Source organism: Paraburkholderia lebeckiae (assembly GCF_014201005.1).
Lineage (GTDB): Bacteria > Pseudomonadota > Gammaproteobacteria > Burkholderiales > Burkholderiaceae > Paraburkholderia > Paraburkholderia tuberum.
The window spans coordinates 1-115343 of sequence record NZ_JACHDK010000011.1 but is presented as its reverse complement, the minus strand read 5'-3'; the positions used below and the strand labels follow the sequence as shown (position 1 = coordinate 115343).

The window sequence follows — 115343 nt, the reverse complement described above, 5'->3', positions numbered from 1 at the left end:
GAGATCGGGCGCGGTGGCGGGCATCGACAGCATGACGCCACCGGCGTTCAGCGGCACAACGAGCCGCTCGGGGCTCACGATGCGTCGTTGCGCGTAGTCGATGCTAGCGCGCCTCAACGCGTCGACAAGCGCTGCGTAAGGCATCAGCCGCGCGGTGGTGGCGGCGTCGAAGATTTGTGTGGTCGGGCGGGTCATGGGCGGAACGATCCAATGGGGGATGGAGTGGGCATGACGTCACCGTAACCGAGCGCGAAAAAATTGACCAGTCGTGTGGACGTCTACTGCCCGCCGAATCGCGAACTCCGCTTCATGCCCAGCGCGCCGGCTAGCTCGTGCCGCGGCTGAGCGTCATCCCCCGCCCTGCATAGAAACGCGACATCGTCGCGAACGGCAGGTACACGTCGGACTGATGCGGCGCGACGCCCGACGGGTTGTGAAACCACACGCCGCCGCGATCCCGCCCGTGCAGCAGGATCAGATGACCGCCCCGCCGCTGGTTCGTCCGCTGCGGATAGCGGATCTCGGGACTCACCGACACGATCGCGAGCGTATCGTCGTCGAGCCGCGCCGCGATCTCCTCGAGCGACGCCTGTGGCAGCACGTCGATATCGAGGCCGAACGCCGGGCCGGCCCAGTCGGCGAACGGCCGGTAGATCAGACCGTCGACGCCACCATCGTCGCGCAACCGGTATACGCCGTGCCGCAGCGCGTCGTCGAGCAGTGCGGCGCGCGGCGCGTGATCGATGCCCCAGTAGTCGAGAGCCGACTCGAGGCACGTCAGCCCGCACAGGCGTTGCGCCCAGAAGCGATAGCGCTCGGGGTCGGCGAAACCGCTGCGCTGCCAGTGCGGATCGTCGCACGGGTCGCGCTGCTGTTCGACGATGTCGCGCACCCACTCGGGGCTGCCCCATTGCGTGTAGTACGGGACGTCGGCGTGGCGGAGGACGGGTTCGGTCATCGGTGCTATCGGTCGGATTGGGTTGGATCGGGCTGGGTTGCGCGGGGTTACAGCATGCTGCGCGGCCGCTTCATCGTGCCGTCGAAGAAACGCTGCAAACGGAACGCCGACAGTTCGAGCGACGCCTCGCCGCCATCGTTGAGTTCAGCCAGCAGCTTGCCGACGATCGGCCCCATCGCGAAACCGTGACCGCAGAAGCCGGTCGCGATCGTCAGGCCCGGGACCTGCGGCGGCGCATCGATCACCGGAATGCCGTCGGGCAACACGTCGATCAGCCCCGCCCACGCCTCGACCACCTGGGCGTCGCGCAACGCCGGAAACAGTGCGCGCAGCTTTTTCAGCGCGCGCGGCGCGTGGCTCGCGTTCGGCTGGGGATGCGGGTCGCGCGGATAGAGCACGCGTTCGGCGTCGGGCACGCCGCCTGGCAGACGTTCGCGCAGATCGTGCAAACAGGCGCCGTTCAGATGGAAGCTGAACTTCTCCCGCTGCGTCCACAGTTCGGGCAAAAACCATTTCAGCGCGCGGAAATGACCGAGCGTCATGTCGACGTCGACCTGCATGTCGTCGGCGAGATTGATCGCGCCGTTCGCGCGCTGCCGGATGCCGAGACCGTGGCCCCAGAAGGTCGACGCCGTGATCGGCGGCAGCGGGTTGGTGCGCATGCAGGTACCGCGCACGGCCTGCTGCGGCAGTTCGAGACCGAGCGTTCCGAGCAGCCGCCAGCTGCTCGCGCCGGCCACGCAGATCAGACGCGAGGTACGAATCGTGCCGCGCTCGGTGACCACACCAGCGATCGCACCGCCCGCGCGTTCGACGCCGACCACGCCGCAGCCCTCGAAAAACAGCGCGCCGGTTTCGGCCGCGCGTGCCGCGAAGGCCGCGGCGACGCGGCGCGGTTCGGCCTGACCGTCGCTTGGCGTGTACAGGCCGCCGAGCGCGGGGCCCTGCATGCCGGTCACCACGGCGTCGATCTGCCTGCGGTCGAGCGTGCGGGTATCGAGGCCATACTGACGCGCGACCTCGATCCATTGCTGAAACGATGTCCAGTCTTCGTCATGGGTGGCGACATACCGGCAACCGCCCTGGCGCCATTCGAGATCGAAATTCAGCTCGCGTTCGAGTTCTTTCCACAATGGAATGCTGGCCATCATCAGCGGCACCTCCGCGGCTTCGCGACCCTGCTGACGCACGAAGCCCCACGCGCGCGATGACTGCTGCCCGGCGATCCGCGACTTGTCGAGCACCGCCACCGACAGGCCGCGCCGCGCCAGGTAATAAGCGGCCGCGCAGCCCATGATGCCGGCACCGGCGATCACGACGTCGGCGTGGCTGGGAAACGGTTGGTCGGCGAGCGTGAAGGTCGAGTGCAGCGGGTAAGCCGTGGTCATTGGTGGGCGGGTTGGAGAGGTGGGCGTCATCTTCGCAGTGCGGGCCATTGTCCGCAATGACGAGCGACGTCGGCACCGCGGCTGGTAGCAGCCGGCGCCTGCCGAAATGCCCGATTATCCGTCACACGAATATTCGTCGATTATGCGTCACGCAAATATTTGACAAATATTCGTCTCACGCATAAATTGCATTTATTCGTTTTGCAGATAATCCGCCCATGCTCCATTTGATCGCCACTTCGGACCAGCTCGCGCAGTTGCTAGCGGCCAGCCGCCGCCAGGCCGGCCTCACGCAGACCGAGGCCGCCGCGCGCGTCGGCGTGAGCCAAAGCCGCATTTCCACGCTCGAAACCGATGCGAGCGGGCTCACGCTCACCCAGCTGCTCGCGCTGTGCGGCGCCTACGGCCTGCAACTGCAGTTGCGCGACAAAAATCAGCCGAGCTCCGAGCCGGCACCGAACGTCGAGTGGTGAGATGGCCCGGCAAACCGCTTCGAAGGCATTGTCGGTGTGGGCCAACGGCGAGCGCGTCGGGCTCTGGCGGCTGCCCGCGCGCGGCCCGATGGAGTTCGCCTACGACGCCGCCTGGATCGCGTCGCCCGCGGGTCGTCCGCTGTCGCTGTCGCTGCCGTTCACGCCCGGCAACATGACGCACAAAGGGCCGCGGGTGCTCAACTACTTCGACAACCTGCTGCCCGACAGCGACGTCATCCGCAAACGCATCGCGCAGCGCTACCGGACCGAAACGCTCGACGCGTTCGACCTGCTGCAGGCCATCGGCCGCGACTGCGTCGGCGCGGTCCAGCTGCTCGCCGAAGACGACGCGCCGGCCGGGGTCCAGCGCATCGAAGGCACGCCGCTTTCCGACGACGACATCGAGGCGCTGCTCGCGCAGACGGTCGGCAAACCGACGCTCGGCGCGCCCGACGAATTTGACGATTTCCGCATCTCGCTCGCCGGCGCGCAGGAGAAAACCGCGCTGCTGTGGCACGACGGCCAATGGCAACGGCCGCACGGCGCGACGCCGACCACGCATATCTTCAAGCTGCCGCTCGGGCTGGTCGGCAACCGGCTCGCCGATCTCAGCACGTCGGTCGAAAACGAGTGGCTGTGTCTGCGGATTCTGCGCGCGTTCGGCCTGCCGGTCGCGAACACCGAGGTGCTCAGGTTCGGCAAGCAGCGCGTGCTCGCCGTCGAACGCTTCGACCGGCAGATGCATTCGAGCGGCAGCTGGCTGCTGCGTCTGCCGCAGGAAGATTTCTGCCAGGTGTACGGCGTGCCGTCGCATCGCAAGTACGAAAACGAGGGCGGCCCCGGCGTGCTCGACCTCGCGCGGATTCTGCAGCAATCGGTCGAGGCGCGGCAGGACATCGAGACCCTGCTCGCGAGCCAGATCCTGTTCTGGATGCTGGCCGCGCCGGACGGCCACGCGAAGAACTTCAGCATCCGCCTGCTCGCCGGTGGCCAGTACCGTCTGACGCCGCTTTACGACGTGATGTCGATCTGGCCGGTCGAGGGCAACGGCCCGAACCAGTGGTCGTGGTACAAGGCGCGGCTTGCGATGGGTCTATGGTCGCGCAGCAAGCACGATGCGTTTCGCGACGTGCAGCGGCGACACTTCAACGCGATGGCGTTGAAGTGCTCGTACGGCGCCGACGCCGAGCCGCTGCTCCAGCGTCTGATCGAGCAGACACCTGGCGTGATCGAGCGGGTGTCGGCGGAGTTGCCCGAGCGCTTTCCGGGCAAGGTCGCCGAGCGGATTTTCAAAGGACTTCAAAATTCGGCGGCCCGGCTTGACACGATGCCGGCAAGCTGAACGCGGACCGCGCGTGCCGGCCCAAACCCCATACCTCCGGACGCACTTTTCATTGCGCGTCTCGCCTGGCTTTTCCGCAAGGGCGGACGGGCCAGGCTTTGCGGCAAGCGGCCGGATCCGTCGCCTTGCGCACTACTCATTCGTGGATTCCCTACGGTTTCGTCATCGATTCACCGGTAGAATGCCTTTTGATGCTCAATGCATCAAAGTCACCGGCACGGCCATGGCGTCGCTTGCATCAGCGGACTCGGCGGCCGGTCTGACAAAATCATAAATGGTGAATTTTTTTTACGGTACATTTGCTGTCCCCGCGTGGCCGATTCATGCGCATAGCATGCGCAGGGTCGGCTTGCGCCTGCCGACCGCGCTCCAGATGTACCTTTTAACCCGGCGGATTTTCACGCAGCATGGCCAACGAAACACACTCACCCGACTCCATCGCGGTTGCCGAGCGCGTGCGCGAGTTGATGAGCAGGCATGGAATCGGCAAGCGACAGCAAACCACGGAGCTATGCCGCATCCTCGATCTGAGTTTTTCTCAGGGGCACCGCAAACTGCGCGGCAATAGTCCGTGGACGCTGTCGCAGATCAAGAAAGTCGCCGAGGTATTCGACGAACCCGCGGCGCAGCTGTTCGGCGCGCAGTCGCTCGATCCGGGCGTCGTCGGCGCGATCGCCCAGGAGGCGGTGTTCTGCATCGGCGCGACCGAAATCGCCTGCACCGCGTGGGTCGGCGCGGCGCTCGAACCGGGTAGCCGCCCGGAATTCGTCGCCTATTCGCGGCTCGGTCAATGGCGCGTCTCGCGTCATGATGGCGCGCTGTATCAGAGCGCGTACGAAGTCCACAAGATCGAGATCTATCCGCGCCGCGCCGAGACCGACAAGCCGGCCATCGCGGTGGTCGACGACGACCGTGCAAGCGCCGATAACCTGCGCGATTATCTGGAGCGCAGCGGCTTCACGGCGGTCGCGATCTATGGGCTCGCGGCCTTCAGCGAGCAGTTGCAAACGCAAGTGTTCGACGGCGTGATCATCGACTGGCTGTTCGGCTCGCAGACCTCCGCGGCCGCGATTCGCGCGGTGCGCGCGTCGGAGAACCCGGACGCGCCGATCTTCGTGCTCACCGGCGAACTGCTGACCGGCAAGGCCAGCGAATCGGAGATCAGCGAGGTGATCCGCGATTACGACGTCGCGTGCTACGAGAAGCCCGCGCGCATGGCGATCCTCGTCGCCGATCTGTCGAAGCGGCTGAACCGCCCCTGAAGCGCGGGCGCCGATGCGCGCCCCGTTCGCGGCAGCGCCGCCTTCACGCACTCACGCGCTCACGCCTGATGCCGCGCCGACAGCGCCCGCTGCAGGGCGTGCTTCAGATCCTCGTAATGGACTGGCTTTAACAGCGCCTCGAACACCGACGGCGCGCCAGTCGCGCCACTTTCGCCATTCCGCACGACCTCCGGCGCGTACGCGCTGACCACGATCACCGGCACGCCCGCCGACGGTCCGTCGCGCGTCGCGAAGTCTTCGAGAAACGTGTAGCCATCGCGCTCCGGCATGTGCAGATCGAGCAGCACCACTTCGCAGCGGTGGGTGTCGAGCCACGCGAGCGCGTCGTTGGCATTGCCGAGTGCGAGCGAGTCGTAGCCCATGTGCGCGACCATTTCGCTGAGCGACTCGCGGATCAGCCGGTTATCGTCGATGATCAGCACGCACGGCTGCGCGCCGTCCGGCTCGGCTTGCTCCGCGACGTCGGCCGGCTCGACGCTTGCGACCGGCACGACCGGGATCGTCACCGTGAAGCTGGTGCCCTCGCCGACCGTGCTCGCAACATCGACCGTGCCGCCGAACAGCTTCACGAGCCCTTGCACGATCGTGAGCCCCATCCCCGCGCCTTCGAAGCGGCGCGTGCGCGACGCGTCGAGCTGCGTGAACTCCTCGAAGATCAGCGGGATCTGTTCGGACGGCACGCCCGGCCCCGTATCGCTGACGACGAAAACCAGCAGCGCCGGCTCTTGCCGCAGTTCGACGCGCACCGTGCCGGTCTCGGTGTAGCGGATTGCGTTGGTGACGAGGTTGTTGACGATCTGCCGGATGCGGTGCGGGTCCGACTCGACGAGCCCGCTCGCGCCGCTCGCCTCGCTTTCGAGCTCGAGCCCGCGCGTCCTGGCGGACATCGTGTGTTCATCGACGATCGACGCCAGCAGCTCGCGCGGCTCGAAATGCTGGTGCCGCAGTTCGAGCTTGCCGGCGCCAAGGCGCGCGTAGTCGGTCAGGTCCTTCATCTGCGCCTCGAGATGGCGCGCCGCGGTTTCGAGCCGCTGGATCACGTTGCGGTCGGCCTCCGAGTGATAGTTGAAGCCGAGCAGTTCCACTGACGAGACGATCGCATGCAGCGGCGTGCGCAGCTCATGGCCGATCATGCCCAGAAACGCATCCTTCGCGAGGCTCGCCTCGCGCGCCGCGCGGCTCGCCTGATGCTCGGCTTCCAGCGCTGCGCGCTGCTGGCGCATCAGCCGCGTGCGGCGCCGGCCGTTGAGCACGAGCAGCAGCGTCGCCGCCGCCGACAGCAATAGCAGCACCAGACCGCCCGCGAACAGAAAGCGGCGCTTGTCGATGAAATCGCGGTTCATCGCCTCGCGGTCGGCGACGTCAGCGAAACGGCGCGACAGCGCGAGATCGTTGACCTCGCTCCAGTGCTGGCGCAGCTGCGCGTCGATCCGCGCGGCACCCGCACGGTCGCGCTGCAGTACGTCGACCTCGGGCTGGATGTCGTCGAGCACAGTCTCGAGCGTCTTGATTTCGTCGAGCTGCCGCTGCAACAGAGCGAGCTGCGCGGAGAGCCGCTGCGTCGAGCCGGCCATCACGCGCAGCTTCGATTGCAGCAGCTGGAAGCGCAGCAGCAACCGCTGATAATCGTCGTCGGCACCGGACTGATACAGCAGCAACTGGTTCTCGAAGCGCGCGTACGCGATCTGCAGTTGCGCGGCGTCCCAGTAGAAACCGTCGTAGGTACCGGTCAGCTGCTCGGTCGCGCGCGGGTTCAACAGGTTCGCATAGAGCAGATAGCCGATCGCGCCGGCGGGCGCCGCGAGCGCCATCAGCCAGATCAGCACGTACAACACGCGCCGCCACGGACGGCGCGCTATTTGACGATGAGGGCCTTGATCTGCCATACGAATTTCGAGTCGCCGACCGCGCCAGTCAGTTCATCGGGAAAAGCGTCGCGCGGATAGATCAGAAACAGCGGCCCGAAGTCGCTGAGTTTCAGCCGCTGGCCGTTCATGCTGTACGCGACGATCACGCCGTAGCGTTCGCAGTCCGACACCGGCACGGTGTAGGTGTAGTCGTCGAACGTGTGGAGTTCGATCTGGGTGCCGTGCGCGCCGACGGCCTTCAGGATGTCGGCGAGCCTGGGCCCGGTGAACGTCGAGCGCGGCGTCCAGGTGGTCGAGGTCGTGATCGTATGCACGGGCAGCGCGAGCAGTTGAGCCTCGTCAAAGTGATAGGTGCGATGCGCGGCGTCGTTGGTATTGGCGATCTTGCCCTGCACGTCGAGCGCCAGCGCCGGCGACTGCCGCGCGCCCGGCTGCGCATGCGCGCAACAGACGGAAAGCCCGACGATCAGTCCCGCCAGCCCCGTCAGCCAACGCATCCGCCAGGGCACACCGGTTCCGCTGGCTGCGTTGCGCAGCGTTGCAATCAGATTGGCCATTTGCTTTTTTTATCCGTTTTCGTTGATTCGCCGGACCGCGGGCGGCGCCACGGTCAGCCGATCTCATGCCACGCGAAGTGTTGCGCCGTGCCGCGCCGTCAAACGCGTGCCACCCCGACACGCGACCTTTGACCCGCATGCATAATATCGCCAAAATGCGCTGACTCAAAAGCGGAGACCCGCTATGTCGCGCCAGTGCGTCAGCGCGCGCCGCGCGCGCATGCCCGCGCACCATTGCCTTCCATCGCGCCATGCGGCGCCTCGATAGTCATGAACAAGCCGGTCCTGCCTCTGACGTACGAACAGCTCGATCACTGGATCGAATCGCTGCAACCCGCGTTGCTCGCCGAGCGTTTCGCGATGGCGCTCGGGATTCTGCGCGGCGGCGCGCCGCTCGCGCTGATGGTGTCGCACGCGGTCGGCGCGCCGGTCGCGTTCCTGCGCTACGACCGCCAGACTCGCGCGGTCGCATGGGATTCGACGCTGCCGATCCCGCCCGCCGGATCGAAAGTGCTGTTGTGCGAGGACATCGCGGGACGCGGTTTTACGCTCGTCGATTGCATCGCGTTTCTGCAGGCGCACGGGCTCGAAGTCAAAACCCTGACCGCCGCGGTCGATGATCTGAGCCGCGCGCAGCCCGACTACGCGATCGATGCGCGCGGCTACTTCGCCCTCTTTCCATGGGAGCGCCAGGCGTACACCGAGCGCTACCGCGACGACTGGGCGCGCGTCGAAGCCGGCGCCGCGCCCGCGATGGCCAACGACCACGAGTACGCGGCCTACGCGATCGACCTCGACGGCATCCTGCTGCCCGACGTACCGCTCGCGAGCTACGACGAGGACCTCGCCGCCGCGCTCGCCGAGCGCGACGCACTGCTGCCGTTCGAGGTGCTGCCCGGCATCGACCTGCAGCAGGTGCGCACGATCATCACGGGCCGCCCGGAGATGGATCGCGCGCGCACCGAAGCGTGGCTCGCGCGACACGGCTTCGCTCACATGCAGTTGGCGATGCGAACGCCCGGCCTGCACGACGACAGCCCCGCCGGCGCGGCCGCGCACAAGGCGAGCGCGGCGCTGCGGGCGGGTGTCACGCACTTCGTCGAAAGCGATCCGGTGCAGGCGCTGCTGATCGCGCAGCAAGCGCCGCTGCTGCGCGTGATCTGGTGGGATGCGCTGACGCGCACGGGGATGCTGGTGAGCGCAAGGGCGTGGAGTTGAGCGCAACGTTCCGAGTGGGCGCAGCGCCCGAACGCCGCCACTATTTGTCCTTCGCCTCGCGCAACTGCAAATGCCGCGCGGCCCGCTGCGACGTGACGACGATCAGCTTCATCGTCGCGCGCGTCGCGCCGACGAACAGCTTGCGCGCGCTGCGTTCGTCGAACGCGTCGAAGTCGATCTCGGTGAAGATCACGCACGGCGCCGCCTGCCCCTTGAAGCGGTAGATCGACTCAAACAGCACGTCGCCTTCACGATACTCCGGGTTGCCGAACAGATCGTATTTGCCGGTGAAACTGCGCAGCCGATGCGGTCCGAGATGATCGAGCGCGCTCATCGCCGAGCCCTCGCGGCCGCGGAACGACAGCACCGCGATGTCCTGCTTGCGAAAACCGAGCGATAGCGCCTGCGTGATGGCGCGCTTGGTTGCGTCGATACTGCTATCGGCGCCCAGCGCTTCGTCGTAGACCGACACTGAAACCTCGGAGCCGTCGAACGGACTGCCCGACGTAAGTGCCGCGGCCAGCGGCACCGACGCGCCCAGCACGTCGCGCAGATAATCGAGGATGTCGCGAGGACTGCGGTAATTGGTCGTTTCTTTCAGCGTGGTCCAGCCGGGCAACGAGACCGGCTCACGCATGTACAGATTCTGCAGTGGGTCTTCGAGCCACCACCACGCGGCGCCCGGCCGCAGCAGCCGCTCGAGCGCGGCAACCCATGGCTGCTGGAAATCCTGCCCTTCGTCGACGATCAGCACGTCGAATTGCCAGCGCGGTTCGATCGGCGTGTCGGCGAATACGGCCTCCAGTTGATCGAACACCTGCGCCGACCGGAAATCGGGCGCGCGGCCCGCGTCGCGCGCGACCCAGTCGCAAAGCTGGTGATAGTTCGCGATTTTCGCCTCCGGCGGCGCGACCCGCGCGATGTGATCGGCGAGCGGCCGGTTGAAGCACACGTACAACGGCCGCTCGCCGCGCGCGACCGCGTCCTTCATCACCTGCACCGCGAGTTGCGTCTTGCCGGAGCCCGCCGTGCCGATCACGCGCAAACGGAACGGCGCGAATTCGAGCCGCCGGGCCCATGTCGCGAGTCCGCCCGAAAGGCGCGTGACGAGCGTGCCCGCCTGCCCGACGAGCGCGCTCGTGTCGGGCGTCAACGCGAGTTCGTCGGCGAGAAAGTGGTGGATTTTCGACGCGCTGGGAAGCCGCGGTTCATCGGCCGGCAGCGCTTCGCGAATAATCGCGGCGAGACGCTCGCGCCGCGTAGCGTCGACGATGCGCGCGGGATTCACGCCGGCGATCGCCGCATCCTTGACGATGTGATCGGGACAGTACAGCAGTTCCTCGATGAAATACGCGCCCGCGCCGAACGCCGCGGTAAAACGCCGGTGCAGACTCTCGATCGTATGCGCGAGCGCGATCGCAACGTTGCGCTCGGTTTGCAGATACACCTTGACGAGCCCCTTCGGCGTTTCGCGCAGAAAGCCGGTCTTCTGCTCGATGATCAGCAGGCGGCCGGCGGGACTCACGATCACGAAATCGGCCTCGCCGAACACGGAGAAGTTCTGGTTCAGGCGCGTCCAATGCACGCCGTGGTAGACGGTGTAGTCGGCGGGCAGTGCCTTCTCGAGCAACGCGAGCGTTTCGCGTTCGCGCGCCGCCGCGCCGGTCGCTTCGAGGCTCTTCCAGTCGTCGGGAACAATGCGGGCCATGCGATGCCTCAATGAGTTGGGATGCGTGTTTTCAGCGGGCAATCCGGAGTGCGGTCATTGTACGCAACGCAATGTCGGCCGGGCGGCCCTCGCGCAAAGCCGCGCGGATCGTGTATCGTTACTGGCTGAACGCCGCGCACGCCGCGCGGCTTGCCAACTGTAAGAGAAAAGGATTTACCGGATGATTACGTTCTGGGGACGCGCCAATTCGGTCAACGTCCAGAAGGTCTTGTGGTGCTGCGACGAACTCGTGCTGCCGTTCGACCGCATCGACGCGGGCCTGCAATTCGGCCGCAACAACGAACCCGACTATCTCGCGATGAACCCGACCGGCAAGATTCCGACGCTGGTCGACGACGACTTCGTGCTGTGGGAATCCAACTCGATCCTGCGCTATCTGGCGATGCAATACGGCGAATCGAGCCTGCTGTATCCGGCCGACCCGAAACTGCGCGCGAGCATCGACCGCTGGCTGGACTGGTCGCTGTCGACGCTGCAGCCAGTGGAACGTCCCGTGTTCTGGACCCTCGTGCGCACGCCCGAGGCCGAGCGCGACGCCGCCAAACTCGCCGCCGACGCGAAGGCGGTCACCGTCCTGTGGCGCCTGCTCGACACGCATCTGCAGGGCCGCTTCTTTCTCGAAGGCGACAAGTTCACGCTCGCCGATATCGTGATCGGCGCGTACGCGAAGCGCTGGTTCGGCCTCGACGGTTTGCAGCGGCCGCCGCTGCCGAATCTGGAGCGCTGGTATTCGCGTCTCACGACGCGTTCCGGGTTCAAGAAGTATGTGGATTTTCCGTTGACCTGAGCATGGCGCGGGTCGGCGGAAACGATTCAGGTATTCGCGCGACCCGCAAACTCTTCAACCCTGCTCGCGGGGCCCGACACGATCAGCAGATCCCCCGGCACAACAACCGTGTCAGGCCCCGCGTGCTGGAACTCTTCGCCAGCGCGCCTGACGGCCATGACCATGACACCGAACGCCTCCAGAACGCCGCAATCTGCGAGCGGACGGTTGTGTGTCGGCGCCGGGGCATGAATCGCGGCGACGGCAAATCCTTCGCCGAATTCAATGTAGTCCACGATTCGGCCTGCGATCAGGTGAGCGATCCGTTCACCCATTTCCGCTTCCGGATAAACCACGTGATGCGCGCCGATGCGCTGGGCAATCTGGCCGTGTTCCGCGGTCACCGCCTTCAGCCAGATGTCCTTGATCTGAAGTTCCGTTAGGGCCATCAAGGTCATCAGGCTCGCCGACAGGTCGCTTCCAATGCCCACGATCGCATGAGGGAAATCGGCAACGCCTAATTGGCGCAGGGTATCCACGTTGGTCGAATCGGCCTGGACGGCATGCGTCAACCGGTCCGCCCATAACTGCACCTGCTGCTCGTCCCGGTCGATTCCCATCACGTCATGGCCCAGCCGAAGCAGCGACTGGGCCACGGCACAGCCGAACCGCCCCAAACCGATGACGACCACACTGTCGCCTTTCGAAAAAGAGAGCGAAATCTTGAACAGGTCAGCCAACAATTGGATGCTCCTCGGGGTAGCTATATTGCGCACGCCGCTCAACCAGCATTAACGACGTCGCAAAGGTAATGGTTCCAACCCGGCCGACGTACATCAGCGCGATGATCACGAACTGTGCCGGCGCAGGCAAATCACCGGTGATACCCGTTGACAGACCGACCGTACTGAACGCCGAAATAACTTCGAAGATGACCTGATCGGTAGGGAAATCGGTGATGTGCAAAATGATCAGTGTGCCGAGCGTGATCATCACGGCACCCAGCGCCACCACGGTAATCGCTTGCCGCTGCGCCGACGCGCTGACACGGCGCCCAAACGCTTCGATATCGCCACGCCCGCGGATCTCTGCGATCACCAGCAAGGCCAGAATGGCGATGGTGCCAATCTTGACACCCCCTGCCGTCCCCGCGCTGCCCCCGCCAACGAACATCAGGAAGAAATGCAGGGCCCAGCTGTCATGACTCATTGCGCCGACGTCGAGCGAGTTGAAACCCGCCGTGCGCGCGGATACCGAGGCGAAAGCTGCCGAAAGGAGCTTCTCTCCGAACGGCATCGGACCCAGGGTTTTCGGATTGGTCCATTCGAACAGCAGCAACGCAAGAAATCCGCCGAGCAGCAGCGCCCCCGTGACCACTAAAGTGAGCCTGGTGTGCAATGAAAGCCGACCGGCACCCCGAAGTTTTTCCCGCAGATCGTACAGAACCGGAAACCCGATTCCGCCGACGACAATCGCGACCATCACCGGTACCAGCATCGACGCGTCGGCGGCATAGCGCATCAGACTGTCCGGGTGAATTGAAAAGCCCGCGTTGTTGAACGCGGAGACCGCATGGAACCATCCACTCCATGCGGCCTCGCCCCATTGGAAGTGGTACCCGAGATGAAGCCTGACCGTCAGCCAGAGTGCCGTGGTCAGTTCAGTGACGAGCGTCACGACGAGCACCAGGCGCGCCACGCCGCCGATGTCCCCGAGACGGAGCGCGTGCGTCTCGACCTGGGTGATCAGCTTCGCTCGCAGCGGCAAGGACCGGTTGACCATGAGTCCCAGCAAGGTGGCTGCGGTCATCATGCCGAAACCGCCAATCTGAAACAGGCCGAGGATGACCCACTGTCCAAAGCTTGACCAGTAGGTGCCCGTATCGACAACGACGAGTCCAGTCACGCAGACGGCGGAGGTAGCGGTAAAAAAAGCGCTCAGCCACGGCGCTGCCTCACCTTTGGCCTGCGACAAGGGCAACCTCAAAAGGAGCGTCCCTGCGGCAATCGCAAAGAGAAAGGCTAAGGCTACTGCCCGAGATGGGTGAAGCAGTTGTCTCATCGATGTCCCATCAAACACATTCAGCGACTGACTGACAAAGAATAGGCATTTTTTGCCAGTAAAGACCCTATTTTTCGTTTGTTGTCAGTTGTAAGCCAAATATGGGGAATCCCGATTCTCTCGACGCTTCGACCGGCGCGGCACTTGCATCCCCCTGCCTCTATAATCGACGCATGAAAACCGCCAAGCCCGCCGCGACCGGCCGTCCGGTCGCTCCCACACCTGCCGCCCCCGCCGCCGATGCACACGATCATCAAGCGCATCACGACGTGCACGAGTCGTCGCACGCACATGGCCCGTCGCAGGAAGCGGCCCTCGCACTCGCCGAGGAATATTGCCGCGAACGCGGCGAAAAACTCACGCCGATCCGGCGCAAGGTGCTCGAACTGCTGCTGAACTCGGGACGCGCGACCAAGGCCTATTCGCTGCTCGACGAAATGCGCCAGATCCACGCCGGCTCGGCGCCGCCGACCGTCTATCGCGCGTTGGATTTTTTACTGTCCGTGGGGCTCGTGCATCGAATCGAATCGATCAATGCGTTCACTGTCTGCCATGATCTGACGCAATGCCAGCACGGCATTCTCGTCGTATGCCAGCAATGTGGCAGCGTCACCGAATTGCATCAACCGAAGCTGCGTCAGGCCCTCGTCGCGCAGATCGAGGACGCGGGCTATCGGCTCGCGAGCGACGAAATCGAATTGAAGGGATTGTGTGCCGCCTGTCAGGCGGCCAAAGCGGCCAGCGCGGCCGCGCCGGTGGCCGCGGCGAAATAGCGGCGCGCCACGCGTCGGGTGCGCAACGCTGTATGACGCGCTGCGAAGCGTCGACGGCCGTGCGAGCCGCTGCGAAGCGTCGATCAACCTGCCGCGCGGGCGTCGATCGCGTCGTGCAGCAGCGTCACGAGCGCTTCGGGTAACGCGGGTTTGGTCATGAAATGCTGGAAGCCTTCGCCGATGCTGCGCAGGCGGTATGCGTCGTCGGTATGGCCGGTGAGGGCCACCGCCACCGAGGGGGAATGACCGCCGCAAATCTCGTGGTCGCGCAGCCGCTGGATCAGATAGAAGCCATCCATGGCCGGCAAGTCGAGGTCGCAGACGACCGCGTCGGGAAGCAAACGCATTGCCGCCACGACGCCCTCTTCCGCATCGGCGACCGCGCAAACCTTCGCGCCTTCCGCCTCGAGTAACAAGGTCAACGATTCCCGGCTGTCCGGGTCGTCCTCCACCAGCACGATCGTGGCCTGATCGAGCCTCATTGCTGCGTTCATCGTATGTTGTTGCTCTGAAAAACCGGTTAGGCCGTCCGAGGGGGCCAAGGTTTCACCTTGTAATTCACTTTGCTGATTGCCGCCGATTCGCGCGGCCAGGGTGTTGCTGTCCATGATTCCGACTCGATTTCGCACGCCGGGTTGCAGACTGGTCCGCGATTGTAAAACATTGCTTAACATCTTCCCGAGTACAACGCTTGCGCACCGTAACGCGCCAAAATTGCACGTCGATGAAAAAACGACGCTCGACGCATACCGCGCTTTAGCTGCTGAGTGTCCGCAGTTTATCCGCGGCTCGCCGATCGCCGGCACCCGATGTTCCGGCGCGGTTCGTACGAACCCCGTTCGTACGGCCTTCTCCGCCCGGTATCGATTCTGTCCTTCGTATTGTTTGCGCAACGCGGCGCTGTCGTTCGTTTTGCGTCGCTCGCATCCGACGACACTGTAAGCACGTCGCGTGCCTCGTTGCAGCGGTTCGCGTCACGTAAAGAAGGGCTCGGTCGCGGTTGCCGATGTCGCGCGATGAATGGCGCTGGCCTGCTAACCGGTGGTGTCGCGGCGCTATCATCGTAGGCGCGCACGCGCGCCTACCGATGCCTCCTCATCCCAACCCGAGGTCAACCGACACCATGTCCGCCACATCGCCCGCGCTTTCCGCCGCGACGCTCGACATCCTTCGTCACGTCAGCACCGCCACGCTGACCACGCAGCTATTCAAACGCGGTCTGCGCAACACCTTCATGCAGGGCGTCGCGCCGCTCGGTCCGCGGCGCGGCGCGAATCTGGTCGGGCCGGCGTTCACGCTGCGCAACATCCCATCGCGCGAAGACATCGACGTACTGGAGCTATTCGCGGACCCTGAGTACGCGCAACGCAAATGCGTCGAGACCATTGCGCCGGGCCACGTGCTCGTGCAGGATTGCCGCGGCGAGCGCGGCAGCGCGTCGTTCGGTTCGATTCTGTCGCTTCGTTTGCAGGTGCGCGGTGTTGCCGGCATGGTGTCCGACGGCCCGGTGCGCGACAGCGCGACGATCGCCGCGCTCGACATGCCGGTGTTTTGCGCCGGCGCGAGCGCGCCGCCCAATCTGATCCGCCATCACGCGGTCGATATCAACGTGCCGATCGGCTGTGGCGGGGTCGCGGTGTTTCCGGGCGACGTGATCGTCGGCGATGTGGATGGAGTTGTGGTAATTCCGCTGGAGATGGCCGACGACGTCGCGCAAGCCGCAGCCGTGCAGGAACAACTCGAGGCGTTTCTCACCGAAAGGATTCGTGCCGGCGCCGCGCTGCCCGGCACCTATCCGCCGAACGACGAGACGAAGGCGGCGTTCGACGAGTGGAAGAAAAATCGCAAAATCTAGGGCGTTTTCAAAGGATGCGGCGACCGGTGCGCCACACCGGCCGCCAGTTCAATCGCCCTTGCCGGGCCCAATGCCCTGAACCAGCAACGCCACCGCGTGCCGCGCAATCTCCGCGCCGCCGATACTGCGGCGCAACGGATCGTTGCGCCACAGCTTCGAGGTGGCAAGCGGCAGAATCGTCATGCCGAGCAGCGTAACGAACACGAGCGCGGGTTCAAGCGATGCATTCAGGCGCCCCTCCTTCTGCCAGCGCGCGATCGCCAGCAGCGACGCCTTCTGATGCTCGAAACCAAAGCGCTCATGCATGCGCTGGCGCAGCAGCCCGCCGTCGCTGATCACTTCGCGCACCCACAGCGACGCGAACCACGGGTTGTCGCTCGCGATCTGCACGAGCCGCTCCGCGAGTTGCGTGATTGCCGCGACCGGATCGTCGGGATTCTCCTGAAACGGCAGCCCGAGGCTCGCGCGCAACGGTGCGAAACACTCGTCGATCAGCACGTCGAGCAGTTGATCGCGCGTCTTGAAGTAGTAGTGCACCATCGCGGGCGTGAAGCCGGCCTCGCGGGCGATCTCACCCAGCGATGTCTCGACGATCCCCTGCCTCGCGAACAGCGTCAGCGCGGCGTCGAGCAAGCGCGCACGCTGCTCCGGGCCGCGCGCGGCGCCCGACGGCCGGCCGGGGCGGCGGGCGGCCGACCCAGCCGGCGCGCTGCTTCCGATATTCGCGGCGTGAATTCCCGTTGGCGCTGCCTTGAGTTTGGGCTTCGACGCGTCGCGCTCTTTCGCGGCAGTTCGCGCGGGCGGCTCCGTATCTGTCACGGCATTGTGCGCCGCGGCGTCGTCAGACGAGATCCTTGTCATTGCATGGAATTTGACGTGAGAGGCGATGTCGAATATATTAATCTCTCAGTTAATTAATTTCAACGCGTTGCCGCCATGGAACAATCCGCTACGACCCTGTCAGTCGACTCCGCGCCCGAGGATCCGCGCACGGCGGCGCCCGCCGCCGACCATCCGCCGATCCGGCTGCTGTTTCCGGCGCTGCTGCTGGTCATGCTGCTCGCCGCCCTCGACCAGACGATCGTCTCGACTGCGCTCCCGACCATCGTCGGCGAACTGGGCGGGCTCAATAACCTGTCGTGGGTCGTGACCGCCTACCTGCTCAGTTCGACCATCGTCGTGCCGCTGTACGGCAAGTTCGGCGACCTGTTCGGCCGCAAGATCGTGCTGCAGACGGCGATCGTCATCTTTCTCGTCGGCTCGGCGCTGTGTGGCATCGCGCAGAACATGAGTCAGTTGATCGTGCTGCGCGCGCTGCAAGGGCTCGGCGGCGGCGGCCTGCTCGTTGTGACGATGGCGGCGATCGCGGACGTGATTCCGCCCGCTGAGCGTGGCCGCTACCAGGGCGTGTTCGGTGGCATCTTCGGCCTCGCCACCGTCATCGGTCCGCTGCTCGGCGGCTTTCTGGTCGAGCATCTCACGTGGCGCTGGATCTTCTACATCAACCTGCCGCTCGGCATCCTGTCGCTCATCGTGATCGGCGCGGTGTTCAAGCCGCACGTGCGCCACGTGAAGCACACGATCGATTACATGGGTGCCGCGTTTCTCGCCGGCGCGCTGACCTGCATCATCCTGTTCACGAGTCAGGGCGGCACGATCCTGCCGTGGTCGTCGCCGCAGCTGTGGTTCACGCTCGGCATGGGCCTCGTAGCGATCTGGGGATTCATTCACGAAGAACGCAGCGCGGTCGAACCGATCATGCCGCTCGGACTGTTCAAACAGCGCACGTTTCTGATCAGCAGCCTCGTGAGCTTCATCATCGGCGTATCGCTGTTCGGCTCCGTGACGTTCATTCCGCTCTATCTGCAGGTCGTGAAGGGCTCCACGCCGTCGCAAGCCGGCATGCAGATGCTGCCGATGATGGGCGGCCTGTTCATCCTGTCGATGGCGACGGGCCGCGTGATCAGCAGGATCGGCAAGTACCGGCTGTTCCCGATCATGGGCACGTTCCTCGTCTCCGTGGCGATGCTGCTGCTCGCGCGCCTGCAGATCGATACGCCGATTCATGTGATGTATCTGTACATGGGTCTGCTCGGCTGCGGCCTCGGCATGGTGATGCAGGTGCTGGTCCTCGCGGTCCAGAACACCGTCGAGTTCAAGCATATGGGTGTCGCGACGTCGGGCGTGACGCTGTTTCGCTCGATCGGCGGCTCGATCGGCGTGGCCGGCTTCGGCGCGGTGTTCTCGAACGGCCTCGCCGGACGCCTCGAAAAGCTGATCCCGCCCGACACCGAACTTCCGCAGGCATTGGGTCCCGCAGCGATTCATCAACTGCCCGAAGCATTGCGCAACGATTATCTGCATGCGTTCGCGGGTGCGTTGCACACCGTGTATCTGTCGGCCGCATGCGTCGTGGTGCTCGCCTTCGTGCTCGCATGGCTGCTGAAGGATCATCCGTTGCGCAAGCACTGAGCGTACTTCGACGCCTGATCGGGAAGCTGATGCAAACGCGTACCGGCAAGCGCCAGATAGCAGGTTGATCACGAGGCCGCACGCACGACGCGTCGGCCTCGTTGTTTATTTGTCGCGCTCACTTCATGCAGCGCGATGCTTCCGGTTGCCTGCCATTTGTCGTGAAACAACAGGCACATACACTCGTTTCGAATGTATGACCAGGGTTTTCTTCATACCTCCAAATGAGCGGTAGCGCACACAATCCAGGGGCCATCCGCGTTGACGTCCCCCGTGAAACACCACATATTGGAAACCGTGGAAACGCAGCCGCTGCCTACGTCTCCGCGACTTCCGGCGCATGTGGATTGTGATTCCGCGGACAAGGCTCCTGCCTCAACACGATCCGAAGCATGCCTTTACGGCATCGTTTTCCAAAGGTGGGTCCACGGCATGTCCACCCAGACAGCAACCGGCCAAAGTTTCCCCACACCCTGCAAACGCTGCGGTGGCGCACTGTACCGACAAGTCGACGCCTGCCCCTACTGTGGCGCTACGCATCCGTTCGACCACGACGATCCGCACATCCGCACCGGTATTCCAGGCAGCCGTGCGAGCGCCACGCACAAGCCCCTGCCCCGTTTCGACGACGAGCTCGGCACACGGGACGAGCCCGCCATCGCCGCTGCCGCGATGACGTCCGAACCCCTGTTGCAGACCGAGCCGGTCATGCACACGGCGCTCGTGTCGACCGACACCAGTATCCCGCCTTACGAAGATCCGATGTATGCGCCGCCCAACACTGCGCAGACGATCTGGCGCGTGCTGTACGTGATCGGCGCGCTTGTCGCAATCGGCCTAGCGTATGTCGCTTATACGCTATTCAGCGACGGCGGCGAATCGGAAGATAAAGGCGTGGAGCAGATTACGACGGATGCCAGAACAACGACCGGCATGATCGCGCCGCTTGCTTCCGCGCCCGTGATTGCTCAAGCACAGACCACGCACGCGCCGGCCGCGGCCAAGCCCGCGCCACCGCCCGTGACCGAACTGGCGGCGAAGCCCGCGCCCGTCGCGCCCGCGGCTCCCGTCATTCCAGCGACACCAGCTGCGCCGCCAGCCGCGCCGCCGATGGCCGCGACGCCCATGCGGCCCGCGCCGCAATTCCGCGACGCCGGACAAGCAATGCAGGTCGCGAGGACAGCGTTCCGCGCGAACGATCTGTCCGCCGCGCAAGCCGCTCTCGCCGCCGCGCAAACGTTACAACCTGGAAACAGCGACGCGCAGGGTCTGGCCGATCAGATGCGGCCGCTCGTCCAGCGTCGCGATACTGCGCTACAGGCCGCGCAGGCCTGCGTCGCGCAGCAGTCGTGGCCGTGCGCGCGCCAGCACGCGAACGAGGCGCTCGCGATCGACAGCGGCAACGACGCGGCGAAAGTGATCCTCGAGCGCGTCATTCGCGAGACCGGCTGGGCGCCGCTGACTCCGCCGCATGCGGCGACGACGGACGCCGCGCCGGGCGCGCCGCTCGCGCAAGCGCAAGCGCAGGCACCGCTGCCCGTCGGCATCCAAGCGCCCGGCGAACTGGTCGTAACTGCAACGAACGTCGGCGTCGTGAGAACCGCGGCACCGCGGAGCAACTAGCGCTCACCCGCGACGCGACGGTCCGAACAGGGTCCCGGAGACGCAAACTGCTGCGCCGTCGCGCAAAAACATTGCTTCGCATACCAGATCAAATGGCCGCCGTCTGTGCCGATTCGCACATTATCGTGCGTCCTCTGAGCGGAAACAGACGGAGCGACCCTGGCAGCAGTTTGAACATGACATGGCAACCGGATCACTGGTGCTTCCACGCGCCACGCGTGAAGCGGGATCAACCTGACCGATAGGTAGAAAGACCATGCTGAAGAGACTTCTCGCGGGCTGGCTGGGCCTGGTGGTACTGGTCGTATGTTCGCTGGCCGGCGCGGAACCGGCGCACTACAAGATCGTCACCGGGCCGGAGCGCGGCACATATATCCAGATCGGCAATGACCTGTCGAAATGGGTGGCCCAGCCGGTTGGCATCGACCTCGAAGTGGTGGCGTCGAAAGGCTCGGCGGAAAACGTGCAGCGCATGCGTTTCGAGCCCGGCGTGAAGCTCGCGCTCGTGCAGTCCGACGTGTACCAGGCGTTCATCGACATGGCCAACTCGGGCAACCCCGATGCGGGCACGACGATCCGGCCGCTGCGACTGATCATGCCGCTCTACGACGAGGAAATTAACGTCGTCGTGCGAGCGGATTCGCCGCTGAAAACGCTCGCCGACATCAAGGACAAGACCATCAGCGTCGGCCTGCTAGGCAGCGGCACCGCGCAGTCGGCGACGACGCTCTACCGCCTGATGTTTGGCCAGCCGATTCCCGAGCAGAACGTCGTGCATCTGAGCAACGAGGACGCGCTCGCCGCGCTGATCGTGAAGAAGATCGACGTCGCGATCATCGTGGTCGGGCAGCCGGCAAAGCTGTTCAACGACATGAAACCCGACCTGCTGTCACAGTTGCGTCTGTTGCCCGTCGATCCCAACGCGCCGGAGACGAATCGCGCGAAGCATACCTACTTTCCGACTACGATCCGCCAAAGCAGCTACCCAGGCTGGTTGAAGGAAGACGTGCCGGGTCTGACCGTCAAAGCGTTTCTGGTCACCTACGATTACGGCTTGCGCGACACAGTCAGCAATCTGAATCATTTCGCCGACTCGTTGTGCGCGAACTTCGACAATCTGCAGGAGCATGGCCATCCGAAATGGAAACAGGTGAAGCTCGAATTGCCGACGCTCGTTCATGGGTGGAAGTACTACGGTCCGGTCGAGAAGCATCTGCGCGCGTGTCTCGCGAACCGCAGCGCGGCGATGAGCGCGGCGGCCGCGCAACCCGCGCCGAAACCGCACACGCCTTGCTCGGAAGAAGAACGGATGCTTCTGCTGTGCAAATAACGCTGTAGCGGGGGACCGCGAACGCCTGCTTCGCCTGAGTTCGTCTCAGTCCCGCTCGCGCCCCGCGTCGGCCGACACCGTGCACGCTTGCATCGCCCGTTGCAATGCCTCGTACACCTTCGGGCGATTGCATTGCGACACGTTGAAACGCAGAAAGCCCGCCGCCGCTTGCGACGCGCTGAACACGTTGCCCGGCGCGAACACGACGCCCGCCGTCAGCGCATGACGGGCGATGTCGGCGGCATCGAGCGCCCCGGGCAAGCGCGCCCATACGAACAGGCCCGCGCGCGGCCGTGTCCAGATATCGAGGCCCGCATAGCCGAGACGCCTGATGGTCTCTCCCATCGCATCGGCCAGCTTCGCGCGCATCGCCTCGAGATGACGCCGATAGGTACCGTCGACGAGCATCCGATGCACGACGCTCGCCGCGAGCTGACCATTGCCGAACGATGTCGCGAGCTTCAGATCGATCAACGGCTCGACCCATTCGGCGCGTGCCGCGATATAGCCGCAGCGCACCGCCGCCGACAGCGTCTTCGAAAAGCTGCCGATCGACACGACGCGCGCGAGGCCGTCGAATGCGGCAAGGCGCGGCGCGGCTTCGTCTTCGAAGTCCGCGAAGATGTCGTCCTCGACGATCAGCAGATCGTGCTCGCCGGCGAGCTTCAGCAGCCGGTGCGCGACGGCCGGCGCGAGCGTCGCGCCGGTCGGATTGTGGATTGCCGAGTTCGTCACGTAGAGCCGTGGACGCTGCTCGACCAGAACGCGCTCGAACGCCGCGAGATCCGGTCCCTGCGGCGTGTACGGCACGCTCGCGATCCGCACGCGATGCGCGCGCAGCAACGCCTGAAAATTGAAATAGCAAGGATCGTCGATCAGCACCGTGTCGCCGGGTTCGAGCAGGAAGCGGCACACGAGATCGAGCGCATGGGTGCCGCCGTCGGTCAGCAGGATCTGCTCGGGCGGCGCATCGACCCCGTGCGCGGAAAGCCGCCACGCAAGCTGCTGACGCAGCGCGGGCAAGCCGGCCGGGCTCGCGTAATCCGCGAGCAGCGATTGCGGATCACGGGCGACCGCGCGCAGCGCGCGCCGCACGCCATCTTCCGGCAACCACGAAGCCGGCATCCAGCCGCAGCCGGGCTTCAGCGCTTCCGAGCCGGTCTCCAGCGACTGCCGCGTGAGCCACAGCGGATCGACCTCGCGATCGAGCCGCGGCCCGAGATCGGCAAGCGCTAGCGGCGGCGCATGGCCCGACACGAAGAAGCCCGAGCCGCGCCGCGCGATGATCACCCCTTCCGCAACGAGACGGTCGTAGCCTTCCACCACGGTCGACTTGGATACGCCGAGCGTGTCGCTCATCGCGCGGATCGACGGCACGCGAGCGCCCGGCATCACCGAGCGGCTCGCGATACGCTCCCGCAGATTGTTCATCACGAGGCCGACACGCGTGCCCGGCACCGTCTCGTTGTTCTCGCTTTCCGCCATCTGTACTGCTCCCATGTTCGGTACAGTTTGGGCGAACTGTACTGATCTGTAGCTTAACGTTTACGGCCGCGGCGCGCATCATGAGACTCTTTCAGCGCAGGGACGTTTGCCATGGACAAAACCACCAACGGCTGGCTCAGCGGTTTCGCGGGCGTGCTGATTTTCAGCGGCTCACTGCCGGCCACGCGGCTTGCCGTGCAGGGCCTCGATCCGGTGTTTCTGACCGTGGCGCGCGCGACGATCGCGGGCATCCTTGGTCTGCTGCTGTTGCTGGTGTTCCGCGAGACGCGCCCGGAGCGGCGCGATCTGCTGCCGCTCGTCGTGGTCGCGCTCGGCGTCGTGGTCGGCTTTCCATTGCTGACCGCGCTCGCGCTGCGTCATGTGAGTGCCGCGCACGCGGTCGTGTTCATTGGCCTGCTGCCGCTCGCCACCGCGATCTTCGGCGTGTTGCGCGGCGGCGAGCGCCCGCAGCCGGCGTTCTGGCTGTTCTCGGCGCTCGGCAGCGCGGCGGTTGCCGCGTTCGCGCTGCGTCACGGCATCGACGCCTCGCCGCTCGGCGACGCGCTGATGCTCGCGGCGATCGTCGTGTGCGGGCTGGGCTACGCGGAAGGCGCGCGGTTGTCGCGTCATCTCGGCGGCTGGCAGGTGATTTCGTGGGCGCTCGTGCTGTCGCTGCCGTTGATGCTGCCGCTCGCATGGTGGACGCGGCCCGTGTCGTTCGACGGTGTCGGCGCCGCCGCGCTGTGGGGACTCGCGTACGTGTCGCTGTTCAGCATGCTGATCGGCTTCGTGTTCTGGTATCGCGGGCTCGCGCTCGGCGGCATCGCGGCGGTCGGCCAACTGCAGCTGCTGCAGCCGTTTTTCGGGCTGCTGCTCGCCGGCGTGCTGCTGCACGAGCAGGTACCGCCATCGATGATCATCGTCACCGTGATCGTGGTCGCCTGCGTGGCTGGCGCACGGCATTTTTCGCGCGCCGCGCCGGTGCGGCGGCCGGTCTGACGCAGCTCGACCGTCGCACGGCGAGCAGACTTTTTCAGGATCGAATTGCGCGAGCCGTGGATCGATATGTCATCATTTCGCAGATTGGCACAACCACCGCGCCGCGACTGACGATGACGACCGCTTTTGCCCAAACCGTCGAAGCCCGTTTTGCCGAACTCACGCCGACGTCGAAACGCGTTGCCAGCTACATGCTCGCGAATCTCGACCGGCTCGGCCTCGAGACCGCCGATCAGATCGCGCAGCAAGCCGGCACCAGCGGCATTTCGGTCGGCCGCTTTCTACGTAGCGTCGGCTATCGCAATCTCGACGATCTGAAACGCGAGCTGCGCGGCACGCAGCAGCGGCCCTGGCTGATCACGGACCGGCTCCACGCGTTCCGCCGTGGTCCGAGCGACAGCGCGCAAACCGGTGAGCTTCATGAACCGAGCGTCGCTGATGGCTCCTCGCCGCGCGACGCCGCGCTTGCCCAATCGCTCGAACTCGAGATCGGCGCGATCCGGCACGTGTACGAACTCGCGCGCTCGCCTGCTTTCGCGCGCGTCGCCGAGCGCATTACGAACGCCGATGCGGTCTACATCCTCGGCATCCAATCGACGCGCGGCATCAGCAACGCGTTCTACAGCTATCTCGAATACATCCGCCCGCGCGTATTCTATTCGGACGGCATGTCGGGTTCCTACGTCGATTCGCTGAACTCGGAATTCAGCACGCCATATCTGATCGTCACCGACACGCGCGCCTATTCGACGATCGCGCGACGCTATTGCCAGGCGGCCTCGCGCCGCGGCCTGCCGTTCGCGCTCGTCACCGATATCTACTGTCCGTGGGCGCGCGATTTCGACGGCGATCTGCTGCAGGTGAAGACCGACGTCGGTCAGTTCTGGGATTCGCTCGCGCCGCTGACGTGCCTGTTCAATCTGCTGATCTCGGCGGTCGTCGAACGGCGTGGACCGGCTATCGACGAACGCGTGGCGCGTAATCGCGAGCTGCAGAGCGAGTTCGATCAATTCGACCTTTGACCCGCTTCAAATCCGCCCCGGCGACAGGCATAGTGAAGACTTTCGCTAAACTGCGCCCGCCTCGACAGGACCCCGCATGAGTTCACCCCGCCCTCCGCTCGACGCCCCACTGATCCGCGACGCCAGCGAAGCCGACCTCCCCGCGATCCAGGCGATCTACGCGCATCACGTGCTGACCGGTGTCGCGTCGTTCGAAGAAACCCCGCCGTCCGTCGACGATCTGCGCGCGCGGCTCGCAAGCGTGCGCAGCCACGGACTGCCATATATGGTCGCGGACATTGAAGGCGACGTGGCCGGCTATTGCTACGCAACGCCATATCGCCCGCGCGCCGCCTATCGCAACACGATCGAAGACTCGATCTACGTCAACGACGCGTATCGCGGACACGGCATCGGACGCGTGCTGCTGCAGGCGCTGATCGAACGTTGCGAGACCGGACCGTGGCGTCAGATGATCGCGGTGATCGCCGATGGCGGAAGCGGCGGCTCACTGTCGTTGCACGCGCAACTCGGCTTCGAGCTGACCGGCACGTTGAAGGCTGTCGGCTACAAGCACGGTCGCTGGCTCGACACGACGCTGATGCAACGCCCGCTCGGGCGCGGCGCATCGACCGGGCCCGACGACGATTCAAACGCAGCAGGCGACGCCGAACGCAAAACCTAACGCGCGCGCGGCAAACGCGTGAACAAGGTCGGATAGTCGATCACGAGACCATCGCTATCCACGCGCAAATTCGCGGTGAACTCGCGAAAAATGCCTTCGTAGCGGTACTCGCCATTCAACTCGATGCACGTGTATGCCTGCTCGGCGCGCGTGACCTGCAAGTCTGGCGTCGAGATATACGCGACTTCGATCGGCTGACGGTCGCCTTGCGCCAGCTGCAGCCGACGGATCGGCAACGTATTGGTGTACGGCGTCGCCGCGATATCGATGTCGATACAGCCTTCGATCGCGCTGAGCGCGAGGCCGTGCCCGTCGTGCCAGTGGCCGTCGCCATCGCCATGCAGCTCCAGCTCGCCACCGCCGACGATCTTTAGCCGCGCGTAGCGCGTGCGCCAGCGCGCGTCGCAGCGCACCGCGTAATGCAGCCCGTACGCCTTGCCATAGCGCTGCCCGACCACGACGCTTTCAACGGCGAAGCCATCGTCGCGCGCATCGAATACCAGATGTTCGATGCCGTCGCCCTCTTCCGAAGCCCATCGTAATTCACGCATCGGCGTCTCCTCGCGAAACGGCGCGGGAAAGCGCGCCGGGTTCTCATCGTAACTCGAAAGCCCGCGCGCGAGGCAATCCCAACTCAGGCGCTTGCGGCCGGCAAATAGCCAGTATCGACGCGCCAGCGGCCTGAACGCCTGCCGCTCGACTATGCTCGCGGTTGCGGTAGTTCCGAACCCGCCCCAATGCACGCCGCCGCGACCGATGCGCCCTCCCCCTCGCTCAGCGCCCCGCTGCGGACGCTGCTGCGCAGTCTCGGCCAGATCGTGCTGCAATCGAACGCCGCGACCGGCGCGTGCAGGATCGGCGCGTGGTTGCTCGGCGAGCCGCTTCTCATGTATGCCGCGCTGCTCGGCGCGTTCGCGGCCAACATCAGCCCGATGCTCGTCGGTTCGGCCGACGCCGACCTGCGCGCTGGCATGCTCGGCTTCAACGGCGCGCCGGCGGGTCTCGTCGCGTTCAGCTTCATGGGCGATCCGGCAAACGCGTAGGCCGTCGCGATTCTTGCCGCGACGGGCAGAACGGCTGCGCGAGTGCCCCGCAATGTCGGCGGTCGACATCATCCTCACCGACGTGAAGCGCGAAAACTGCGCAACGAGTGGACGTTTGTGGTCGGAGGCCTGATCGGCCCGAAAACAACGACGTCGGAGCGACGTCGCGAGCTGCACGCCGAAGTCCCTGATGTCGCGATGATCTGCCAGCGCTGGCGAGAGCAGCGCTTTCGATGCATCAAAATGAAGCATCGAAAAAAAAGCTGCGCACGTAATGTGGGCAGCTTTGCGAGACTGACGACGCAAAAAAAACGCGTCGATGTGGCGGCAAAACAACGCGCCGCCACGTATTCAGTAACTGTTTAGAACTTATGGATGATACCAACGCCGACAGCGACCTGGCTGCGCGACGACGCCGGCGAACCGTTCTGACCGTCACCGATGCTTGCAGTTGCGTCGATGATCGTTTTACCGTTGCCTGCCAGCGTCTGGCCACCAGCGCGCTGAAACGCCTCAAGCGCGTACAGGCCGGTACGCTTCGACAGCGTGTAGTACTGCGACAGGTTGAACTGGTTGTAGCTAGCCGTGCTCGAAATGCCGTTCGACGACGTTGCACGGGTGTAGCTATAGCCAGCGGCCAGGTCCAGCACCGAAATCGGCTTCCAGTGCAGCACTGCGCCACCCGTATTCCAGATCTGGGTGTCGTGGAAGAACGAGCCCGTACCCGCAGCGTATTGAACGTTCGAGTATGCGAACGAAACGTCCCACGCCGAGTTGAACGCGTAGCCGCCCGTCACTGCAATGCGCTGCTGCTTCGCTGCGGTCTGGAAGCCGTTGTTGATAGCCGAGTTGGCCGGCGCCGCAATCGGGGCGGTGGTGCTGTTGATCAGCGTGGAGTTCGCGCCCCACAGGCCGCCGTTCGAGTTGCCGTTGTCGATGCGCTGGATACCTGCAGCGATACCGATCGGGCCGTTCAGGTACTGTGCTGCCACGCTCCACGTCTGGCCGGCGCTGAAGCTGCCCGGCGTGCCGCCGATCGAGTACGAACCGCTGACCGTCAGACCGCCGAAGCTCGGCGACGTGTAGACCAGCGAGTTGTTCGCGCGGTACACCGTATCCAACGAGTCGATATCACCCGGGTGCGCGCCGTATGCACCGGTCAGCCACGTGGTCGGGCTGTACGGCGACAGCATCGTGTAGTACGACGTGTACTGGCGGCCAGCCGTCAGCGTACCGAACTGCGCGTTCGTCATACCGACCCATGCCTGACGGTTGAACATCAGACCCGACACGCTTTGCGCGCCGGTTGCGCTGTTGAAGCCTTCTTCCAACTGGAAGATGGCCTTGGTGCCGCCACCCAGGTCTTCCGAGCCCTTCAGGCCGAAACGGCTACCAGCCCAAATGCCGTTGATCATCTTGACTTGCGAAGCACCGCCCGGCGACGGACGGGCCGATGCGGCGCCAGACGTCGGGCTCAGCGTCGTCGAGCTGTTCTGCCAACCAAACCCCGTATCGACAATACCGTAAAGCGTCACGCTGCTTTGCGCGTGTGCGCCCAGGGCGACCAACCCCAAGGCCGAAGCTAAGAGAGTCTTTTTCATTTTTACTCCTCTGTTAAAAACTTTCTGATGCGGCCTGTGCGAGCGCCGCTGAGTGTGGGAAAGACGTTTTTATTTGGATCAGAACACCGGGTGACCGTTGATGATGCTCGGCAACCAAGTCGAGAACCACGGGACATAGGTGACGATATTGATCGCCGAGAAGATAGCGAGGTAATACGGCCACGCCACCTTGGTAGTTTCCCCTATCGACACATTGCCAATTGCGCAACCAATGAACTGCACCGAGCCAATCGGCGGATGCACGAGACCCAATGCGCAGTTCAGCAGAATCATGATGCCGAACTGAACCGGGCCCACCCCGTTGTGCATGGCCATCGGCAGGAACAGCGGGGTCGTGATCAGGATGTGCGCCGCCATGTCGACGAACGTACCGAGGAACACCTGAATCACGTTGATGTACAACAACATCAGCCACGGCAGCGAGGTCGCGCCGTCGAGCATGCGTTCGATCGCCTCCGGGATCTCCAGATAGGCCATCTGGAAGCGCAGCATGTTTGACACACCGATCAGCAGCAGCACCACGCCGGTCGTTTTCGCGGCCTTGCCGAGCGCATGGCCGAGCTTCTTCATCGACAGCGAGCGATACACGACGATGGTCAATATCAGCGAATAACCCACGGCGATCGCGGCCGCCTCCGTCGCGGTGGCGATACCGCGCGCCACGCAGAACAGAATGATCGCGATGACCATCAGACCCGGCACCGCGCCGATGAACGTCCGCAGCACCGCCATCCAGCCCGGGAAACGCTGCAGTTCGGTCGAACCGTCGGGACGGCGCGGATAGCCGAACTTGACGGCCTGCCAGTAAGCGGCGATCAGCACGAGGCCCATCACCCACAGCACCGGCAGCAGACCCGAGAACAGCAGATCGCCGATCGACACGCCGCTCATCTGCTTGCCGTTCAGCACGCCGCTCACGCCTTGCGCGGCGAACGCGTAGATGATCATGTTGGTCGACGTCGGCATCAGCGCGCCGGCGAGCGACGAGTGCGTGGTCACGTTGACCGCGTATGCGGCGCTATAACCTTCGCGCTTCATTAGCGGGATCACGACGCCGCCCATGGCCGACGTATCCGCGGTCGGCGAACCCGACACGCCGCCGAACAGCGTACAGGCGACCACGTTGGCCATGCCGAGGCCGCCACGGAAATGGCCGACCGTGGCCTGCGCGAAACGCAGGATGCGGTCGGCGATGCCGCCGTGGAGCATCAGCTCGCCGGAGAAGATGAAGAACGGGACCGCGAGGAACGAGAAACCGTTCATGCCCGAGATCATCGACTGCATCGCGGTCGCGGTCGGCAAGCCTTCGAACAGGTACGTCAGAACGCAGGACAGGCCCAACGCGAATGAAACCGGAACCCCGAGGAAGAGGAAGATTAGAAAACTGGCGGTAAGAAGGGCAAGTTCCATGATGGTTCTACTTTTATTCCGTGGCGGAGAGTTCGAGCGCCGGCTCTTCCCGTTTCCCCGCGAAGAGCTCGAGCAGATGCTCGATCGAGAACAACGCGATGCACACACTCGCGAAGATCGGGATGCAGTAGCGCACGCCTTCCGGTACGCCGATGATCGGAATGCGGTCGCCCATCGTGGTTTCCGCCATCTCCAGGCAACCGACGAAAACCGCCACCGCGAAAGCGACCAGACACAGGTGCTGAATCCCTTTCGCGATCACCTGGCCTTTCTCGGGCAATTTCTTGACGAGCGAGTCGAGTCCGATGTGACCGCCCTCGCGAACCTTCAGCGCGGCGCCGAACATCGCGATCAGGATCACCAGCAACAATGCGATGGGCTCAACGAAATCGGGCGCGTCGCTAAACACGTAGCGCATCACCACGCTATAAATCACGAGCAGGCAAAGTACGGCGAGGCTAAGCGACGCCACCACCAGCAGCACGCGAAAAAGAAAATCATTTGGGCGTTTCAGGAAACTCATGACCCTGTCCTTGCTTACGACCGACCTGTGCTTGAAATTCAGCCGTCCCGATGCGACGCGATCCGCACGCGCGCGCGAAATCGCGCGGCGGAAGGTCTCGCGAGTTTCCTCGCGGGACCATTCACGCCGCTGTTGCGACAAGCGCTGCAATTGCTGATTGCGTCCGGGACGCGAGACTTACTTGATCGCTTCGATCTCGTCGACGATCTGCTTCATCTGCGGGGTCTTTTCGTACTTCGCCCACACAGGCTGCATCACCTTCACGAAAGCCGCGCGGTCGATCTGCGAAGCCGCGATGACCGTTGCGCCACCCTTCGTGACGGCCTTCTGTGCGTCGGCTTCGCGCGCGGTCCACAGCTTCTGGTAGTACGGCACCGAGTCGGCCGCGGCCTTCTTGATGATCTGCTGCTCTTGCGGCGACAACGTGTCCCACACCTTCTTCGAGAACACCAGCACTTCAGGCGTCATCGAATGCTGGGTTTCGGAGTAGACCTGAGCGACTTCGAAGTGCTTGGTTTCTTCGTACGACGGCAGGTTGTTTTCGGCGCCGTCGACGAGGCCGGTCTTCAGGCCTGTATAGACTTCCGAGAACGGCATCGGGGTCGGCGTGCCGCCCATTGCCCTGATTTCGTCGACCATCAGGTCGGACGGTTGCACGCGAACCTTCAGGCCCTTCATGTCAGCCGGCGACTTGATCGGCTTCTTCGCGTACATCGAGCGTGCGCCGCTCTCGTAAAACGTCAGCGCAATCATGCCCTTCGCCGTGAAGGCGTCGAGGATCTTCTGGCCTTCCGGACCGTACATGACCTTGCGGAAATGGTCGACGTCGCGGAACAGGAACGGCAGCGACGGGATCATCGATTCCGGCACGATTTCGTTGAACGCAGCACCGTTGGCACGCGCCATGTCGAGCGCGCCGATACGGACCTGGTCGATCGTGTCGTTTTCCGAACCGAGCGCGCTGTTGCCGAACACCTTCACGGAGTCCTTGCCGTCGGTCGCCTTGTTGATCTCCTCGCCCATGTGCTTCACGGCCATGTTGGTCGGGAAGGTGTCGCCGTGCACATCGGCAACGCGGAACACACGCGCTTCAGCCGACATCGTGCTGAACGCCAACGCCGCGGCCGCGACGATCATCGAAACATGGGAAGAGGCAAACTTCTTGTTCATCGTGACATTCCTTGAAAAATAGACCATCCCAGCAACAGCGGATGTGACATGGTTTTGACGCGTCTCCGGCTTCACGCTCACTGCCCTCGCAGGTGCGGGCGTTGGCCGTACTGGCTGCGCGACTTCCCCGGCACAGTTGACCCAGCACTCCAGTCGACAACTCGACTACTACTTCAATCACGCCGGCCGGCTTCGGACATGCATGCCGCATCGACCGCAGCGGCACGAATGCCCTGAAAACCCACCGAATTGCACTGTCACACGAACACAGAAAGCCATTTGTTTGGGCTTATATGTTGTACGACAACATACGAAGTCTATAAAAGGGGTTTTACCTTGTACAGACGGTATTTACCCGCATCAAGAAAAGCGCCGGTACGGATGACCGGCGTGGCATGCCACGGGGCCTCACGCCGTCTGGCGTTGGATGGGGACGACATCGGTACAGTCTGTGAAGCTGTTGTATTTTTGCTGAAGAAATACGTGGCGTCGTGGTCTTCACGCTACACGTTGTACGACAAGTGACGAATAAAGGGCCACACGAGTGGCCCCGAAAATGAAAACGCCGGGAGAAAAACTTCGTCCCGGCGCATGCTTCATGCAAGCAACGTTACAGTTGCCCTGCGAATTCGGGCTCAGGCAGCCCGCTCACGCCGGGCCGCAGCGCGAACACGTGGCCGTCGTGCTCGCTCGCGCCGTTGGCGGGACGAATCGAGGTGACGAACAGCGTATCGAGATCGCGGCCGCCGAACGCGCACATGGCAGGCTTGATGGCCGGCACCGGAACCTGCCGGTCAAGCTTGCCCTGCGGCGTAAAACGCAGCAGCAGACCGGCGTCGTTCGCGCAGATCCAGTAGCATCCGTCGGCATCGACCGCCGCGCCGTCCGGACGGCCCGAATAGTGATGCAGGTCGGCGAACACGCGGCGGTTGCACGGCTCACCGGTGTCGACGTCGTAGTCGAACGCCCAGATCAGCCGGCGCAGCGGATGCGAGTCGGACAGATACATCGTCGTGCCGTCCGGCGACCAGCCGAGGCCGTTCTGCGTGATCAGCGAATCGACGACCGGCGCTGACAGCACGCCCTTCTCGTCGAAGCGGTACAGCGCGCCGCCCGGGATCGCCGCGGCCATGTCCATCACCATCGTGCCGGCCCAGAAACGCCCTTGCCGGTCGCAGCGGCCGTCGTTGAAACGCATTCCGCCGTGCGGGAATTCAGGCGCCGCGAGCTTGCGCAGCGACGCTGTCAGAGGCTCGCCGCTCGCCGCCTTCGACGCGTCCTCGAGCGAGACCGCGAACAACCCGGTCTCGCAGCCGGCGAGCACCGTGCCGGCGCGATCGAACGCGATGCAGGCAACCTGCTCCGGCAGCAGCCATGCGGTGCGCTTGCCCGTCTCGAGCGAGCCGCGCACGATCTTCTTCGCCGGAATGTCGACCCAATACAGCGCCTGCTCGGCCGCGCGCCAGACCGGGCTTTCACCGGTGGCCGCGGGCAACGGACCGGCCGCTTCGAAACGCTCCACTTGCGGATTCGCGCTCATTGTTTAGGCTCCCGCTTCGACTCCATCGGACCGGCCAGCACGAACGGGCCGCCCTGGTACAGCTGGGTCGGGTCGTCGAAGCGCGTGTCGGGGGCGCTCGGCGGGAACAGGTGTTCGAACTGCGCCGAGCTGTCTTGCGGACGGTAGCCGAGAAACGCGGCGTTCGTGTTGTCGACCCACGAGATGCGGTTGTTCGACACGCCGTAGACGATCGCGTGACCGACGCGGTTCGTGAACAGCGAGCAGCGCACGAGCTCGATGAAATCGCGGTAGCTCAGATACGTGACGAGCATGCGCGCGGTCTTCGGCTGCTCGAACGACGAGCCGATCCGCAAACACACGGTCTCGAGACCGAAGCGGTCGAAGTAGTAGCGCGACAGCGATTCGCCGAAACACTTCGTCACGCCGTACATGCCGTCCGGACGCAGCGGCACTTCGGTATCGAGAACCGACGTCACCGGATGGAAACCCACCGCGTGATTCGAGCTCGCGTAGATGACGCGCTTCACGCCATGCTTTTGCGCCGACGAGTACACGTTGTACAGGCCGCGGATGTTCGCTTCGAGCAGGTCCTCGAACGGCGCTTCGACGGAGATGCCGCCGAGATGCACCACCGCGTCCACGCCTTCGAGCAGCGCGTGCACGGCTGCTTCATCGGCGAGATTGACGACGGCCGCTTCCTCGTGCGCGGCGACTTCGCCGAGCGCAGCGATATCGGACACGCGCACGATGTCGGCCCATTGCGCGAGCGCGGGACGCAGTTGCTTGCCGAGGTTGCCCGCGGCGCCGGTGAGCAGCAGACGGCGGAAGGGTTTCTTTGCCGCGGAGCGGTCAACGTTCAAATCGGTCATGTCTCTTTGCTGTTGTGATTGCGATCGGGTCTTCTGAACGGAAAAGCGAGCGCCGGCTGGACCGGCGCTCGCCTGAGTATTGACGGGGCAAGGTGCCTGCTCAGGTCACCGGCGCCGGGTTGAACAGCGTCAACGCATTGTGCAGTCCGAGCTTCTCCGCGCAGGTTTCCTTGCGGCCGCTCGCGACTTCGAGCATCAGGCGGAACAGTTCCCAGCCCACCTCCTCGATGCTGGACTGGCCGGTCGCGATCGTGCCGGCGTCGAGGTCCATCAGATCGTGCCAGCGACGCGCGAGGTCCGAACGCGTCGCAACCTTGATGACCGGTACTTCGGCGAGGCTGTACGGCGTGCCGCGGCCGGTCGTGAACACGTGCAGCGTGATGCCCGAGGCGACCTGCAGCGTGCCGCAGATGAAGTCGCTGGCCGGCGTCGCCGCGTAGATCAGGCCCTTCTGATTGACCTTCTCACCCGGCGACAGCACGCCGGAGATCGCCGAGTTGCCCGACTTGATGATCGAGCCCATCGCCTTTTCGACGATGTTCGACAGGCCGCCCTTTTTGTTGCCGGGCGTGGTGTTCGCGCTGCGGTCCGCGCCGCCGCGCTTCAGGTAATCGTCGTACCACTGCATCTCGCGGATGATCGCCTGTGCGACGTCCGCATTGGCCGCGCGCGCGGTCAGCTGATCGACGCCGTCGCGCACTTCGGTGACTTCGGAGAACATCACGGTCGCGCCGGCGCGCACCAGCAGGTCCGTTGCGAATCCGACGGCCGGGTTCGCGGTCAGGCCCGAGAACGCGTCGCTACCGCCGCACTGCACGCCGATCACCAGATCCGACGCCGGACAGGTTTCGCGACGGCGGTTGTTCAGGCGCTTCAGATGCCCTTCGGCCATCCTCATGATCGACGTGATCATCGACTGGAAGCCGACGTGCGATTCGTCCTGCAGCACCACGACGTCGCCGTTCTGGTCCAGCGCGACATCACCGATGTCCGCGACGTCGTCGACGACCGCTGCCGCCGCGATCGGGATCGTTCCCGGCGGCATCAGACGCTCGGGCTGCAGCTTCTCGCAGCCGAGGCTCACCATCATCACTTCGCCGCCGAAGTTCGGGTTCAGCGCGATGTTGCGCACGGTGCGGATCGGCACCATCGCGTCGGGCGCGTCGATCGCGACGCCGCAGCCGTAGGTGTGACCGAGGCTGACGACATCGTCGACATTCGGATATTTCGGCAGCAGCTCTGCCTTGATGCGCGTGACCGCGTGTTGCACGACGTCGGCGACGCACTGCACGGTGGTCGTGATCGCGAGAATGTTGCGCGTGCCCACCGAGCCGTCCGAGTTACGGTAGCCCTCGAACGTGTAGCCTTCGAGCGGCGGCATGTCCGGCGCCCTGGTCGTGGCGATCGGCAGGTCTTCGAGTCCCGGTGGGCTCGGCATGCGGATCACGTGTTCGTTGATCCAGCTGCCCTTCGGCAGCGCCTTCAGCGCATAACCGATCACGACGTTATAGCGGACGACCTCGTCGCCCTCGGCGAGATCGGCCAGCGCGACCTTGTGGCCCTGCGGCACACGCTCGCGCAGCCTGAGGCCATCGGCAAATACCGCGCCCTCGCCCAGACCGCCGTCGTTGACGACGATCGCGACATTGTCATTGGGATGAACGCGGATGTAGAGCGGAGTTTGTTCCATTGATCGATCCTGAAGGCGTGATAGGCCTGCTTCGCCATTAATCATACGTCATCCTACAACATGAAGTTTTGCTCGGATGTTCCGTATTTACCCTATAGGGTGCATTATGCCGTGAAAAGCCCGTTGAGTTACCGGATTTGTTGTTGTACGATGACGTATAAGAAATCTGATTTCCAAAGATTTTCTACTAGTACGACGTCCGTTGTACTGGTTGAAACCAACAACGACTCAATCCGACGCCTGGATATTTGATCATGACGACACCGCAGGAACTCAAGCAGATCGTTTCGGAAGGCCTCCTGTCCTTCCCCGTCACCGACTTCGACGCTAAAGGCGACTTCCGCGCCGACACCTACGCGGAGCGTCTCGAATGGCTCGCTCCGTACGGCGCTTCGGCGCTGTTCGTCGCCGGCGGCACGGGCGAATTCTTCTCGCTGACGCAAGACGACTACACGCAAGTAGTCAAGACCGCGGTCGAAGTCTGCAAGGGCAAGGTACCGATCCTCGCCGGCGCCGGCGGCCCGACCCGCGTGGCGATCGCCTACGCGAAGGAAGCGCAGCGCCTCGGCGCGCACGGCATCCTGCTGATGCCGCACTACCTGACCGAAGCAAGCCAGGACGGTATCGCCGACCACGCCGAAGAGGTCTGCAAGGCTGTTCCCGGCATGGGCGTGATCATCTACAACCGCGCGAACTCGAAGCTCAACGCCGACATGCTCGAGCGTCTGGCAGACCGTTGCCCGAACCTGATCGGCTTCAAGGACGGCGTGGGCGAGATTGAAAACATGGTGACGATCCGCCGCCGCCTCGGCGAGCGCTTCTCGTACCTCGGTGGCCTGCCGACCGCGGAAGTCTACGCTGCCGCCTACAAGGCGCTGGGCGTGCCGGTGTATTCGTCGGCGGTGTTCAACTTCATTCCGAAGACCGCGATGGACTTCTACCGCGCGATCGCCGCTGACGATCACGCGACGGTCGGCAAGCTGATCGACGAGTTCTTCCTGCCGTACCTGAAGATCCGCAACCGCCGCGCAGGCTACGCGGTCAGCATCGTCAAGGCTGGCGCGAAGCTGGTCGGTCACGACGCAGGTCCGGTGCGAGCACCGCTGACCGATCTGACGCCGGAAGAAATGGAGCAGCTCGACTCGCTGATCAAGAAGCTCGGACCGCAGTAAGGCACCGGCGTCAGGGCTTCGAGCGAAGAAGCTCGCGAGCCTCATCGACGAGGGCCGCACAGACGGCCCCGTTGTGAACGCCCGGCACGGCAACGTCGCCGGGCGTTCGCGTCTTTGCACCACAGACAGGTGGTCTGCGGGCCGGCCGGCGCGCAGACCACACCTCGCCCGACCATACAGGAGATGACCCATGGACTTGAGCCGCATGGCCAGTTCCACCGACGCCGCTTCTAGCGCGGCACGCACCAAGGTCCGCTACGGGATCCTGCTGCTGATCTTCGTGATCACCACCCTCAACTATGCCGACCGCGCGACGCTGTCTGTCACCGGTTCCGCGATGCGCACCGCGTTCAGCTTCGACGCGATCCGCATGGGCTATATCTTTTCCGCATTCAGCTGGGCCTACGTGCTGTCGCAACTGCCGGCCGGCTGGCTGCTCGACCGTTTTGGCGCTCGCCGCGTATACGCGGCGAGCATCTTCTCGTGGTCGCTGTTCACGCTGCTGCAGAGCTCGGTCGGCCTGCTCGGCAGCGCCGGTGCGGCGATCACCGCGCTGTTCGTACTGCGCTTCGTGATGGGCGCGGCCGAGTCGCCGGCGTTCCCGGCGAACGCGAAGGTCGTCGCGAGCTGGTTCCCGACCAACGAGCGCGGCACCGCGTCGGCGATCTTCAACGCCGCGCAATACTTCGCCGCGGTCGTGTTCACGCCGCTGATGGCGTGGCTCACGCACGCGTTCGGCTGGCAGATGGTCTACGTCGTGATGGGCGTGGTCGGGCTGCTGCTCGCGCTGACGTGGCTGAAGGTCATGAAGAATCCCGCCGACCATCCGCGCGTGTCGCGCGCCGAGCTCGAGTACATCGAGCAAGGCGGCGGACTCGTCAGCGGTGCGCGCAAGACGCACCCGGACGACGTGTCGAAGGCCGGCGGCTGGACGCTCGTGCGTCAGTTGCTCGGCAACCGCATGCTGCTCGGCGTCTATCTCGCGCAGTACTGCATCAACGTGCTGACCTACTTCTTCCTGACCTGGTTTCCGATCTACCTCGTGCAGGCGCGCGGCATGACGATCCTGCACGCGGGCCTCGTGGCCTCGCTGCCGGCAATCTGCGGGTTTCTCGGCGGGGTGCTCGGCGGCGTGCTGTCGGACGGTCTGATCCGCCGCGGCTGTTCGCTGACCGTCGCGCGCAAGGTGCCGATCGTCGGCGGCATGCTGCTGTCGACCTGCATCATCGGCTGCAACTACGTGTCGACCGACTGGGTCGTCGTCGCGCTGATGTCGCTCGCGTTCTTCGGCAAGGGCATCGGCGCGCTCGGCTGGGCGGTGGTCGCCGATACGTCGCCGAAGGAAGCGCTCGGCCTGTCCGGCGCGATCTTCAACATGTTCGGCAACGTCGCCGGCATCGTGACGCCGATCGTGATCGGCTATCTCGTCGCGCGCTCGGGCTCGTTCAATGGCGCGCTGGTGTTCGTCGGCGCGAACGCGCTGCTGACGGTGATCAGCTATCTGGTGATCGTCAAGGATATCCGGCGGGTCGAGTTGCGCCCGGCGTGAGCCGGTTATAGGCTTGGTTATCGTCGCGGTTATCGTACTTCCGGCCGGCCGACCCGGCGCCTCGCGCGATCTATCAGCGCCGAGGCGCCAAACTTCGGGACTGCGCTTATATAATCAGTCGTCAGACGACGATATAATAAAAATGCACGATTCCCAGCGATCTTTCAAACAAGGAGCGTTTTCGATGGCTACACCACTAGCATCCGCGGCACCGCCACGACGCGCTCGCAATCTTGCCGAGTTCGTCGTCAACTACGTCACCGAGCAGATCGCGGCCAACCTGCTGAAGCCGGGCGACAAACTCCCCACCGAATCGCAGCTGATGAACACGCTCAGCGTGAGCCGCACGGTGATTCGCGAAGCGATTTCGCGCCTGCAGGCAGGCAAGGTCATCGAGACGCGGCACGGCATCGGCAGCTTCGTGCTCGAGCCGCAACGCGAAAAGCTCGGCATCGACATGGTGCCCGCCACCACGCTGCGCGACGTCCTGTCCATTCTGGAGCTGCGCATCAGCCTCGAAACCGAATGCGCCGGTCTGGCCGCGCAACGCGCGAAACCGGACGACCTCGCGCGCATGCGCGCCGCGCTGGACGCGATCGAGGCCACGCGTCACAACGGGCTCGACAGCGTGGAGGCCGACCTGCAGTTCCACATCTCGGTCGCACGCGCAACCGGCAACCGCTATTTCGTCGACATCCTGTCGCAAATGGGCAGCGCGCTGATTCCGCGCAACCGGCTCGACTCGGCCGGCATCGCGCGCGCCGATCCTGATGCGTATCTGTCGCTCGTGAACCTCGAGCATGCAAGCATCCTCGAGGCGATCAGCCGGCACGACGCCGAAGGCGCACGCGCGGCGATGCGCATGCATCTGTCGAATAGCCGCGAGCGGCTGCGTCGCGCGAATGAAGCGAGCGAAGCGAACAGCTGATTCTCACGAAGCTCGCGGGCGAAAAAAATGGCCGGGAATCTCCCGGCCATTTTTTTATCTTGCGATTGCGTCCGCCCTTCCCTTCGATCCGCGCCCGGCCAACCGGCCCGGGCGCGCATCCGTTCAGGACGGCGTCACGCGATTAACCGCGCGTGAGTTCGCCATCGCGACGACGCCACAGTTCCAGCGGATTGCCGTCGGCCAGCGTTTGCGGCAGCAGCTCGGCCGGGAAGTCCTGGTAGCAGACCGGGCGCAAGAAGCGATCGATCGACGTGGTGCCGACCGAGGTCGCTCGGCTATCCGACGTTGCCGGGAACGGGCCGCCGTGGACCATCGCGTGGCACACTTCGACGCCGGTCGGGAAGCCGTTGACCAGAATCCGGCCGGCCTTGCGCTCGAGAACCGGCACCAGCTTCTTCGCAGCCGCCACGTCGGCGCTGTCCATTTGCAGCGTCGCGGTCAGCTGGCCTGCGAAGTGTTCGGCGACCTTCAGCATTTCCTGCTCGTCCTTGCAGCGGATGATCGTCGACACCGGGCCGAACACTTCGTCTTCGAGCGCCGGGTTCGCGAGGAACGTCTGCGCGTCGGTCACGAACAGCGCCGCGCAAGCCTGGGTCGGGCCGGTTGCGGCGACGCCGCGTGCCACGACTTCGACACCCTTCGTTGCGGCCAGCTTGCCTTCGCCGTCTTCATACGCGGCGTGAATGCCCGAGGTCAGCATGGTCTGCGCCGGCTTCGCCGCGAGCGCTTCCGATGCCGTCGCGACGAAGCCCTTCAGCGCGTCGCTGTCGACCGCGATGGCGAGGCCCGGGTTCGTGCAGAACTGGCCCGCGCCGAGCACGAGCGAGTCGACGAAACCGCGCGCGATGCTGTCGCCGCGTGCCGCAAGAGCGTTGGGCAGCAGGAACACCGGGTTGATGCTGCTCATTTCCGCGTACACCGGGATCGGCTCCGGACGTGCCGCCGCGACGCGCATCAGCGAGGTACCGCCCGCGCGCGAACCGGTGAAGCCGACCGCCTTGATGGCCGGGTGCGCAACCAGCGCCTCGCCGACCGAGTTACCCGCGCCTACGATCATCGAGAACACGCCCTCGGGCAGATCCATTTCCTGCGCGACGCGCTGGATCACGCGACCGACCAGCTCCGACGTGCCGAGGTGAGCGCGATGCGCCTTCACGACGACCGGGCAGCCAGCAGCCAGCGCCGCGGCGGTGTCGCCACCCGCCACCGAGAACGCGAGCGGGAAGTTGCTCGCGCCGAACACCGCGACTGGGCCGAGCGCGATCTTCTGCATGCGCAGATCCGAGCGCGGCAGCGGCTTGCGCTCCGGCAGCGGCGAATCGAGCGTAGCGTTGAGCCACTGGCCCGCGCGCACTGTCTGCGCGAATAGCTTCAGCTGGCCGGTGGTGCGGCCGCGCTCGCCTTCCAGACGCGCCTTCGGCAGTCCCGATTCAGCCTGCGCGCGCTCGATCAGCTCGTCGCCGAGCGCAGTGATGCCGTCAGCGATACGGTCCAGGAACTCGGCGCGCACTGCGAGCGGCAGTTGACGGTAGGCGTCGAACGCCTGTCGCGCGAGCGCGCAGGCCTGCTCGACGTTCTCGACGGTGCCGCTGCCGAACACCGGCTCGGCAATCTCGGAACCCGTGGCAGGATTGAACGCGCGCAGCGGTTTTTCTTCGCCGCGCACGGCTTTGCGACCGATCAGCATTTCGCCGGTAATAGGCATTTTTGGCTTTCCTTTAATGACGGCTAAAGATATAGGTCATCCTACAACATCGCGTGGGCCTTATGCAACCCAAAACGCTTGTCTGACAGGGGCATACGGGTATACTCGCCCGTTACAACTGGGCCGTGCGGTGCTAATCTGGGCCAAGTCATACGACGACTTATAACTCGCATTTCGCGAGGCTTAGCATTGTCGCAGCTTTTCCCGATCCATCGCCGTTCGAGGAGACACCGCATGCCCGCCGTCACGCCTTACGAATCGTTGCCCAACCGTTTCCGGCGCGCGGTGCGCGAGGGAAAAACCCAGATCGGCTGCTGGGCGTCGCTCGCCAGCCCGATCGCCACTGAATTGCTGGGCACGGTCGGCTTCGACTGGATGCTGCTGGACGCCGAACACGCGCCCAACGACGTGCTCACGCTGATCCCGCAGTTGATGGCGCTCAAGGACAGCGGCAGCGCACCGGTCGTCCGACCACCGGCCAACGACAGCGTCGTGATCAAACGTTTTCTCGACAGCGGCTTCTCAAACTTCCTCGTGCCCTTCGTCGACAGCGCCGACGACGCCGCCCGCGCGGTCGCGTCGACGCGCTATCCGCCGCAGGGCATTCGCGGCGTGTCGGTCGGCCATCGCGGCAACCGCTATGGCACCGTGCCCGACTACTTCGCGATCGCCAACGACAACGTCTGCGTGATCCCGCAGGTCGAAAGCCGCAGGGCGGTCGAGAATATCGACAGCATCCTCGCGGTGGACGGTATCGACGCGGTCTTCATCGGTCCGTCAGACCTCGCGGCGTCGTATGGCCGCCTCGGCAACGCGAGCCATCCGGACGTGCAGCAGGCGATCGCGCATGTGTTCGCGCGCGCGCAGGCGGCCGGCAAGTCGAGCGGCATTCTCGCGCCGGTACAGGCCGACGCGGAACGGTATCTGTCGATGGGCGCGCGCGTCGTCGCCGTCTGCGCGGATCTCGGGTTGCTCAAGGGCGCCGCGCAGGCGGCACAGAAACACTTCATGCAGAAACCGGCGGGCGAGGCTTGAACGCGGCCGCCACGACATCTTCGGAGCATTCCATGCAAAAAGCAGGCTTTATCGGACTCGGCATCATGGGCAAGCCCATGGCCGCCAACCTTCTCAAAAACGGCGTCTCGCTCGCCGCCTTCACGCGTAGCGGCGTGCCCGCCGAGCTCACGCAGGCCGGCGCCCAAGCATGCGACAACCCCGCCGCGGTCGCCGCCGACGCGGACGTGATCTTCATCATGGTGCCTGACACGCCGGACGTCGAACGCGTGCTGTTCGGCGAGAACGGCCTCGCGAGCGCGCTGCGCGCCGGCCAGACCGTCGTCGACATGAGCTCGATCTCGCCGATGGCGACCCGCGATTTCGCGGCGCGCGTGCGCGCAACCGGTGCCGATTATCTCGACGCGCCGGTGTCGGGCGGCGAGGTCGGCGCGAAGGCCGGCTCGCTGACCATCATGGTCGGCGGCGAACAGGCCACGTTCGACAGCGTGAAGCCCCTGTTCGACATGATGGGCAAGAACGTCACGCTGATCGGTGCGGTCGGCGCGGGCCAGGTGTGCAAGGTCGCAAACCAGGTGATCGTCGCGGCGACCATCGAGGCGGTCGGCGAAGCGCTGCTGCTCGCGTCGAAGGCGGGTGTCGATGCGGCGCGCGTGCGTGAGGCGCTGATGGGCGGCTTCGCATCGTCGCGCATTCTCGAAGTGCATGGCGAGCGCATGACCAGGCGCACGTTCGATCCGGGCTTCCGTATCGAACTGCACCAGAAGGACCTGAACCTCGCGCTGTCGACCGCGCAGGCGCTCGGCGTGTCGCTGCCGAACACCGCCACCTGCCAGGCGCTGTTCAACGCGTGCGTTGCGCACGGCGGCAAGGCGTGGGACCACTCGGCGATGGTGCGCGCGCTCGAAGTGCTCGCGAATCACGAGATCGGTCAGAAGAGCGCGTGATTTGACGTAGGTTCGAAATAGTTGCGATCGGGTTGTCCGTCGGTCTTCATGTGACTGATGGCCGGCTCGATCGCACTTTGCATTCTTGAGCATCGTACGTAGTTCGCGCGTGATGCCCTTTCCCTCTTCCGAGGCCGTGGAGCCTTTCGCCGCCTAATGCGACGCCTTATCGTGTTTAGCGATGGACTCCCGGCCCCGTGTCTCCCCGGATCAATCGGACACAGGAATCATCTATCGCCCATTTCCTGTCCCTGTGGTCGACTGCTATTTTGCGGGGTTCTTGTGGGAGACAACGATCACTTCAACACAAAGAGGCTTCTCAGCGAGTAGTTTGTCGCGATGCTCGCGCCACAACACCAGCATCCGGTCGACCGCCTCAAAGCCCGCAAATAGAAAAAACGGCGCCCACGCACGGGCGCCGCTTTCATTCACCGGATCGGCCCAACAGAGCCGACCGCACCTCACATTACTTCGTCGTCACCGCATCCGGCAACGTCCACTTCGGCTCCGGCATCTTGTCCGAACTGCTGGCCATCAGGCAGACCACGACCGCGGCAATCAGATCGAACACCGCCAGCACGACGAACAGCGGGCTGTAGCCGATCTGCGTAACGAGCACGCCGAACAGTGCGGTGAACGCAGCGGCGCCCAGATAGCCGGCCATGCCGCCCATGCCGGTCGCGGTCGCGACCTCGTGCTTGCCGAACATGTCCGACGTGATCGCGTACAGTGCGCCCGACAACGTCTGGTGCGCGAAGCCGCCGACGCACAGCAGCGCCACCGCCATGTACGGGCTCTCGACGAGACCGATGCACGCCGGCCCGATCATGAACAGCGCACCGACCACGAACACCATCTTGCGCGACGTGAACAGCGACACCTTCGCGTACTTGTGGAACAGCGGGCTCAGATAACCGCCGAGCACGCAGCCGATGTCGGCGGCGAGGAACGGCATCCACGCAAACATCGCGACTTCCTTCAGGTTCATGTGACGCTCGGTCATCATGTACAACGGAATCCACGCGTTGAAGGTTTGCCAGGCCGGCTCGGACAGAATTCGCGGAATACCGATCGCCCAGAAATCGCGGCTCGCCAGCATTGCGCGCCAGTTGCGCTTCGGCGTGTTGATGTCATCGTGATGCTTCGCTTCCTGGCCGCTCAGAATGTAGTCGCGCTCCGCGTTGGCCAGCAGCTTCTGGTTGCGCGGATGCTTGTAGATGATCATCCACAGCACGCTCCATACAATACCCGCCACGCCGACGATCACGAACGCGAGTTGCCAGCGGCCGTGAAACAGTGCCCACACGACAAGCGGCGGCGCAAGCAGCGCGCCAATCGACGAGCCGATGTTGAACCAGCCGATCGCAACCGAACGCTCTTTCGCCGGGAACCACTCGCTGGTCGCCTTCACGCCAGCCGGAATACCGGCCGATTCGGCGAGACCCAGGATACCGCGGAACACCGCGAGGCTGCGCCAGCCCGTCGCCCATGCAGCCGCCGCGCAAGCCACCGACCACACCAGAGCGAACACCGCGAAGCCGACCTTGGTGCCGATCGTGTCGAGCACGAAACCGGCGACCGGCTGCATGAACGCATAGCAGAGCTGCCACGCCACGACCACGTGCGAATACTGCTCGGTCGTGATGTTGAGCTCCTTCATCATCGTCGGAGCCGCGACCGACAACGTGTTACGCGCCAGGTAATTGATGATCAGGCCGGCCGCGACCAGCGCGACCATCCACCAGCGAATACCCTTGATCTTCATTGCTGCTACTCCTCGTGATGCCTTGCCCGTCAAGCCGAACGGGACTCAAGCCTTGCGCGAATAGTCGATGCCGACGAAGCTACCGCCCTGGTAGCGCTGGCACAGCTCATCGAGCGGATTCGGGCGCGACAGGATGTCGTGCGCGTAGTCCTCGGCGTTCTGCTTCGGCTCGTAGCCGAGACGCGCCGCGCCGCTGTTGTCCCACCAGCTGCGCGTATTGGCCGACACGCCCCAGATGGTCAGGAAGCCGACGTCTTCCGCTTCGATGCAGCGGTCGAGGAAATGCATCAGGTCCTTGTGGCCGAACCAGGTGCTCAGATGGCGCTGCTCGGTCGGACGCTCGAGGCAACTGCCGATTCGCACGCACACGCTTTCGATGCCGTGCTTGTCCCAGTACATGCGCGCGAGCGCTTCGCCCCACACCTTCGACAAGCCGTAGAAGCCGTCCGGGCGCAGTTCGCAGTCGAGGCTCAGATGCTCGGTGACCGGATACATGCCGATCGCGTGGTTCGAGCTCGCGAACACGATGCGCTTCACGCCGTTGCGGCGCGCACCTTCGTAGACTTCGACGAGGCCGCGCAGGTTGTTCTCGATGATCTCGGGCAGCGGACGCTCGACGCTCGTGCCGGCGAAATGGATCAGCACGTCCACGCCGTTCAGCAGACGGTCGACCACCGCCGGATCGCGCAGGTCGCCGTTCATCACGTCTTCGCCGTCGACGAGCGGCGTCAGTACTTTGGAGCCCGCGGCCGAGCGCAGCGGCACGCCGCGCGCGACGAATTCAGCACGTACCACGGAGCCGAGCTGGCCGCCGGCGCCACTCAGGGCAATCTTCTTCATAGGGGTTCCTTTTACTGCGCCGCGCGCGAGGTCTTCAGAGAACAGACAGAGGATCTGAGCGGCCGGCGAAATCGCGCTGCGCGTCGCATAACACACTCAAGTTGTACGATAACGTACTATCGATGATGAGCAAGCGGATTTCAACTCCGCATTTACCCTTAAACTACTGCGCGGTAATTTCGGAGCTCTTTGAAAAACAAAGACATAAGGACATCGCATTCATGCGACATCGTATAACTTAAAGTGGATTTTTGTTCCAGGAGTGGCTTTGCCTGACGCCAGCGGGCGCGTGGCGTCCGACGCGAGCGGCGTCCGTATGCCGCCCGCGCCCTCAACAGATCACCTCGTTACGTTCGCTCAGGCGCCGATGAATTCCAGCAGATCGGCATTGACCTTGTCGGCCTCCACCGTGCACATGCCGTGCTGTCCGCCCGGATAAACCTTCAGCGTTGCGTTCTTGACGATCTCCGCAGTGCGTCGGCCGGCTGCGTCGATCGGCACGATCTGGTCGTCGTCGCCGTGCAGCACCAGGGTCGGCACGTCGATCTTCTTCAGATCTTCGGTGTAGTCGACTTCGGAGAACTGCTCGATGCAGTCATATAGCCCCTTGATCGAACCGGCCATGCCCTGGCGCCAGAATGAATCGATCACGCCCTGCGACACCTTCGCGCCCTCCCGGTTGTAGCCGTAGAACGGCACGGCCAGATCCTTGAAGAACTGCGAGCGATCGTCCGCGACGCCCTTGCGGATGCCGTCGAACACGTCGATCGGCAGGCCGAGCGGATTATCGGCGGTCTTCAGCATCAGCGGCGGCACCGCGCCGATCAGCACGGCCTTCGCGACGCGCCCCGTGCCATGCCGGCCGATGTAATGCGCAACTTCGCCACCGCCTGTCGAATGGCCGACCAGCGTCGCGTCCTGCAGATCGAGATGTTCGATCAGCGCGGCGAGGTCGTCGGCGTAGGTGTCCATCTCGTTGCCGTCCCACGGCTGCTCCGAGCGGCCGTGACCGCGCCGGTCGTGCGCGATCACGCGGAAGCCCTTGCTGCCGAGAAACAGCATCTGCGCATCCCACGCATCGGCGGTCAGCGGCCAGCCGTGCGAAAACACGACCGGGCGGCCATGGCCCCAGTCCTTGTAGAAAATCGAGGTACCGTCTTTCGTCCTGATCGTGCTCATCTGCTGACTCCTTGTCGATGAAGTCTGCCGTCGCCGGCAGGTGGATGAAGCGGAAGCTGCTCACGAAGCATGCGCGCGACGCATGACAGAACGCCGGCGAATGCGGCAATGAATAAAGGAAACGACGGAAACGGCCGCAATACCTGGGCAAGACATGGTACGGCGAAAAGCGGCCACGACGGCCCGCGCAATCGCCTCGCGGCAATTGGCTATCGAGAAAAGCCGCCGCGAAATAGCACCGCCACTGAACGCCATCCAATACGCTGCAAAACGGTTCACGCAAACCCAGCGAATACCAAACCAATGATGAGCGGATAACGCAACAAAAAAGTGAAGAGAAAAAGCTGAAACGCCCCGGCGGCAGCGTGCATCGTAGAAGTAAAAAAATCGCCTGACCAGCACGCCCACAGACGAAGTCGGTTTGGATGGATCGATTGTCGGCTGGCGACAGACACCGCCCGCGACCTTGCGGCGCAAGGCTGCGCGAAACGCATTGCTGCAGCGCGGTCGATTGACGCAGCTCACGCGACGAGGCACACACGGCCACGTTTCGGCCGCCAAAAGAAACTTGATACTCAACAACGGCTTGCCTCATCGATAAGCGTATTTCGCATAAAACAAGGCGGTTTTTTGACGCACATCGCATCGCAACACTTTTTGTTTCGATCCCCTACTCTTGCGCCATCTGCCCAGCGCAGTGCGCACCGACACCGGTCGACGCGCGTAAGTCCGCTCACGCGGCCATCACGCACAACAGGATCATGAACTCCGCACTATCGGCATTCGATCTCGCGCGCATTCAATTCGCGTTCACCGTTTCTTTTCACATCGTTTTCCCCGCGCTCAGCATCGGTCTCGCCAGTTTCATCGCCGTTCTCGAATGGCGTTGGCTGAAAACCGGCAAGGCCTACTACAAAGATCTTTGTCTGTTCTGGTCGAAGATCTTCGCGGTGGCCTTCGGCATGGGCGTCGTCTCGGGCGTCGTGATGAGCTATCAGTTCGGCACCAACTGGTCGGGCTTCTCGAGTTTCGCCGGGCCGATCACGGGTCCGCTGCTGATGTACGAGGTGATGACCGCATTCTTTCTCGAAGCGGGCTTCCTCGGCATCATGCTGTTCGGCTGGCAGCGCGTGAGTCCGCGGGCGCACTTCGGCGCGACGCTGATGGTCGCGATCGGCACGCTGATCTCGACCTTCTGGATTCTCGCGTCCAATAGCTGGATGCAGACACCGCAGGGCTTCAAGGTCGTCGACGGTCATGTCGTGCCGCTCGACTGGTTCAAGATCATCTTCAATCCTTCGTTCCCGTACCGGCTCGCGCATATGGCGCTCGCGGCGTTCATCGTCGCGGGGCTGGTGGTCGCGGCGGTCGGCGCGTGGCATCTGCTGCGCGGCCGGCGCGATCCCGCCGTCAAGAAGATGTTCTCGATGGCGCTGTGGCTGCTGTTGATTCTGACGCCGATCCAGGCATTCGTCGGCGATCAGCATGGCCTGAACACGTGCGAATATCAGCCGGCGAAGATCGCGGCAATCGAAGGCTTGTGGGATACCGAAAAGGGCGGTACCGCGCTGAACCTGTTCGGCATCCCCGACATGAAGGCCGAAACCACGCGCTACGCGGTGTCGGTGCCGCACCTCGGCAGCCTGATCCTCACGCATAGCTGGGACGGCGAAATCCGCGGCCTTAAGGAATTCCCGCCGCAGGACCGGCCGGATTCGACCGTCGTGTTCTGGAGCTTCCGCATCATGGCCGGCCTCGGCGTGCTGATGATCGCGATGTCGGTCGCGGCCTGGGTGCTGCGCCGGCGCGGGCGCCTGTTCGAAGCGAAGTGGTTCCAGCGGCTGTGCGTCGCGATGGGACCGAGCGGCTTCATCACGCTGCTGGCCGGCTGGGTCACCACCGAAGCGGGCCGTCAACCGTGGGTCGTGTACGGCGTGATGCGCACGTCGCAGGCGGTATCGCCGCTGACCACGCAGCAGGTCGGTCTGTCGCTGATGACGTTCGTGGCCGTCTACTTCCTCGTGTTCGGCACCGGCATCTACTACATGCTGAAGCTGATGCGCTCCGGTCCTGCGCTGCCTGGCGGCAAGTCGCACGACATGTCCCACGGCCTGCCGCAGCCGACGCCCGCGCAGACCGCGCGCCGCCCGCTGTCCGCCGCCGATCGGATGATCGACGCCGTCTAACCTACGCTTCGAGAGAAAGAAAAAATGGACGTAACCGTCGTATGGGCCGCGATCATCGCCCTAGGCCTTTTCATCTACGTGGTGCTGGACGGCTTCGACCTCGGCATCGGCATCGTCTTTCCGTTCTTCCCCGACGAAAAGGAACGCGACCTGATGATGAACACGGTCGCGCCAGTGTGGGACGGCAACGAAACCTGGCTCGTGCTCGGCGGCGCCGCGCTGTTCGCGGTGTTTCCGGTCGTCTACTCGACCGTGCTGTCGGCGCTCTATCTGCCGCTCGTGTTCATGCTCGTGTGCCTGATCTTTCGCGGCGTGTCGTTCGAGATCCGCGCGAAGTCGCGGCGCACGAAGCATCTGTGGGACCTCGCATTCATCGGCGGCTCGGCGGGCGCAGCGTTCTTCCAGGGCATCGTGCTCGGCGCGTTCCTGCAAGGCATTCCGGTCGCCGATGGCGCCTATGCCGGCGACGCGTTCGGCTGGCTCACGCCGTTCAGCCTGCTGACGGGCCTCGGACTCGTCGCGACCTACGCGCTGCTCGGCTGCTGCTGGCTCGTCGCGAAGACCGAGGGCGATCTACAGCGAAGGCTGCATCGCGTGGTCTGGCCGCTGACGCTGGTGCTGCTCGGCTTCATCGCGCTCGTGAGCCTGTGGACGCCGCTGATGGATGCGGGCATCGCGCAACGCTGGTTCCATGACGGGATCTTCTATCGTCTGCTGCCGGTGCCGTTCCTCGTCGCGATCTGCGCGTTCTTCATGCATCGCGCGGTGCGCGCGCGCCATCACAACACGCCGTTCATGCTCGCGCTGGCGCTCGTGCTGCTCGGCTATCTCGGGCTGCTCGTGAGTCTGTGGCCGTATGCGATTCCGTCGAGCATCACGCTATGGGAAGCCGCCGCGCCACGCGCGAGCCAGACGTTCACGCTGGCCGGCGCGGCGGTGATCCTGCCGATCATCGCCGCCTATACGGCGATGGGTTACTGGGTCTTTCGAGGCAAGGTGCGTCATGGCGACCAACATCACTATCACTGAAACGCGGGGTCCCAGTGCGTCGGCTCCCACCGCCACTGCCGCAACGCCCAGCCGCAAACTGCCGGGCTGGCTCTGGTTCATCGCGCTATGGTGCTTCGGCGTGGCCGCGGCGATGTCGCTCGGCTTCGCCTTCAAGCTTCTGATGAATGCGACGCTGTTCGCGGTCAGATAGCGGCGCGCGAACCCGTGTCGATCCGGCAGGCATAACCTTCCGGATCGTGCGCGTCAGCGCTTCAAAAACGGGGCGCGCGGCTCGTCTACGTAGCAAGCCGGAACCTATGCGCGGCAGACCTGCCTTAACATCACGAAGCGCATCGAACGATGCCGGATGCGGCGGTAAGTGCGACACTCCACGCGGCGAGGAACCGAGGCAACGATTTCGGCGACGACCGCGGTGCGTGTCACGAGTACAGCAGTTAGTCACACTGCAACTGCGCAGCCTGCGACTGCGGCATGTGCAACGGCGGCAGCCCTCAACGGACAGGCTCGACTCGCGGAGACATCATGAAGTTTCTTGTAGCCGACGACCATGAACTGATCCGGCAAGGCGTCAAAGGCATGCTGCGCGGCTTCGATCCCGACGCCCAGTTCGACGAAGCCGACAGTTGGGAAACCCTTGCGACCGCCGCGCGACCCGACGCGAATCACGATCTGGCGATCGTCGATCTGCATATGCCGGGCATGAGCGGCGCGAGCTCGCTCGAAACGCTGCTGAAGGCGAATCCGGCGCTGCCGGTCGTGGTGCTGTCCGCCGAGGAATCGCCCAACGAGATGCGCGCGGTGCTCGCGGCCGGCGCGCTCGGCTTCGTGCCCAAACGCCAGCCCGCCAGCGTGATGCTGAAGGCGATCGAGCTGGTGCTGTCCGGCGGTGCCTATGTGCCGATGGAAGCGCTGAGTCTGCTCGGCTCGCGCGAGACGCAGGCGGCCAGCTGCGCGGGCGCCGATGCTGATGAATCGGCACGTGTGCCGGCCCCGAGCGCCGCCGCGCAAGCCGGCCGCGGGCCGGGCCCCGGCACCGTCTCCCAGATCGAACCGGTCACGCAGGTACCGTCGCTGCAGCCGCATCAGCAGCATCTGCTGGAGAACCTGTCACCACGTCAGCAGGACATCATGCGGCTCGTGCATCGCGGCTGGACCAACAAGATGATCGCGCGCGATCTCGGCGTCGCCGAAGGCACGGTGAAGGTGCATCTGTCGGTGATCTTTCGGGCGCTCGGTGTGCATAACCGGTCGACGGCGATCGCCGTAATCAATGGATGGCTGGAGGCCGGGAAGACGTTGTAGCGCTTTGTGCTGCGCCGCAAGCCCAAGCCGTCTTTGTTTCCCGCCTCTAAGGCTGCGTTTCGCTTTGCGCGCCTGAGCCCGCTTCGGCTTGCGGCGAGCCCGCCGCGGCGGGCGACGGCGGTGAGTCGTCCGCCGCTCCGCCCCCCAACGCCACCGCACCCGCCGGCCGCCCCTGATCGAGCTCCGCCTGCTGCCACAGCATTTCCAGCGTGCGCCGCAAGCGCGCCGGCGTCACCGGCTTGTGCAGCACCGGAATCCCCTGCAACGCGAGCGCCGTCAGCTCCGCCGACGCCATATCGCCGGTGATCAGCAGCGTCACCACATTGCCGTGCCCCTCCCGCGCAAGCACGCCCCGTATCGCGCTCAGCGCCTGCGCGCCGGTGCGGTGATTGGCGAGCTGGTAGTCGCACAGCACCGCGTCGGGCACGAAGCCGTCCGCGAGCGCGGCGAGCGCGCCGGCTTCGTCGCGCGCGCCGCGCACGTCGCAGCCCCAGCGCTCGAGCAGACTCGCGAGGCCTTCGAGTATCGACGGCTCGTCGTCGATGCACAGCACGCGCCGCCCCTGCGCGGCCGGGCCGCCCGCGACCGAATCGTTCAGACTCGCGACGATGCCGCTCGCGTCACCCGCCTGCACCGCAAAGCGGAACACCGAGCCGCGCCCCGGCGCCGAGCGCAGCTGCAACTCGCCGCCGAGCAGGCCGACGAGCCGCCTGACGGTCGGCAGCCCGAGCCCATGCCCCTGACGCGCGTCGCGCTGCGGATTCTCGACCTGGTAAAATTCCTCGAAAATGCGCTCATGCTCTTGCGGCGCCATGCCGACGCCCGAATCGCGCACCTCTATATAGCCGCCCTTCTGTCGTCCCGCGCGCCGGAAGCCGAGCCAGATCGCGCCTTGCTCCGTATAACGCACCGCGTTCGACAGCAGATTGCTCAACACGCGTTCGAGCAGCACCGGATCGTCGTAGACCACCATCGTCGTAGGCGCGATGCGCAGCGCGAGCCCCTTCGCCGCGGCCTGCGGACGATACTGGCTACCGACCCGGTCGAACAGCTCGGAGAGCCGGAAGTGCAACCGGATCACCTGGGTCACGCCGCTTTCGAGCCGGGCCAGATCGAGCACCTGGTTGAACAGCTGATTGAGCGCCTCGACGTTATAGACGATGTGCCCGGCCGTCTTCGCGTGCTGCGCGGGCGTCGCCGCCGGATCGTTCAGAGATGCCGCGAGCAGGCCGATCGCATGTAGCGGCTGACGCAGATCGTGGCTTGCCGCCGCGAAAAAGCGCGTCTTCGCGAGACTCGCTTCTTCGGCGACGCGCTTTTGCGCGGCCAGCGATTCCGCGAGGTATTGCTGATCGACACGCGCCTGCACGACCTGGCGAAACAGCTTGCGATAGCTCATCGCGTAGACGTTGATCGCGCAGAAGAAGAACGCGAGCACGATTGCGAGAATCGTGCGATCGAACGTATGCGAGCCGAAATGCAGCACGATCGACGGCAGCAGCAGAAACGGAATCGACGTCGAAAAATTGAGGAGATCGAACCCATTCGACATGAACACGCCGGCCGCGAGCGTCACCAGCAGTACGGTATGCAATAACGGCAGATCGGTTTGCGGACTCTGGAACGCGAACCACACCGCGAACCCCGGCCCGCTATAGAGGAGCACGCCGCGCAGCGCGTGCAGATAGATCCAGTCGCGCGGCGAGACGAGCTGCGGATAGCGGCGGTTGCAAATCCACAGCGCCAGGCCCGCGCAATTGGCGAGCGCATAAAAAACGAAGCACGCGATAAACAGCGGCGGCGCCGGCACATGCGGCCAGTAGATCGCCACCAGCACCGCGATCGAAAACCAGTGCGAAAAGAACGCGATCGGATCCTGCGCGTAGAGCACGCGCACGAGGTCTTCGTCGATGGCACGCTGGATCGGGTCGGCCCGCATGGGGCGGTCTCCTCTGTCGATCGGCGTGAGCGCTTTAGCGCTTACGCCGATCCCACGCAGCTTATCGCGGGGGCATGGCAACTTCGTTGAGACGAAACACTGACGAAGCGGCGGCGCTCCGGCACTTCGTGGCAACCGCGGGTCGAATCGGGCGACCGAACGCGCCGCCCGCGCGGTCTATTCTACGGCGATTGCCCGCTCTTCAGACGAATCGTCAGCAATCCATCAGAAGGTTTACCCGGCAGTTTACCCATCGGCTAACACTTAATCCATATAGGCGAAGGCCTTGCCGCGAACCATACTGCATTCACGTTTCAGCGCGGCATTTCAGCCACCTTCCCTCGACTCGCGGCCCACGCGCCGCGGCTCGCCGCGCTCCCTGCCAACCGTGACGGAGGTTTTCCATGGGCGCAGTCCCGAGCTACGAGTTCGCCCGCCAACTCGACGACGCGATCCTCCCCGATCTGTGGCGCAGGCGCACCCGGCTCTCAGCGGACGAAATGGTGTCGATGGTCGAACTGGTCAAGCGCGCGTTGCGGACCTACCACCCGCTCGAATTGCAGGCGCTCGGCGAGGACAAGGAAGAACTGGTCGCTCAGTTCATCTACGCGAAGGTGTTGCGCCTCGCGCCCGGCCACACTGAAACGAACGCGCGCGCCGACAGCGCGCCGTCCAACAGCTACGCGGTATGCGCGTATTTCCGCCGCTATCTGATCGACTGCCTGCGCAGCGCGTGCCATCAGCGCAACGTGTCGATGGAGACCGAGGGCGTCGCGCAGGAAATCGATCTGCACGCGCACGCGCTCGAAGACCCGGTGGAAAGCGTGCTGCTGCAATACGGCCTCGACGAACAGCGCGTGCGGCGCGCGGCTCGCGAGTTCATCGAAGGGCTCGACGAACCCGAGCGGATCGTGCTGGCCGGCAGCCTCGGCTGGTGCTCCGAAGGCAAAGGCGGGCTTTCGGCGGTCGCGGCTCAGCATCGGGTGCCCTCTTATCACTATCGCGCCGTCAAACTCGGCGTCACCACGAAAAAGACGGCCGGCGCCGAGGAATTTTCCAACACCAAGCTCGGCCGCTGGCTCACCGACGCGCTCGGCATCGAGATCGACGTCGACAATCGCGCGGCGATTCTGGTTGCGCTGAATCTGCTCGCGGCGGAATCGAGCGATAGCGAATTCAATGAAGTGGCCGCGTAATAGTTCGGATAACCAACAGGCCACATAAGAAGCGCGGTAAGTGCGCATGCCCGTACGGTCGGGTACACCCCGGCAACGGCCGGCCGGTCGTGCCGCCCTGAACGTCGCACGCTACGACTTCGGCGCGCCCTCCACGGCGCGCTTTTTTTGCGCCGATATTCCGCCTACGATAAAAAAGCTCCCGCAGCACGCCGTCTTTGTTTCGAAGTCGAGCTTCCGTTCCCCGCATCCGATTCCAGACGAGGTTGTCCTGATGAACCGCTTATCGAGCGCGCCGACGGCGCTGCAACGGCATTACGAGGTGGTCGTGATCGGCTCGGGCTACGGCGGCGCGATCGCCGCGAGCCGCATGGCGCGCGCGGGCCGTCGCGTGTGCGTGCTCGAGCGCGGCCGCGAATTCATGGCCGGCGAGTTTCCGCGCACCCCCTTGCAGGGCGTCGAGCAGATCCAGTACAACACGGCCGAGGCGCAGATCGGTTCGCCGCTCGCGCTGCTCGAAGTGCACGTGAACGAAGACGTCAACGCGGTGGTGGGCTGTGGGCTCGGCGGGACGTCGCTGATCAATGCGAACGTAGCGCTCGAGGCCGATCCGCGCCTGTGGGACGACCCGCGCTGGCCGGCCGCGCTGCGCGCCGACCAAGCCGGACGCGACGACGGCTATGCGCTCGCCTGGAAAATGCTGTCACCGTCGCCGGTGCCCGACGATTTCCCACCGCTGCCGAAGCTCCAGGCGCTCGAAAAATCGGCGCAGGCGCTCGGCATGGCCGACCGCTTCAGCCGTCCGCCGATCACGGTCACGTTCAAGGACGGCCCGAACGCGGCGGGCGTCGAGCAGCAGCGCTGCGTCGGTTGCGGCGATTGCAACTCAGGTTGCAACTACGACGCGAAGAATTCGACCCACATGAACTATCTGCCCGACGCGGTCGCCCACGGCGCGCAGATTTTCACCGGCACGGCCGTGCATTCGGTGTTGCGCGATCCCGATACGCAGCAATGGAAGGTCAACTTCCAGCTCGTGAAGCTCGGCCGCGAAAGCTACGACGCGCCCGATCTGTTCGTGCTGGCCGACATCGTCATCGTCGCGGCGGGCACGATCGGCTCGACCGCGCTGCTGCTGCGCTCGCGCGACGCGGGCTTGAGCATCTCGGAGACGCTCGGCCAGCATTTCACCGGCAACGGCGACGTGCTCGCCTTCGCGTACAACACCAGGGACACGATCAACGGCGTCGGCTGGGGCGAGCACAAGCCGGGGCAGATTCCGCCGGTCGGGCCGACCATCACCGGCCTGATCGACAATCGCGCCGACCAGAAAAATGTCAGGGATGGCTATGTGATCGAGGAAGGCTCGCTGGCCGGTGCGGTCGGCGAGGCGCTCGTCGGCATGCTCGGCGCGGTCGCGCCGCTCGAAGGCGTGGATGCGGCTGGGGCTCCGTCGCTGCTCGAGCGCATGAGTTATGACGCGCGTGCGCTCGAAAGCCTGATCCGCGGCCCGTACCACGGTGCGATGAATCACACGCAAAGCTATCTCGTGATGGCGCACGACGACGAAAGCGGCCGCATCACGGTCGGCGACAAAGGCCGTGCGCGCATTGAATGGAAAAACGCGGGACGCCAGCCGATCTTCCAGAGCATCGAGAACGTGCTGATCGAGGCGACCAAACCGCTCGGCGGCAAATATCTGCGCAACCCGATTTCGACGAAGATCGCCGGCCGGCACACCGTCACCGTGCATCCGCTCGGCGGCTGCGGCATGGGCGAGGACGCCGCGCATGGCGTGGTCGATCATCTGGGCCGGGTGTTCAGCGGCACGGCCGGCGTCGCGGTGCACGACGGCCTCTACGTGATGGACGGCGCGGTTATGCCGATGTCGCTCGGCGTCAATCCGCTCCTGACCATCTCCGCGCTCGCAGAGCGCAATTGCGCGCTGCTGGCCAAAGCGCACGACTGGTCGATCGACTACATGTCGAAGGGCACCGCCGCCGCGCCGCCCGCACAGAAGATCGGCCTGCGCTTCACCGAGACGATGGTCGGCACCTACACGCCCAGCGTGGCGGGCGAAGCCGCGAAAAGCCCGATCGAATTCACGCTGACGGTCGAGTCCGACGATCTCGCCGACATGCTGAGCAACCCGAATCACCTCGCGCGCACCGCCGGCACACTGACCTGCCCCGCCCTGTCCGCCCAACCGCTGACGATCAGCGACGGCACGTTCAACCTGTTCGTCGTCGACGAATCCGACGTCGACGAACGCAACATGAACTACCGGATGACGCTCGACGCGGTCGAAGGCAACACCTGGTATCTGACCGGCAAGAAGATCATCACGCGCACGTCGCCGATCAACCTGTGGGAGCAGACCAACACGCTGTATGCGGAGATTCGCGCCGCGGCGCAGGACGATGCGCCCGTCGTCGGCACCGCGACGCTGATCATCACGCCCGAAAACTTCCTGAAGCAGCAGCGCACGCTCGAAGTCACCCACGCGCCCGACCTGAAGACGCGCCTCGAATGGACGCTGAAGTTCGGCAAGTTCTTCGCGGGCGTGCTGTTCACCGAATACGGCGGCGTGGCCGCGCCGCTGCAGTTCTACGATCCATACATACCACCGCGCGCGAAACGCACGCTGCGCGCGCCGGCGCCGCAGATCACGTACTTCGACACACCCGACCGCACGCGGCTCAAGCTCACGCGCTACTGCGATCCGGCCGTGGGCAAAGCCGCGAAGCCGATCCTGCTGATCCACGGCTCGGGCGTATCGAGCCGCATCTTCTCGACCGATCTGATACCGACCAACCTCGTCGAATATCTGTACGCGTCGGGCTACGACGTGTGGCTCGTCGATCTGCGCGTCAGCATCGAACTGCCGAGCGTGCTCGTGCCGACCAACGTCGACAAAGTCGCGCGCGAGGACATTCCCGCCGCCGTCGCGAAGATTCGCGAAGTGACCGGCGCGCCGGACATTCAGGTACTCGGCCACTGCCTGGGCGGCCTCGCGCTCAGCATGTCGCTTCTCCATGGACTCGACGGCGTGCGCTCGGCGGTGATTTCGCAGGTGTCCGCGCATCCGGTGCCGGGCACGTTGCAACGGATCAAGGCCGGCTTGCATATTCCCGACCTGATGCAGCATCTGCGCATTCGCGACCTCACCGCCTATACGCAGGAAGATTCGTGGCCCGCGAACCTGTTCGACGAAGCGCTGCGTCTCTATCCGCTCGATCACGGCGAGGGCTGCGGCAATCCGATCTGTCATCGCGCGACGTTCCTGTATGGCCTGCTCTACGAGCACGACAAGCTGAACGAGATGCTGCATGCGAACCTGCAGGAACTGTTCGGCATTCACGACATGGCCGTGTTCCAGCATCTGGCCACGATGGTGCGCGCGGGCCAGGTCGTCGATGCGCGCGGCGACGACGTGTATCTGACCGGCGCGGACGGCATGAAAGGACTCGAGGGCATGCGTTTGCCGATCGGCTTCATACACGGCGAGAAGAACGAAACCTATCTGCCGGTCAGCACCGCGCGCACTTACGAGCTGCTGCGCAAGCGCTTCCCCGAGCAGCCGTACGAGCGGCATCTGATTCCGGGGTATGGGCATATCGACTGCATCTTCGGCAAGAACGCGGCGGTCGATGTTTTTCCGTTGATCGTCGGCTATCTGAATGCGCATTGACGGCGGAGCATGGCCGATGCACCACGCATTCGGAGAATAAAGCCAAGCATAAAACAAGAGATTTTGATAGAAGCCGGCGTGTCGAAGTGGCCGACTACGAACTGCTTTACATCGGCGCAATGACGGCTATAGATCTGATTGTGGCGATCGTTATTTATGTGCTGATCGTGAAAATATGGCGGACTTGCACGCGAGGGAGAAGTCGTTGATTTGCTTCTCATCGAAACTCAGAACAGCTTGCCCGGATTCAAAATGCCGTGCGGATCGAGCGCGCGCTTGATCGCGACCATCGCCGCAAGCTCGGCCGGTGAGCGCGAAATCGGCAGGAACTCGCGCTTCAGCGAACCGATGCCATGCTCCGCCGACACCGACCCGCGCAACGGTCCGAGCATCTCGTAGACGAACGCATAGACCGCGTGATGATTGACGCCCGGAATCGAATGACCATCCACGGTCAGATGCAGATTCGAATCGCCGATATGCCCGAAGAAATACGCTTCGTTGCCCGGCCAGCGCTGATCCAGCGACGCGCGGCAATGGTCGACGAACGTGCCGATCTCGCCGATCGGCAGACTCACGTCGAAGTTGATCGGATCGAGCTTGAGCGGAAACTCCGCCGTGCACTCGCGGATCGCCCATAGCGCGCGCGCATCGGCGACCGACTGCGCGATCACCGCGTCGCGCAACGCGCCCGCTTGCAGCGCATCGGTCAGCGCCTGGGCGAAGCGTTCGCCAGCGTCGTCCCCATCGAAGCCCGCGTGCTCGATCAATGCATAGAGCGGATGCGCGGCGTCGAACGGCGAGCGCGCGCCCGTCAGCTTCACGCCGAAGTCGTAGAAGTCCGGCCACATGAGCTCGAACGCGCCGATGTCGTTGCCGAATCGCGTCGCGAGACGACGCAACAGGCTCACCGCGGCATCGTAATCGTCGAGCGCGACGAGCGCCGTATGACGCGCCGCACGTCGCGGATGCAGCCGCAGCACCGCGCGCGTGATCACGCCGAGCGTGCCCTCCGAACCAATGAACCAGTGCTTCAGGTCGTAGCCGGTGTTGTTCTTGACCATCTTGCCGAGCGAACTGAGCACGTCGCCATTGGCGAGTACCACTTCGAGACCGAGCACCTGGTCGCGCGCGGTCCCGGACTGGATCACGCGATTGCCGCCCGCGTTGGTCGCGAGATTGCCGCCGATCTGGCACGAGCCGCGCGCGCCGAGGTCGAGCGCGAGTTCGAAGCCGGCTGCTTCGGCAGCTTCCTGAGCGGTTTGCAACGTGGTGCCGGCACGAACGGTCAGCGTGGCCGACGCGGTGTCGAGTTCTTCGACGCCGCTCAGGCGTTCCAGCGACAACGCGATATCGTTGGCGCGCGCGATCGCGCCGCCCGCGAGTCCGGTCATACCGCCTTGCGGTACCACCGGCTGATGCGCGGCGTGGCAGATCGCAAGCGCACGCGATACTTCGTCGGTCGTGCGCGGCAACAGCAGTGCGGCCGGACGCGTCGGCTCGTGGCGCGTCCAGTCGGTCAGCGCGCGTTCGCCGATCTGCTCGTCGACGCGCACCGCGTCGACGCCGAGCGCGGCGCGCAAGGCCGCGAGTGTCGTCGCGAGCGGTGCGGTTGCGGCTGGGGTTGCGGTCCGGGTCGTCTTGTCGTCGGTGATGCTCGGTTCTGTCATGCAGGAGGTCCTTACTGTGCCGTAGCGGCGAGTTTCTTGCGGTAGCCCATCGAATCGTTGATGCGGCCGAGGATATAGTCGCCCGCGGCGACCGGCTGATATTTGCTTTGCGCGTCACTCGCGCCGAGCTCACGCGGATCGACGCGCGCGCCGTAGGTCGGATCGTAGAACGTCGCGATCGAATAGCGCTCGCGCCCCGATGCATTGATCACGCGATGCAGCGTCGAGCGGAAGCGGTCGTTGGTCCAGCGCGCGAGCAGATCGCCGACGTTCACGACGAAGCTGCCTTCGACTGGCGGCGCCTCGACCCACGTATCGTTGGCGATTTCGCGCACCTGCAGGCCGCCGACCTGATCCTGCCACAGCAATGTGATGCAGCCGTAGTCGGTGTGCGGCGCGACGCCGAACTGATCTTCGTCCGACTGCGGCGGCTGCGGCGGGTAATAGACCATTTGCGTGCGCTGCATGCGCTTCGTGTAGCGCGGCGCGAAAAAATTTTCCTCGATGCCGAGACTCACCGCGACCGCGCGCAGCAGCTCGGCCCCGCACGCGCCGACCGCCTCGTAATAGTCATACAGCACCGGCCGCAACCCGGGCATGAAGTCCGGCCAATTGTTCGGCCCGCGTAGTGCCTGGCCCGCCAGCACGTCGGGATCGTCTTCCGGCAGTTCGAGGCCGATGCTGAAGAACTCCTTGTAATCGGGCCGCTTCGCCTGATACATCGTCGCGTCGCCAAGCGCATTGAAGCCGCGATGCCGATGATTGACCGCCGCGCGTCGTTTCGTGTCGACCGGAAATGCGAAGAAAGTGCGGGCAGCCTGCGCGGCGGCATCGATCTTCGCTTGCGGCACGCCGTGATTGACGATATAGAAAAAACCGATCGTCGTACACGCTTCATGAATTTCCTTCGCGACGCGTCTGAGCGCCTGCTGATCGCCCGCACGCACGCCGGCGACATCGATGATCGGAATGCGGCTCACGGGCATCGCGCGGCTCCTTCGAGGATCGGTATTGCAGTGGTATATACCGCCAAAAGCAGCGCCGCAAGTTGCTTCGCACGCCCTCGATATCAGGGCTTTTCTCTACTCACGCGAGCATTTATTTTTCGCCGGCAACGCGGTATATACTGCCCAGCGAGGCCCCGCAACGCGCTGCCGGCGCGGCGGGTCTGGAACGAACACTTCGACACGCCGGCAACCTAACACCAATTCGCCCCCGGAGAACCCCATGCGTATCCTTGCAGGCTGGAAATGTCGTCTGGTCATGCTGGCGCTGTGCGCTGCAAGCGTCGCCGCGCACGCCGAAGACCAGCTCGCCAAAGTGAAGAAAGCCGGCGAACTGGTGGTCGGCACCGAAATGCAGTTCGCGCCATTCGACTTTCTCGAGAACGGTCAGCAGGCCGGCTTCAACATGGAGCTGTTCGCGGAGATCGGCAAGGAAATCGGCGTGAAGGTGCGCTTCATCGATCTGCCGTGGCCGAGCGTGCTGCCCGGTCTCGAAGCGGGCAAGTTCGATATGGTCGGCGGCCCGCTGACGGTCACGAAGGCGCGCATGGAACGCTACACGTACACGCTGCCCGTCGCCGATGCGACCGACGCGCTGCTCAAGCGCGCGAACGATGCGTCGATCAAGCAATCGTCGGATATCGCGGGCAAGACGGTCGGCGCGGGCAAAGGCACCGCGCAGCTGGACCAGCTGAAGAGCTACGCGGCCACGCTGCCGAAGCAGCCTGAAATCCGCGAGTACGTCGACAACAATCAGGCATATGCGGACCTCGCGGCGGGCCGTATCGCCGCGGCAGCGAACTCGATGACCAACATCGCGTATGTCGCGAAGCAGCGCCCCGAGATGTTCGCGGTCGTGCAGCCGCCGTTCGGCGCGAAGGTGTACTTCGCGTATGCATTGCGCAAGGACGCCGACAGCAAACCGCTCGCCGACGCGTTCAACGCAGCGCTCGTGAAGATGCAGAAGGATGGCCGCCTCGCCGCGTTGCAGAAAAAGTGGTTCGGTGTCGCGATGGAGATGCCGTCCACGATGCCCACGCCGAACTACTGAGCGTCTTCAACGTGGGCGTCCCGCGTCGTGCAATAGTTTCGCCGTAGCGCGGCGCGCGTCGCCCTTCCCCTTCAATCGGCCGCGACCCATGTTCAACACGACCGTCTTCGTTCAGGGCCTGCCGCTGCTGCTGCATGCGGCGCTCGCCACCGTCGGCATTTCGCTGACGGGGCTCGTGATCGGATTCTTCGTCGGCATCGGCGTGTGCACCGCGCGGCTGTCGCAGCATCGCGCCGCGCGCCTCGCGGGCGGCGCCTACGTGTTCTTCTTTCGCGGCGTGCCGATGCTCGTGCAGCTGCTGCTCGTGTACTACCTGCTGCCGTTCGCCGGCATCAACGTGTCGCCGATCGTCGCCGCGATCAGCACGGTGTCGCTGTGCTCCGCGTCGTATATCGCCGAAATTCTGCGCGGCGGTTTTCTGAGCATTCCGCCCGGACATCTCGAAGCCGCGCGCATGCTCGGGCTTTCCCCGCTCGATACGCTGCGGCGCATTCTGGTGCCGCAAGCATTCCGTTTGACGCTGCCGTCGCTCGTCAACGAAATGGTGCTGCTGATCAAGGCTTCTTCGCTGATCTCGGTGGTCGGCGTCGCCGAGTTGACGCGCACCGCGCAGAACATCGCCGCGAGCACTTACCGGCCGCTCGAAGCGTATGTCGCGGCCGGGCTCATCTACTTCGTGATCTGCGGTTCGCTCGCGCTGGTCGCGCATGCGGCCGAACACCGTTTGCAGCACGCCTGAATCGACTCACGTTTAAGCGAACCTCGCCATGCAAACGTTCGACCCGACCGTCATCACGCACAACCTGCAGCCGATCGCCGCCGGCCTGGCGACGACGCTCGCCAGCTGGGCCGCGGGCGTCGCGATCGGTCTCGCGATCGGCTTTTTGATCGCGGTGCTGCAACTGTTCTGCGGACGCTGGCTGCGCGCCGTGTTGCGCGTCTACATCGAGCTGCTGCGCGGCACGCCATTTCTCGTGCAACTGTTTCTGCTGTACTACGGCGGCCCGTCGATCGGCCTCACGCTCGAACCGATGACGGCTGGCATCGTCGGCCTCGGTCTCTACGGCAGCGCGTATTTTGCCGAGGCGTTCCGCTCCGGCTTCCAGTCGGTGCCCAAAGGCCATCTCGAAGCGGCGTCGTGTCTCGGGCTCACGCGCTGGCAGGCCATCGTACGCATCCAGGCGCCGCAGATGCTGGTGCTGATCGTGCCCGCGCTGACCAATCTGATCATCGTGCTGAGCAAGGAGACGGCCGTGCTGTCGATCGTCACCGTGCCCGAACTGACGTTCGTGCTGACCGGCATCGGCTCGGCCACCTTCGCTTTCGTCGAAACCCTGCTGGTGCTGTGCGTGTGCTATCTCGCTCTAGTCGAGCTGACCTCGCGCGCGGGCATGTGGGCCGAAGCCCGCCTCGCACGCTTCATGGCATGATTCCGGAACACCTATGAACGCCATCGCCGACATGCCCTCCACCGCGCAATCTTCCGCGCCGTCCGCCAGCGCAACGGCGAACGCATCGAATGCCGCGCCGCTGATCGAAGTGCGCGATCTGCGCAAACGCTTCGGCGATGTCGAGGTGCTGCGCGGCGTCGATCTCGAGATCGCGCGCTCGGAAGTGGTCTGCATCATCGGGCCGTCGGGCTCGGGCAAGAGCACGCTGCTGCGCTGCCTGGCCGCGCTCGAAACCTACGATCACGGCGACGTGCGCATCGAAGGCGAACTGCTCGGCTATACCGAGCGCAACGGCAAACGCGTGCGCGCCTCGCAGGGCGAGATCAACCGCGTGCGCCGCAACGTCGGCATGGTGTTCCAGCAGTTCAACCTGTGGCCGCACATGACCGCGCTCGGCAACGTGATGGAAGCGCTGCTGCGCGTGCGGCGCCTTTCGTACGACGAAGCGCGCCGCCGCGCGAGCGCGATGCTGGAGACGGTCGGCCTCGCGCACAAGGGCGATGCGTATCCGGCGAAACTGTCGGGCGGTCAACAGCAACGCGTCGCGATTGCACGCGCACTCGCGATGGAGCCGCACATCATGCTGTTCGACGAACCGACGTCGGCGCTCGATCCGGAGCTGGTCGGCGAGGTGCTGCAGGTGATGAAGCAGCTCGCGCGCGACGGCATGACGATGGCCGTGGTCACGCACGAAATGGGTTTTGCCGCGCAGGTTGCCGACAAGGTCGTATTCATCGATCAAGGCCGCATCGCCGTGCAGGGCAAACCGCGCGACGTATTTCACGATGCCGCGCAGCCGCGTCTGCGGCAGTTTCTGCAAAACTATTTCGACCGCAATGCGTTCTGGACGCGCGGCCCGGACGACACCCCGCCCCTATGAGCGCCACCGCTCGCAACAAGCCTCATGGCAAATCGTCCGCCAGCGCGGCCAGCGCCGCGGCCAAAATCGCGCGCGGCAGCGACGAAGCGCCGGCCGCGCGCTACGAGCAGGTCAAACAGCACATTCGCCAGATCATCGACTCGGGCGGACGCCAGGCGGGCGACCGTCTGCCTTCTGAACTCGACCTCGTCGCGACGCTCGGCGTATCGCGGATGACGGTCAACCGCGCGCTGCGCGAACTCGCCGACGCGGGGCTCGTCACGCGCGTATCGGGCGTCGGTACATTCGTCGCGCCGAACAAGCCGCAGTCCACGCTATTGATGATCGCCCATATCGGCGACGAGATCCGCTCGCGCGGCCACGCTTATCGCTGCGATATGGTGCTGTTGCAGCGCGAGACCGCGTCGGTCACGGTGTCGAACGCCTTGGGGCTGACGCCGGGCGCGTCGGTGTTTCATGTGATCTGCGTGCATCGCGAGAACGGTCTGCCGGTGCAGCTCGAAGATCGCTATGTGAATCCGGCCGTCGCGCCGGATTTTCTGCAGCACGATTTCTCGGCGCTGAAGCCGTCCGAGTATCTGCTGACGGTCGTGCCGATGCACGATCTCGAACACGTGGTCGATGCGGCGCTGCCGACGCCTGCCGAAGCAGAGCTGCTCGAAATTCACGCCGAAGAGCCGTGCCTGACGCTGACGCGCCGCACGTGGACGGGCGGCGTCGCCGTGACGTTCGCGCGTTTCGTGCATCCGGGTTCGCGCTATCGGCTCGGCTGCCGCTTTTCGCCGAATACGTCGCAGCGCCAGGGATAACGCGCGCTTCAGCAACCGTACTACACGGTCCCCGCCAGATGAAAACGCGACGCCGGATGCCATAGCCGCACCGAGGTCGCGACGTTCTCGCCGACCCACGTGCGCCGCCACAGCAGCAGACACGGCTCGCCGATATCCATCATCAGATGACGCCGCACATAGGCGTCGGGCTTTTGCGCGTAGATGCGAAACTCGGCGCGCTGCACGGGCGCGAGCCGCACCATGTAGTGATTCGGCGTTTCGACCGAGAAGTCCTGCTGCAGATATTCAGGGAACACCTTCGGATTGACGAAGCGGTCCTCGTACTGGATCGGCTCGGCCTCCTCGCTGTGCACGATGCACGAGTGAAACGCGGGACCGCTCGCGAGACCGAGCGCTTCGAGTGCATCGGCGTCGTCGCTCGGTTCGAGCGTCAGCACGCGCGCCGAATGACGATGACCGCGCGCGGCAATTTCATCGGCGATATTGCGGATCTCCAGCACCGTCGATTCATACCGCTGCGGCGCGACGAAGGTGCCCGAGCCTTGCACGCGCGTGAGCACGCGCTCGGCGGTCAGCTCGCGCAGCGCGCGCGACACCGTCATGCGCGCGACGCCGAACTCCTTGACCAGTTCCGTTTCGGAAGGGATCAGCCCGCCCGGCTTCCATGCGCCTTCGCTGATGCGCTGAAGCACGTAGCGTTTGATCTGCTCGTAGGCGGGCATCGCCTTGACCGGCGTGTCGCGATCGCGATCGCGTTCGGCGGAATGCTGTTTCTGCTCGGCCTGTGCGGCGGGCGCTATGCGCGCCTGTGTCGTTGTTTTCACTCCAAACCTCATCGGTGGTTCGCCGGTGGTACATGAGGTACACCGTGGCCGGTTCTCCGACGGCCGGGCCCAATCTTACCCGGTTCGACGCTGGGAGACGGCTGGAACGCGCTACCAGATAAACGGCACGAAACGGTAACGCACACGAGCCATGTATTGGGTGTAGCCGTCGAGCTGCCCGGCGAGCAGCCGCTCCTCGCGCACCGCGCGCCAGCCCATCCCGTACGCCATCACGGGCAGCGCCACGAGCCCCCACCACGAGCCGAGCATCAGCGGCGTGCCGACGAAGAACACCAGCGCGGCCGCGTACATCGGATGACGGACGTACGCGTAGGGCCCGGTGTCGGCGACCTTGTGTCCGCGGCTCGACTGAATCTTGACCACCGGTGCGGCATAGCTGTTCGCGCGAAACACGAACCGGCACGTGAAGATGCACAGGAACACGCACAACGCGCCGAGGCCCATGAGCCACGACGGCAGCGGCGCGGACCAGCGAAACCGCATCGCGTCGAAACCCATCAGGATCAGCCAGCCGCACCACGCGGCCCCGATCGCGGCCATGAACACACGATCCCAGCGGCTCTGCTGCGCCTGCACGAACGGCGCGAGCCGTTCCGCGAGCAGCGCGGGATCATGACGCGCGAGCCACAAGCCGAGCCACAGACTCAGTACCGCCAGCTCGAACAGATACCACCACGCGGCCGGCCACGCGAGCGTGCCGGCCGCGCCGAACAGCAGCACGCCCATGAAAACCAGCCACGCCAGCGATTGCAGGATCAGACGTGCGATCATCGCGGCGCCCTTGAGCGGTCGGCTCATGCGTCCTCATCGCGCGTACGCACGCGCTCGAACACGTCGGCGATATCGATGTCCTCAAGGTTTAAGCCGAAGCGCTCACGCAGACAGTCGGCGAGTTCGGCGGCGCTCGCGAGGCGCCGTTCGTTGACGATCTGCCCTCGTGCGTCGCGCTCGTTGAACTGATCGTTGAATAGCGCCAGGCGCCGTTCGGGCAATACGCGGCACGCCAGGAGGTTATGAACGAACTTCGAATCCGGTGACGTCGACGTGTACCAGTTCGAGGTTTCGTAGTCGATCCACTCGACTGCGCGCAGATCGACGTGATAAACGCGGGTCCAGCTCTCGTCCGGCGTCAGCACCTCGAGATAGACGGTGTCGCGCCCCGCGTCGGCGAGACGGAACGTGCCGAGCGGAATCGGCTGCGCGAGGCCGGCGGTCTGCCGCAGCGGCGCGGTCAGCGTCACGGCGCCGAAGCCGACGTCGGCGATCCATGCGTCGCCGTCGATATCGACGCGCAGCACCATATGCGTGCGCGGCGCAATCGTGCCGGGCTCGCGGCCCCACACGACGCGCGCAAGCATCGGCGTGACCCGGAAGCCGAGTTGCATCAGCACGTTCGCGAACAGAATGTTCTGCTCGAAGCAGTAGCCACCGCGCTTTTCGGTCACGAGCTTGCGTTCGACGGCTTCGAGCTCGAGCCTGACGGGCCGGCGCGTCAACGGGTTTAGGTTCTCGAACGGGATCGCAGCGGGATGGAGCCGGTGAATCGCCCGCAGCACGTCGAGCGTGGCGGCGCGCGGGCCCTGATAGCCGATCCGGGCGAAGTAGTTTTCCAGATTGATGGTGTGGGACATCGGCGGAATTCCGGTTGGACTGCGGGTTCGACGCGATCATAGCGGCTTTCGGCGCTGAATCGACCGCGCGCGGGACGAAGCGAAAACGCGCCTACAACCCTTTCAACGCCGACGTCGCGATCGACGGCACCGTAATGCCGTGGCTCGATGCGAACTGCACGGCCGAGCTCAGCGTCGACATCAGCGACGGCAACTGCCCCGGCGCCGACTGCGCAATATACGAAGCGCTTTGCGCGGTCTGCGGATTGAGGCCCGATTGCAGCAGCGACGACGGACTCATCTGACCGAGGCTGCCGAGCCCCGACTGCAAGCTCGAATACTGGCTTACACCCTTGCCGAGCGACGACAGACCTTGCGTGAACGCTTCCTTGTTGACCGGCGTCGCAGACGCGCCGCCACTTGCATGATTCGCGAACGCATCGGTCAGCTTCTGCGACAGCGACTGCTGGGTGCTGCCGACCTGCGTCAACTGACTGACCGACGGCGTGCCGCCGCTGAGCAGCCCCGCCGCCTGCTGCGCCTGGCCGGCGGCACTCGTCATGCCCATCGCCGACGCGAGGCTCGACTGTCCGCTCAGCACCTGCTGGTTCGCGCCCACGTAACTCTGCAGCAACTGCGACACGCCGCCCGACGACGCCCCTGTACCCGCCGCGCTATCGCCGCCCCCGCCGATGCCGAACTGCTTCAGATTCAACTGCGCGTGCGCTGCGCCGCCCAGCAACAGACCACCACTCACCAGCAACGAAACCAGAAGAATGCGCTTGCCCATTTCTACCTCCTTACTTTGACTTTCGGGGTGACTCGTGCGCTTCGACACCTCGCCGTTTCGCACGTTCGGCCTGACTACATCAATACGTTTTCATTACGCGACAATGAATATCTGTTTACATCCTCATAAAGTTTAGGCGCAGTCCGTCAATCCGGGAATTACATGCCAGCAATATTGTTGCGAATCGTTCTCATTTTTTTGACTGCCGCAATACGCCTGCGTACGATCACGCCATCAGCCGCTTTGGCAGCCTGGGACAACATGCGATGTCGCGCCAGGCAATCGCCGATTGATAACATCGGTCGAAACAACACTAATGAGGATTTCGATGCAGTTCGCCCAACTCAATGGATCGCGTGCCAATGCGCGTCCGGTTTGCGACGCTTCCGCAGGTCCCGGCGCAACTCATCGTACGCGTTTGCCTTCGATGCGGCGCGTCGCGCTGTGCACGGCCTTCGCGTGGGCCTCGTTGACCGCCCACGCGGCGCTGGCCGAAGCCAATCCCGATGCGAACCCGGAAGCGCCCGAGGCCGACCTGAACATTCAGGCGACGCAGACCAACCAGTGGACGGGCCTCTGGAACCGCCAGCAATTGCTTGGCGACATGGGCGGCCTGCGTCCGTGGCTCGGCAAGTACGGCATGACCTTCACGCTGACCGAAACCAGCGAAGTGCTGGCCAATCTGCGCGGCGGTCTCGCGCGCGGCGCCAACTACGATGGCCTGACCACCGCCACCTTGCAGATGGATACGCAAAAGGCGTTCGGCCTGCCGGGCGGCCTCTTCAACGTCAGCGCACTGCAAATTCACGGCGCGAACCTGAGCGCGAACAAGCTCGGCACGTTGAATACCGCGAGCGGCATCGAGGCCGACAACGCGACGCGTCTGTGGGAGCTCTGGTATCAGCAGTCGTTCCTGAACAAGCGCGTGGACGTGAAGATCGGTCAGCAGAGTCTCGACCAGGAATTCATCACGAGCACGTATGCGGCCCTGTTCCTCAACACGATGTTCGGCTGGCCCGCGCTGCCCTCGTACGACATGCCGTCGGGCGGTCCCGCCTATCCGCTCGCGGGTCTCGGCGTGCGCGTGCGCGGCCAGATCAGCCCTTCGTTGACCGCGCTTGCCGGCGTGTATTCGGGCGACCCGCTCGGCAACGACCCGGACAACATGAGCGGCACGAACTTCAACCTGCATAACGGCGCGTTGTGGATCGGCGAGCTGCAGTATTCGATCAACCAGCCGGCCGAAGGCGAAATGGTCGGCACGGGCGGCGGCGGTCTGCCGGGCACCTACAAGCTCGGCGTCTGGTACAACACCAACAAGTTCGCCGATCAGCGCTACGACAACATGGGGCTGTCGCTCGCGAATCCGGCGTCGACCGGCATTCCCGCGAATCACAGCGGCAACTACAGCTTCTATGCGGTCGCCGATCAGATGGTGTGGCGCCCCGACCCCGACGAACCACGCAGCCTCGGCGTGTTCGCGCGCGTGATGGGCGCGCCGGGCGACCGCAACCTCGTGCAAGTCGCGGCCAACCTCGGCGTCGTGCTGAAGGCGCCGTTCAAGGGCCGTGACAACGACAGCGCCGGTCTCGCGCTGACCTACATCAAGGTCGGCAGTCACGTGAACGGACTCGACAAGGACTTCCTGGCATTCAACGGCAGCCCCTACGGCGTGCGCACCAGCGAAACCACGCTCGAGGCGACCTACCAATATCAGGTCAATCCGTGGTGGCAGTTGCAGGCCGACGCGCAATACACGTTCAACGCCGGTGCGGGCCAGAACCCGAACGACCCGACGCAGCCGCTGCGCAACACCTTCGTCGTCGGCGTGCGGACCAATATCAACTTCTGACGCCGCCCGCCGCGCGCTGGCGACCAGAATCCGTACGCGCTCGTGGTCGCGCCGGTCAGCAAGGGCACCGTGAAGAAAGGCGACGTGCTGGTCGGCAACTTCAACAACTCGACGAACCTTCAGGGCACCGGAAGCACGATCATCGACTATCACCGGACACCAGACAGATGACGGTGTTCGCGACCGTGCCGCGCGATCTGAAGGAATGCCCGGGCGGCATCGGCCTGTCGACCGCGATGACGATGCTGAAGTCGGGCTGGGTGATCGTCGGCAGCACGCCGAGCAACGACGGCACGACCGGCACCAAGGGCGCTGGCTGCCTGATCGTGATCGACTCGCTATCTGTGCCCGCGTCCGGGTGAGCGCGTGCGGCTCGCGGTCGAGGGTGAAGTGACCGCCTATTCGCGCGCCTGAACGACTAAGGCTGGCACGTTCGGCTACCGCAGCGACAGATCCTGCACCATCTGCTGCGCCAGATAATCGCAGGTCGGCCGATCCGATTTCGCGCTGCGCGCGACCACGATTTCGAGCGGCGCGATTCTCGGCAGGCCTTGCGCGTCGCCGAGTATCGCGAGCCGCGGCGGCACGCTGCACCGCGTCAGCGCAATCACCGACAACCCGGCATCCACGGTCGCGACGAGCCCCATCAGGCTCGCGCTGCTGAATGCCGCGCGATAACGGATGCGCGCGCCATCCAGCGCAGCCAGCGTGTGCTGGCGTGCGACGCAGCCCGGCTCGTACAACCCCACCGGCAACGGCGAGGCCTTCAACACCGGCGTATCGACCGACGCCCCCACCCACACCATCGGTTCGCTGCGCACGAATTCGCCGCGCAGCTTGCGGTCGCGCGTGACGAATGCGAGGTCGATCTTGTTGTCGGCGAGCATCGGCGCGAGCGCCGTGCTCTGCGCGCAGACGATCTCGATCTCGACGCGCGGGTACAGCGTCGCGAAACGCCGCAACACCGGCGATAGCAGCGACGACACATAGTCGTCCGGCGCGCCGAGCACCACCCGCCCGGTCACCTCGGGCCGCACGATCGCCGACCACGCCTCCTCCTGCAACGCAAGCGCGCGCCGCGCGTATTCGAGCAGCGTACTGCCGGGCCGCGTCAGCGACAGGTTGCGTGTGTTGCGTGCGAACAGCGTCGTGCCGAGCATCGTTTCGAGCCGCTTGATCTGCATGCTGACCGCCGCCTGCGAGCGATGCACGCTCGCCGCCGCCTTCGTGAAGCTGCCCGCCTCCACGACCGCGACGAAGCTGCGCAACAGATCGACGTCGAATTCAGGGTTCAAGATTTATCAACCGGGCTTATGGAATTGCTCAATTTAATTCGTTTGTGAACAGGTCGCAAGCGGCGCAATACTCGCAGGCATCATGTTACGGAGTCATTGCGCATGTCTCTCACCTCACGTCAACAAGGCGCGATCACGCTGGCGAGCGGCGGCCTGCTGATGGGCACGATCGGCGTTTTCGTCGAGGAGGCGCGGCTCGATGCGCTGACGCTCGTATTCTTCCGCTGCCTGTTCGGCTTTCTCTCGCTCGCCGCCTATTGCGCATGGAAGGGCTTTTTCACGCACGCGCAGTTCACGCGCCGCACGGTCGCGCTCGCGCTGATTTCCGGCGTGCTGATGGTCACGCAATGGGTCGGCTTTTTCGATGCGATTCATCGCACCAGCATCGCGGTCGCGACCGTGGTGTTTCATGTGCAGCCGTTCTGGGTCGTGCTGATCGGCGCGGCGCTCTTTAACGAGCGGCTCGGCGCGGACCGGCTCGGCTGGATCGCGACGGCGTTCGTCGGGCTCGTGCTCGCATCGGGCGTGATCGCGGCCGGAAACCTGCAAGGCCACAGCAGCTATCTGATCGGCTTGAGCGAAGCGCTGCTCGGCTCGCTGCTGTATGCGAGCGTCACGCTGATCGCGAAGAGCCTCGGCGAAATGCGCCCGCATCTGCTGACGCTCACGCAATGCGCGGTCGGCGTGATCTGTCTGCCGCTGATCGCGCCGCTCATCGCGCCTTTGACGCTCACGCATATCGGTCCGATGCAGTGGTTCTGGCTGATCGGCATGGGCGTGCTGCACACGGGATTGTCGTATGTGCTGATTTACGGCGCGCTGCCCAAGCTCAGCACGCCAGTGATCGCGGTGCTGTTGTTCGTGTATCCGCTGACAGCGATCGTCGTTGATGCGCTCGTGTATGGCCGTGCGCTGTCGCTGTCGCAACTGGCGGGCATGGCGCTGATCGTCGCCGCGAGTCTCGGCGTCAATCTCGGCTGGCCGTTGCTGACACTGCTGCATCCGGGTGGGCGGACACGCAGTCACGCGAAGTAAAGCGCGCCGCCCGCCCTGTTCTTACTGCGGCAGCGTTTCGCCCTTCGTCTCCGGCGCGAACGGAATCACGAACAGGCCTAGCACGAACACGAGCGCGGTCAACGCGATCGGCACGCCGAGCGTCTGCATATGCAGCACCGCCGCGCCGAGCAGAAAGTTGACACCGGCGCCGACGAAGCGCCCGAACGACGTGCAGAACGCAAACGCCGTCGCGCGTACACGGGTTTCGAACTGCTCGGGCAGCCACAGACTGAACAACGCGAAGTTGCCGCCGAAAAAGCCCAGCACGAACAGCCACGCGATGAACGGCGCGAGCCCGTTCGGCAGATAGAACGCCCAACCGAAGCTCGCCGCGATCGACACCGCCATCCCCGCGAAGTACACCGCGAGCGTCATCTTGCGGCCGATGCGCTCGGCCAGTGGCGGCAGCGCGAGACAACCGAGGATCGTGCCGATCGACAGCAAGCCGGTCGCGAGCGACGCGGTGCGAATCGAATCGCCCTTGGACATGCCGGCGCGCGCCGCCAGTTGGATCACCGCGGACGGCTCGTAGACGGCGCCCGCCCACAGCCCGATGATCGCGATGGTCAGCAGAATGCACGCGACCCAAGTGCGACGCCGGTAAGCCGGCCCCATGATCTCGCGCAACGGCTTCACGCGCACCGTCTTTGCGTCGGCTTTCTGCCACTTCTCCGGCTCCTTCACGCGCAGCAGAATCAGAATCGCGACGACGACCGGTACCGCGCCGGTCAGGAACATCGCGCGCCAGCCGAAATGCACGCCGACCGTGTAATTGAGCGCAGCCGCGAGAAAGAAGCCCGCGTAGTAGCCGGTCTGCAGATAACCGGCGCCCATTTTGCGACGATCCTCCGGCCAGGCCTCGGCAACGTAGGTGCCCGCGAGCGCCCATTCCCCGCCGATCCCGACGCCCGCGATGAAGCGATAAATACCGAGCTGCCACACATTGGTCGAGGTCGCGGCGAGCCCGGTGAAAATCGCGAACGTGAAGATGGTGGCGGCGAGCACCTTGGTGCGGCCGAAGCGATCGGCGAGCGGTCCCCAGATGAACGACAGTCCCCAACCGACCAGAAACAACGCGAACAGGATCGATCCCGCGAGGCCGACATTCGACGGCGTCGCCGCGAAGCCCGAACGCGGCAACAGCTCGGTCAGCGCGGGCGTGAGCACCAGCGCGTAAATGAACGAGTCCATGCCGTCGAGCGTCCAGCCGGCCCACGCTCCCCAGAACCCTGCGATCTGCGAACGATTGAGCGGTGTGCGCTGACGCGCGACCGCTCGTCGGTCGGTTACTGTATTCATCATGCTCCTCCGGCCTGCGATAGTTGAATGTGACGAAGAAAGGGACGGGCGCGCTTGGGGATGGCTCGACGACGTTGATTGATCGGCGATGTCCTCGTACAACTCATTCAGAGGACGGCGTGAGCACTTGCCTGGATGTGGTTCAAGACTTCCGGGTTTGCCCGCGCTGAAATGCGCGTCTTTTCATATATAATATTTGATATCATGACAGACGCAACTGAAGGTTTTCCCCTGGACGCGGCTATGACCGGTTCGTTTCTTCCGGCCGCCGCGCCGCGCGAAAGTACCTCGCACATGATTGCCGAGGCGCTGCGCGCGGCGATCGTCGACGGCACGCTCGCGCCTGGCGCCCCGCTGCGCCAGGACGCGATTGCCCGGCATTTCCTGGTCAGTGCGATTCCCGTGCGTGAGGCGCTGCGCCAGCTCGAAAGCGAGGGCTGGGCACGCGCGGCGGTCCATAAAGGCGCGAGCGTCGCGCCGCTGTCCGCCAACGAAGCGCGCGAGATCTACGAGATCCGCTCGGCGCTCGAAAGTCTCGCGCTCGGCCTTGCGATTCCGAATCACACCGCCGCGACGCTGCGCGAAGCCAGGGACTTGTGCCGCGCCGCCGAGCGCGAAGAGGATCCGTCGCTATACGTCACGCGCAATGCCGCGTTCCATATGTGTCTCTACGCGCCCGCCGGCCGGCCGCAGCTCGCGGACATGATCGGCTTGCTGCACCGGCGCGGCGAACGCTATCTGCGCCTGAAGTTCGGCTTGCCGTCGTACAAGGGCGAGTCCGACAGTGAGCACACCGCGCTGCTCGAAGCCGTCGAGCGCCGCGATATCGCGACCGCGCAGTCGCTGGTGGTCGCGCATCTGCTCGGCACCGGCGAGCTTCTGCATCGTTTCCTGACCGAGCGCGCGCGCGAAGAAGCGCTTGCGCATCAACCGAAGCCGCGCGGCCGACGTCCGCGCGTTACCACCGGGAGCTGATCGAACCGATGACCGAGCCGATGAACCACTCCGCCGAAGCCGCCGCATCGCGGTCCACTGCCCGCTCGTGGACGACCCGGCGCGACGAAAAGAACCGCCGCCTCGCGGCCATCGCGCCGTGGCTCGAAGACGGCGTGCTGCCCACGCACCGCATCGTCGATGCGCTCGAAACGCTGATCCAGCCCGGCGAGCGCGTCGCGCTCGAAGGCGACAACCAGAAGCAGGCCGACTTCCTGTCGCGCTCGCTCGCCAGGGTCGATCCGCACAAGCTGCACGACGTGCATCTGCTGATTTCGAGCATCAGCCGTCCTGAGCACCTGACGCTGTTCGAGCGCGGCATCGCGCACAAGGTCGATTTCTCGTTCGCAGGGCCGCAGAGTCTGCGCGTCGCGCAACTGCTCGAAGACAGCCAGCTCGAAATCGGCGCGATCTATACGTATGTCGAGTTGTATGCGCGCATGTTCGTGGACCTGACGCCGCACGTTGCACTGCTGTGCGCGGACAAGGCCGACCGTCACGGCAATTTGTACACCGGCCCGAATACCGAGGACACGCCGACGATCGCCGAGGCCGCCGCGTTCCGTCACGGCATCGTGATCGTGCAGGTCAACGAGATCGTCGACGAATTGCCGCGCGTCGACATTCCGGGCTCGTGGGTCGACGTGGTCGTGCAGGCGGACCGTCCGTTCGCGGTCGAGCCGCTGTTCACGCGCGATCCGCGCCATATCGGCGACTTGCAGGTGCTGACCGCGATGATGGTGATACGCGGCATCTACGAGCCGTATGGCGTCACGTCGCTGAATCACGGCATCGGCTTCGATACCGCGGCGATCGAACTGTTGCTGCCCACCTACGGCGAATCGCTCGGTCTCAAGGGCAGAATCTGCCGCAACTGGACACTCAATCCGCACCCGACGATGATCCCCGCGATCGAATCGGGCTGGGTCGACAGCATCCATTGCTTCGGCAGCGAGGTCGGCATGGAAGCGTATATCGAGGCGCGCCCCGATGTGTTCTTCACCGGCAACGACGGCAGCCTGCGCTCGAACCGCGTGCTGTGTCAGTTGGCCGGGCAATACGGCGTCGACCTGTTCATCGGCTCGACGCTGCAGATCGATGCGGACGCGAATTCGTCGACGGTCACGCGCGGACGCCTCGCCGGTTTTGGCGGCGCGCCGAACATGGGCCACGATCCGCGCGGCCGGCGTCATTCGAGCGAAGCGTGGCTGAAGCTGTTGAAGGGCGACGGCGCGGTGTCGCGTGGCCAGAAGCTCGTCGTGCAACTCGCGGAAACGTACAAGAAAGGCGGCGAGCCCACCTTCGTCGATGAACTCGACGCGGTCGCGGTCGGCGCGAAAAACGGCATGCCGATCGCGCCGGTGATGATCTACGGCGACGACGTGAGCCATGTGGTCACCGAGGAAGGCATCGCGCATCTGCACAAGGCCGAAGGCATCGACGAGCGGCGCGCGGCGGTCGCGGCAGTGGCCGGTGTCACGCCGATCGGTCTGCGCGCGAAGCCCGAGAAAACCGCGGAATTGCGCCGGCGCGGCATCGTCGCGTATCCGGAAGATCTGGGCATCCGGCGCGGCGAAGCGAAGCGTTCGCTGCTCGCGGCGCGCAGCATCGACGATCTGGTCACGTGGTCGGGCGGACTGTACGCGCCGCCCGCGCGCTTCCGGAGCTGGTGACGATGGCGTCCGCTGCTGTTCTTCCTGAACGGTTGGACGCGCCGCATGTTTCGGTCCTACACGATGCATGTGGCAGGTCGCCGGTCGCGCTGTTTTCCGACGCCCAACTCGCGCGCGACGCGATCATCGCGCTGATCGACGAGGCGGAGCTCACGCCGAAGCCCGCGCTCGTCGACCGGCGCGGCAGCGGCGCGCATCGCGACCTCGATCTCGCGATCATGCGGCGCTCCGCGCACGCGCTCGAACCGACCTTCGCGGCGCTGGCGCGCACGGCGCGTCGCCGCGGCGAACCCTCGGCGCTGCTGCGCGCCGAGCTCGCGCAGATCGGCCGCGCGGGCGAACAGGACATGATGCAGGCGACGGGAGGGAGCAATGCGCATCGCGGCGCGATCTGGATCATCGGCTTGCTGGTTGCGGGCGTCGCGCTCGAAACGGCTTCGAGTTCCTGCATGCGTGCGCACAAACATGGCGATCCCAACCATCTCGATACCTCGCGCGTCTGCACGCTGGCCGCGCAGATCGCCTGCTTCCCGGATCGCTTCGCCGCTTCGTCCGATAGCCACGGCGAACGCGCGCGTCGACGCTATCAGGTCGGCGGCGCGCGGCGCGAAGCGCAGGATGGCTTTCCGCACGCGCTCGACGTCGGCCTGCCGGCATTGCACGCGGCCCGCGCGCGCGGCCTCGACGAAAACGCCGCGCGCATCGATGCGTTGCTCGCGATCATGAGCAGGCTCGACGATACCTGCCTGCTGCATCGCGCGGGACTCGCCGGCTTGCAGGCGGGGCAGCGCGGCGCGCGGCGCGTGCTCGACGCGGGCGGCAGTTCGACAGTCGCGGGCCGCGTCGCGCTCGACGCGCTCGAACGCGAACTGCTGTCGCTGAACGCATCGCCGGGCGGCGCGGCCGATCTGCTCGCCGCCACCCTCTTTCTCGACATGCTGGCGCATCGCGACGCCAGCCGGAGCTGAGCCTCATGGAACATCTGACCTTCGACTATCCGGCGCAACGCGCCGTCACGACCCGCGCGCACGTCGGCGTGGTCGGCTCGGGCGATCTGGAAGTGCTGCTGTCGCCTGCTGCCGCCGATCCGGGCGGTTCGGCGCTCGCCGCGCACGTGGTGGTGCGCACCAGCGTCGACGGCTATAGCCACATCTGGAAGAGCGTGTTCGACCGCTTCTTCACGCGCTACGACGGCGCCGTGCACATCGAGATCAACGACTTCGGCGCGACGCCGGGCGTGGTCGCGTTGCGGCTCGCCGAAGCCGTCGAAGCGGCCGGGGAAGGAGACAGCGTATGAGCACGAGCGCCAGCGTACATAGCGCGCCGCTGCTGCGCGAAAGCTTCATCGAACTGCCCGCGCGCGAGCGCGCCCGCTCGCTGCTCGACGCGGGCAGCTTCCGCGAACTGCTCGGACCGTTCGATCGCATCGAGTCCCCGTGGCTGCCCTTGCAGGGCATCGTCTGCCAGGCCGACGACGGCTGCGTGATCGCGCGCGGCACGATCGACGGCGAACCGGCCGTAGTCGCCGCGATCGAATCGGCGTTCCAGGGCGGCAGCATCGGCGAAGTGTCGGGCAGCAAGATCGCCGCAGCGCTCGAGATGGCGCTACGCGACTGCGAACGTGGCAAGCTCGTGCGCCCGGTCGTGCTGTTCGAGACCGGCGGCGTGCGGCTTCAGGAAGCGAACCTTGGGCTTGCGGTCATCGCCGAGATTCAGGCGGCGATCGTCGCGCTGCGCCGGCGCGTGCCGGTGGTCGGCGTGATCGCCGGCATGGTCGGCTGCTTTGGCGGCATGTCGCTCGCGGCCGCGCTGTGCTCGTATCTGATCGTGACGAAGCAGGGACGGCTCGGCATGAACGGACCTGAAGTGATCGAGCAGGAAGCCGGTATCGAAGAACTCGATGCGAGCGATCGCCGCCGCGTATGGCAACTGATCGGCGGCGAGCAGCGCGTCGCGAGCGCGCTCGCGGACACGCTCGTCGACGACGATGCCGAGGCCGTGCGCGCCGCCGTACGCGCCGCGTTTGCGCAAGGCGTGCCGTCCACGCATCGCAGCGAGCAGGTCGACACGTTCTTGCAGAGGCTCGCGCGGATCGATCCGGCGAGCGTCACGCCCGAGACGCTGCGTGATGTGTACAACCCGCAAGGGCGCGATGCGTCGAACAGGGAGCAGGCATGAACGATACGACACTCACGCGCGGCGCGCGCTGGTTCAATGCACTTGCCGGCGAATCGTCGCGCGCGGCGCCCGTCTGGAGCGGCGATGCGCCGCTCGGCGGCGACACCGCGCGCTTCATCACGGTCGTGCCCGATCCCGCGAACCGTTTTCCGCGCGCGACCACCAACGTGGTCGGGCTCGAACAAGGCTGGCAACTCGCGCGCGCGGTGCGCGAAGCGATCGAAGCGGATGCGGGTGTGGACGCCGGCACGCGGCGCCCGATCGTCGCCATCGTCGACGTGAAGAGCCAGGCGTACGGCTATCGCGAGGAAATGCTCGGCATTCACCTCGCCTGCGCGGCCGCCGTCGACGCCTATGCGAGCGCGCGCGACGCCGGCCATCCGGTGATCGCGCTGATCGTCGGTCCGGCGATGTCCGGCGCGTTCCTCGCGCACGGCTATCAGGCGAACCGCATCGTCGCGCTCGACGCGCCCGGCACGATGGTCCACGCGATGGGCAAGGAAGCGGCCGCGCGCGTCACGCGCCGCACGGTCGAAGAACTCGACGAACTCGGCGACACGATCGTGCCGATGTCGTATTCGATGACGTCGTTCGCGAAGCTGGGGCTGCTCGATCAGTTGATCGAAGGCATCGACGCGGACGCGCCCGACGCGGCACAGATCGAGCGCGTGCGCACGGTGCTGGTCGAGCAGATTCGCAGCGCGCGCGAGGGGGATCGTACGCTCGCGCGTCGGCTGGAATCGGCGGCGGCGCGGCAGACTCGCGCGGCGTCGATCGAGGTGCGGCGGCGTCTTGCCGAACAATGGGATGCCGTGTGATGCGCGTGTGTGCGGCTGCGCCCTTCTCCACCGTGCACGCCATGTCGTGCGACACGCGGTGGCGGCCGCATGATCTGCTGCACTTGCGGCGGCTGGACTCGCCCGATGACGAACCAGCGTGGGTTCGCGACGCGTTCGAACGCGCGCCGTATGCGGTCGTCCGGCGCGCGTTCGCCGCTGATGGTTTCGTCGCGATCGGCGTACGCGGTGCGAAGCGAGCGCAACGCTACGGCACATGGGTGCATGCGGACGATATCGTCGGTGCCGTGTCGCCGGAATCGCTCGCGCAGACGCAAGCCGATGCTGGACGTGATGCATTGCCCTCGTTCGTTGCACTGCTCTCGTTGCAACGTGATTCGGGCGGTCCGCTTGGTGGATTCGCTTGGGGACCTATTGGCAGCACCGGCTTTGAACTGGCGACGCACGTGCCGACTGTCAACGAAACGAGCGACCTCGATCTGTTGATCCGCGTGCCGCAACCGCTGGCGCTGAATGTCGCGAGTGCTTTGCTGGAGCAACTGCAAACGCTCGCGGCGCATATCGGTATCCGCATCGATGCGCAACTCGAAACGCCCGCGGGTGGCGTGGCGCTCGCGGAATGGGCCGCGGGCAAGGCGCGCGTGCTTGCCCGCGATGCGAGCGGCCCCCGCTTGATCGCCGATCCGTGGTCGGCGGTTGCTCACAATGGCATTGCCTGATGCTCGCGCTTCTGTTCCCCGGCCAGGGTGCGCAGAGCGAAGGCTTTTTGCATCGACTGCCGCAGCATCGCGCGGTACAGGACACGGTCGCTGAAGCCTCCGACACACTTGGCATCGACGTGCTGACGCTCGACTCATCCGACGCTTTCGATTCGACGGTCGCGGTGCAACTGGGCTTGACCGTCGCGGGCGTCGCGATCATGCGCGCGCTCGCCGATGAAGGATTGGTGGCGGAGATCAGCGCGGGACTGTCGATCGGCGCGTATGCGGCGGCGGTCAGTTGTGGCGCGGTGGCGTTCCGCGACGCGCTGAAGATGGTGCAGCGACGCGCCGAGCTGATGGAAACCGCTTATCCGGCGGGCTATGGTCTCGCGGCCGTCTCCGGCTTGAGCGAGCAGCAGGCGGAAACGCTCGTTGCACAGCAGGCCGCGGAGCAACGGCAACGCGTGTATATCGGCAACGTCAATGCGCCGCGCCAGATCGTGATGGCCGGCGCGGACGATGCGCTCGACGGGTTCATCGAACGCGCGCTCGCGGCCGGCGCGCGTAAGGCCACGCGGCTCGCGGTCAGCGTGCCCTCGCATTGCGAATTGCTCGCGCGTGCGAGCGACGAACTGCTGGCGTACTCGCGCACGTTGCATGTTGAAAGACCGCGCGGTGTTTATATCGGCAATCGCGGTGGACGCCCGTTATATACGGCCGATGCGATTCGCGAGGATCTTGCGACCAATATGCGTTACACCGTGCGCTGGTTCGATGCGCTGACCGTGATGCAGGAAATGGGCGCGCAGGTGCTGGTCGAGGCGCCGCCGGGGCAGGTGTTGACAGATATCGTGAGGGAGAATTTTTCTGAGGTCAGTGCGTTGGCTGCGAGTACATTGCCGTTTGACAGGTTGGTGGGGACGGTACGCAGGCGGTTGGAGCGTGGCTGACGGGGTGTGCTTTGCGGTGTGCGAATGCGGCTGGGCCAGGGGCGTCTGGGAGCTTCGGCCAGACGCCGCTCTCGCAAGCCGGCGTCGGCGAATGGTCGCTCTCACCGATGTGGAATGAGTCTTCCCGACCTCAATGCGACATCCGTGGCTGCGCAAAGCGGTCATTCCGACGCCGAGTCGCAGCCTGTGTTGCACCTTGCGCCTCGGCAGCGCATGACTTGGAGCGTCAGCGCCGGCGCGTAGCCGAACGGCAGAAAATGGCCGCCCGCTGCCCGAGGCAGTCCGCGCTGGTCTGCCCGATCAGGTCGTTCGATGGCGACCACCGTCATGACTGTTTTCAATCCAGTTACGACTTGAGCTCGAGTTCAGCTAACGGTCGCATCAAAGGCCGTGCGAAGCTGCTGATTCGCAGAAGCTACCTCGACGGCTCGGACACGCTGCCGGGCAGTTGCCGCACCAGCTCGATGAATGCCCGCAACCCGGCGGGAATATGTCGGCTTCCGGGAAAATAGAGAAACAGTCCGGGAATGAGCGGGCACCAATCACTGAGCACCGCAACGAGCCGCTTGCGTGCCATCGCGTCGCGTGCATACGGCTCGGGTACGTATGCAATACCGAGTCCCCCCAGTGCCGCTTCGATCATCAACGTATTGCTGTCCATCGTGAGCGCGCCGGGCGGATCTATCGTGAAGGCCTGACCGTGACGCGCAAACTCCCATCGATAGCGTTTGCCACTGGGCAGACGTTGCCGGACGCAGCGATGGGCCTGCAATTCGTCCGGCACGGCAGGCCGGCCATGCTTGCGCAGATAACGCGGCGACGCCACTGCAACAAAGCGTGAATCCTCGCTGACCCGTACCGCGATCATGTCCCTGGGTACCGCTTCACCGAGCCTTACGCCTGCATCAAAGCCTTCCGCGACGATATCGACGAAACGTCCGTCCGAGACGAGATCCAGCTCCATCTGCGGATACATCGCCAGAAAGCGCGGCACGACAGTCTGGAGCAGTTGACGGATCGCCCCGTCGCTTCCATTGATGCGCAGCGTGCCGCGAAGCGCCTCATCTTCCCGCGCGACATCGTCGAGCACGTGATCGAGATCGCTCAGCACAGGGCGCAGACGTGCAAGCAAACGCTCCCCCGCTTCTGTCAGGGATACGCTGCGCGTGGTCCGGTGCAGCAAGCGCACATCCAGATCGTTCTCGAGTCCGCGCATCGCATGGCTCAGCGCCGAACGCGACACGCCCAGTTCGCCTGCGGCCTGCACGAAGCTCCGCCGCGCGGCTACGACCATGAACGCCTGCAAAGTCGTTGAGAGTCGGTTTGCCCATTGGTGAACTTCCTTCAACACGTCATGCCGATCGGCCTAGCTTCTCCGACGAATTCCATTGTTCTAGCATGAACTCCTGATCCTTCCAACGGAGCATGAGCATGACGAAGAACTGGCTGATCACGGGCGCATCGAGCGGACTGGGGCGTGGGCTGACGGAGAAGCTGCTGGCACGCGGCGACGGCGTTGTCGCGACGCTGCGCAGGCCCGGCGCATTGGACGATCTGCGCAAGCAACACGGCGACCGACTGGAGGTCGTCACTTGCGACCTGACGAACGTCGATGCAATCAGAGCCGCTGTAGCGCGGGCATTTGCTGCGCTCGCGCGCATCGACGTCGTCGTCAGCAACGCGGGCTACGGGCTGTTCGGCGCGGCCGAAGAGCTCGACGACACCCAAATTGCACGGCAGATCGAGACGAATCTGACCGGGTCGATCCAGTTGATACGCGCGGTCATTCCGCGTCTGCGGAAACAGGGCGGCGGACGGATCGTGCAGGTGTCGTCGGAAGGCGGCCGAATCGGCTATCCGGCTTTTAGCATTTATCACGCGACGAAATGGGGAATCGAGGGTTTCGTCGAAGCTGCCGCGCAAGAAGTCGGACCGTTCGGCATCGACTTCGTGATCATGGAGCCCGGTCCTACGCGCACCAACTTTGGCGCGGGTCTCGATCGCGCGGCGCCGATGCGCGTGTACGACGACACGCCCGTCGGTGAAATCCGGTGCGCACTCGACGCTGGCTATTTCGATTTTGCGGATGCGGCGAAAACTGTCGACGCAATGATCACTGCGATCGACAGCCCGTCCCCTCCGCTACGGCTTGCGCTGGGCAAGTCTGCGTACGAATCGATACGTGCGTCGCTGACAAAGCAACTCGCGAGTCTCGAGGCGCAGAAGGAGATCGCGTTGTCGGTGATGGAGCGTGGATAGCCAGATGGCGAGCCACTCGATGGCCCCGGAACGTAGCGCAAGCGACGTTTCTGAAGGATGACTTCCGAGGGATGAAGAGATTCGAACAGCCGAACACTTCGTCAACCAAGGGAGCAGATGTGGCCGGTCCGTAGTTGACGCGATCGCCCCAGATCGACACGCAAGTGCCCTCCGAATCCCGCGTGCCATTTACGCCGGCTTCCGACCCTGAGCAGCGCCTCGCCTCTGCCAACAACGGACGTTCGGAAATCAAGCACTGTTCGGAGGCGCAACTGCTTGTGTCTCCTTGAGAGATTCGAGCGCTGGACTTTCAGGTTCCAGTTCAGGGCGGGTCTTAAGCCAAAGTCCAAAGTCGCGCATGACGTCGACGACAGGCTTTAGCCGCTGCCCATCCTCGGTGAGTTGGTACTCCACCTTTACCGGCACTTCGGCGAACACTGTCCGTTGGACCAGGCCGACCTGTTCGAGTGCACGCAAATCAAGCGTCAACATGCGCTGCGATATTCCCGGGACATCCCTGCGCAGATCGTTGAACCGCTTTGGCCCATTCAGCAAATATGACACCAGCAGCAGGCGCCAGCGACCACCCAGCAAGCGCATTGCCTCTTCAACTGAACACGCTGTTGCGCTTATCTTCATTGCTTTTTCCCGCTTAAGTATATTTTTTGTACCTATACCACAAAATTCTGCCTTCTTCTCTTTTTATCCTCGATGGGCGATATTAGTTTCCGCCCCACAAACGTGGCGGTACATGTTTTCGGTCATGAGGAAAAACGCATGAAGCTATATCACGCACCCGGTAGTTGCTCACAAGCGATTTGCATCGTCTTGCAGGAAACCGGGTTGAATACGGAAATCATCAAGGTCAATGCCCGTAAGCATTTATTGGATGACGGAACTAGCTACTACGATCTTGCCGAACTGGGATACGTACCGCTCTTGCAGCTAGACGATGGTACGTTTCTGCGTGAAGGACCTGTCATCGCGCAGTATCTTGCCGATCAGCGCCCCGAGTCGGGATTGGCACCCGCCCACGGCACGAGAGAACGCTACCGGATGCTTGAATGGCTCAATTTTCTGACTTCTGAAGTTCATAAAGGCTTCATCCCATTGCTCTATGCTGTCGCGGCGGGCAGATGGGTCGATACCGCTAGGCCAAAGCTCGAAAGCAGGTACGAGTGGATTAATCAGCAGCTCGCTGGGAAGCAGTTTCTAATGGGAGACGTTTTCACCATCGCCGACGCCTATCTGTTCGCGCTAACGGGCTGGGGTAAGGCCACATGGATGCAGTCCGTGTACAACGTGAACATTGACTTCAGTTTGCACCGTCACCTGCAGGCTTGGTACGAACGTGTCAGGGATAGGTCAACGGTCCAGCGCGTCCTGAGTGAAGAGGGATTTCTAGACAATTGAAGCGTGATGCCGGATGAGTTATCGGTCGACCCCTTCTTTCGGCAGACGCAGGTCGTAAATTGAAAATCATCTAGCGGACCTCCTGCTGCCTGCTGGCGTTCAAGGCTGGATTGCGTCGCCGCCGAGGATCTGCATCAGAGTCTTCGCGTTACGCTGCCCTTGGTCCTCGTAATTGTTGTTCTCTACACCGACAACCGTTACCGGCGACGACGGAGGACAGTGAACGACCCCACAACGGCCGTCCGGACTTATCGAAAGTGGCCGTTCGAAACATAGACCGCGCTAGCGGCGGGCCGGGGCTTTACGGTCATCCTCGATTAACATCGAAGCGGGATCAACGATTTGGTCGGTCCCGCTCCGCTCACTCTGCCGTAACTACCACCCCGCTCGAGCGCTACCTATCATCGTCGCCACGATATATCCCGCAATGCGCGGATTCTCCTTGATTCGTCGGGTGCTGTAGCCATACCAGTCAAGACCGTATGGCACATAGACGCGCACGTTGAAACCTTGCGCAAGCAGACCGTCGCGCAGCGGTTCGCATACCCCTAGTAGCATCTGGAACTCGAATCGTGACCTGTCAATCCGCTCGCGTTGCAGCCAATCGATCAGCGCATCTATCAATTGAGCATCGTGCGTTGCAATACCTACGAATGCCCCCGCCTGTATTGAGCTCGAAACGAGCCGAACGAAGTGGGTATTGATCGCAGCACGGTCTCTCGATGCGCCGTCCACGAGATGCTCGTTTGCCTCTGCATAAATTCCCTTGCAAATGCGCATTGAGCTCTTTCGTGCCTGCAGCGAGACAATGTCCGTGTTCGTCCGCGTCAAATATGCCTGTAGTGCGATACCGACTGGATACCCCTCGGATTCGAGCCTGCAGAATGCGTCGAGCGTTTTCTGGGTGCAACTGACGTCCTCCATGTCGATGCACGCGCTGATTCCGTGCGGCGCCGCCGCCCGCAAAATCTTCGAGACACGCGCCAGGCACGCGTTTTCGTCGAGATGCAGCCCCAGCGCGGTCAACTTTATCGACAACTCGGTGCGCATATTTTCCGCACCGAGCGCCTGAACGAGATCGAGATAATCGCGAGTCATCGACTCTGCCTGATCCAAAGAGGACGCAGTCTCGCCTAGGACGTCGATGGTTGTTCGGAAGCCTTTTGCGTCGAGCGCGTGGATGCGCGCGAGGGCGTCGACTAGCGTTTCGCCGGCAATGTAGCGGCGAGAAATCTTACGGATCAGTGCACGAGGAACGAGCGGGATGGCGCGAGCCGCCATCGTATTGAAAATACGCATGTTGTGGTCTCATGAAAATGCAATCGCACGAATCTAGAGGCAAGAAATTCGATTCGAGCGACATCACCGGCCTGTTGTTCACAGGCCCGGGACGAACGCCAGCGTCGATGCAATTACCGCATCGACACAGGCTTTCAGTGCATTTTCGAGGGAGGCCAGGCAGCTGCGTGCATTGTTCGAATGGAGGTTTATACGGTTAACCGTGGGGCGGATCAAGGCCTGCTTTCGTTACTTCACTCAGGCTCCGCGATCGTAGCACGAGAGAAGGAGCTGGTCGTGAACCGGTGAACGATATTGGTCGACCTCTGCTTGACGACTATCGGCAGAAACCGACCCGTTGCAGCCGGTCGAGCAGTCTCTGTTCTAAGGGTAGGTATCGGAGTGGAACGGTCATTTCCGTGCCGTCGCCTGGGGGACAAGTCATCGGCCTCTGCGGACGCTTAGACCCGTGAGTTGGTGAGGCGGCTTACGCCGTGCAAGGATGACGTCTTGCTCGACCCTCGAATTGCTCTCGAACTTAAGTTTGATTTCTCTATAAGCAATCAGCTTGTCGTTCACCAGATCGAAAGGAAGCGCCCGCAAGGTTAGGGATGGTGTTCAGAACTCGTTTTGCCGCACTGAGCCATCCACATAGGGCCGATGCGGTGGAAGCGGTGCGGCACCTGGCTCGAATGCAGCGCTACGTTCGGCATAAGGAAGGCGCCGATTGCCTGCCCGCGCGGGCGGCTTTTGCGCTCATGCAGCGGCCTCGCGCATCAGTCGTTCGCGCGTCATCCACAGATTGCTTAGAGCGAACAGCGTGTGCAACTCTGCGGGTTCTTCATCAAGCCGCGATAGCGCACCTTTAGATGCCACCGTGCGCGGCGATGAACATGGCGACGGCCGACCGGCAATAGGATTCGATTTCGTTGTCATCCTCTGCTCTCGCCTCATCGAAGCGTGCGACAAGCAGAAGATCGGATCCTTTGAAAAGCGCGGCAAACAAGCGGGCGGATCGGAGAGCATCGGGTACGTTCAGAATCGCTTTCGCGTGCAACTGACGCAACACGGCCTCGATTTGGGCGATGACATGGGCGGGCCCGGCTTCGTAATGGAGCTTGCTTAACGACTTTTGATTCGTCTTGTCGGCCAAAACCATGGCTTCGACACTGCGGACGTCCGGGCTCAACAGCGTGCGAAGCAGGGATGATCCCACCGCCATGAGCTGATCTTCGGCTGAACCGTCGACGCTTTCAGAAAGGGCCTGGGGTGCAAATTGATGGCAGTGGGCCACCATGGCCGCGCTGAACAGCGCCTCCTTGTTCTCGAAGTGCCGATAGATGCTGAGCTTGGATATCTTCGCCCGCTGCGCGACCTTGTCCATGGTCGTCGCTTGAAAACCCAATTCCACAAAGAGTTCGCAGGCGGCGTCGACGATCGTTTGGCGAAGCGCCTCGTTGGCGGGCCGGCCGCGCCGGCTCTGGCTGTTTTCGGTCACAACAATTCCAGTACTTGACAGTATTCAAATTCTTGCACTACGATACCACGCAGTATCTTAAATGTGCAAGCCAAGGATAGGTTTCAACCAGTTGCCCAAATCAGGTTTCCCCGGGGCGCCTGGCGATATCGAATGCGGGATTGTGGGGCCGATCAATACAGCCATCAGCAACTTTCTCGCCAATGCCGAAGCCCTACTCGCTGACCGTCTCAAGCGCGTATCGCTGGACGATATTGCACACCACGCCCAGCCCACCCCTCCAATCACAACACGGAGCCCATCACCATGGATGACGTCATCATCATCGGCGGCAGCTTTGCCGGCCTCGCCGCCGCCCTGCAGCTCGGCCGTGCCCGCCGCAAGGTCACGGTTCTCGATACCGGCCGGCCGCGCAACCGCTTTGCAGGCCACTCGCATGGCTTGCTCGGCCACGATCACAAGCCACCGCTGGACATCCTGATCGAGGCGCGGCAGCAGTTGACGCGCTATCCAACGATCAGGCTGGTCAATGCCCGGGCCGAGAGCGTGTCTGGCGCCATCGACGATTTCTGCGTCGTCACTGACGATAACGAAAGCCTGAGGGCGCACCGCCTGATCCTGAGCTATGGCGTCGCCGACCAGATGCCTGATGTTCCGGGCTTTGCCGAAAGCTGGGGCACGTCCATCGTGCCCTGCCCCTATTGCGACGGCTTTGAAGTCGCCGGCCAGCATTGGGGCCTCGTCTGGTCCAGCCCGCAGTCGCACCAGTCTGCCAGGCTGTTCCGCGATTGGACGGACAAGCTGACTGTCTTCGCCGATGGTCATGACATTGCGCCCGATATCCAAGTCGATCTGGCGCGTCGCAACATACCTGTCGTCGATGGCCGGATCGTCGAGATCGCCCATCACAAGGGCCATATCAACACCGTCAATCTCGATACCCGCCGCAATGTCGCGGTCGACGTCCTGTTCGCCCATCCGCGCAACAAGCCGTCCGCACGCCTGCATGAATCACTGGGCCTCGCCACGGTCGATACGCCCACCGGCATCGTCCTCAAAGTCGACGAGCGCCGCCAAACCAGCATGCCCGGCATCTACGCCGCTGGCGACCTCGCCACGCCCTTCTTGCCCTCGGTCACCCAGGCTTCATCGCAGGGCGCGATGGCGGGTATCTTCGCCCAGCAGTCGATGGTGGTTTGAGAGCACAGATCCCTGCTCTTGTTGCGTCGTCGCCTTCGAAAAGGTTGGCGTAAATCGAGGCGGCGAAAGGCGGATCGTCGAGTCAAGGAGATGACATGGCAAAGCAAAGTGCTGATCAGGTGGGTGACTGGAATGGTCAAAGCGGGGAGCGCTGGGTCGCCAACCAGGCCCGGCTCGACGCTCTGGTGGCGGTGTTCGGCCAGGCCGCGATCGAAGCCGCCGCGCCCGCGACGGGTGAGCGCGTGCTGGACATCGGCTGCGGCGCGGGTGCGTCAAGTCTGGCTCTGGCCGCTCGCGTCGGCGCGGGGGGCCAAGTGCTGGGCGTGGACATATCCGAACCGCTGATCGATCGAGCGCGCGCGCTTGCGCGCCACGATACGCCGGCCCTGTTTCAGGTGGCCGACGCCAGCAGCGCAGAGCTGCCCGAAGGCGCGTTCGACATTCTGTTCTCGCGTTTCGGCGTGATGTTTTTCCCCGATCCGACAGCGGCGTTCGCCCATATGCGACGCGCGCTCCGGCCGGGCGGCCGGGTCGCTTTCGTCTGCTGGCGCGGTGCGGCCGAGAACGATTGTATGCGACTGCCGGTGGGCGCGCTCAAGGACATCGTCCCGCCGAGCGCGCTCCCCGATCCCGAAGCGCCCGGCCCGTTTTCGTTCGGCGACCGGGAGCACGTGGCGCGCATCCTGACGGCGGCCGGTTTCACCGAAATCGTTATCTCGCCCTTCGACGCGGCCGTCCCATTCGGCGAGGGCGAAACGCGGGACGCGGCGATCGACGACGCAGTGAGGATGACGCTTGAGGTCGGCCCGCTGTCGCGTGCGCTCGCTGGTCAGCCCGACGACATCCGCGCCCGTGCCTCCGCCGCAGTTCGTGCCGCCTTCGCGAGCCTCCCCGGCGAGGGGTCGGTGATGATCAACGGCGCGGCATGGGTCGTCATGGCACGAAATCCGGCAAGCTGACAGGGATTCACAGGGGAGATGCCTCCGCTCGGTGGAACAGGGCGTCTTTGGCCGGCCAGATTGATGTCCCTTCTGGCCGCTGAACGAGCGCTCGCCTTGCGACAATCAGATGGCCGGTTGCGAAGCAGAGCCGACGCCTGAGCGGCCTTCCGGCGGCGCATGTGACCGGCAGTTTGTGGCCGCACTGTGCCTGTCACGTCGCAGCGACTGTCGCCACACGTTATCCGCAGCAGCCGACCTATTCTGCCAAGAATCGCTTGATCGCTGCTGAAAATTCGACATCGTTGTCGAGCATCATCAGATGGCCGCTGTTGGCAATTGTGTAATCTCCTGCGCATTTTTTCGATGCCCAGTCAGGTACGTTCCAGCCTTTGCGGGAGTGCTCACCGGACAGCAAATACACCGGATGCCGATCGAAGACCTGCTCGAGCAATCTTAGGTAATCATCTTTTCCTGTCGTCGTGACTACAGATTGACCCATTGCGCGGAGAGTGGATGCTGGCTGATGAGCAAGCCACCGGGCGGCGATCTCGCCGACATACGGCGCAGATGTAGTAACGGAACCGCTAATCCAGGCTAGTGGGTCAGCACGAAAATCTGCCAGCATGGCGTCAGCCTCGCTCTGGTTCATCCGTCCTACCGACGCGGACCAGAACGCATCCTCCAACGTGAAATTCCCTTCGACATTGACGATCCTGCGGATGTACCCAGGGTAAGTCCGAGCGAACAACATAGCGATCGCACCACCAACGGAATGACCAACCACGTCAACTGGTTTGCTTCCAAAACGGGCATCCACGAACGCTCGCAGATGCTCGACTTGGCCCGGTAGGGATATGGCATTGAACGGAACGATTTGGTGCTCGCCGTACCCAAGCAGATCGGGCGCGGCATGCGGCAACTCGTAGCCGGTGACGTCGAGCGTACCGATGAAGCCGTGAACGAAAACGACAGGAGGAACGTTGCTCATGCTTGTTAGACGGGAACTGTTTGAAGTCGTTGGGCCGGCATCTCGATGCGACGAGTGGCGAGCCGTTGAGGAAATTGTCAACGGTTTTGATCACCGTGTCGACTGTCTGTTTGTGGCCGATGACTACCTCATGCAATCGGCACACATCGCTCGAACTTCGCAAGGCCGCGATCGGCGACACGCGACCCGTTGTTGACGATGGACGAACACGCGTGGACGTCTCCAATTGAATGGCAACCCGCCGTACGTTGATTGCGGCGCAAATCCGGCTTCGCCGACCTGCCGCCGAGGATTCGCCCCGGAAGTGATTCATCGGGCAGCCTTTTATGCAGTTGAGCAAGCGGACTTGCTCTACATGCACAGCGGACGCCACTCCGTCGCAATCATAGTAACCACAAGAGAGGCCTGCACTATTGTCGTTGCGGATGATCAAGAAAGAAGCGCAGCATTTCGGCACTCGCATCCGGACCAGTAGCGTCCGTATAACTGCCTCGTGCATTGCCGCCTGCCCAAGCGTGCCCTGCGCCATGAATGGTCCACAACTCGGCGTCGATACCGTCGCCGGAAACCAGCCGCGAGACGGTACAGGCGCGTCGGCCCGCGTCGACCCGACGCCGTTCGCTGCCGGCGTCCGGCCGTGCGTCGAACCTCTGCACGAGCCGCGTGGCATTCGCTACGTGAACGGTGGCATCCGCGTCACCATGAAAGACAATCATGGGCCGTCTCGGTGACAAGTCTGTATCGCCTTGCACGCGCCGTGCGTTTCGGGGGTGCTTGCCGCCTTTCATCGCCGCGAGCGCGGAGGGTAAATTGTGCGCGCACCGTGCCGGAAGACCGGAATGCACGCCGACCGCGGCATACAGTTCGGGATACTCGGCGATCATGATCGCCGCCATCGCGCCCCCCGCGGACATCCCCGCGACGTACACGCGCGCAGGATCGACGTTGTGGGCCGAGATGATTTCGCGCGTGATGCCGGCGATCAGCGACGGCTCGCCGCGCTCGCGATGCTGATCGTCAGGTTTGAACCAGTTCCAGCACTTCGACGGATTCGCCTGCTGCGGTTGCACCGGATAAGCTACGAGACATCGATGCCGCTCGGCAAGCGCGTTCATCTGCGTGCCTGCTGCGAAATCGTCGGCGTCCTGCGTGCAGCCGTGCAGCATCACAATCAGTGGCAGCGGCTCGCCGGCGCCCCCCGCCGGCACATACAGCCGATATTGACGGCGACCGGCGGCATTCGCATACGCAAGCGTGATGAAATGTCCTCGTTCCTCCACGTCAAGGCAGTCTTCTCGCGCCTTGTGCGCGGTCGCTTCCTTTGTCTTTGCAAACGGGAAGACAACGGGCTCTGGCGTCTTGTCCCGCGACGCAGTTTCGTTCACTGCACCGGCGCTTTCCCCTCGCAGTGCGCGTTGTATCGCTTCTGTCGCTTCGGCAACGCCGCGGGTACGCAGCAAAGTCATCGCTTCGTGCATTGAGTTCAGAAAGCCTTCGTCGAGTTTCATCACATTCGTCCGATTACCGGTGTTGAGGGGGGTGGGCCTCGCGCGGCTAGTGGATTCTGCCGGCAAGCGCCGTCTTGACTGCGGGCGAAGCGTGAAAGGCTCCCAGCACCACGACGCTTTCGATAGTCGCGAGCGCGAGTTCCGGGGAGACATCGGCGGCAATGCTGGCCAATCCCAAGACCTGAATGTTGAGACGCTCGCGCGCGGCTCGAATCGCCTCGAGATCCTGCCTGGAGAAATGCTGCAGCCCGAGCACGAGTGAACGACGCGCAACCGTTTCCTGGACGACCCGCGCATGTAGCGCGAGCTGGTTGCGAATCGCCGTTCGGATCAGGTCGGTCCGGTTCGCATAGAAGCCTTCTTCAACCAGCAGGTCGATCTGCCCGAGGTCGACGGGTCCGAGGTTGATCGTGATTTTTTCCGAGTCGCCGCCTTTCGAGCGGGGGGTGTCCAATACCGCGGGTTTCTTCATTGCACCATCCTTTCACCATCCATGTGGATGGTTATAGGATGGTTTTAGATGCGCCGCAACATAAAAATTTGGGGTCGAGACGCCTTCTGGGTCGCCGCATCGCTGGTCGCGTGCGGGCTAGATAGAGCGCTACCGCCGGTCGGTCGGCACTGATGTTCGCTCGAACACAACGGATGAGCGTCAAGGCGCAAAACCATCAGAATAAGGCGCGAAATGGAGAGGTTCCCCGACCAGTTTTGACAAATTCAACTGCTATCCTTCAAAACTTGAACCCGTTCACTATCGCGACTTTATCCAGGTAGTTCATGCCGCAGGTCTCGCCAAACGCAGTCCATCAGCGCTCAAAATCGGAGTAGTCAACATCCCGCGAACCTCTCAACCCCGATGTCACTCGGGCAGCGAAAGCCGGTACTGCGGAAACGGATTGCGCAGAGCTCAACATGGACCAAGGATTACCAGCATACTGGCCCGGTAGAGCCTGAAATTCGTCGTATCGTTCGCACCGCCATGAGGGAGATATGCATAAACCCATCGACACTGAAACGATCCCGAGCAATGAATTGCAGCAGGTCAAGGCGACTTATGCCAAGCTTTGCGAGGACTACATTGCACATCGTAGCGATGGTGAATACCGGGACTACGTGCAATCGGTCATTGCCAACAACGCGAGTCTCGATCGCCACGTGCGCGCGTTCGAAATTTACGCACCGTATATCAAGCGTGGCATGAAAGTGCTCGACTGGGGATGCCGGCACGCCCCAGATTCGTGCATGCTTCGCACGCTCTACCATGACATCGATATATATGGCTGCGACATCTGCAAGGATGGGCAATTCGCGGAATTCCATGAGTACGCCGGGTTATCTTTCGCATCGCTCGATCATGAATTTCTGCTGCCCTACGAAGACAATCAATTCGATGTGGTGATCGGAAGCGGTGTACTCGAGCACGTGGCCCGCGAGCAAAAGAGCCTCGATGAGCTATGGCGCGTGCTGAAAGACGACGGTTTGCTGATAATCACATTTTTACCTAACCGCTTATCGGTGACCGAAAACGCGTGCAGAGTCATGAAGAAGTACACGGGCCATAACCGGCTGTACAGTCTCAGCGACGCGAAGCGCCTGTTTCTCAGGTCGGGATTCGTACTGGAAGAATGCGGCTATCATCAGGTCTTTCCCACCTTCGCAAAAGGCATAAAGGGCGGCGGAGCGCTCAACGCCCTGGCCAATATCGGCATGAAGCTGAACCGGCCTTTCGAGCGGATACCGATCGTGAATGCAGTCTCGGCTAATCTGTTTTTCATCCTCCGCCGCGTGCATGAAATGTAGCAGGCGGCCGCCAGGGCCGCCTACCTCGCGGCATCATTGCGCAAGGCCGCGCCCTCCTGTTGCGACGTCACAAATCCTCTCAATGCGGGGGTGAGCCGGAACACAAGCTTCTCGATCTCCACCACGAGGAAAAACAGGACGCCACCACCGATGAGCCACCCCCACGCCGACAAGGGAAGAGCCTCAGTTTGGAAAATGGCATGGAACGGGAACGTATAGGTGAACAAAAGCTGCAAGACCACGACGCCGGCTATTCCGTACCAGAGATAGCGATTGCCTATATGGGCGCGCACGGACAGCGACGAATCGAGCAGATACCGGATGTTGAGCAGATAGAAAACCTGGCCCAACGTAATGGCGTTGACTGCGGCCGTGCGCGCCATCTGATCCGACGCCCCTTGCGACTTCATCCAGAAGAACGTCGATAGCGTATAGAGCACGAGCGCCGCGCCGACGAACAGGATGCGCCAGATGCCGAAGCTCGTGACGATCGGCCGGTCGATTGCGCGTGGCGAGCGGCGCATCACGTCTGCCTCGTGCGGCTCGAACGAAATGGTCAGGCCGAGCGCGACGGAAGTAACCATGTTGACCCACAGGATCTGCGGCGCCGTGATCGGCAGCGTGAAGGCGAACAGGATCGCCACCGCGATCACCGCGCCTTGCGCGACATTGGTCGGCAGCATGAACAGCATCGCTTTCTCGATGTTGTTGTAGACCGTGCGCCCTTCCTTCACCGCCGCAGTGATCGACGCGAAATTGTCGTCGGCGAGGATCATACCCGCCGCCTCCTTCGTCACCTCGGTGCCCTTGATCCCCATCGCGACACCGATGTCGGCTTTCTTGAGCGCCGGCGCATCGTTGACGCCGTCGCCCGTCATCGCGACGATCTGCCGATTCGCCTGGATCGCCTTGACGAGCCGGAGCTTGTGCTCGGGACTCGCGCGCGCGAACACGTCGACGCCGCGCACGCATTCCTGCAGCGCCGCATCGTTCATCGCCTCGATCTCGGTGCCGGACACGGCGGTCTTGCCGTCGCCGATGCCCAGCATTCTTGCGATCGCAGCCGCCGTGATCTTGTGGTCGCCCGTGATCATCGTCACGCGGATGCCGCCGCCGTGGCATTCGCGCACGGCGTCGATCGCCTCTTTGCGCGGCGGGTCCATCAGGCCCACGAGGCCGAGCAGTACGAGGCTACGCGGCAGGTCCTGCGGCCCGAGGCCGCCCGTACGCAGGCCCGGGTCCGACAGCCACGCGAGCCCGAGCACGCGCTCGCCTTGCGCGGCGAGCCGGTCGCCCTCCCTCGCGAAGTGCTCGCGATCGAGCGGCGCCGGGCCTTGCGCCGTCTGCTGCCGGTCGCAGTGGTCGAGAATCACCTCCGGCGCGCCCTTGACCAGCAGCATCTCGCCGTCCGCCGAACGGTTCAGCGTCGCCATGAACTTGTGCTCGGACTCGAAGGGGATCGCGTCGATCCTCGGCGCGGCGGCCGTCTCGGCGGCGCGGTCCATGCCCAGCTTGGAAGCGAACGGATAGAGCGCGCCCTCGGTCGGGTCGCCCTCCACTTTCCATTTTCCATCTTCCTCGAAGAGCTCGGCGTCGTTGCACAATAGCGACACGCGGCCCATCAGCTTGAGCACGTCCGGCGCGGCGCCGAGCGGCTTGCCATCGGCGCTGACCTCTCCTTCGCTGGCGTAGCCGTCGCCCGTAACGGCATAGGCCGCTTCGGCCGTTACGGCGGAGGTCACCATCATCTCCATCAGGGTCAGCGTGCCCGTTTTATCCGAGCAGATGCGCGAGACGGCGCCCAGTGTTTCGACCGCCGGCAGGCGGCGAATAATGGCGTTGCGCTGGGCCATGCGCTGCACGCCGATGGCGAGCGTGATGGTGATGAGCGCCGGCAGGCCTTCCGGGATGACCGATACCGCAATCCCCACGATGGCCTGGAACAGCTGAACGAAAGTCATGTGTCCGAGCCAGTGCCCCCAGGAGAACAGCAGCACGCTGACAACGGCGATCACTGCCGTGATGACGTAGCCGAACTTCTTGATCTGGCGCAGCAGCGGCGTCTCGAGCACGCTGACCTCGGCGAGCATCTGGTTGATCCGGCCGAGTTCCGTCTGGCTCCCGGTCGTCACCACGACGCCGGTTGCCCGGCCCGACAAGACCATCGTGCCGCAGAACGCCATGTTCTCGCGGTCGCCGACCGTGGCTTTGGCGGGTACCGGCGCGGTGCCCTTCTCGGCCGGGAGGGATTCCCCTGTGAGAGCTGCTTCTTCCGTGCGCAGGTTCCTGGCGTCGACCAGACGCATGTCCGCCGGGACTTTGTCGCCCGATTCCAGTAGCACGATGTCGCCAGGAACGAGTTCCTCGGCGGGGATCAAGCGAACCGCTCCGCCACGCATAACGCGCGCTTCCGCGGACAGCATGTTGCGAATCGAGTCGAGCGCCTTCTCGGCGCGTCCTTCCTGCAGGAAGCCGAGCAGCGAGTTGAGGATGACGACGGCCAGAATGACCGAGCCATCGAGCCACAGGCCCATCATGAACTTGACGAAACCGGCCGCGAGCAGCACGTAGATCAGAACGTTGTGAAGCTGCATCAGGAAGCGTACGACCGGCCCCCTCTTCTTGCCCTGCGGGAGGCGGTTCGGCCCATAGGTGGCCAGCCGCCCGGTCGCTTCCGATGCATCGAGGCCCTGCGCGGGATCGACGTTGAACTGCCGTTCGATGTCACCGGCCGGCATCGCATGCCACGGCGTCGCACTCTCAACTGAGCTCATCCTCGTGTCTCCCGGTTCCAGTGATTTCGGGTCAGGGGGCCGCTCTCAATGGTCTGGATCGTCCCCGGGTTGATCGGGTCTCGTCGCGTCCACCGCTTCAGCGTCGAGTTCCTCCCTCGCGGCGGCGAGATCCTTCATGTGCTCTCGCGTGGCTTTCGGATATTCGAGGTCGAGCTTCTCGACGGCCTCGACGATCGCGGCCGCGACGATGAGGCGCGTGAAAGGTTTGTTGTCGGCGGGCACGACGAACCATGGAGCCGCTTCGGAGGCCGTCGCGCGGATCGCCACTTCATAGGCGTGCATATAGTCGTTCCAGTAGCGACGCTCGCGAACGTCGGCGGCGGAAAACTTCCAGTGCTTGTCGGGATTGTCGAGGCGATCCATGAATCGCCTCTTCTGCTCCCCGTACGACAGGTTCAGATAGAACTTGAGAATGACCACGCCCTGGCGCGTCAGATAGTCCTCGAAGCGCGCGATGTCGGCGAGCCGCTCGTCCCATATGTTGTTGCCGACCCGTAGCGGCGGGATCTTCTGCGCATGGAGTAAGTGCTGATGCACGCGCACCACCAGCACCTCTTCATAATACGAGCGGTTGAAAATGCCGATGTGCCCGCGCTCGGGCACTTTCCTGGAATAGCGCCAAAGGAAGTCGTGGGAGAGTTCCTCATCCGACGGCTGCTTGAACGAGATGACATCGCACCCCTGCGGATTGACGCGCGACATCACATGCTTGATCGTCCCGTCCTTTCCCGCGGCGTCCATGGCCTGGAACACCAGCAGCACGGACCAGGAATCCTGCGCGTAGAGGATTTCCTGCTCCATCGCGAGCCATTTCGACCCGCGCTGGAGTAGTTGCTGCGCCTCTTCCTTATGCATTCTGAGTCCCAGCGTCTCGCCGGGATCGAAATCCTTCAGGAAGAAATCTTTGCCGCTGGTGACGCGGAACGGATCGGTGTATCCCCGCAGCGCGTTGAGTATTTCCGTGCGAACCATCGCTCTTTCTCCACGGCATCTGCATTCACTTGCACGATTCGCGGATTGCATCGCAACCGCAGTCGTACTGTTCACAACTCTTTCTGATAATAGGTCACGCAGACGGAAACGTGCTCATCGGCAACGACGCTGCGCACCCGCGTAGCGACGGGAAACACACGTCTCAACGCTGCAACGTTCCGGACAGCCGAGCCGGTCGATCACAGCCTGTCGGCCCGGTCGACCCAGTCACGACAAGGCCGTCAGACGATAGGCATTACCTGTGCTTGTCATTCATCAGACAGCGCCAACAAAAATTGCCGAGCACAAGGTCGAGCCACGAACACGAACACGAACACGGGGAACAGCGGAGAAGTGGGCGTTACCTGAACCGATACCTGAGCGGTTGGGCCGCGTGGCCCTCGTCACCGCGTTCGACTGGTTCTGGGTCGCCGGCAAGGGCTACATCGTGCCCGGCGACGGCGTCGCCAATCTCGCGCAAGCCGGCGCAAGGCATGGTGTCGATGCCTTCATTTCACACGACGCTCGCTATTGTCTTCATCTATGCGCTGCGTCGCATGCCACGGCTTTGCTGATTGCGATTCCTCTCAACGTGACGATGATCCTGTCGACGCCGACGCAAGGCGGTCACTATCTCGCCGATGTGTTTGCGGGTCTGCTGCTCAGTGCGCTGACGATTGCAGCGCTCAAGCGCTGCATGCACCTGCTGGCGACGCGCAAATCCACGAATGCGCCGAGTTCGCGGTCTATGCCGATGCAAACGGCATGAACTGACGCTCGGAAGCGGCCGCGCGGACTAACGTGAACGCGGCGTGCGCTGCGCCGCGCCGCCGTGGTTCGAAGCGACTGGAAGACCGCGCGCTAGCCCGGCGCCCGGCCCAACACCTGCGAATCCGACGACGCCGTCGTCGACGTCTCGTCACGCCCGTGCCCATGCCCCGTCGTCGTGACCGCATTGGTGCCGCCGGGCCGACGCACCGACTTCGCGTGCCGCTCGATCAATCGCTGCAGCAAACAGAACGCGCACAGCAGCGCGCCGATCACGATCCGCGTCCACCACGAACTGAGCGTCCCGTCGAACGTAATCAGCGTCTGGATCGTGCCCAGAATGCCGACGCCGAACAGCGAGCCGACCACGTAACCGACGCCGCCCGTCAGCAGCGTGCCGCCGATCACCGTGGCCGCAATCGCATCGAGTTCCATGCCCTGCCCTTGCAGCCCATAGCCCGACAGCACGTAGAACGTGAACACCGCGCCGCCGAGCGCCGAACAGAAGCCGCTCAGCGCATACACGCCGACCCGCGTGCGCGCGACCGGCAGGCCCATCAGCAGCGCCGAGCGCGGATTGCCGCCGACCGCATACACGTTGCGTCCGAAGCGCGTGAAATGGGCGACATAGATCGCGGCCGCGAGCGTCACGGCCGCGATCAGCACGTTCGCCGATACCGAACCGACGCCGACGCTGAGACGAAACGCGGAGATCGCCTTGAACGTCGGATCGGTGATCGTGATCGACTGCGTCGTGATCAGAAAGCACAGGCCACGCGCGAAGAACATCCCCGCCAGCGTCACGATGAACGCCTGCAGGCGGAAGTAGTGAATCAGCGCGCCCTGCACCGCGCCGAACACCGTGCCCATCAACAGCACGATCGGAATGATGAGCCACACCGACACATGCATGTGCTCGGACAGCACGGCTTCGACGATCGTCGTCAGCGCGACGATCGAACCCACCGACAGATCGATGCCGCCCGACACGATCACGAACGTCATGCCGATCGCGACGATCAGCAGGAACGCGTTGTCGACGAGCAGATCGAGCAACACCTGCCACGCGAAGAAACCGGTGTACATCACCGAACCAAAGCCGAACAGCGCGCAGAACAGCAGGACCGTCACCGCGATCGGCAGCGTGCGCGGATCGACCACGCGGGCGAGTGCTTCGAGAACGCGCGTCATCGTGCCACCCCGCGCGATTTGACGAGCGACGCGCCGAACGACACCGCGAGCGCGCGTGCCACCGGCGACTGGATCACGCTGACCGCGAGCACGACGGCCGCCTTCACGACGAGCGTCGCTTCCGGCGGCACGCCGATCGAATACGTGGTGTACGTGAGCGTCTGGATGATCAACGCACCGAGCACCGTGCCCGCAAAACTGAAGCGGCCGCCGAGCAGCGACGTGCCGCCGAGCGTCACGGCGAGAATCGCGTCGAGTTCGAGCAGCAGGCCCGCGTTGTTGCCGTCCGCGCTACGCACGTTCGAGCTGATCAGGATGCCGGCCAGCGCCGCGGTCAAGCCCGAGAAGCCGTACACCGCGAATACGATCGCCTTCGAGCGCAAGCCGACGAGCCGTGTCGCAACCGGGTTCACGCCGATCGCGCGAATGAACAGGCCGAGCGCCGTGCCCTCCACCAGGGCGGCGGTCGCCAGCACGGCTACGGTCGCGATCCATACCGAGCACGGCACGCCGAGCCAGTAGCCGCCACCGACGAACAGATAGCCGGGCGCGCCGATCGGGATGATCTGCCCGGCGGTCAGCAGTTGCGCGATGCCGCGGCCCGCGACCATCAGGATCAGCGTCGCGATGATCGGCTGCATGCCGACGAACGCGACGAGCAGCCCGTTCCACATGCCGCTCAAGATGCCGACGACGAGCGCGGCCAGCAGCGCCTGCGCGATCAGCGCACCGCTCGGCACGGCCTGTGTCGCGAGTATCGTCGCGGCCGCGGCGCCCGCTATCGCGACCACCGCGCCGACCGAAATATCGATGCCGCGTGTCGCGATCACGAGCGTCATGCCGATCGCGACCAGCACGAGCGGCGCCGCGCGATTCAGGATGTCGATCGGCGCGCCGAACAGGTGGCCGTCGAGCGTGCGCAGCGCGAGAAAATGCGGATTGACCAGCAGGTTCAGTCCGAACAGCAACACGAGCGTCACGCATGGCCATAACAGCGGACGCTCCACCCCGTCGCGCGCGAACCAGTTCGATAGCTTCATTCGCCGCTCCCTGCGATGAGTCGGTAGATGTTGTCCTCGTTCGATGCCTTACCGGCCACCTCGGCGATCTTGCGGCGATCGCGCAGCACCGCGACGCGATGGCTCACGCGCAGCACCTCGCTGATCTCCGACGAAATGAACAGGATGGACAGGCCGTTCGCGCACAGCGCGAGCAGCCGGTCCATGATGTCGAACTTCGCGGCGACGTCGATGCCGCGCGTCGGCTCGTCGAGGATCAGCAGTTTGGGATCGGTTGCCAGCCAGCGCGCGAGCAGCGCTTTCTGCTGGTTGCCGCCGGACAGCAGCGCGATCGGCTGCTCGGCGTCGGACGCCTTGATGCCGAGCCGCTCGATCCACATATCGGCGAGCTCGCGCGCGCGTTGCCGGCTGATCTTGCGCCACCAGCCGCGCCGCGCCTGCAACGCGAGCATGATGTTTTCGCGGATCGACAGTTCGGCGACGATGCCTTCCTTCTTGCGGTCTTCAGCGCAATAGCCGATGCCGTGGCCCACCGCGTCGTGCGGCGTGCGCAGCCGCACGACGCGCCCTTCGACGAGGATCGTGCCGCTGTCCGCGCGATCCGCGCCGAACAGAAGCCGCGCGGTTTCGGTGCGGCCCGAGCCGAGCAGACCCGCGAGGCCGAGAATCTTGCCGGCCTGCATTTCGAGATCGATCGGCTGCAAGGTGCCGCGACGGCCGACGCCGCGCAGCTCGATGAACGGCTGCGTGGCCGTTGCTTCCGTGTGCTCTTGCGCGACCTCCTGCAGATCGTCGGCGGCCTGTCCTTCGTGCGCCGCTTCGCGCAGACGCGCGCTCATGCGCTCGTGGCCGACCATCTTCGCGACCAGCTGATCCGCGGACAGATCGCGCGCGAGATATTCGCCTTCGCGCTCGCCGTTGCGCATCACCGTGATGCGATCGGAGATCGCATAAGTCTGCTCGATGAAATGCGTGACGAACAGGATCGCAATGCCCGATTGCTTAAGATGTCGAAGTATCTTGAATAGCTGCGCGACTTCGCTGTCGTCGAGGCTCGAAGTCGGTTCGTCGAGAATCAGCACGCGCGCATCGACGGACAACGCTCGCGCGATCGCGACCATCTGCTGCACGGCGATCGGATAGGCGTCGAGCGAGCGCGTGACGTCGAGCGACACGTCGAGGCGCGCGAGCGCTTTCTGCGCGCGCCGCTTGATGTCGGGCCAGTCGATCGCGCCGAAGCGGCGTGGCTGCCGCCCCGCGAAGATGTTCTCCGCCACCGACAGATTCGGGCACAGGTTCACTTCCTGGTACAGCGTGCGCACGCCGGCCGCCTCGGCTTCCTGCGGCGACGCGAACGCGACCACCTCGCCGCCGAGGCGGATCGTGCCGGCATCGGGTGCGAGCACGCCGGTGAGCACGTTGATCAAGGTGGATTTGCCGGCGCCGTTCTGGCCCATCAGCGTATGGACCTCGCCGGGAAACAGGCGGAAGTCGACGTGTTGCAACGCCTTCACGCCCGGAAATGTCTTGCTGACGCCGGAGGTTGCCAGAATCGGTTCGCGCGCGCTCATGTCATTCTGTTGGCTTGGCGCGCCCGGCGGCGTGCCGCGCTGCGGCTGGTCCGGCTGATTCGGTTCGGTAGCGGAATGGCTCATGGACCTCGCTCGATCGGCTATGCATGGTTCGGCAGGCCCCAGTGACATGCTCCGGCGGGCGCATGCTCCTGAAAAGAGACCGCCCGCTGCAGAAGAAAGCAGCCCGGGCGGTCAGGCACCACTGGAGAAACCTGTTCGATGCGTCCGTACTGCACATCTCCTTCGCGCCGTGAGCCCGTTGGCCCCGGCGCCTGAACACCGCACACGCCGCGGCACTCGCGCGAGCGCTGCCGCGGCGACGTTGCGCGCCGCGTCAGTACTTACGCGACGGCAGAGTTTGCGCGGCCACGCTCATCGGGAAGACAGTCTCCTGAGTCAGGATGCGCTTCGGCAGCGGCTTGCCTGCCACCACGTCTTTCACCGCCGACATCAGCTGCGGTCCGAGCAGCGGGCTGCACTCGACGTCGACGTTCATCTTGCCCGCGGCCATCGCCTGGAAGCCGCCCTTGGTTGCGTCGAACGAAACCACCACGACGTCCTTGCCCGGATGCATGCCGGCTTCTTCCATCGCCTGGATCGCGCCGAGCGCCATGTCGTCGTTATGAGCATAGACGACGTTGATCTTGTTGCCGTAGGTCTTGATGAACGCTTCCATCACCTGCTTGCCGCCGGCGAGTGTGAAGTCGCCGCTTTGCGACGCGATGATCTTGAACTTCGGATCGCTCTTGATCACTTCGATCAGACCCGCGTGGCGGTCGTTGGCCGGCGCGGAGCCGACCGTGCCCTGCAGCTCGGCGATGTTGACCGGACCTTTATCGTCCTTGTAGTGATCCGCGAGCCAGTGGCCGCCGCGCCGTCCTTCTTCGAGGAAGTCCGAGCCGATCATCGTCACGTACAGCGACGTGTCCTTCACGTCGATGTTGCGGTCGGTCAGGATCACCGGAATCTTCGCGGCCTTGGCTTCGAGCAGCACCGGCTCCCAGCCCGATTCGACGACCGGCGAGAACGCGATCACGTCGACCTTCTGCGCGATATACGAGCGGATCGCCTTGATCTGGTTTTCCTGCTTCTGCTGCGCGTCGGAGAATTTGAGGTTGATGCCGGCGTCCGTCGCCGCCGACTTCACCGATTCGGTATTCGCGGTGCGCCATGCGCTTTCCGCACCGACCTGCGCAAAACCGAGCGTAATTTTCTTGTCCTCGGCATGCGCGCCGGGCGTGGCCAGCGTCAGCGCTCCGAGACTCGCGGAAAGCGCGAGCGCGCCCAGAGCGCGACACGCGGCACGTCGTGTATTCGCCATGACAGTCTCCAATCGTTGTTGTGTAGACGACCCAGCGGTCTGCCCGGCCCTCGCGGCCCTCACGTCGCATGGATCGTGATGTAGCGTACTGTGCGACGCGTTAACCGTCCAATCATATGATTCGCGCCCTCGATATCAATTTTGGTATAGCGCACCGGTCAGAGCATTGCCGCTCGCTGCCTCAGGTCGGCGTCACTCTCGGAGTGACCCAGCGAAACGTCAGATTGATGCGCTCGCCGCTCACGCGCGGCTCCTTCGGCACCCGATGACGCCACTGCGCCTGGGTGTCGCCCTTCATCACGAGCAGGCTGCCGCCCTTCAGCGAGAACGATTGCACGACGCCGCTGCGGTTGTGCCGCAGATCGAACCTGCGCGCGACGCCGAGGCTCGCCGACGCGATCACCGGTTGCTTGCCGAGTTCGGGTTCGCGGTCCGCATGCCAGCCCATGCTGTCGGCGCCGCTGCGGTAACGATTCAGCAGCACGCTGTTAAAACGCGCGCCGCAGGTCGCCTCGACGGCGGCCTTCAGTTCGGCGACGGCGGGCGTCCATGCTTGCGGCACGTTGCGGATGCCCGAGTACACGTACACCGCGTCCGGCTCGCCCTGCCAGGCGGTCAGACGCGGCAGTGCAACACGGCCCGCGGGCGTGCTCATCATGTCCTGGCGCCATTGCACTTCGTCGATCAGTCGGGCCAGCAGGCGTTCGGCGTCGGCCGCCGCGAGCCAGTCTGGATACCAGTCGACGTCGGGCGTCGGCAGGTCGTTGAATAAATCGGTGCTCATCGGAATGTCTGGATGCAAGCGGACAAGTCAAAACCCTGACTATTATGGCGACACCGGCTCACCCGCTGATTCACGCGCATTGCTCTTTCATTCGACGCGGCTCTCCGCGTTCCCTCTGTTCTTTCGCACGGACTACTTCCATGACACTTTCCGATCAGGCGCTCGCGCAGCTCTTTCGCGACGCGCGTACGCACAATGGCTGGCAGAACAAGCCGATCGACGACGCCGTGCTGCGCGAGCTGATGGAGCTCGTACTGCTCGGCCCGACCTCGGCCAATTCGAGTCCGGGCCGCTTCGTGTTCGTCAGGACGCCGGAGGGCAAGGAGAAACTGCGCCCGGCGTTGTCGGCTGGCAATCTCGAGAAGACGATGGCCGCGCCCGTCACGGTGATCGTCGCCATGGACATGGCCTTCTACCAGTATCTGCCGAAACTGTTTCCCCATGCGGACGCGCGCAGCTGGTTCGTCGGCAACGAGCGGTTGATTGCGGACACGGCGTTTCGCAATTCGACGCTGCAAGGCGGGTATCTGATTCTCGCGGCGCGTGCGCTCGGTCTCGACACTGGGCCGATGTCGGGCTTCGATCAGGCCAAGGTCGACGAAGCGTTTTTTGCGGGCACGACGCTGAAGTCGAACTTCCTGATCAATCTTGGCCACGGCGATCCGTCAAAGCTGTTTGCGCGCAGCCCGCGTTTTTCGTTCGACGAAGCGGCGCGCATAGTGTGACGGGGCGTTGATGATGGATAGCGCTGCGGGTGCGCGCCACGCGCTGGATCGGATCGCGTCAGGTCAGCACCGCGACATAAAAGACCACCGTGCCGATCAGCGCGCCGATGAAGCAGAAGCCCTCTTCGGCTTCGTCGCCATTCGAGCGCAGCCACGCGCCGACCGCACCGAACAGGCCCGCGATGCCGAGCGCGACGCACACCATCACGACGTCGAACAGCGCGCTTTTGCCGAGTTCGGAGAAATCGATGTTGCGTACGCCGACGTAAAGCGCAATCGCCATCAGCGAGATGCCGACGAGCGGCAGCATCACATGGCTTCCCTCGTGCCCGACATGATGCTCATGATGCACATGATGCACTTCGTGCGCGTGATGCCACAGGTGGCCCGATTTGAGCAGCTTCATGGTGTGCCTCCCCCCGCCCGATCTTTCCCGGCGACAGAACCTGTCATGGCCGAAGCGCCCTACGCTGCCCCGGCAACAAGCTGGCTTGTTTCAAGCATACTCCACGCATGAATACAATTCAAAGCCCATTTAATTCGCTTGCATAGGCATTGAATGCGTGGCGCGCGGCCCTGTAAGTATGTGCTGAGCACGGAATGCGCCTGCCCCGGCGAACACCTTTCGTGGCTCGTCCCGGCGGCTTCGGGGCCCGGCGCGTCGTGCGGTGCGGGAGCACGAATTTTGCGAAGGCAAGGGACCGAACATGTCGGTAGAATGATTCGCCGCGTTTGTTAACCGATCGCCGCCGCGCTGCCGCTGATGCCGGCCCTTTGGCCTCCTTCCCGCCCCGATTCTCTTTATGCGACGTTCATCGTTTCTTGTCCGGATCATCCTGATTGGCATCCTGCTGCATATCTACGTCGGCTTGCGCCTGATTCCCGACATGCCGATCACCGCGGCCGGCCGCGGGCTGTGCGTGCTGTGGCTCGTGCTGTCGATCTACCTGATCCCGGTCGGCATGATGGCGCGCGGCTTCAAGCGCCAGCCGCTCGGCGACCGTCTCGCGTGGGTGGGCCTGCTCGCGATGGGCTTCTTCTCGTCGCTGCTGGTACTGACGTTCGCGCGCGACCTCGTGCTGGCGTCGCTGCTGACGATCGACGCGATCTGGCCGAACACGCTCACGATCGCGCATTGGCGCACCGGCTCGGCGGCGGCGGTGCCGCTGCTCGCGCTGCTGTCGACGCTGATCGGCCTGTTCAACGCGCGCCGTCGCGCGCGCGTCGTCACGATCGACGTGCCGATCGACGATCTGCCTGCCGAGCTCGAAGGCTTCACGATCGTGCAGATCAGTGACATCCACGTCGGCCCGACGATCAAGGGCCGTTATGTCGACGCGATCGTCGACGCGGTGAACCGGCTCAAGCCGGATCTGATCGCGGTGACGGGCGACGTCGTCGACGGCAGCGTGCCGCAGCTGAGCCGGCATACACAGCCGCTGTCGCGGCTGGCCGCACGGCACGGTGCGTTTCTCGTGACCGGCAATCACGAGTACTACTCCGGAGCGAACTCGTGGATTGCCGAATTCCGCCGGCTCGGCTTGCGGGTGCTGCTGAACGAACACGTGATCGTCGACCATGACGGCGCGCGCGCCGTAATCGCCGGCGTCACTGATTACTCGGCGGGTCATCACGACCCCGCGCATCGCAGCGACCCGGTCGCGGCGCTCGCCGGCGCGCCTGGCGACGTGCTGATCAGGGTGCTGCTCGCGCATCAGCCGCGTTCGGCCGAAGCGGCCGCGGCGGCCGGCTTTACGCTGCAGTTGTCGGGTCATACGCACGGCGGTCAGTTCTTTCCGTGGAATTTCTTTGTGCGCCTGCAACAGCCGTTCACGGCAGGCCTCGCGCGCCTGAACGGACTCTGGGTTTATACGAGTCGCGGTACGGGCTATTGGGGTCCGCCGAAACGACTCGGTGCACCTTCGGAAATCACGCGCTTGAGACTCGTGCCGGGCGAACCGGATTGAACTCAACATTCGCAGTCCGGAGCAATTAATTACGGCCTGTCTACGATACGGCTGTAGCAAACCCACATGCGCACTCTCCGCCGATCGCGGCTTGACTGAACTTTGCGCCGCCCTCTACAATCCGCGCAATTCTTTTAACCGGAATCACGATCTTGGACAGTAGCAGCTGTACCAGCCGAGTATCGATTTGCCCGCTCGCCTGAGCGGCAGGATTTCCGCGTCAGGTGTCCCTGTTGCCGTCCTGCCCTCGGGGCTCGATGGCGCACGTCGCTCTCATTTCATTGTCATTCGCGTACTGTCGGTGAAGCGCAGCGTGGCTCGATGCCATGCCGATGCCGCACGCTTCCGGCCGCTGCACGCGTGTGCGCGCGTATTTCGTTCCACCCTCATGCGCTTACCGTGCACGAGGTAGACGACCTGACGTTCGCACGCGTAGGCTTCACCCTGCGGCAGCACGCACGCCAAACTTTCTGAACGATGACACTCGAATTCTTCCTGCGGCTTCTGACCGCTTTTGCTTGCGGCGTCGCGATTGGCCTCGAACGACAGATGCGCCAGCGCACTGCCGGCCTGCGCACGATCACGCTCGTGGCGAGCGGCGCGTGCCTGTTCGTCACGCTCGGCGTGCTGACCGGCAACGGCGTCAGCGGCGTCACGCAGATTGCCGCCTATGTGGTGTCCGGCGTCGGCTTTCTTGGCGGCGGCGTCATCATGCGTGACAAAGGCTCGATCCAGGGGATCAACACCGCGGCGACGCTGTGGTGCTCGGCGGCCGTCGGCGTGTTGAGCGGCGCGGGACATTACGGACCGGCGCTCGCGGGCACCGCGGTCGTGCTGCTGGCCAACACCGTGCTGCGTGAAGTGAGCCGGATGATCAACTCGACGCCGGTTTCAAACGCCGACCTCGTGCGCGAGTACGTGCTGACGATCGTCTGCCGCGAAGCCGACGAGATCAACATTCGCGCCGCGATTTCCAACTCGATGTACTCGGCGCCGCTGTCGTTCCAGAGCCTCACGAGCGAGGATGTCGAGGACGAACCGGCGCGCATTCGCGTGACGGCGACGCTGACGATGCATCCGAAGGATCAATCGAAGCTCGAACAGATGGCGAGCCGCCTGAGCATGGAAAAGAGCGTGTCCAGCGTCAGTTGGACCGCGCGGGACGCGGAGCCGACGCCCGAGTGAAGCGCGGCGCGTAAGTCTCATTTGTTCGCGCGCATCGTCTACACTTAGCTGGCAGCAGATTCAGATAATGTTAATTCCGCGACGTGAACGTGGACGGTCCCATAACCTTCGACTAAGCTCTGTCACCGTGAATTGTTCACACTCAACCAGGGAGTCTCGAATATGGAACACGGCATCATCGCATGGATCATCATCGGCGCGATTGCGGGCTGGCTCGCGGGTGTGCTGGTCAGGGGCGGCGGCTTCGGCCTGATCGTCGACATCATCGTCGGGATCATCGGCGCGTTCATCGGCGGGTGGCTCGCCGGCGTGCTGCATATCTCGCTTGGCGGCGGCTGGATCGGCTCGATCATCACCGCGTTGATCGGCGCGGTCATTCTGCTGTTTATTATCCGGCTCGTGCGACGAGGGTCCTGAGCACGGCATCCGACGTCATCAAGCGCCAGCGGGTTCGAATCGCTGGCGCTTTTTTGTGGGCTGTCGCTTCTGTTTTTATCGCCGCGGTTGTGGCCGCCGCAGAATCAGGCCGGCAGCATCGACCCTGTATCGCGCAGCCGCGTATGCCATGCAAACGCCTGATCGAGGCAATGCGGCGTCTGCCCTCCCCAAGGCAACGCATCGCGGTAATAGTCGCGCAACAGCTCGCGATACCGCGGATGCACGCAATGCTCGATGATCAGCGTCGCACGTTCGCGCGGCGCGAGGCCGCGCAGATCGGCGAGACCCTGCTCGGTGACGACGACGTCGACGTCGTGTTCGTTGTGATCGCAATGCGGCACCATCGGCACGATGCTCGAAATGCGGCCGTCCTTCGCGGTCGACTTGCTCGCGAACACCGCGCACGACGCATTGCGCGCAAAGTCGCCCGAGCCGCCGATGCCGTTCATCATATGCGTGCCGCCGACATGCGTCGAATTGACGTTGCCGTAGATATCGAATTCGAGCGCGGTATTGAGCGCGATCAGACCGAGCCGCCGAATCACCTCGGGATGGTTGCTGACTTCCTGCGGACGCAGCACGAGCCGGTCGCGATAGCGCTCGATATCGCCAAATACCTGCGCCTGCCGCGCGGCCGACAACGTGATCGACGCGCCGGACGCGAACGCGACCTTACCAGCGTCCATCAGATCGAACGTCGAATCCTGAAGGACTTCCGAATAAATTTCGAACACCTCGAAAGGCGAATCGACGAATCCCGCCAGCACCGCGTTGGCGATCGTACCGATGCCCGCCTGCAGCGGCGGCAACTGCTTCGGCATGCGGCCACGCGTAACTTCGTGCTGGAAAAATTCGATCAAATGACCGGCGATCAAGGCGGTTTCCCGATCCGCGGGCAAGACCCTGGACGGGCTGTCGGCCATGTCCGTGATCACGATCGCCGCGATTTTCTCGGGCGGAATCTCGATAGCGGGTGTGCCGACGCGATCCCGCGCGCGCACGATCGACAGCGGCTCGCGATGCGGCCGGCGCCCCGGAATCCAGATGTCGTGCAAGCCTTCGAGCCCGAGCGGCTGCGCAAGATTGATCTCGACGATGACCTTGTCCGCGAGAATCGCGAAGCTCGCCGAATTGCCGACCGACGTCGTCGGCACGATACCGCCGCTCTCCGTGATCGCGGCGGCTTCGATGATCGCGACATCGAGCTTGCCTAGCTGGTTTGCGCGCAGCATCTCGACGGTCTCGGACAGATGCTGATCGACGAACATCACTTCGCCGCGATTGATGGCGTCGCGCAGCGTCTTGTCTACCTGAAACGGCAGACGGCGCGCGAGCACATGCGCTTCGGTCAGCATGCGGTCAACGTCATGACCGAGCGAGGCGCCAGTCATCAACGTGATGCGCAGCGGCTCGCCCAGCCGGCGCGCACGCTCGGCGAGCGCGACCGGCACGGCCTTCGCGTCGCCCGCGCGCGTGAAGCCGCTTGCGCCAACCCGCATGCCGTCGTGAATCAGAAGCGCCGCGTCGGCGGCCGTGGTGATTTTTCCGCGCAGCGCGGCGCAGCGAATTCGGTCTTCGTACATGAAAGGGAGTCTCTCCATAGTCGCCAGCTCCGTCTACTGGTGCGCACGTCTGCGGTGTGCTTCGCTCAATAGACGGTTGCCGCACCCGCCGCGGCGTCTCGATCGGACGGCGTCGCGAGCAGGTGTTGGGTCGCGCGATAGGGTCCGCGACAGGTGTTGCGCGTGAGGCAGCCGGACTCAGCTGCCGAAGTAGATGTTGCAGAAGCTCATCGGGCCGACACATTCATCAGCTTTCGCTTTCGGCGCTTCCACATGCTTGCGCGGGGCAACCTTATCGGCGCGCTGGCCATCCGCTTGCGCAACCTGCTGCTCCGGCGCGGCCGGCGCCGTCTGTGCATAGGCGGCAGCAGCGGTGGACAAAGAACAGGCAATCAGGACCATCTTCAACACTTTCATCTCGTTCTCCAGGACTTACGACTACTGCGACGAATACTGCGAGGCAGTGACGAAACTATATGACCGCCACCTACGCGAATAAACGGGGCCGCCCGGAAGGGATCTTTCCATCTGGCAGAAAGATCCACGCAGCATTGCTCAGCGACGATTGAAGGGCGCGTCCTCGTCGAGCAACGCGCTACGAATGAAGTGCAGACAGCTCAAGATACGTTGCAGATCGTGATGCAGGTCGCGCTCGGCGTGCACTGCCTGCAGCATGTCTTGCGCGAGCCAGGTGGCCGAGCGCACGGCGACGAGTGCGCGTTCGAGCGAACGTGGACCTGGGCGTTGGAAGAGCCGGGCGAGATCGTCGCACGTGTGTTCGATCACGCTGCGCCAACGCGGCTGAAGGATGTCGGCATAATCGGCGCGTGCGGTTTCGTTGCGCAGATCGATGACGGCGTGACCTACTTCGATCGTCGCGAGCATCCAGCGAAGTGCGTCGCGCCGTCGTCGTGAACGGTGCGCCAACAGCACGCGCAGTTGCGAAGTCAGATCATGCGTGCCGGACTGGAAACGTTGGTTCAGACCCGGCAGCGCGTCCTTGCATGCCGACACAGTTTGCGCGCGCAGGTCGCCCATGATCCGGTCGACGAGCCAGCGCATATCGGCGGGAAAGACCACCGCGAAAACAACAGCTGCGAGCAGCATCGACGCGGTGAGCGCGATGCCGTTGTTGATCAGCAGGTCGGGCACGTAGCTGACGACGTTGTCCGGCCCGGCCAGCAGACAGAAGAACACCGAAAAGCCGATGCCAAGCCCCGCCGCGCCGCGACGGGTCGCGATGAATGCGCCGAGCGCGAGCACCGGCGCGAGTACCGCGCAAAGCAGCGGGAAACCATCGATGTTCGGATACACGTAGCACATGAACACATAGCCGGCCAGCGTCGCGAGCACCGCGCCGATCGCCATCTGAATGGCCATTCTGGTGGCGCTTGGCGCAGTGGACGTCAACGCGACGACCAGTGTTGCGCCAATCACGGCGAGACCGCCGCTCGGCCAGTTGGTCGCGATCCAGAACGCACCGGCGATTCCGATGACGACAGCCGAGCGCAGGAACGTGAACAGTACGGCGAAGTGGTTTGTGCGGCTTATAGGTCTGCTTGTGCGATGACTCTTGGTTGGGCTTGAGCTGGATCGTAGGCTGTGCTGCCGGCTTGCTGTTTTGCGCCACAAGCGTGCATAGGTTTGCGAATAGCTTATCCATTCGCCCACGAATCGATACAGCAATTCGGCTGCCGTGTCGAAGTCCGCAAGCGATTGCGCGGACGCGGCTTCGAGCGGCCGCCTGGTTTCGCGTACCCGGCGTGGCAAGCTCGTTCGAAAGTGGCGCAGGTCGGCTGCTGCGCGCGATGCTTCGACGCCGGCTTCAGCTTGTGCTTCGAACAAGGCTCCCAGTTCGTCGAGGTACGGACCGACGGCCGCGAGTATCGACACAGCGCGGCTGGCGCGCAACCGTTTGAGCAACTGATTCAGCGCATGCAGACGCGCGCACGCATCCATGAATTCGCCATTCAGACGTGCCAGATGCGCACTGCGCGAGCGCATCGCCGGATCTTCGAATGCGGCGAACGTACGGGTTGCTTCGAAGCCAGCGATTTCGTCGACGAAATCCGCGAAACGCCGTTCGAACTGATCGCGCTCGAGCCCGCGTGCGAGCACGTCGACAGCAAACGCAGTAAAATTCGCGCACCTGATCTGAAGGTTACGTCGCAGCGCAAGGATCGAGCGCTGGGGCAGCAGCACCGCGCTGACCGCGCTCGAACACACGATGCCGACCGCCACTTCCGCCGCACGCGTGAGTGCGGCGAGGAACAGTCCCTGAGGCGTCGTCACGTTTGGAATGCCGATCAGCGCGGCGGTGTAACCCGCGAGCACAAAACCATACCATCTGAAATGCCGATACCGGACCGCCGCAGCAATACAGGCGCTCACCCACACGATCATGCCGAGCATGTACAGTTCGGGTTGCTGAACGAACAGCCCGCCGAGCAAGAGCGCGGCCACGGTCCCTACTGCCGTTCCGAGAATCCGGTAGAAGCTCTTCGCGAGCACCATGCCGCTGAGCGGTTGCATCAACACAAAGACAGTGGTCATCGCAATGCGCGGCTGCGGCAGATCGAGCAGCATCGCGATGCCCAGCGCCAGCAGACCGGCGGTGACCGTCTTCAGCAGATGCAGCCAGGTCAGGCCGTCGCTGCTAGCCCAGTCGCGCGCGGCGCGATTGAGTTTGGCTCGGCTGAGGCGTCGCCGCATGACGCCGCGCGGACCGAAGAAATCCGCCGACGGTTCGATCGCATGATCGGGTTTCATCTGGAAACAGTGCACCCCACGTGGTCGCTGAGAGAGCCTCCGGACAGAATGGCTGACACCGGCAGGCGAGGCGCCGATTGTAGGAGTTCGCGATGTGTACATTAAGCCGACGGGTGCAGAACATCTGTTCCAGAACGGACAACAATAGGGTTCTGAGACTGACGGAAAATATGACCTTGATCATGAAACAGAAGGTTTGATGGACACGCTACAAAATATGCGAGTGTTTGTGCGCGTGGTTGAAGCCGGTAGCTTCACCGCGGCCGCGCAATCGCTCAATTCAACGACCGGCGCGATGTCTCGCGCGGTCTCGGAGCTTGAAGCACATCTGCGCACGCGCCTGCTGAATCGCTCGACGCGTCGGCTTGCGCTGACCACCGCCGGCGAGCGCTATCTGAAACGATCGCAGCAGATCCTCGCGGATGTCGATATTGCGGAAGAAGAAGCCAGTTGCGCACACGAGCGACCAACCGGCGCACTGCGCATGCATAGCTTTGCGAGCATCGGCCAGCACTACGTCCTGCCGGCCATTTCGCGTTACCGCGAGCTTTATCCTGATGTGACCGTCGAGTTGACGCTATCGCAGCGCATGCCCGATCTGTTCGAGGGCAGCGCCGACGTGGCCGTGATCGGCGCATTGACGCTGCCGAATTCGGACCTCGTATCGTTTCCGCTGGGGACGACGTTCAGCATCCTGTGCGCATCGCCGGCCTACGTGCGGGCGCACGGCGCGCCGCAAGAACCGGCTGACCTTGCGCATCACGAATGTCTGATCCTGCATACGCCGGCGTTCCCGCCACATGAATGGACGCTCGACGGCCCGAACGGCAGTGAGTTGATGGAAGTCGACGGCCCCGTGCATGTGAACATCGCCGAATCATTGATCGTGGCGATCCGCGAAGGCATGGGCATCGGCATGGTGCCGCTCTACGCGGCCATTTCCGGGTTGCGCGATGGCACGCTGGTGCGCGTGTTGCCGGAATATACGCTGCAGAAGACGACTGTTTATGCGCTCTATCCGTCGCGCAAATTCATCGATGCAAAGACGCGCACGTGGGTCGAATTCTTGCGCTCGCATCTGCCAAAGGTGATTGCGCGCGACGAAGCATTGCTTGCTGAGGTCGGGCAACTGGGGGGCGGAGATGACCCAGTGCAGCTGGTTGGAGTTGCCCCTGTAACTCAGGACACGCGGACATCGTTAGGTCAATGAAGTCGCGGCAGCACGTCTGAACTCACGCGGCGAGCGGTATTCCAGGGCTTTGTGCGGATGGCGCTCATTGTAGTGTTCAAATGCAAGAGCCTGGCGCGTCAGGCTTGTCCATACAGGCGGCGTAATTGTCGCTTCACGATCTTCACGAACGATTAGATTGGCGCTCGCAGTCGCGCCTTCAACCGTATCGCTGAACAACCAGCCGCGCCTCCCGATCACAAACGGACGGATCGAATTTTCACAGTCGTTATTCGATATGGGCCAGTCACCATTCCCGACATAACCGATCAGCTTCGGCAACTGCTCGCGCAGGTTCCATTTCGCGCTCCCGCCTTGGCAACGAACAACTTTCCGATCAGCTTGATGAAGCGCGTCGCGAGCAGATCGGGCGGGCGCGCAGCTTTGGGCACATTTTCCTCTGACTTGACGAAGTAACGCCGGCAGCGAACCCAGCATCCAAGGTGCACGAGCTGGTATCGCTCGGCGATACCGTTATAGGGTCCATAGCCATCGGTCATCAGGACAGCGCCCTTACGGATGCCCGTGAACAGTTTGTCTGCCAACTGCGCGCCGCGTCCAGGACGCGTGGATGAGTGCGCAGCAGCGTCTGGTTCCAGAAGGTTCAGGAATCGCGAAAGCCATCGACTACAGCCTCAATCGCTGGGAGGCACTCACGTGCTACCTCGACGATGGAGATGTGCCAATGTGCAATGACTGGGCGGAAAATCAGATCAGGCCCTAGGCAACTGGGAGAAAAAACTGGTTGTTCGCGGGCTCACTTCGTGCCGGCAAACGTGCCGCTGCCTTCATGAGCCTGATCCGGTCGACGCAACTGAACGGGCATGAACCGCTCACCTATCTGAAGGACGTGCTCACGCGCTGCCAACACATCGCGCAGCTGATATCGAACAGTTACTCCCTCACCGCTGGGCTCCCGCGGTGCCTGATCGCAGCAGCTAGCCAGCTCGCTCCCGTGCCTTCACCGGGCGCTTACCTTACGATCATCTCTGTCGATGTTGCTGTTGATTTAGGCCGCGTAAACGCAAAAACCCCACCGCGGCGGGTGGGGTTTCTGACGTGGGGGGAGCCTGACGATTACCTACTTTCACACGGGCAATCCGCACTATCATCGGCGTGGAGTCGTTTCACGGTCCTGTTCGGGATGGGAAGGGGT

At 63.9% G+C, this 115343-nt stretch carries 102 protein-coding genes, 1 rRNA gene and 5 pseudogenes (1 of these 108 running past the window's edge); 54 read left to right on the top strand and 54 right to left on the bottom strand.

Annotated elements, in window-relative coordinates:
• The 3 genes from lhpI to HDG39_RS21715 form a co-directional block, all read right to left on the bottom strand.
• Positions 1-195 carry the 5' portion of a bifunctional Delta(1)-pyrroline-2-carboxylate/Delta(1)-piperideine-2-carboxylate reductase gene (gene lhpI / locus HDG39_RS21725; RefSeq protein WP_184008478.1) on the bottom strand. The gene continues 738 nt to the left of window position 1, outside the view, so 195 of the gene's 933 nt are visible here — the first part of the coding sequence; its start codon is at positions 193-195; the stop codon falls past the left edge of the window.
• A gap of 130 nt (positions 196-325) precedes the next feature.
• Complete coding sequence (locus HDG39_RS21720) at positions 326-958, bottom strand: cysteine peptidase family C39 domain-containing protein (protein WP_184008476.1); 633 nt, start codon at positions 956-958, stop codon at positions 326-328.
• 47 nt (positions 959-1005) lie between these two features.
• Positions 1006-2346, bottom strand: coding sequence for an NAD(P)/FAD-dependent oxidoreductase (locus HDG39_RS21715; protein WP_184008474.1), 1341 nt, complete (start codon positions 2344-2346; stop codon positions 1006-1008).
• Positions 2347-2564: 218 nt separating this feature from the next.
• Here HDG39_RS21715 and HDG39_RS21710 point away from each other — a divergent pair, with 218 nt between their 5' ends.
• The 3 genes from HDG39_RS21710 to HDG39_RS21700 all read left to right on the top strand — a co-directional run bounded on the left by HDG39_RS21710 (position 2565) and on the right by HDG39_RS21700 (position 5423).
• A complete protein-coding gene (locus HDG39_RS21710) occupies positions 2565-2819 on the top strand; it encodes a helix-turn-helix domain-containing protein (RefSeq protein WP_018420847.1) in 255 nt (84 codons plus the stop codon).
• 1 nt (position 2820) lies between these two features.
• The gene (locus HDG39_RS21705) at positions 2821-4161 is read left to right on the top strand and encodes a type II toxin-antitoxin system HipA family toxin (RefSeq protein WP_184008473.1); all 1341 of its coding nucleotides are present in this window, start codon (positions 2821-2823) and stop codon (positions 4159-4161) included.
• 407 nt (positions 4162-4568) lie between these two features.
• Positions 4569-5423, top strand: a complete 855-nt coding sequence (locus HDG39_RS21700; RefSeq protein ID WP_090806040.1) for a helix-turn-helix domain-containing protein — start codon at positions 4569-4571, stop codon at positions 5421-5423.
• A 59-nt stretch (positions 5424-5482) separates the two neighbouring features.
• On the opposite strand, the gene HDG39_RS21695 is transcribed toward HDG39_RS21700, so the two are convergent.
• Positions 5483-7330, bottom strand: a complete 1848-nt coding sequence (locus tag HDG39_RS21695) for an ATP-binding response regulator (protein WP_184008472.1) — start codon at positions 7328-7330, stop codon at positions 5483-5485.
• Positions 7300-7869, bottom strand: a complete 570-nt coding sequence (locus tag HDG39_RS21690; RefSeq protein ID WP_184008471.1) for a putative pterin-binding protein — start codon at positions 7867-7869, stop codon at positions 7300-7302. The genes HDG39_RS21695 and HDG39_RS21690 overlap by 31 nt, the downstream gene beginning before the upstream one ends.
• 270 nt (positions 7870-8139) lie before the next feature.
• Between HDG39_RS21690 and HDG39_RS21685 the strand changes: the two genes are divergently transcribed.
• Positions 8140-9087, top strand: a complete 948-nt coding sequence (locus HDG39_RS21685; RefSeq protein WP_018420842.1) for a phosphoribosyltransferase — start codon at positions 8140-8142, stop codon at positions 9085-9087.
• A 40-nt stretch (positions 9088-9127) separates the two neighbouring features.
• On the opposite strand, the gene HDG39_RS21680 is transcribed toward HDG39_RS21685, so the two are convergent.
• Positions 9128-10795 carry an ATP-binding domain-containing protein gene (locus tag HDG39_RS21680; protein WP_184008469.1) on the bottom strand — a complete coding sequence of 556 codons (1668 nt, stop codon included), beginning with the start codon at positions 10793-10795 and terminating at the stop codon, positions 9128-9130.
• Positions 10796-10976: 181 nt separating this feature from the next.
• On the opposite strand from HDG39_RS21680, the gene HDG39_RS21675 reads away from it, so the two are divergent.
• A complete protein-coding gene (locus HDG39_RS21675; RefSeq protein WP_184008467.1) occupies positions 10977-11603 on the top strand; it encodes a glutathione S-transferase family protein in 627 nt (208 codons plus the stop codon).
• Between the two features lie 26 nt (positions 11604-11629).
• On the opposite strand, the gene HDG39_RS21670 is transcribed toward HDG39_RS21675, so the two are convergent.
• Positions 11630-12325: a potassium channel family protein gene (locus HDG39_RS21670; RefSeq protein ID WP_260328151.1), complete on the bottom strand. Its 696-nt coding sequence runs from the start codon at positions 12323-12325 to the stop codon at positions 11630-11632.
• A complete protein-coding gene (locus HDG39_RS21665; RefSeq protein ID WP_260328150.1) occupies positions 12315-13556 on the bottom strand; it encodes a TrkH family potassium uptake protein in 1242 nt (413 codons plus the stop codon). Before HDG39_RS21665 ends, HDG39_RS21670 begins: the two co-directional genes overlap by 11 nt.
• A 260-nt stretch (positions 13557-13816) precedes the next feature.
• Here HDG39_RS21665 and HDG39_RS21660 point away from each other — a divergent pair, with 260 nt between their 5' ends.
• The gene (locus tag HDG39_RS21660) at positions 13817-14416 is read left to right on the top strand and encodes a Fur family transcriptional regulator (protein ID WP_184008463.1); all 600 of its coding nucleotides are present in this window, start codon (positions 13817-13819) and stop codon (positions 14414-14416) included.
• Positions 14417-14499: 83 nt separating this feature from the next.
• On the opposite strand, the gene HDG39_RS21655 is transcribed toward HDG39_RS21660, so the two are convergent.
• Positions 14500-15024: a response regulator gene (locus tag HDG39_RS21655; RefSeq protein WP_184008461.1), complete on the bottom strand. Its 525-nt coding sequence runs from the start codon at positions 15022-15024 to the stop codon at positions 14500-14502.
• A 515-nt stretch (positions 15025-15539) separates the two neighbouring features.
• Here HDG39_RS21655 and HDG39_RS21650 point away from each other — a divergent pair.
• Positions 15540-16271, top strand: a complete 732-nt coding sequence (locus HDG39_RS21650; RefSeq protein ID WP_184008459.1) for a ribonuclease activity regulator RraA — start codon at positions 15540-15542, stop codon at positions 16269-16271.
• Positions 16272-16319: 48 nt separating this feature from the next.
• Here the strand turns inward: HDG39_RS21650 and HDG39_RS21645 are convergent, their stop codons facing one another.
• The gene (locus HDG39_RS21645) at positions 16320-17090 is read right to left on the bottom strand and encodes a TetR/AcrR family transcriptional regulator (protein WP_311667028.1); all 771 of its coding nucleotides are present in this window, start codon (positions 17088-17090) and stop codon (positions 16320-16322) included.
• A gap of 117 nt (positions 17091-17207) precedes the next feature.
• Here HDG39_RS21645 and HDG39_RS21640 point away from each other — a divergent pair, with 117 nt between their 5' ends.
• The 3 genes from HDG39_RS21640 to HDG39_RS21630 all read left to right on the top strand — a co-directional run bounded on the left by HDG39_RS21640 (position 17208) and on the right by HDG39_RS21630 (position 21696).
• Positions 17208-18743: an MDR family MFS transporter gene (locus HDG39_RS21640; protein ID WP_184008455.1), complete on the top strand. Its 1536-nt coding sequence runs from the start codon at positions 17208-17210 to the stop codon at positions 18741-18743.
• A gap of 432 nt (positions 18744-19175) precedes the next feature.
• Entirely contained in the window at positions 19176-20366 is a 1191-nt protein-coding gene (locus HDG39_RS21635) for a hypothetical protein (RefSeq protein ID WP_184008454.1), read from the top strand.
• 256 nt (positions 20367-20622) lie between these two features.
• Positions 20623-21696, top strand: coding sequence for a TAXI family TRAP transporter solute-binding subunit (locus tag HDG39_RS21630; protein WP_184008452.1), 1074 nt, complete (start codon positions 20623-20625; stop codon positions 21694-21696).
• Positions 21697-21741: 45 nt separating this feature from the next.
• Here the strand turns inward: HDG39_RS21630 and HDG39_RS21625 are convergent, their stop codons facing one another.
• Positions 21742-23181: an aminotransferase-like domain-containing protein gene (locus HDG39_RS21625; RefSeq protein WP_184008602.1), complete on the bottom strand. Its 1440-nt coding sequence runs from the start codon at positions 23179-23181 to the stop codon at positions 21742-21744.
• A gap of 111 nt (positions 23182-23292) precedes the next feature.
• On the opposite strand from HDG39_RS21625, the gene HDG39_RS21620 reads away from it, so the two are divergent.
• The 3 genes from HDG39_RS21620 to HDG39_RS21610 all read left to right on the top strand — a co-directional run bounded on the left by HDG39_RS21620 (position 23293) and on the right by HDG39_RS21610 (position 25866).
• On the top strand, positions 23293-24180 hold the full coding sequence (locus tag HDG39_RS21620; protein WP_184008450.1) for a DMT family transporter: 888 nt from the start codon (positions 23293-23295) through the stop codon (positions 24178-24180).
• A gap of 113 nt (positions 24181-24293) precedes the next feature.
• A complete protein-coding gene (gene sapR, locus HDG39_RS21615; protein ID WP_184008448.1) occupies positions 24294-25202 on the top strand; it encodes a sap1 transcriptional regulator SapR in 909 nt (302 codons plus the stop codon).
• 76 nt (positions 25203-25278) lie between these two features.
• A complete protein-coding gene (locus tag HDG39_RS21610) occupies positions 25279-25866 on the top strand; it encodes a GNAT family N-acetyltransferase (protein ID WP_184008446.1) in 588 nt (195 codons plus the stop codon).
• Here the strand turns inward: HDG39_RS21610 and HDG39_RS21605 are convergent.
• Positions 25863-26417 carry a putative glycolipid-binding domain-containing protein gene (locus tag HDG39_RS21605; RefSeq protein WP_184008444.1) on the bottom strand — a complete coding sequence of 185 codons (555 nt, stop codon included), beginning with the start codon at positions 26415-26417 and terminating at the stop codon, positions 25863-25865. The genes HDG39_RS21610 and HDG39_RS21605 overlap by 4 nt on opposite strands.
• A gap of 186 nt (positions 26418-26603) precedes the next feature.
• Between HDG39_RS21605 and HDG39_RS21600 the strand changes: the two are divergent.
• A pseudogene (locus HDG39_RS21600) lies at positions 26604-26906 on the top strand (urea transporter); the annotation flags it as partial.
• 45 nt (positions 26907-26951) lie between these two features.
• Positions 26952-27275: a hypothetical protein gene (locus HDG39_RS21595; RefSeq protein ID WP_184008440.1), complete on the top strand. Its 324-nt coding sequence runs from the start codon at positions 26952-26954 to the stop codon at positions 27273-27275.
• Here HDG39_RS21595 and HDG39_RS21590 read toward each other — a convergent pair.
• The 7 genes from HDG39_RS21590 to garD form a co-directional block, all read right to left on the bottom strand.
• Complete coding sequence (locus HDG39_RS21590) at positions 27272-28510, bottom strand: porin (RefSeq protein ID WP_184008438.1); 1239 nt, start codon at positions 28508-28510, stop codon at positions 27272-27274. The genes HDG39_RS21595 and HDG39_RS21590 overlap by 4 nt on opposite strands.
• A 78-nt stretch (positions 28511-28588) precedes the next feature.
• A complete protein-coding gene (locus HDG39_RS21585) occupies positions 28589-29941 on the bottom strand; it encodes a TRAP transporter large permease (protein WP_184008436.1) in 1353 nt (450 codons plus the stop codon).
• Positions 29942-29954: 13 nt separating this feature from the next.
• Positions 29955-30464: a TRAP transporter small permease gene (locus tag HDG39_RS21580; RefSeq protein WP_035470962.1), complete on the bottom strand. Its 510-nt coding sequence runs from the start codon at positions 30462-30464 to the stop codon at positions 29955-29957.
• 177 nt (positions 30465-30641) lie between these two features.
• The gene (locus tag HDG39_RS21575; protein ID WP_184008434.1) at positions 30642-31634 is read right to left on the bottom strand and encodes a TRAP transporter substrate-binding protein; all 993 of its coding nucleotides are present in this window, start codon (positions 31632-31634) and stop codon (positions 30642-30644) included.
• Between the two features lie 610 nt (positions 31635-32244).
• The gene (locus HDG39_RS21570; RefSeq protein WP_184008432.1) at positions 32245-33174 is read right to left on the bottom strand and encodes an SMP-30/gluconolactonase/LRE family protein; all 930 of its coding nucleotides are present in this window, start codon (positions 33172-33174) and stop codon (positions 32245-32247) included.
• On the bottom strand, positions 33171-34025 hold the full coding sequence (locus HDG39_RS21565) for an NAD-dependent epimerase/dehydratase family protein (protein ID WP_184008430.1): 855 nt from the start codon (positions 34023-34025) through the stop codon (positions 33171-33173). The genes HDG39_RS21570 and HDG39_RS21565 overlap by 4 nt, the downstream gene beginning before the upstream one ends.
• A 100-nt stretch (positions 34026-34125) precedes the next feature.
• Positions 34126-35715: a galactarate dehydratase gene (gene garD / locus HDG39_RS21560; RefSeq protein WP_184008428.1), complete on the bottom strand. Its 1590-nt coding sequence runs from the start codon at positions 35713-35715 to the stop codon at positions 34126-34128.
• Between the two features lie 254 nt (positions 35716-35969).
• On the opposite strand from garD, the gene kdgD reads away from it, so the two are divergent.
• The 3 genes from kdgD to HDG39_RS21545 all read left to right on the top strand — a co-directional run bounded on the left by kdgD (position 35970) and on the right by HDG39_RS21545 (position 39364).
• Positions 35970-36887 carry a 5-dehydro-4-deoxyglucarate dehydratase gene (kdgD, locus tag HDG39_RS21555; RefSeq protein ID WP_184008426.1) on the top strand — a complete coding sequence of 306 codons (918 nt, stop codon included), beginning with the start codon at positions 35970-35972 and terminating at the stop codon, positions 36885-36887.
• A gap of 190 nt (positions 36888-37077) precedes the next feature.
• Entirely contained in the window at positions 37078-38436 is a 1359-nt protein-coding gene (locus HDG39_RS21550) for an MFS transporter (protein ID WP_311667037.1), read from the top strand.
• A gap of 184 nt (positions 38437-38620) precedes the next feature.
• Positions 38621-39364 carry a FadR/GntR family transcriptional regulator gene (locus tag HDG39_RS21545; protein WP_184008424.1) on the top strand — a complete coding sequence of 248 codons (744 nt, stop codon included), beginning with the start codon at positions 38621-38623 and terminating at the stop codon, positions 39362-39364.
• A gap of 142 nt (positions 39365-39506) precedes the next feature.
• Here the strand turns inward: HDG39_RS21545 and HDG39_RS21540 are convergent, their stop codons facing one another.
• Complete coding sequence (locus HDG39_RS21540; RefSeq protein WP_184008422.1) at positions 39507-41090, bottom strand: aldehyde dehydrogenase (NADP(+)); 1584 nt, start codon at positions 41088-41090, stop codon at positions 39507-39509.
• A 234-nt stretch (positions 41091-41324) separates the two neighbouring features.
• Here HDG39_RS21540 and garL point away from each other — a divergent pair, with 234 nt between their 5' ends.
• Together garL and HDG39_RS21530 are read left to right on the top strand one after the other, a co-directional pair.
• Positions 41325-42125 (top strand): 2-dehydro-3-deoxyglucarate aldolase, encoded by an 801-nt coding sequence (garL, locus tag HDG39_RS21535; RefSeq protein ID WP_184008420.1) that lies wholly within the window; start codon positions 41325-41327, stop codon positions 42123-42125.
• Positions 42122-43051 (top strand): 2-hydroxy-3-oxopropionate reductase, encoded by a 930-nt coding sequence (locus HDG39_RS21530; RefSeq protein ID WP_260328146.1) that lies wholly within the window; start codon positions 42122-42124, stop codon positions 43049-43051. The genes garL and HDG39_RS21530 overlap by 4 nt, the downstream gene beginning before the upstream one ends.
• 466 nt (positions 43052-43517) lie before the next feature.
• Here the strand turns inward: HDG39_RS21530 and HDG39_RS21525 are convergent, their stop codons facing one another.
• The 4 genes from HDG39_RS21525 to HDG39_RS21510 form a co-directional block, all read right to left on the bottom strand.
• Entirely contained in the window at positions 43518-44816 is a 1299-nt protein-coding gene (locus HDG39_RS21525; protein ID WP_184008416.1) for an MFS transporter, read from the bottom strand.
• Between the two features lie 45 nt (positions 44817-44861).
• Complete coding sequence (locus HDG39_RS21520; RefSeq protein WP_184008414.1) at positions 44862-45656, bottom strand: NAD-dependent epimerase/dehydratase family protein; 795 nt, start codon at positions 45654-45656, stop codon at positions 44862-44864.
• A gap of 357 nt (positions 45657-46013) precedes the next feature.
• Positions 46014-46835, bottom strand: a complete 822-nt coding sequence (locus HDG39_RS21515; protein ID WP_018420811.1) for an alpha/beta fold hydrolase — start codon at positions 46833-46835, stop codon at positions 46014-46016.
• 60 nt (positions 46836-46895) lie between these two features.
• A complete protein-coding gene (locus HDG39_RS21510) occupies positions 46896-47414 on the bottom strand; it encodes a hypothetical protein (RefSeq protein ID WP_184008412.1) in 519 nt (172 codons plus the stop codon).
• A 182-nt stretch (positions 47415-47596) separates the two neighbouring features.
• Between HDG39_RS21510 and HDG39_RS21505 the strand changes: the two genes are divergently transcribed.
• From HDG39_RS21505 to HDG39_RS21490, 4 genes are all read left to right on the top strand, one after another.
• The gene (locus tag HDG39_RS21505; protein ID WP_184008410.1) at positions 47597-49021 is read left to right on the top strand and encodes a cytochrome ubiquinol oxidase subunit I; all 1425 of its coding nucleotides are present in this window, start codon (positions 47597-47599) and stop codon (positions 49019-49021) included.
• Positions 49022-49045: 24 nt separating this feature from the next.
• Positions 49046-50050, top strand: coding sequence for a cytochrome d ubiquinol oxidase subunit II (cydB, locus tag HDG39_RS21500; RefSeq protein WP_184008408.1), 1005 nt, complete (start codon positions 49046-49048; stop codon positions 50048-50050).
• The gene (locus tag HDG39_RS21495) at positions 50025-50222 is read left to right on the top strand and encodes a hypothetical protein (RefSeq protein WP_184008617.1); all 198 of its coding nucleotides are present in this window, start codon (positions 50025-50027) and stop codon (positions 50220-50222) included. The genes cydB and HDG39_RS21495 overlap by 26 nt, the downstream gene beginning before the upstream one ends.
• A gap of 332 nt (positions 50223-50554) precedes the next feature.
• Entirely contained in the window at positions 50555-51334 is a 780-nt protein-coding gene (locus tag HDG39_RS21490; protein ID WP_184008406.1) for a response regulator transcription factor, read from the top strand.
• 46 nt (positions 51335-51380) lie between these two features.
• Here the strand turns inward: HDG39_RS21490 and HDG39_RS21485 are convergent, their stop codons facing one another.
• Entirely contained in the window at positions 51381-53273 is a 1893-nt protein-coding gene (locus HDG39_RS21485) for an ATP-binding response regulator (protein WP_184008404.1), read from the bottom strand.
• 404 nt (positions 53274-53677) lie between these two features.
• On the opposite strand from HDG39_RS21485, the gene HDG39_RS21480 reads away from it, so the two are divergent.
• On the top strand, positions 53678-54469 hold the full coding sequence (locus HDG39_RS21480; protein WP_184008402.1) for a hypothetical protein: 792 nt from the start codon (positions 53678-53680) through the stop codon (positions 54467-54469).
• A gap of 253 nt (positions 54470-54722) precedes the next feature.
• Positions 54723-58139, top strand: a complete 3417-nt coding sequence (locus HDG39_RS21475) for an alpha/beta fold hydrolase (RefSeq protein WP_184008400.1) — start codon at positions 54723-54725, stop codon at positions 58137-58139.
• 227 nt (positions 58140-58366) lie between these two features.
• Here HDG39_RS21475 and HDG39_RS21470 read toward each other — a convergent pair whose 3' ends face one another.
• Both HDG39_RS21470 and HDG39_RS21465 read right to left on the bottom strand, forming a co-directional pair.
• Positions 58367-59809, bottom strand: coding sequence for an FAD-binding oxidoreductase (locus tag HDG39_RS21470; RefSeq protein WP_184008398.1), 1443 nt, complete (start codon positions 59807-59809; stop codon positions 58367-58369).
• 11 nt (positions 59810-59820) lie between these two features.
• Complete coding sequence (locus HDG39_RS21465) at positions 59821-60795, bottom strand: isopenicillin N synthase family dioxygenase (protein WP_184008396.1); 975 nt, start codon at positions 60793-60795, stop codon at positions 59821-59823.
• A 241-nt stretch (positions 60796-61036) separates the two neighbouring features.
• On the opposite strand from HDG39_RS21465, the gene HDG39_RS21460 reads away from it, so the two are divergent.
• The 5 genes from HDG39_RS21460 (at position 61037) to hutC (HDG39_RS21440) (ending at position 65004) form a co-directional block, all read left to right on the top strand.
• On the top strand, positions 61037-61864 hold the full coding sequence (locus HDG39_RS21460; protein ID WP_184008394.1) for a transporter substrate-binding domain-containing protein: 828 nt from the start codon (positions 61037-61039) through the stop codon (positions 61862-61864).
• Between the two features lie 88 nt (positions 61865-61952).
• Entirely contained in the window at positions 61953-62603 is a 651-nt protein-coding gene (locus tag HDG39_RS21455; protein ID WP_018420800.1) for an amino acid ABC transporter permease, read from the top strand.
• Positions 62604-62631: 28 nt separating this feature from the next.
• Positions 62632-63294 (top strand): amino acid ABC transporter permease, encoded by a 663-nt coding sequence (locus HDG39_RS21450; protein ID WP_184008392.1) that lies wholly within the window; start codon positions 62632-62634, stop codon positions 63292-63294.
• A 13-nt stretch (positions 63295-63307) separates the two neighbouring features.
• Positions 63308-64195: an amino acid ABC transporter ATP-binding protein gene (locus HDG39_RS21445; RefSeq protein ID WP_311667045.1), complete on the top strand. Its 888-nt coding sequence runs from the start codon at positions 63308-63310 to the stop codon at positions 64193-64195.
• Positions 64192-65004, top strand: a complete 813-nt coding sequence (hutC, locus tag HDG39_RS21440) for a histidine utilization transcriptional repressor HutC (RefSeq protein WP_018420797.1) — start codon at positions 64192-64194, stop codon at positions 65002-65004. Before HDG39_RS21445 ends, hutC (HDG39_RS21440) begins: the two co-directional genes overlap by 4 nt.
• Positions 65005-65024: 20 nt before the next feature.
• Here the strand turns inward: hutC (HDG39_RS21440) and hutC (HDG39_RS21435) are convergent, their stop codons facing one another.
• The 4 genes from hutC (HDG39_RS21435) to HDG39_RS21420 form a co-directional block, all read right to left on the bottom strand.
• The gene (hutC, locus tag HDG39_RS21435; RefSeq protein ID WP_018420796.1) at positions 65025-65810 is read right to left on the bottom strand and encodes a histidine utilization transcriptional repressor HutC; all 786 of its coding nucleotides are present in this window, start codon (positions 65808-65810) and stop codon (positions 65025-65027) included.
• Positions 65811-65921: 111 nt separating this feature from the next.
• Positions 65922-66602: a methyltransferase family protein gene (locus HDG39_RS21430; RefSeq protein WP_026225859.1), complete on the bottom strand. Its 681-nt coding sequence runs from the start codon at positions 66600-66602 to the stop codon at positions 65922-65924.
• Between the two features lie 23 nt (positions 66603-66625).
• Positions 66626-67462, bottom strand: a complete 837-nt coding sequence (locus tag HDG39_RS21425) for an arylamine N-acetyltransferase family protein (protein WP_184008390.1) — start codon at positions 67460-67462, stop codon at positions 66626-66628.
• A 91-nt stretch (positions 67463-67553) separates the two neighbouring features.
• Positions 67554-68231 carry a hypothetical protein gene (locus tag HDG39_RS21420; RefSeq protein ID WP_184008388.1) on the bottom strand — a complete coding sequence of 226 codons (678 nt, stop codon included), beginning with the start codon at positions 68229-68231 and terminating at the stop codon, positions 67554-67556.
• A 328-nt stretch (positions 68232-68559) separates the two neighbouring features.
• Between HDG39_RS21420 and HDG39_RS21415 the strand changes: the two genes are divergently transcribed.
• Together HDG39_RS21415 and HDG39_RS21410 are read left to right on the top strand one after the other, a co-directional pair.
• On the top strand, positions 68560-70083 hold the full coding sequence (locus tag HDG39_RS21415) for a carbohydrate porin (RefSeq protein ID WP_184008386.1): 1524 nt from the start codon (positions 68560-68562) through the stop codon (positions 70081-70083).
• A gap of 9 nt (positions 70084-70092) precedes the next feature.
• A pseudogene (locus tag HDG39_RS21410) lies at positions 70093-70421 on the top strand (hypothetical protein); the annotation flags it as partial.
• Positions 70422-70520: 99 nt separating this feature from the next.
• Here HDG39_RS21410 and HDG39_RS21405 read toward each other — a convergent pair.
• Positions 70521-71378 carry a LysR family transcriptional regulator gene (locus HDG39_RS21405; protein ID WP_184008384.1) on the bottom strand — a complete coding sequence of 286 codons (858 nt, stop codon included), beginning with the start codon at positions 71376-71378 and terminating at the stop codon, positions 70521-70523.
• 102 nt (positions 71379-71480) lie between these two features.
• Between HDG39_RS21405 and HDG39_RS21400 the strand changes: the two genes are divergently transcribed.
• Positions 71481-72413: a DMT family transporter gene (locus HDG39_RS21400; RefSeq protein WP_184008382.1), complete on the top strand. Its 933-nt coding sequence runs from the start codon at positions 71481-71483 to the stop codon at positions 72411-72413.
• A gap of 21 nt (positions 72414-72434) precedes the next feature.
• On the opposite strand, the gene HDG39_RS21395 is transcribed toward HDG39_RS21400, so the two are convergent.
• On the bottom strand, positions 72435-73733 hold the full coding sequence (locus HDG39_RS21395) for an MFS transporter (RefSeq protein ID WP_184008596.1): 1299 nt from the start codon (positions 73731-73733) through the stop codon (positions 72435-72437).
• 204 nt (positions 73734-73937) lie between these two features.
• Between HDG39_RS21395 and HDG39_RS21390 the strand changes: the two genes are divergently transcribed.
• Genes HDG39_RS21390 through mdcH form a run of 8 tightly spaced genes read left to right on the top strand, consistent with a single transcriptional unit; the run spans position 73938 to position 81025 of the window.
• Entirely contained in the window at positions 73938-74708 is a 771-nt protein-coding gene (locus HDG39_RS21390) for a GntR family transcriptional regulator (protein WP_184008380.1), read from the top strand.
• Between the two features lie 20 nt (positions 74709-74728).
• Positions 74729-76399, top strand: coding sequence for a malonate decarboxylase subunit alpha (gene mdcA / locus HDG39_RS21385; protein WP_184008378.1), 1671 nt, complete (start codon positions 74729-74731; stop codon positions 76397-76399).
• Between the two features lie 2 nt (positions 76400-76401).
• The gene (locus HDG39_RS21380; RefSeq protein ID WP_184008377.1) at positions 76402-77367 is read left to right on the top strand and encodes a triphosphoribosyl-dephospho-CoA synthase; all 966 of its coding nucleotides are present in this window, start codon (positions 76402-76404) and stop codon (positions 77365-77367) included.
• 5 nt (positions 77368-77372) lie between these two features.
• The gene (locus tag HDG39_RS21375) at positions 77373-77696 is read left to right on the top strand and encodes a malonate decarboxylase subunit delta (protein WP_184008375.1); all 324 of its coding nucleotides are present in this window, start codon (positions 77373-77375) and stop codon (positions 77694-77696) included.
• Complete coding sequence (locus HDG39_RS21370; RefSeq protein ID WP_184008373.1) at positions 77693-78577, top strand: biotin-independent malonate decarboxylase subunit beta; 885 nt, start codon at positions 77693-77695, stop codon at positions 78575-78577. Before HDG39_RS21375 ends, HDG39_RS21370 begins: the two co-directional genes overlap by 4 nt.
• On the top strand, positions 78574-79395 hold the full coding sequence (gene mdcE / locus HDG39_RS21365; RefSeq protein WP_184008371.1) for a biotin-independent malonate decarboxylase subunit gamma: 822 nt from the start codon (positions 78574-78576) through the stop codon (positions 79393-79395). The genes HDG39_RS21370 and mdcE overlap by 4 nt, the downstream gene beginning before the upstream one ends.
• Complete coding sequence (locus tag HDG39_RS21360) at positions 79395-80093, top strand: malonate decarboxylase holo-ACP synthase (RefSeq protein WP_184008594.1); 699 nt, start codon at positions 79395-79397, stop codon at positions 80091-80093. The genes mdcE and HDG39_RS21360 overlap by 1 nt, the downstream gene beginning before the upstream one ends.
• Positions 80093-81025: a malonate decarboxylase subunit epsilon gene (gene mdcH, locus HDG39_RS21355; protein ID WP_184008369.1), complete on the top strand. Its 933-nt coding sequence runs from the start codon at positions 80093-80095 to the stop codon at positions 81023-81025. The genes HDG39_RS21360 and mdcH overlap by 1 nt, the downstream gene beginning before the upstream one ends.
• A 415-nt stretch (positions 81026-81440) precedes the next feature.
• On the opposite strand, the gene HDG39_RS21350 is transcribed toward mdcH, so the two are convergent.
• Entirely contained in the window at positions 81441-82319 is an 879-nt protein-coding gene (locus HDG39_RS21350) for a LysR family transcriptional regulator (protein ID WP_184008367.1), read from the bottom strand.
• 137 nt (positions 82320-82456) lie between these two features.
• Here HDG39_RS21350 and HDG39_RS21345 point away from each other — a divergent pair, with 137 nt between their 5' ends.
• The gene (locus HDG39_RS21345) at positions 82457-83284 is read left to right on the top strand and encodes an SDR family oxidoreductase (protein WP_184008365.1); all 828 of its coding nucleotides are present in this window, start codon (positions 82457-82459) and stop codon (positions 83282-83284) included.
• Between the two features lie 249 nt (positions 83285-83533).
• On the opposite strand, the gene HDG39_RS21340 is transcribed toward HDG39_RS21345, so the two are convergent.
• Complete coding sequence (locus HDG39_RS21340) at positions 83534-83923, bottom strand: winged helix-turn-helix transcriptional regulator (RefSeq protein WP_184008363.1); 390 nt, start codon at positions 83921-83923, stop codon at positions 83534-83536.
• Positions 83924-84061: 138 nt separating this feature from the next.
• Here HDG39_RS21340 and HDG39_RS21335 point away from each other — a divergent pair, with 138 nt between their 5' ends.
• Positions 84062-84697 carry a glutathione binding-like protein gene (locus HDG39_RS21335; RefSeq protein ID WP_184008361.1) on the top strand — a complete coding sequence of 212 codons (636 nt, stop codon included), beginning with the start codon at positions 84062-84064 and terminating at the stop codon, positions 84695-84697.
• A gap of 375 nt (positions 84698-85072) precedes the next feature.
• Here HDG39_RS21335 and HDG39_RS21330 read toward each other — a convergent pair whose 3' ends face one another.
• The 3 genes and pseudogenes from HDG39_RS21330 to HDG39_RS21320 form a co-directional block, all read right to left on the bottom strand.
• On the bottom strand, positions 85073-85996 hold the full coding sequence (locus HDG39_RS21330; protein ID WP_184008359.1) for a proline dehydrogenase family protein: 924 nt from the start codon (positions 85994-85996) through the stop codon (positions 85073-85075).
• A gap of 735 nt (positions 85997-86731) precedes the next feature.
• A pseudogene (locus tag HDG39_RS21325) lies at positions 86732-86853 on the bottom strand (IS5/IS1182 family transposase); the annotation flags it as partial.
• Positions 86841-87473, bottom strand: a complete 633-nt coding sequence (locus HDG39_RS21320; protein ID WP_018421953.1) for a TetR/AcrR family transcriptional regulator — start codon at positions 87471-87473, stop codon at positions 86841-86843. The gene HDG39_RS21320 and the pseudogene HDG39_RS21325, both read right to left, overlap by 13 nt.
• Before the next feature lie 285 nt (positions 87474-87758).
• On the opposite strand from HDG39_RS21320, the gene HDG39_RS21315 reads away from it, so the two are divergent.
• On the top strand, positions 87759-88652 hold the full coding sequence (locus HDG39_RS21315; RefSeq protein WP_184008357.1) for an NAD(P)/FAD-dependent oxidoreductase: 894 nt from the start codon (positions 87759-87761) through the stop codon (positions 88650-88652).
• Positions 88653-88747: 95 nt separating this feature from the next.
• Positions 88748-89611 carry a class I SAM-dependent methyltransferase gene (locus HDG39_RS21310; RefSeq protein WP_184008355.1) on the top strand — a complete coding sequence of 288 codons (864 nt, stop codon included), beginning with the start codon at positions 88748-88750 and terminating at the stop codon, positions 89609-89611.
• A gap of 238 nt (positions 89612-89849) precedes the next feature.
• On the opposite strand, the gene HDG39_RS21305 is transcribed toward HDG39_RS21310, so the two are convergent.
• The 3 genes from HDG39_RS21305 to HDG39_RS21295 form a co-directional block, all read right to left on the bottom strand.
• Positions 89850-90581: an alpha/beta fold hydrolase gene (locus tag HDG39_RS21305; protein WP_184008353.1), complete on the bottom strand. Its 732-nt coding sequence runs from the start codon at positions 90579-90581 to the stop codon at positions 89850-89852.
• A 410-nt stretch (positions 90582-90991) separates the two neighbouring features.
• Positions 90992-92089 (bottom strand): extracellular catalytic domain type 1 short-chain-length polyhydroxyalkanoate depolymerase, encoded by a 1098-nt coding sequence (locus HDG39_RS21300; protein ID WP_184008351.1) that lies wholly within the window; start codon positions 92087-92089, stop codon positions 90992-90994.
• Positions 92090-92135: 46 nt separating this feature from the next.
• Positions 92136-92561: a ribbon-helix-helix domain-containing protein gene (locus tag HDG39_RS21295; RefSeq protein WP_018420777.1), complete on the bottom strand. Its 426-nt coding sequence runs from the start codon at positions 92559-92561 to the stop codon at positions 92136-92138.
• 518 nt (positions 92562-93079) lie between these two features.
• On the opposite strand from HDG39_RS21295, the gene HDG39_RS21290 reads away from it, so the two are divergent.
• Positions 93080-93889, top strand: a complete 810-nt coding sequence (locus tag HDG39_RS21290; protein WP_184008349.1) for a class I SAM-dependent methyltransferase — start codon at positions 93080-93082, stop codon at positions 93887-93889.
• A 20-nt stretch (positions 93890-93909) separates the two neighbouring features.
• Here HDG39_RS21290 and HDG39_RS21285 read toward each other — a convergent pair whose 3' ends face one another.
• Positions 93910-96663, bottom strand: coding sequence for an HAD-IC family P-type ATPase (locus HDG39_RS21285; RefSeq protein ID WP_184008347.1), 2754 nt, complete (start codon positions 96661-96663; stop codon positions 93910-93912).
• Between the two features lie 45 nt (positions 96664-96708).
• On the bottom strand, positions 96709-97656 hold the full coding sequence (locus HDG39_RS21280) for a polyphosphate kinase 2 family protein (protein ID WP_184008592.1): 948 nt from the start codon (positions 97654-97656) through the stop codon (positions 96709-96711).
• A 394-nt stretch (positions 97657-98050) separates the two neighbouring features.
• Here HDG39_RS21280 and HDG39_RS35640 point away from each other — a divergent pair, with 394 nt between their 5' ends.
• Positions 98051-98425 carry a phosphatase PAP2 family protein gene (locus HDG39_RS35640; protein ID WP_311667058.1) on the top strand — a complete coding sequence of 125 codons (375 nt, stop codon included), beginning with the start codon at positions 98051-98053 and terminating at the stop codon, positions 98423-98425.
• A gap of 92 nt (positions 98426-98517) precedes the next feature.
• Here HDG39_RS35640 and yjfF read toward each other — a convergent pair whose 3' ends face one another.
• The 5 genes from yjfF to HDG39_RS21250 form a co-directional block, all read right to left on the bottom strand.
• The gene (yjfF, locus tag HDG39_RS21270; protein WP_018420772.1) at positions 98518-99615 is read right to left on the bottom strand and encodes a galactofuranose ABC transporter, permease protein YjfF; all 1098 of its coding nucleotides are present in this window, start codon (positions 99613-99615) and stop codon (positions 98518-98520) included.
• A complete protein-coding gene (locus HDG39_RS21265) occupies positions 99612-100655 on the bottom strand; it encodes an ABC transporter permease (protein ID WP_184008345.1) in 1044 nt (347 codons plus the stop codon). The genes yjfF and HDG39_RS21265 overlap by 4 nt, the downstream gene beginning before the upstream one ends.
• Positions 100652-102289 carry a sugar ABC transporter ATP-binding protein gene (locus tag HDG39_RS21260; protein ID WP_184008343.1) on the bottom strand — a complete coding sequence of 546 codons (1638 nt, stop codon included), beginning with the start codon at positions 102287-102289 and terminating at the stop codon, positions 100652-100654. Before HDG39_RS21260 ends, HDG39_RS21265 begins: the two co-directional genes overlap by 4 nt.
• Before the next feature lie 253 nt (positions 102290-102542).
• On the bottom strand, positions 102543-103529 hold the full coding sequence (locus HDG39_RS21255) for an ABC transporter substrate-binding protein (RefSeq protein WP_184008341.1): 987 nt from the start codon (positions 103527-103529) through the stop codon (positions 102543-102545).
• A gap of 181 nt (positions 103530-103710) precedes the next feature.
• Entirely contained in the window at positions 103711-104313 is a 603-nt protein-coding gene (locus HDG39_RS21250; RefSeq protein WP_184008339.1) for an alpha-ketoglutarate-dependent dioxygenase AlkB family protein, read from the bottom strand.
• 140 nt (positions 104314-104453) lie between these two features.
• On the opposite strand from HDG39_RS21250, the gene HDG39_RS21245 reads away from it, so the two are divergent.
• Complete coding sequence (locus HDG39_RS21245) at positions 104454-105038, top strand: malonic semialdehyde reductase (protein WP_184008337.1); 585 nt, start codon at positions 104454-104456, stop codon at positions 105036-105038.
• A gap of 58 nt (positions 105039-105096) precedes the next feature.
• Here HDG39_RS21245 and HDG39_RS21240 read toward each other — a convergent pair whose 3' ends face one another.
• Complete coding sequence (locus HDG39_RS21240) at positions 105097-105444, bottom strand: hypothetical protein (protein ID WP_184008335.1); 348 nt, start codon at positions 105442-105444, stop codon at positions 105097-105099.
• Between the two features lie 397 nt (positions 105445-105841).
• On the opposite strand from HDG39_RS21240, the gene HDG39_RS21235 reads away from it, so the two are divergent.
• From HDG39_RS21235 to HDG39_RS21225, 3 genes are all read left to right on the top strand, one after another.
• A complete protein-coding gene (locus tag HDG39_RS21235; protein ID WP_184008334.1) occupies positions 105842-107005 on the top strand; it encodes a metallophosphoesterase in 1164 nt (387 codons plus the stop codon).
• A gap of 477 nt (positions 107006-107482) precedes the next feature.
• Positions 107483-108190: an MgtC/SapB family protein gene (locus HDG39_RS21230; protein WP_184008332.1), complete on the top strand. Its 708-nt coding sequence runs from the start codon at positions 107483-107485 to the stop codon at positions 108188-108190.
• Positions 108191-108352: 162 nt separating this feature from the next.
• The gene (locus HDG39_RS21225) at positions 108353-108607 is read left to right on the top strand and encodes a GlsB/YeaQ/YmgE family stress response membrane protein (RefSeq protein WP_018420763.1); all 255 of its coding nucleotides are present in this window, start codon (positions 108353-108355) and stop codon (positions 108605-108607) included.
• Between the two features lie 104 nt (positions 108608-108711).
• Here the strand turns inward: HDG39_RS21225 and scpC are convergent, their stop codons facing one another.
• The 3 genes from scpC to HDG39_RS21210 form a co-directional block, all read right to left on the bottom strand.
• On the bottom strand, positions 108712-110211 hold the full coding sequence (gene scpC, locus HDG39_RS21220; protein WP_184008590.1) for a succinyl-CoA:acetate CoA-transferase ScpC: 1500 nt from the start codon (positions 110209-110211) through the stop codon (positions 108712-108714).
• A gap of 177 nt (positions 110212-110388) precedes the next feature.
• The gene (locus HDG39_RS21215; protein ID WP_184008330.1) at positions 110389-110607 is read right to left on the bottom strand and encodes a hypothetical protein; all 219 of its coding nucleotides are present in this window, start codon (positions 110605-110607) and stop codon (positions 110389-110391) included.
• Between the two features lie 138 nt (positions 110608-110745).
• Positions 110746-112959 carry an FUSC family protein gene (locus tag HDG39_RS21210; protein WP_184008328.1) on the bottom strand — a complete coding sequence of 738 codons (2214 nt, stop codon included), beginning with the start codon at positions 112957-112959 and terminating at the stop codon, positions 110746-110748.
• A 199-nt stretch (positions 112960-113158) separates the two neighbouring features.
• Between HDG39_RS21210 and HDG39_RS21205 the strand changes: the two genes are divergently transcribed.
• Entirely contained in the window at positions 113159-114169 is a 1011-nt protein-coding gene (locus tag HDG39_RS21205; RefSeq protein ID WP_184008326.1) for a LysR family transcriptional regulator, read from the top strand.
• Between the two features lie 159 nt (positions 114170-114328).
• Here HDG39_RS21205 and HDG39_RS21200 read toward each other — a convergent pair.
• Positions 114329-114711: pseudogene (locus tag HDG39_RS21200) on the bottom strand (IS66 family transposase); the annotation flags it as partial.
• Between the two features lie 44 nt (positions 114712-114755).
• On the opposite strand from HDG39_RS21200, the pseudogene HDG39_RS21195 reads away from it, so the two are divergent.
• Positions 114756-115129 (top strand): annotated as a pseudogene (locus HDG39_RS21195) (IS66 family transposase); the annotation flags it as partial.
• 126 nt (positions 115130-115255) lie between these two features.
• Here HDG39_RS21195 and rrf read toward each other — a convergent pair.
• Positions 115256-115343, bottom strand: a 5S ribosomal RNA gene (gene rrf, locus HDG39_RS36055); the annotation flags it as partial.

Coding starts and splice junctions, on each gene's coding strand:
- HDG39_RS21720 (WP_184008476.1), bottom strand. CDS start 958: ATGACCGAACCCGTCCTCCGCCACGCCGACGTCCCGTACTACACGCAA.
- HDG39_RS21715 (WP_184008474.1), bottom strand. CDS start 2,346: ATGACCACGGCTTACCCGCTGCACTCGACCTTCACGCTCGCCGACCAA.
- HDG39_RS21710 (WP_018420847.1), top strand. CDS start 2,565: ATGCTCCATTTGATCGCCACTTCGGACCAGCTCGCGCAGTTGCTAGCG.
- HDG39_RS21705 (WP_184008473.1), top strand. CDS start 2,821: ATGGCCCGGCAAACCGCTTCGAAGGCATTGTCGGTGTGGGCCAACGGC.
- HDG39_RS21700 (WP_090806040.1), top strand. CDS start 4,569: ATGGCCAACGAAACACACTCACCCGACTCCATCGCGGTTGCCGAGCGC.
- HDG39_RS21695 (WP_184008472.1), bottom strand. CDS start 7,330: ATGGCAGATCAAGGCCCTCATCGTCAAATAGCGCGCCGTCCGTGGCGG.
- HDG39_RS21690 (WP_184008471.1), bottom strand. CDS start 7,869: ATGGCCAATCTGATTGCAACGCTGCGCAACGCAGCCAGCGGAACCGGT.
- HDG39_RS21685 (WP_018420842.1), top strand. CDS start 8,140: ATGAACAAGCCGGTCCTGCCTCTGACGTACGAACAGCTCGATCACTGG.
- HDG39_RS21680 (WP_184008469.1), bottom strand. CDS start 10,795: ATGGCCCGCATTGTTCCCGACGACTGGAAGAGCCTCGAAGCGACCGGC.
- HDG39_RS21675 (WP_184008467.1), top strand. CDS start 10,977: ATGATTACGTTCTGGGGACGCGCCAATTCGGTCAACGTCCAGAAGGTC.
- HDG39_RS21660 (WP_184008463.1), top strand. CDS start 13,817: ATGAAAACCGCCAAGCCCGCCGCGACCGGCCGTCCGGTCGCTCCCACA.
- HDG39_RS21655 (WP_184008461.1), bottom strand. CDS start 15,024: ATGGACAGCAACACCCTGGCCGCGCGAATCGGCGGCAATCAGCAAAGT.
- HDG39_RS21650 (WP_184008459.1), top strand. CDS start 15,540: ATGTCCGCCACATCGCCCGCGCTTTCCGCCGCGACGCTCGACATCCTT.
- HDG39_RS21640 (WP_184008455.1), top strand. CDS start 17,208: ATGGAACAATCCGCTACGACCCTGTCAGTCGACTCCGCGCCCGAGGAT.
- HDG39_RS21635 (WP_184008454.1), top strand. CDS start 19,176: ATGTCCACCCAGACAGCAACCGGCCAAAGTTTCCCCACACCCTGCAAA.
- HDG39_RS21630 (WP_184008452.1), top strand. CDS start 20,623: ATGCTGAAGAGACTTCTCGCGGGCTGGCTGGGCCTGGTGGTACTGGTC.
- HDG39_RS21625 (WP_184008602.1), bottom strand. CDS start 23,181: ATGGCGGAAAGCGAGAACAACGAGACGGTGCCGGGCACGCGTGTCGGC.
- HDG39_RS21620 (WP_184008450.1), top strand. CDS start 23,293: ATGGACAAAACCACCAACGGCTGGCTCAGCGGTTTCGCGGGCGTGCTG.
- sapR (WP_184008448.1), top strand. CDS start 24,294: ATGACGACCGCTTTTGCCCAAACCGTCGAAGCCCGTTTTGCCGAACTC.
- HDG39_RS21610 (WP_184008446.1), top strand. CDS start 25,279: ATGAGTTCACCCCGCCCTCCGCTCGACGCCCCACTGATCCGCGACGCC.
- HDG39_RS21605 (WP_184008444.1), bottom strand. CDS start 26,417: ATGCGTGAATTACGATGGGCTTCGGAAGAGGGCGACGGCATCGAACAT.
- HDG39_RS21590 (WP_184008438.1), bottom strand. CDS start 28,510: ATGAAAAAGACTCTCTTAGCTTCGGCCTTGGGGTTGGTCGCCCTGGGC.
- HDG39_RS21585 (WP_184008436.1), bottom strand. CDS start 29,941: ATGGAACTTGCCCTTCTTACCGCCAGTTTTCTAATCTTCCTCTTCCTC.
- HDG39_RS21580 (WP_035470962.1), bottom strand. CDS start 30,464: ATGAGTTTCCTGAAACGCCCAAATGATTTTCTTTTTCGCGTGCTGCTG.
- HDG39_RS21575 (WP_184008434.1), bottom strand. CDS start 31,634: ATGAACAAGAAGTTTGCCTCTTCCCATGTTTCGATGATCGTCGCGGCC.
- HDG39_RS21570 (WP_184008432.1), bottom strand. CDS start 33,174: ATGAGCGCGAATCCGCAAGTGGAGCGTTTCGAAGCGGCCGGTCCGTTG.
- HDG39_RS21565 (WP_184008430.1), bottom strand. CDS start 34,025: ATGACCGATTTGAACGTTGACCGCTCCGCGGCAAAGAAACCCTTCCGC.
- garD (WP_184008428.1), bottom strand. CDS start 35,715: ATGGAACAAACTCCGCTCTACATCCGCGTTCATCCCAATGACAATGTC.
- kdgD (WP_184008426.1), top strand. CDS start 35,970: ATGACGACACCGCAGGAACTCAAGCAGATCGTTTCGGAAGGCCTCCTG.
- HDG39_RS21550 (WP_311667037.1), top strand. CDS start 37,078: ATGGACTTGAGCCGCATGGCCAGTTCCACCGACGCCGCTTCTAGCGCG.
- HDG39_RS21545 (WP_184008424.1), top strand. CDS start 38,621: ATGGCTACACCACTAGCATCCGCGGCACCGCCACGACGCGCTCGCAAT.
- HDG39_RS21540 (WP_184008422.1), bottom strand. CDS start 41,090: ATGCCTATTACCGGCGAAATGCTGATCGGTCGCAAAGCCGTGCGCGGC.
- garL (WP_184008420.1), top strand. CDS start 41,325: ATGCCCGCCGTCACGCCTTACGAATCGTTGCCCAACCGTTTCCGGCGC.
- HDG39_RS21525 (WP_184008416.1), bottom strand. CDS start 44,816: ATGAAGATCAAGGGTATTCGCTGGTGGATGGTCGCGCTGGTCGCGGCC.
- HDG39_RS21520 (WP_184008414.1), bottom strand. CDS start 45,656: ATGAAGAAGATTGCCCTGAGTGGCGCCGGCGGCCAGCTCGGCTCCGTG.
- HDG39_RS21515 (WP_018420811.1), bottom strand. CDS start 46,835: ATGAGCACGATCAGGACGAAAGACGGTACCTCGATTTTCTACAAGGAC.
- HDG39_RS21505 (WP_184008410.1), top strand. CDS start 47,597: ATGAACTCCGCACTATCGGCATTCGATCTCGCGCGCATTCAATTCGCG.
- cydB (WP_184008408.1), top strand. CDS start 49,046: ATGGACGTAACCGTCGTATGGGCCGCGATCATCGCCCTAGGCCTTTTC.
- HDG39_RS21495 (WP_184008617.1), top strand. CDS start 50,025: ATGGCGACCAACATCACTATCACTGAAACGCGGGGTCCCAGTGCGTCG.
- HDG39_RS21490 (WP_184008406.1), top strand. CDS start 50,555: ATGAAGTTTCTTGTAGCCGACGACCATGAACTGATCCGGCAAGGCGTC.
- HDG39_RS21485 (WP_184008404.1), bottom strand. CDS start 53,273: ATGCGGGCCGACCCGATCCAGCGTGCCATCGACGAAGACCTCGTGCGC.
- HDG39_RS21480 (WP_184008402.1), top strand. CDS start 53,678: ATGGGCGCAGTCCCGAGCTACGAGTTCGCCCGCCAACTCGACGACGCG.
- HDG39_RS21475 (WP_184008400.1), top strand. CDS start 54,723: ATGAACCGCTTATCGAGCGCGCCGACGGCGCTGCAACGGCATTACGAG.
- HDG39_RS21470 (WP_184008398.1), bottom strand. CDS start 59,809: ATGACAGAACCGAGCATCACCGACGACAAGACGACCCGGACCGCAACC.
- HDG39_RS21465 (WP_184008396.1), bottom strand. CDS start 60,795: ATGCCCGTGAGCCGCATTCCGATCATCGATGTCGCCGGCGTGCGTGCG.
- HDG39_RS21460 (WP_184008394.1), top strand. CDS start 61,037: ATGCGTATCCTTGCAGGCTGGAAATGTCGTCTGGTCATGCTGGCGCTG.
- HDG39_RS21455 (WP_018420800.1), top strand. CDS start 61,953: ATGTTCAACACGACCGTCTTCGTTCAGGGCCTGCCGCTGCTGCTGCAT.
- HDG39_RS21450 (WP_184008392.1), top strand. CDS start 62,632: ATGCAAACGTTCGACCCGACCGTCATCACGCACAACCTGCAGCCGATC.
- HDG39_RS21445 (WP_311667045.1), top strand. CDS start 63,308: ATGAACGCCATCGCCGACATGCCCTCCACCGCGCAATCTTCCGCGCCG.
- hutC (WP_018420797.1), top strand. CDS start 64,192: ATGAGCGCCACCGCTCGCAACAAGCCTCATGGCAAATCGTCCGCCAGC.
- HDG39_RS21430 (WP_026225859.1), bottom strand. CDS start 66,602: ATGATCGCACGTCTGATCCTGCAATCGCTGGCGTGGCTGGTTTTCATG.
- HDG39_RS21425 (WP_184008390.1), bottom strand. CDS start 67,462: ATGTCCCACACCATCAATCTGGAAAACTACTTCGCCCGGATCGGCTAT.
- HDG39_RS21420 (WP_184008388.1), bottom strand. CDS start 68,231: ATGGGCAAGCGCATTCTTCTGGTTTCGTTGCTGGTGAGTGGTGGTCTG.
- HDG39_RS21415 (WP_184008386.1), top strand. CDS start 68,560: ATGCAGTTCGCCCAACTCAATGGATCGCGTGCCAATGCGCGTCCGGTT.
- HDG39_RS21400 (WP_184008382.1), top strand. CDS start 71,481: ATGTCTCTCACCTCACGTCAACAAGGCGCGATCACGCTGGCGAGCGGC.
- HDG39_RS21395 (WP_184008596.1), bottom strand. CDS start 73,733: ATGAATACAGTAACCGACCGACGAGCGGTCGCGCGTCAGCGCACACCG.
- HDG39_RS21390 (WP_184008380.1), top strand. CDS start 73,938: ATGACAGACGCAACTGAAGGTTTTCCCCTGGACGCGGCTATGACCGGT.
- mdcA (WP_184008378.1), top strand. CDS start 74,729: ATGAACCACTCCGCCGAAGCCGCCGCATCGCGGTCCACTGCCCGCTCG.
- HDG39_RS21380 (WP_184008377.1), top strand. CDS start 76,402: ATGGCGTCCGCTGCTGTTCTTCCTGAACGGTTGGACGCGCCGCATGTT.
- HDG39_RS21375 (WP_184008375.1), top strand. CDS start 77,373: ATGGAACATCTGACCTTCGACTATCCGGCGCAACGCGCCGTCACGACC.
- HDG39_RS21370 (WP_184008373.1), top strand. CDS start 77,693: ATGAGCACGAGCGCCAGCGTACATAGCGCGCCGCTGCTGCGCGAAAGC.
- mdcE (WP_184008371.1), top strand. CDS start 78,574: ATGAACGATACGACACTCACGCGCGGCGCGCGCTGGTTCAATGCACTT.
- HDG39_RS21360 (WP_184008594.1), top strand. CDS start 79,395: ATGCGCGTGTGTGCGGCTGCGCCCTTCTCCACCGTGCACGCCATGTCG.
- mdcH (WP_184008369.1), top strand. CDS start 80,093: ATGCTCGCGCTTCTGTTCCCCGGCCAGGGTGCGCAGAGCGAAGGCTTT.
- HDG39_RS21350 (WP_184008367.1), bottom strand. CDS start 82,319: ATGGTCGTAGCCGCGCGGCGGAGCTTCGTGCAGGCCGCAGGCGAACTG.
- HDG39_RS21345 (WP_184008365.1), top strand. CDS start 82,457: ATGACGAAGAACTGGCTGATCACGGGCGCATCGAGCGGACTGGGGCGT.
- HDG39_RS21340 (WP_184008363.1), bottom strand. CDS start 83,923: ATGAAGATAAGCGCAACAGCGTGTTCAGTTGAAGAGGCAATGCGCTTG.
- HDG39_RS21335 (WP_184008361.1), top strand. CDS start 84,062: ATGAAGCTATATCACGCACCCGGTAGTTGCTCACAAGCGATTTGCATC.
- HDG39_RS21330 (WP_184008359.1), bottom strand. CDS start 85,996: ATGCGTATTTTCAATACGATGGCGGCTCGCGCCATCCCGCTCGTTCCT.
- HDG39_RS21315 (WP_184008357.1), top strand. CDS start 87,759: ATGGATGACGTCATCATCATCGGCGGCAGCTTTGCCGGCCTCGCCGCC.
- HDG39_RS21310 (WP_184008355.1), top strand. CDS start 88,748: ATGGCAAAGCAAAGTGCTGATCAGGTGGGTGACTGGAATGGTCAAAGC.
- HDG39_RS21305 (WP_184008353.1), bottom strand. CDS start 90,581: ATGAGCAACGTTCCTCCTGTCGTTTTCGTTCACGGCTTCATCGGTACG.
- HDG39_RS21300 (WP_184008351.1), bottom strand. CDS start 92,089: ATGAAACTCGACGAAGGCTTTCTGAACTCAATGCACGAAGCGATGACT.
- HDG39_RS21295 (WP_018420777.1), bottom strand. CDS start 92,561: ATGAAGAAACCCGCGGTATTGGACACCCCCCGCTCGAAAGGCGGCGAC.
- HDG39_RS21290 (WP_184008349.1), top strand. CDS start 93,080: ATGCATAAACCCATCGACACTGAAACGATCCCGAGCAATGAATTGCAG.
- HDG39_RS21285 (WP_184008347.1), bottom strand. CDS start 96,663: ATGAGCTCAGTTGAGAGTGCGACGCCGTGGCATGCGATGCCGGCCGGT.
- HDG39_RS21280 (WP_184008592.1), bottom strand. CDS start 97,656: ATGGTTCGCACGGAAATACTCAACGCGCTGCGGGGATACACCGATCCG.
- yjfF (WP_018420772.1), bottom strand. CDS start 99,615: ATGACGCGCGTTCTCGAAGCACTCGCCCGCGTGGTCGATCCGCGCACG.
- HDG39_RS21265 (WP_184008345.1), bottom strand. CDS start 100,655: ATGAAGCTATCGAACTGGTTCGCGCGCGACGGGGTGGAGCGTCCGCTG.
- HDG39_RS21260 (WP_184008343.1), bottom strand. CDS start 102,289: ATGAGCCATTCCGCTACCGAACCGAATCAGCCGGACCAGCCGCAGCGC.
- HDG39_RS21255 (WP_184008341.1), bottom strand. CDS start 103,529: ATGGCGAATACACGACGTGCCGCGTGTCGCGCTCTGGGCGCGCTCGCG.
- HDG39_RS21250 (WP_184008339.1), bottom strand. CDS start 104,313: ATGAGCACCGATTTATTCAACGACCTGCCGACGCCCGACGTCGACTGG.
- HDG39_RS21245 (WP_184008337.1), top strand. CDS start 104,454: ATGACACTTTCCGATCAGGCGCTCGCGCAGCTCTTTCGCGACGCGCGT.
- HDG39_RS21240 (WP_184008335.1), bottom strand. CDS start 105,444: ATGAAGCTGCTCAAATCGGGCCACCTGTGGCATCACGCGCACGAAGTG.
- HDG39_RS21235 (WP_184008334.1), top strand. CDS start 105,842: ATGCGACGTTCATCGTTTCTTGTCCGGATCATCCTGATTGGCATCCTG.
- HDG39_RS21230 (WP_184008332.1), top strand. CDS start 107,483: ATGACACTCGAATTCTTCCTGCGGCTTCTGACCGCTTTTGCTTGCGGC.
- HDG39_RS21225 (WP_018420763.1), top strand. CDS start 108,353: ATGGAACACGGCATCATCGCATGGATCATCATCGGCGCGATTGCGGGC.
- scpC (WP_184008590.1), bottom strand. CDS start 110,211: ATGTACGAAGACCGAATTCGCTGCGCCGCGCTGCGCGGAAAAATCACC.
- HDG39_RS21215 (WP_184008330.1), bottom strand. CDS start 110,607: ATGAAAGTGTTGAAGATGGTCCTGATTGCCTGTTCTTTGTCCACCGCT.
- HDG39_RS21210 (WP_184008328.1), bottom strand. CDS start 112,959: ATGAAACCCGATCATGCGATCGAACCGTCGGCGGATTTCTTCGGTCCG.
- HDG39_RS21205 (WP_184008326.1), top strand. CDS start 113,159: ATGGACACGCTACAAAATATGCGAGTGTTTGTGCGCGTGGTTGAAGCC.